Source organism: Hydrogenophaga sp. (genome assembly GCF_051860785.1).
Taxonomy (GTDB): Bacteria; Pseudomonadota; Gammaproteobacteria; order Burkholderiales; family Burkholderiaceae_C; genus Hydrogenophaga.
In genome coordinates, this window is the sequence record NZ_JBIMLB010000009.1 from 1 (window position 1) to 109,500 (window position 109,500).

Genomic DNA, 109,500 nt, shown 5'->3' on the forward strand with positions numbered 1-109,500 from the left:
CGTGCGCCTGGCTGTAGTACGCCACCAGGCAGAAGGCGCGGCTGGCTGCCAGCTTGGTGTGGGCCACCTCCAGGCGGCGGCGCAGCCCGCCGATGAACAGGTACTCGCAGCTCCAGTCAAACTGGAACGCCTCCCCCAGTTCGAAGCTCAATGGGACAAACCCCGCGCCGCGCGCAGCGTTGCCTTGCTCTTGCTGCCAGCGCTGGGCAAATGCGTAGACCGGGCCTCGGCTACCGCCATAGCCCTGCGCCCGCAGCGCTTCAAACATCGCCTTGATCCCGCGACGATCGCGTTTGCTGCGGTGGCTATCGGCCTTGAGCCACTGGCTCAACTGCTCCTTGTACGGATCCAGGATGCTCGGTCCCGACACCCGCTGCGGGTATCGGGGTTCGGCCATCTGACCGTCTTTGAGCCACTTGGTGGCTGTGTTGCGCGAGATGCCCAGCCGCCGGCTGGCCTCGCGCACCGACACGTCCTGCCTCAGCACGAGGCGGCGTAACTTGCTCAATGTGCTCACGTTGATCACTCCTGCTCCCCCGCGCTGAAAAATTCAGCAGGATAGAGCGGCAACGTGGCTCAGATTTCAACGTGAAAGCGTCCCGAAATGGCCCAGCTTTGGAAATGAATCAACAACGTCAGCGAAAGGACCGTCGAATCCATGTTGGCCAACAACGGCGTGATTCCATCGCCTTGGCTGTCCGACTACGTGCAGGTGCGCGCACCCTATCCGATGGGTGTGTGAGCCCCGGGCCACCCGCAGAGTCTCGGCTGAGTGGCCTTTGAGCCTCATGGCAGATCGACAACGCAGGTAGTGACCTCCCGCCACGAGCAACACCGGCCCCCGCCAGGCGCTTCTCATCGCGCACACGACGCCCCAGGACAACGGCTTCGTGCGCTGGCGCGGCGCACAACTCACAGCCATGGGACACGAGGTTTGGGCTGACGTGACGCGCTTGCATGGCGGCATCTCAACTGCGCAAATGGGGACGTTCGTCGACCGAAGCGCTCAAAGGCTTGGTACCGCGTCGTCACCAAGCTGCATGGCCACAGGCCGCTCGGTACGCTCGCGCAGCACCGTCAGGGCGCGCCTTGCCGCCGCCAGACCGGCTCCATCGGTCGGGAGCCCCGCAAAGCGCAACGGACCGGTATCGCCGATCAACTGCCACAGCAGCCGCTGATACGCCCCTGCGACCGCGCACTCCGCGAAGCGTGTCGGGTCGAGCCCGATGGGCACGGATCGACCGCCCACGCTCATCAGCGGGGGAAGCCTCGCCAAGCTGGAGGCCTTGAGCGTGCCATAGACCAGTTCGTCCGCCCGATGGATCGCCGTCTCGCTGGGCGCCAGGAGCGCTGCGGGCATGAGGCGCCGCAGGTGCGTGGAGGCGACGTGGGCGTCGTGGAACAGGCGGCGCAGCGAACCCATCGGTGAGAGGTCCTGGGCATGGGCTGGCATGCGGGGCAGCCGGTGGTGGGTCGATTGCGGCAGGCCGGCCGCGTCCAGCAGGTCTTCGCAGTAGGCGCGCGTCTTGGCTGGCGTGAGATCGCAGAGGACGTCGACCGGTACCACGCCGACGCGGCGTACCGCCCGAATCAGGCGCAGGAAGCGCAGAGGCGGCGAGATGTCCAGCCAGGTCGGTCGACCGCCTTTCGCCTCCGGAGGGAAATTGCCGTCCATGGCCAGGCAGCCGGCGATGCCCAGCGTGAGCAGGGGCCGGGGCGCATTCAGGTCGAGGTGCGGACAGAAGTGCGCGAAGGCGCGGAAGGCATCGCCGTACTGCGTAGGCTCTTTGGATTCCCAGGATGCGACATGGGTGCGGTGCAGACGATCTGCCGACGCAGCGTCCCCGCGCCGGCGGAACGACTCCGCGGCGTGGGCGTAGGCCCAATGCTGGTCGAGCACCGCACAGCACTCGGCGATCGCGACGCTGGAGAGTTCGGGGTAGTCGCATTGGGCCAGTGCACGGCCATAGCTGCCGGTCGGCGCGCGCTCCCGCGCCAATGCCTTCAGCGCCGGGGGCGGCAGCATCGCCACCCGGCTGACGTAGGGGCCTGCCTCGGCGTACAGGACGGCCAGGCCGAACCGAAAGGCCGAAGGCTCCAGGCCGCCCAGCAGCCGGTCCGATTCCTCCAACTCATGGCGCAGCAAGCCCAGGCTCCACCAGTGCCGCTGAAGGAGGGCGCCGATCGGCCCGAACTCTCTTCGCTTCAGGATGCGGTGGCTGGGCGCCAGCTTCAGCACGACCTGGCCCTGCAGACGCCGGCTGGTGAGTAGCTCCACCTGTTCGGACGTGAAGAGGCCGATGAACGACTCTGCGATCTCCGAGCGCGCCTGGTCGATCCGTGCCAGGAATCGTCCGTAGGCGAAGGCATTGGCCTGGATCCAATGGGTCTGCTCATGGCCAACCAGTGCCGCGTACTCCAAGAAGTCGGCAGAGAAGGGCTGGCTGCCTTCTCCCAGGTTGGCGAAATCCTGCTCGCTCCAGCGCGCCTCTGGCACCACGGTGAAGCCTGTGTCGGGAAAATAGGCTGCATCTTCACCCGGCAGGGCGTGCGGCCGGGGAAAGAGCCAGCTAGTCGGCGGACTCATCCTTCTTGACCTTGGAGGCGCCGTACTTGGCGTGCAGCAGTTCGTAGACCTTGATCGTGAGTGCCTTCATGAGGTCGTAGGCGATGCCACTGGCTGCGGCGCCAGCGATCCACACCAGCACCGTCGTGCTCACGGGCTCGCCTCGGCGGGCTCCCGGTGCGAAAGGATTGTTCGCAGCCTTCGGCGCCGCCTCGATGCGCAGGGTGGCCAATTCCTGCGGCGTCAGCGCCTCCCTCAACGTCGCCTCGACCTCGGCAAGGTCGGCGCGCACTTCGTATCGCGGCATGGTTCCGTCCCGTTCTTGTTTGCCAGATTGCCCATCATGGTAGCGGGCTGCACTGCATGGCGGAGCGCATTGCCGAGTCGTCAGGTGCAGGAGTCATGTTGCACCGCACTACAATCTGGGTGCCGACCCTAATCGGTCGGCAGCGTTCTCAGGGCGGGGTGCAATTCCCCACCGGCGGTATCCGCAGTTCATGCGGGAGCCCGCGAGCGCCTGGTCCACGCCATGTGGGCCAGGGTCAGCAGATCTGGTGCGATGCCAGAGCCGACGGTCACAGTCCGGATGAAAGAGAGCGTAGCGAAGGCTGGGGCGCGCGCGAGCGGGCCGCGGCCTTTGCCTGCGTGCGCCCTGATTCTGGCAACCACTCTGCAAGAGTTTTCCATGGATCAGACCTTTACTTCCCCATCCGGCAGCGCCCCCACAGAGCAGGCGCGACGGGACATCCCACGTATCGCCATCGTCAGCTCGCGATGGCACGAGGACATCGTCAACAGCGCCATTGGTGCGGCATTGGCCGAACTGGAGCGCCACGGTATCTCGGCCGACCGCGTCCACCAGTCCAAGGTCCCTGGTGCCTTTGAGATTCCGCTCAGGGCACAGCGGCTCATTCAAAGCGGCAAGTACGACGCAATCATCGCGTGCGGGCTGGTGGTCAACGGAGGCATCTACCGGCACGAGTTCGTAAACTCGGCGGTGATCGACGGACTGATGCGGGTCCAGCTCGACACAGGCGTGCCGGTCTTCACGGCGGTGCTGACACCCCGGGACTTCCACGACCACGAAGAGCATCAGCGCTTCTTTCGTGAGCACTTCGTCAAGAAGGGCCAGGAGGTCGCCACTGCCTGCCTGGAAACGCTGGCGGACATGCCGGCATAGCGCCGAGCAGTTCGGCGGCGCGCGGTGGTCGCGCGTCCCTTCAGGACGTTCGGCACCGGCGCGCCCTTGGAGCGCAAGCCTGGGCCCAGACGCACGGGCGGAGCGCTGAGTCCCGGACTCATGCGCTCCGCGCGAGATTCGCCTGGCCCGACGGGGCTCAACCGGCGGCCCGAACGACAGCGGGCTGGTCGACGTAGTGCTCGACCACGCGGTTGCCGGCGTTGAAGCACTGGTCCAGGAAGATGCCTTCGATCATGCTGGCAGGAACCTCGATCGCGAGCAGGGCCAACTGGTCCGCCACCGTGTTGATGTCGGTCCAGTCATGCCCACGTGCGTCGAGACTGTCGAACAGGAACGTCTCTTCCCGTCCGCCGGCATCGTTGTCGTGCATGACGTGCAGGAACAGCTCGCGCAGCGGTCGGTCGTAGCCGGCAACCACAGTGATCTTGCGGTCGCCTTGGTGGAGGTGGATGAAGTGTCGGCTCATGGATTGCATCCTTGGTTTGCGAAGGTTGGTGGGCCGATGGCATCGGGGCAGCCCGGTGTGCTGCCTGGCCATCAGATGGAAGGGATCAGGTGCATGTCGATCGCGTACTGCACGGCGGCGGGCAGCCAGTCGCCATCACGCGGACGAGGCACGCTCGGGGGCTTCAGGTAGCCCGTTTCGATCGCATCGAGGACCGCGTCGTCCCAAAGCTCGAACACGACACGGCCGCGAGGCGTCGAGAGGGCGATGTGGGCGCGATCACGCTCGAACCAGGTGGTGCAGATGTACTCGTGGGCCTGGGTCTTCTCGAAGCCAGCGGACCGTGCTGGCTGGGGAGGTCGGTTGCATTGCATCGGATGTCCTGTCGAAGTTGCGAATGCGCGCGGCGCCCGCTCGGGCACTCCGCGCGGACTCGGGTTAGGGCACAGATGCATGCGCATCTGCGGGGGCCTGGGCAAGAAGCACCAGGCTTGGCTGCGAACTGGATCGGCCCGCCCCCTACGCCTTGGCAGGCCGGGGTGCGGCATTCACAAGGCGTGCGTCGGGACCGAAGTCCAAGCCGCTGATGAGGTAGTGCCGGCCCGTCGATGGGTCTCGCACCTCGATCGCGTGCGGTGAATGCAACCGGGTGACTTCGCACTCGCCCAGGCGCTGCGTGGCAACCCGGTCTCCGGGGCTCAAGGCGCCTTCCCTCGCGAGCCGCACCAGCCGCAGGGTTCCGGGCGGCACGGGCTCGAGCAGTGCCGGTTCGGTGTACGAGCCCACGAAGCGACGGCGGCAGATGTGCCGAGCCGACTCGCGGGTATGTTCGTCGACCGAGTCGCCATAGGAGCGCGCGTAGCTTGCGATGAGTTCGTCGAGCATGGCTTCGCTGCGCAGTTGTGCATCGGCGTCGAGGCGTTCGATCGCCACCTTGGCCCATAGGGGCAGGTACTGGTAGGGCGTCGGTCCCATGTCAGTGGCCCTGCGCCGGTGAGGATTCGACGAGCCGCTCGGCGGGCTCGGCACCGAAGCGGGCCAGTAGCCGGTCGATCTGCGGGATGCCGAAATCCCAGGGCTCCAAGTCGCGGCCGTTGGGGCGCACGCTTTCGGCCCGAACCACGCTGAGGGCTTCGACCTTGGTCTCGCGCAGCCGATACAGTCCCTCGTAGACGAGTTGGGCATCGTTGTCACCGAGCAGGGCCTCGAGGTCGACGGTGCGTGTGACCGGGACCGGGTGATGACGGTCGGTGGGTGACGGTTTCATGGTGTTCTCCTATGGCTGGAGGGAACACCGCTCCCAGGGAGACGGTGCTCCCAGGGGGAAAGAGTTGGCGGGATGAGCCCGCGCTGGGCAGGTGACGACTGCGACGCCCGGACAGGCCGGGAAGGCTTCCTTCACGGAAACGTGGCGAGCCCCCAGTGTGCGGCCCGCGCCATGAGCCTGGCGGGACTCTGGTGAAGCGCCGCCGGCAAACGGCCAGCATGGCGGGCGATTGCCGGTGGCGAATGCGGCAAGCGCTTGCCTGTCAGCCGGTGCGAACGGCGAATGAGGCGCTGCGTCGAACTGCGCGGCGGCGGACGACGGCTAGGTGTGCGATGCCACTGAGCCGGGTTACGCAGCCGGGACTGGCAACTCCACACAATCGGAACCGCACGCTCCGACTGTGACGGCAGCAGAGCGTTCTGCCGGCCTGTGCAGCACGGCTCGGCCAGGCGTGATCGACACGCTGTCTTCGCCGATCAGCGTGGCGCGCCCGTCAACGATCAACGAGTAGTCCGCGAGGGAGGTGGGTGGCCAGACGATGGCCACCTCGGGATGCGCGGCCAGATTAGTCCGCGTGCGGCGTCCAACGGAGTCGAGCACCAGGCGGCCATGGGCCAAACGGGGCAGGACAGCCACGGCGTGCGGTGCGCCTTCCCCAGGGTTCGTGAGCAAGTACGCGAATGCGTACCGAGCCATGACGTCGGCCAGCGTGGGTAGGTCTACGGGAATGCTCATCTTTGCCTCGCTTCGTGGTGGCAATTGCCATTGGGATCGTACCTCCACACCTCGCGCAGCATTGCGCGATGGGCGAGCCGTCCAACGTAGCGTCGGCCATTGCCATGATCGGTGCGACGAGATGCATCCGAACATGTGGCGCCTGGGCCCGCGAAGGCAAGCCTATCGAGTTCGGTATCCTCATTGCCCTGACCGCCAGTGTCGGCCGGATGGCTTCGGCGTTGGCTTGAATGCCTGTGTGGGCAACCTCGCTGGCGAGATCCTCCGAGTGGCAAGCCCAGACCTGGTGTGTTGCCTGTTCCGATCAACGATGCCTGAGAGGGCGTTCTTTGCGCCAATTGGTGGCGGTTATGACAATGAATGAAGTGAAGTCCCAGACTTGGCCTACGGAGGCCGGCATCTTCGAGGCTGGCGATCTCGCCCTGGAGTCTGGCCAGACTCTCGTGTCGGCCAAACTCAGCTGGAAGACGCATGGCACATTGGCGCCGACGCGCGACAACGTCATTCTCTATCCGACGAGTTTCGGTGCGCAGCACCAGGACCTCGAATGGCTCATCGGCCCTGAAGGCATTCTTGATCCCACGCGTTGGTTCATCGTGATGGTGGACATGTTCGGGAATGGCCAGTCATCGAGCCCCTCGAACAACAGCAGCTATCCCGAGCGTGTCTCGACCGGGGACAATGTCGATGCGCAGAAGGTCCTTTTGAAGAAGGTCTTCGATGTGGACAGGATCGCCTGCGTCTACGGATGGTCCATGGGCGCTCAACAGGCCTATCACTGGGCCTGTCGCCACCCCGATCAGGTTGAGCGGATCGTCGTCAGCTGCGGGAGCGCCCGCACCGCGCCGCACAACCAGGTTTTCCTGGATGGACTGATGGCTCTGCTGCGCGCGGCGCCCGAGCACGTTGGCGGTGGCCGATTCGATGGCGTGCCGACACCGACGTTGCACGCGTTTGGGCGCGTCTATGCCGGGTGGGCCCTCAGCCAACGCTTCTATCGAGAAGGGCTCCACATCACGCGATTCGGAGCGAGCGACCTTGAAGACTATCTGGCCACCCACTGGCAGCCGCGCTTCGCTCGCCGCCACGCATCCAACCTGTATGCGCACCTGACGACCTGGTACCACAGCGACATCAGCGACAACAAGCGGTTCAACGGTGACTTGGCCGCCGCCTTGGCCTCCATCCAGGCCCGCGTGCTGCTGCTGCCCGGTGCCACGGATCTCTACTTCCGGGCGGCGGACAACGAAGCCGAGCTCAAGCACCTGCGCAATGCGCAGTTGGTCCGCATTCCCAGCGCCTGGGGGCATTTGGCGGGGAACCCTCAGCGCAATCCAGAAGACGCTGCTTTCATCCGTGATGTGGTGAGGCGTTGGCTGCAGGAGTGACGAGCCCGTGGTCCTTCCTCGCCCTCGCCAGAGCGCACCGGTGTCCGTTGCCACCCGGGCCGAGCCGATCCAACGGGTTTCTAGGCGTGACGGCAAGGGATGCGGAGCGCCCGACGCAGCGCCGTTGATCCGCCCTTGAGCTCGGCGGGATGCGCGGGAAAGTCGCTGAGCGGCACAACTCGTGTCGCCTCACCGGAACTGAGCATGGGCTACCTCAACCCCCTATTCAAACTTCCTGCCGCTCAGAGCCTGCTCTTGCTGGCCGGACCTGAGAAGGCCGCGCTGGCGCGCCTGATGATGGACCTGCGGCGTCAGGCGAATGACGAAGCCGAGCGCGCCTGGAAACGCCGAAAAGGTCCGATGGCCTGCTACTGGAGGGCTGTGTCGACCTACGCGCGTCACGTTGCCCACGTGCTGGGTCACCTTGGGAGCGTGGCATCCGACGTCGACAAGGCCGAGATGAACCGTCTGCAGCAGGAGCTCGGCATTGCAAAGGGGCAGGTTGCCCTCCTGTTGGAGGCCGCTTCGATGGCGGTTCCGGCTGCCGTTCATCCATCGGACGCTTCGCCGGAAGGGTGGGCACTGCAGCTTCGCGCGCTTGCGAAACCTCGGCGCACTGTTGCCACACAACTGCGGCTCCCGTTGAACGCAGATTCCGATTGCGGGATGCCGGCAACGTGAGCTGCCGTGCGGTTGCCCCGCCGCGTGGCGTCGCGCAAGGAGGACTCGGTCGTGCTCGATCGGGCATCATCTCGGGTACGCGCAGGAATGCTGGAGCTGCGGCTCCATGACCATGGACCATTGGAATCGCGCGGGAGAGGAACGATAGATGCATCAACTCGACGCAGATCTGCTCCAGGCGTTCGTGGAACGCCTGAATGCGAAGCTCATGGAGGAAGCCCGAAGGCGCGCGGATGAATGCGGCCGGGGCCTCGAGAGACCGGAGGTCGGCGGCCTTATCGTCCAGAAGTACGGCTACGGCATGGCGGCCGCGGTTGAAGTTCTGGCGGAACTCCTGGACCAGCGCATTCCGGGCCAAGTTGAGCACGACGCGGCTGCGGCCACCGTCGACCCCGCGTGGCGCGAGAACATGCACCGCAGGTGGAGTGCGCGCGCGGGTTTGGATTTTTCTCGGCCACGTGCCGGCGAAGACTGATGGTCCCGGTTTGCGTTCCGAGGACGAAATGCGGCCCTCTGCGCAGCGGTCGTGGCCTGGTAGTCGACAGCCGATCTAACAATTCTGCGGGTTCTCCAACTGCGCAAGTACAACCACCATGAGTGATCGATTCGAGGCCTTCACAGTACTGCGGGACAGCCGCCCCGAGCCAAGTACATCGGATGTCCACGCGAGGCGCTCGGTTCGGCGCTGGCCGGGGCGAGTACGCCAGCCCCCCGGCTCTCCGACACAGGAGCTCCTGTCGTTCCTGCAGGAGCAGGGTTACCGTGAGCTCCGGCTGATTGGCGATGTGCTGTGCGGGTTGCACCGCTACAACTTCACGACCGGCCTGGCGGTCGGGCTGACGTTCGAATGCTACGAACGGCGTTATTGCTTTGAACACAGCGAGGACGCACTGCGGGCGCTGCGCGATTGGGACGGGCAGGGCCATCCTTCAGGGCCGTGGATCAAGTGCAAAGGGGCAGGGGTCGACCTGCTCAATCCTGCGCTGACGGCGTGAGCGCCCGGTATTCGACCGGCAACGGCGGCAGTAGAAGCATGGCGCGCAGGTCCGTCAGCGCGTCCGTCACGGCGGCCTCCAGGCTGATCACGCCCGAGAAGAAGGAACCGATGATCACGTAGTCCTGGTCGAGGGTATCGTTCAGGATGGTCTTTTCCCTGGCGGGCTCTATACCGCCGTCCACCGCCCACGACAGCGCGTTGTGCGCGAGCATGTAGCACCAGCGCAGGCACATGCCCTGTTGCGACTTGAGCTGTCGCGCGAAGGCGATCGATGCCCCGGCGCTCTCCATGTAGGCTTGGTAAATGCCGTCACCGATGTTCCGGGCGATGATGACCTTGGCCAGTCGCCCAGCTTGCGGATCCCTGCAGGCCTGCATCTCCTGCGGCGTCAGCTTGCTCCTGATTTCCAAGACGCGGGTGACGAGCTCTTCCTTCGCTGCGGCCGCGTTCAGGTCGTGCGCTTCGAAGTCGGCGCGCAGCGAGGGCATCGTCGCGCGAATCTGGGCCAAGGTGTCGTTGCCCTCTGATGCCTGACTGCCCTCGATTGCGCCCCGCAGCAACTGTGCGAACTCTTCCGGCAGCAGCTGATCGTGGCTGCTCTGCCCCTGGAGAAGCTCGATTTCACGGGCTTCCTGTACCGACAGCGACATGAAGCACCGCGAGGCGTGGGCCCGAAGCGGCGCGAGATTGCGGCGGAAGGTGTGCTCCCATTGCTCGCTCTTGCTCATCTCGACCAGGGCGGTATCCGGAAGCACCAGATTGGCTTGCGGGTTCTGGCGAAGAAAGTCGAGCAGCGCCGGCCGTTGCATCACGTTCTGATCGAGCACGAAGAACCCCTGCATCGGTTCGACCCTCTGCTAGGGCGCGTTCCTGCGCAGACGCCGCCTTGCGCTGGGCTGCGTGCGCGATAGGTCTTGCAATGCGGTTGGCGTCATCAGGAAATCATAGCGGTGCGCAGGTCACATTGAGGCAGAAGACCAAGCCAGATTGGCCAGGTATCGCCAGGACCAATCCGTGAGCGCGAAGTCAGGTCGCGTCCGTCGTTCGTGAGTTGACCTGCTGACGGCAGTTGGGGCCGACGATCCCGGCACGGAAGAAGTCTGCCACTTGAGAGTGGAGTCGGCGGACCTCCACGACGACCTCATAAGGAGAGCGCAGCCTTTTTCTCGTGAGGATGGAATTCCAAAGCGTTCGGTCTTGCCTGAACCAATGCCTTGTACTGCTACCGTTGCCGGTGGGATAAAGACACAGATAGACCGGTGCAGTACCCGGGCCGACGTCCCCTGGCCGGATGTGTTCGCCGCGGCAGAAGGTGCCCTTGGGGCTCACTTCGCCAAAGGCCAATTTGAATCGGGGACCGCCACCATGGTCCCATTGAATGCACACGAACTGCAATCTTTCGCCGCGCACGCGACGAAACGTGAGGGCTTCAGGTCCATTGCGTTGATCAACAACAAAACCGTCCGATTCCAACTCCGAAAAATAATGTCTCTTCAACTCACGTCGCAAGTCGGTCGTGTTTCCCATTTTCCTTTTCTCGGGCAAGGTTGCGAGCCGAGGGTACTTCTTCAAGACGCGGCCGAGCCTGCGGGTATGGAGGTCCATTGCACTGCCAGGACGCTGGTCAACACGACGGCCAGGCCGATGAAGGCCATGCCTGTCATGGACTGGCCTAGAACGGCCCAGCCGAGTACCACTGCCGTGAGCGGACTCAGAAGTCCCAACGATGCGACCCCGACCACCGGCAGCCGGGCAATGCCGCGAAACCACAGCCCATAGGCCAGCATGGCGCCCGCGAGGCATAGGTAGGCGAATGCAGCCCATTGCGCGGTCCCGAGTGCCGGCAGAGGTGCATCGACGAGCCACGCAAGTGGCGACAGCATCAGGCCGCCCAGCAGCAACTGCCAACCCGTCAGCGCCAGAACCGGCATGTTCAGTTGCCAGCGGCGCGTGAGCCACACACCGGCCGCCATGGAAGCGGCGCCCGCCAAGGCTGCGCCGATGCCCACAGGCTCGAACACGGTCTGAGGCGACAGCAAGAGCGCCGCCATGCCGGCGACGCCGGCGATCGCTGCGAACAGCGTGGTCCGCATCGGCGACCTGCCGTCAACCACCCATGCCAGCGCCATCACGAGCAAGGGCTGAATGGCACCCAGCACTGCAGCTAATCCGCCGGGCAAGCGATAGGCTGCCACAAACAGCAAGGCCTGGAATGCGCCGATGTTCAGCGCGCTCAAGACCATGAGGCGCAGCCATTGCTGACGCTTCGGAAACTGGCGCTGCAGCAATACGAGCAGCAGCCCTGCCGGCAGCACCCGGATGAGCGCGGCCGTGAAAGGCCGGTCTGGCGGCAACAGTTCCGACGTGACGATGTAGGTGGAACCCCAGATGACGGGTGCAGTGGCCGTCGACACGTAGTCGTGCCAACGCGGTGATGAGGTCGAGGCTGGCACGGTCATTTATCTTCGCATCAAGATAAAATGGATACTAACTCAAATTACCTTGAAGTCGAGACATATGGAGCCGGGAACTGCAGGACGTCCTTGCGATGCCGTGGATGCCATCCTCCGGCAATGGGCGCGCGAGCGGCCAGACCTGGATGCCAGCCCGATGGGACCCATTGGCCGCATCAATCGCTGTGCTGCGTTGCTGGGACAGCGCCTGGATGCAAACTTCGCGAAGTTCGACTTGAACCTCTGGGAATTCGACATGCTTGCCACACTGCGGCGAGCGGGTGCTCCTTACCGCTTGAGTCCGACAGCGCTGTTCTCTACCTTGATGGTGACCTCGGGCACCATGACCCATCGTCTCAAACGACTTGAAGCGAGTGGGCTTGTAGAGCGCATGCCCAACGAGCACGATGCGCGCAGCATGCTGGTGCAGCTAACCTCCAGAGGACTTGAACTCATCAACCGTGCCGTAGGAGTCCACGTCGAGGAGGAGCGCAAGCTCCTCGAGGCATTGCCTGCAGTCGCTCTGGCTCAGCTGGATGCGCACCTGTCGACTTTGCTACTGAGCCTTGAGGGACGCCCCGCTGGCGCTGATGTTCCCGATGCAAACGATTGATGCTGGGGGGCTCGCTCTCGCCATCGGCGTGCCGATGGGGGGCACTGGCTGGGCTGGTGGTTTCGGGACGGCCGGACAATCGCCATCCGGCATCCTGTTCCGGCACCGGAGAGACGATCTTTTCCTTGGCTCGAAAAAAGCTCGTGCCCCAGGTCAGGGCCTACCTGTCAGCAATGGACGGGCTTCAACCCGCCTTGAGCTTCATGCCCGTGACCTTGGCGGAGCGCAGCAGATGCTTCACGATCTCCGTCGAGGCCAGGACAGTGGCCACCCCGACATTGGCCGCCGTGGACAGGATCTGGTAGTCGCCGCTCGCCGCGGCGTTCTCGACTTCCGCAGCAACTTCCTCGGTGAAGGCGCGCTCGCGGGCGCTGCCAGGCCGATTGGTCACCTTGAATTTACCAAAGCCGGAATGCTTGGTGTCCAGCTTGACCAAGACGGTCAGAGGAGCCTCGACGTCGCCCTGGACGATCGCGCGGCGCAGGGCCGGGTCGATCTGCTTGGCGGTCATGCCGGACGAGCGCGCACCGTGCGCGGGCTTGCGCACGCCACTGCCGCGCGAACTGGTCGGCGCGGCGCTCGACAGGGTGGCAGACTTCGGCATGTGAAACACTATACCTCAGAAAGCAATTTTCGTGCGTCCAGGATGCCGGCGCCGCCGCGCAACGCATCCCAACTGGCCGGCCGCCTGGCAGTGCGCTTGAGCAAGGCCTTCCACTCGGCCGGGGTGCGTTCCGGCGCGCGCTGGCGCAGCAGCGCCAGCACGGCCGCGACGTGGGGGGCGGCTGTCGAAGTGCCCGTGGAGAGGGCGAACTCGTCGCCTTTGCCGGCCGACAGGATGTCCAGACCGGGAGCGCACAGATCGGGCCGCGCAGAGCGGCGCACCGTCGCGCTGCCGCTGAACGCGCAAACGCGGCTGCGGCCATCGACGGCACCCACGGCGATCACCCCGGCATAGTTGCCGGGGCTACTGGTCTTGCTCGGACCGTCGTTGCCGACCGCGGCAACCACCGCGATGTTCTGGTCCACCAGTTCCTCGATCACCCCGAGGTAGGAGTCGTTGTACCGGGCATCGCCGAAGCTCAGATTGAGCACCTGGGGCCGCTCGCCGACGATCCAGTTCAACGCATTGACGACGATCTGGTCCTGCTCGCCACGCGACGGCGTCGGCTGCGGAAAGATCTGTACGCTCACCAGCCGAGCCAAGGGGGCGATGCCCACGCGCAATCCGTCGACCTCGCCCCCGACCAGGGTGCCGGCCGTGTGCGAGCCGTGGTGCACCAGGGCGCCGATGTCCGTGTCCCGGGCGCGAGCCCGGGCAATGCGGTTGCCATCGGCGCCGAAGGCCGCATAGCGCAGCCGCTTGGCGGACCGCAGTCCATCGAACGCTGGGTGCGTGGCATTGATGCCCGTGTCGAAGTGCCCGATGGTGGCGCCTTCCCCGAGCAGGTCCTGATCCCACAGCGCCGGCACCCCGATGCGATCGAGCGACTTCGCCGGCCCTTCGCCCAGGTCGGCCGGCGCGGCGGCGCGGTAGCGCAGCGGTGCGACCAGCGGGACGAAATGCGGGATGGCGATGACCTTGCGCACGCCGGGGATCTCGCCCACTTTGGCGAGGTTGGCCGGATCGACGGCCGCCATGACCGCTCCGAGGTTCTCGAGCACCACGGCGCCCGCCTGGGGAATGGCTGGTGCCGCGAGCGGTGCGAGACCAGCGGCGCCCGCTTGGTCGGTGCGGCACAAGGGATCGAGCAGGAGGGCTCGGGCTTCGTGGCAGACCTCCTGCGCGCGCTCACCCATTGTCTGAAGGTTCGCATCGAGCGCGAGGGGCGCCGGGCCGCGATGGGCTTGCTTCTCAACAAGGACGAGCACACCCACGCGGGCACCGCGCTCGGCGGCTCGGGCAACGGCGGGGTCGATGGTGGCGCTCATGCAGTTCACTCCGTGATGAGGTCGGCTGGCTTGCGCAGGCGGCGGTAGACGTCCACCGTGTCGAAGGCCAGCGGCGCCAGGCGGGTCGAGCGCTTGCGTGCGTAGACATCGACCGTCTTGTCCGCCAGCGCGCCGAACGACAGTCCCGTCTTGCTCTCAAGCTCTTCCACGGTGGTCTGGTAGCCCTGGATCGCGGCGGGCACCGCGTCGAGCTCGACCGCCAGCGGCTGGACGGTCTTGGACTTGAGCAGTTTCGCCACGGCTTCGTCTTGCTTGACGAAAAAGCCAAGGGAGCGCAGCTGCGGCCGGGACTTGCCCACCGTCCAGGCCACGACTTTCCAGTAGGCGAGCGGGATGTTCACCCCCCTGTAGGGTGGGTCGGCCGTCGTGAACAGACAGCCGGAGAACACGCTGATCTGCTGGTCGCGGGCGTTGGCGGTATCGAGCACGTGATTCTCGACCTTGGCCCACCATTGCTTGTTGAGCTTGGGCACCTGGGGCGTGCAGTTCGTGAAATGGAAGGAATCCGCTTCGCCGCGCGCGGCTTCGTCGTCGTCGCTGCCCCAGGCAGGATCGAGCCGGCGTACCAGGTGCCCGCGCTCAAAGCCCGATTTCTTGTAGAACGTGTCGTTCACCTGGTGGGCGACGTAGGCCTTGTCGTCGCGCTTGTCGGCCCACCAGACGTCGGCGGCTCGGTTGCCCAGCCGCCGTTCGCTGGCCCCATCGATGTTCACGGCGGTCCAGAAGGCGAACTTGCGCTCGGGGTGGAGCAGGACCGAGAAGTGCTCGTAGGCAAGCACTCCCAGCGTGGCCGTCTTGCGCAGCGCCTTGCCGAGCTTCGGCGCGGGAACACGCAGGGCCAGGAAGTCGGGGTCGTAGCCCTTGCGGTTCTGGTAGTCGGGGTCCAGCTTCACCCACGACAGGGGTTGGATCAGGTTCTGTTTCTTCGCACCCATTCGCATCTCCTCTCCGTACCGATGCACACATCGGCCTGTAACTGAAATTATCACTGCGGACAGGTGCCGCCTGCACATCGGTCAGCGGTCGCCTTGGGACGATGGCAGGTCAGTCGGGCGCGTTCATCCGACCCATCACGCATCCCATGCCGAACGGCTGAATGGCTGCCGCAGCTTGGCAGGGCCAGCTTTCGCATCGATGGTCGGCGCTCCCTGCCAACTTTTTGCGGGTGACACGTTGCGGTGCATGGTCCATGCGCTATCGGTGGTCTGCAGGTGAGCTGCATCGATGCAGCACCACGCACCGGCGGGCGCGCGACGGCCTTGACCGAACCGGGCCGGCCACCGCGCCGTCGTCGCTGGTGCGGGGCAGGTAGCGCGCGCCGCTGGCGGCCGGTCTCTCGCGATGCGGGCGTCATCGTGCAGTGACCTTGAAGAGACGGGGAGGGCTCGTAACGTGTTTGCGAAAGGAGCCCGGCATGAAACCGCACACTCTGCAACCCTCGGCCCGCAATGGGACCAGCGCACCATCGCTCAATGGCTTCGGTGGCCTGTCCACCGGCATCCCCCTCAAGACGCCCGACCATGCCGGCCCCCCGGCCCACGCTAGCGAGCCGCTGCCACGCTGCCGGCTGTGCACCTGCCTGCTCGGCGACGAGGATGATGACGATCCCACCCTCGCGCTGTGCGGCGCATGCAAGCGCCGCCCGGAGGCGCGCCGCCTGGGGCTGCCCGTGCCGGCGGCGCAGCAACGCGCGGTGCCGGCCGCGCACCGACCTGCCCGCGAGTTCACCGACGCCGAGCGCGCGCTGATCCGCAAGATCCACGGGTTCATGCCTGCACAGCAGCTGCTGGCGCTGCTCAACGAGCGCCTGGCCTGCGACCTCGGCCCCGATGCCACGCCGTACAGCATGGAGCAACTGCATGCCGCCATCGGCGGCCTCGCATCCCCGCCGCCAGCCGGCGGCCACGGCTGGGCCGCGCAGCGCAAGCTGATCGCCCAGGCGCGCAAGGCCGGCCTGCTCGACGCGATCTCCGAGCAGCTCATCGACGACTTCGCCGTCGTCTTCTCGCTCAACCCCAAGCAGGTTCTGGTGCTGCGCGACACCCTGCTGCAACCGAAGGAGGACGCCTGATGTCCCACGCCGTCATCCAGCGCGACGAGATGTTGACCGCCCAGCTCGACCTCGGCGGCGCGCCGATCGACCTCGCCGAATACGCCACCACCGGGCTGCTGGCCGTCGCGGTCGGCCCGCGCGGCATGGGCAAGACCAACGCGGGCTTGTTGATGGCCGAGCAGCTCGCGGCGCAGGGCTGGGTCAGCGTGCTGATCGACCCGGAGAGCGAGATGGAGTCGCTCTACGGCGCCGCCGTCCGCGACGCAGAACACCTGGGCAGCCTGCTGGAGACCCGTGAGCAGCCCATGATCGTGGTCACCGCCCGCGACGCCACCGAGTTCCTGCCCTACGGCCGCGCCATCCTCGACGCCGCCGAGCGCATCCGCAAGCCGCTGTTCGTCGTGATCGACGAAGGCCAGTTGTTCAGCGCCACCAAGAAGCGCAAGGAGGACGTGGGCGAGGCCGCCGAGATCATCAACGAGTTCGCCGGGCGGGGCCGCAAGCGGGCGCTCGACCTGTTCATCACCGCGCTGCGCTACACGGGCACGCTGCACCGCTCGATCTTCAGCAACAAGAACCTGACCTTGATCGGCTGCCAGGAGGACCCGACCGCCTGGGCCGCGCTGGTACCGCAGTTCAAGGCGTCGCGCATCGAGTTCAACGACCTCAACGCGCTGGCGCCGGGCGAGTTCTTCTGCTTCTCGCGCCGAGGCGTCGAGAAGGTCAAGATGCCGATGGCCCAGGCGCTGCGCCAGGTCGCACCGAAAGCCCGGGCGGTGCGGCGCTCGCTGCCCGCGACCTATAGCCAGTGGGACCGGGCGATGGGCGAAATCCCGACCGCGCGGCTGCGGGCACTGACCGATCCGCTGGTGAGCCTCCTGGGCGCCATCGCCGGGCTGTCGAGCCAGCAGATGATGGCCGGCGCCTGCGCGCTGCAGGACGAACTGGAGACGCGCTGATGGCCCCGCAGGACCCTCCGCAGGCCGATTGGCGCGCCTTCGTGCTGACCCACGGCTGGCGGGCCGCCGGGCATGAGCTGGCCGCGGTGCTCGGTGTGCCGCAGGAGGCCGTCGAGGCGCTGCGCCGGACCGGCGCCTGCACGCGGCGCGAGCAGGCCCACGACTTTCCGGCGCTGTTCGCGCTCTGGCACGGCCGCCCGCCCGCCGACGAAGACTGGCCTGCGCCGCGCAAGGCGGGGCAGGGCGGCTACGAGTGGCAAGCGCCCGAGGTCGCGCTGCTCGCCAGCCTGGTCGGCCAGCTCGGTGCGGGCGAGATCGCCGGGGCACTGACGGCACGTCTGCGCGAGCGCACCGGGGATCCAGCGGCGGAACGGACGGTGGTCGCCGTGCAGGTGCGCATCAACCTGATCGGACTGCAGTCCGGCGACGTGCTGGGCGGCATCACCGTTGCCGACGCAGGCCGCGAGGCAGGATCGACCGCGGTGGTTCACCAGGCCATCCAGAAGGGCACGCTGGCTGCGCACAAGGTGGGCCGGCTGCTCGTGATCCCGCACGAGGCCTGGGCCGCCTGGAAGGCCCGGCATGCCGCGCCGCCCGAGGGCTGGGTGCGCCTGTCCACCCTGCGCCAGCCCCTGGGCATCCGCTCCGACAAATTGTCCGAGTTCGCCCGCATGGGCTACGTGCCGGGGGCCGTGCGCTGCAATCCCTTCGGCGTACCGGGGCCCTCCACCCAGTTCGGCACCTGGTACATCGACCCGAAGACGGCGGGCCGGTTGCTCGCCGACCGCCGCGCCGGCCGTCCCATGCCCTGGCACGGCAAGCCCTTGCTGGACAACCTGCGCGTGACCTACAAGCTCTGGGCGCAGCGCCGGCATCCCGCCACCTGCGCGACCTGCGCCGCGATCTGGGGCGAGGCTGGCCCACCAGCGGACTTCGAGGACTACGTGGCCCGCTACCCGGCGCTGGCCCATGGCGCCAAGCGCCACCTCACGCTGCCCTGGAGCCCGGGGCTGACGGTGGCCGAAGTGGCGGCCCAGGCCGGGCGCAGCCAGGCGCACGTGCGGCGCGCCATCCACAACGGTGTGCTGGCGGCAGCCCCGGTGGACGGCCAACTGCACGCCACCCGCACCGATGCGACGCGCTGGATCGCGCGCGGGTGCCCGAGCGGCGACGGCGAGAAGTCCTGGGTCGCCGTCGAGACGGCCTGCCGGCAGTACCTGTTCACGCCGCGTGAGTTGCAGCGGCACATCGCCGAGGGCCGGCTGCAGCACAAGGAAGGCACTGCGGGTGCGATGCGCGGCACTGTCTACGTGCTGCGCCAGCAGTGCGCCCAACTGCGCGAGACCCAGGGCTTCAGCGAGGAGGAGGCCGCGCGCCGTGTTGGCGTGACCGTTGAACGGCTGCGCGTGCTGCTCGAAGGCTTGACTTGGCGCCGGGCAGAAGGCATCCCGCTGGTCACCGTGCAGGCCGCCATCAAGCGCCGCGAGTCCCAGGAGGGCCACACGCTGGAAGAGGCGGCCGATCTGCTGGGCGTGCCACTGGCCTGGGTCAAGGCCCGAAAGCGCGACGGCACCGTTCGGGTCGCGCAGGCGCGTTGGGACCGGCGGCGGCAGTACCTCTCGGGACCGATGCTGGAGCGCTTGCGCGCGGCGTTGTGCCAACCCGCAGCGCCAGCGGCCCCGGCAGGCGAGGATTGGCTGCGCCTCAGCGAGGCCGCATCGGAGGCCGGGGTCAGCGCGGCGACGCTGCTGCGCTGGGCGGATGACGGCGAGCTCGCGAGGAAGCAGGCCCCCAGCGGCTACCGCTACCACCGCGAGGCCGTGCGAGCGCGCGCACGGCAGTACTGGGCGACGGTGCGTTTCCATCGTGCCGTGCCGCCGTCTTGGCTGGCGGCCGAGGGCTGGGTGCGCGAGCCGATCGCGGCGTGAGAGACAAGCCACGGCGTTGACCCGGCCCCTTCGGGCGGGAAGCTGTTCTGGACGACCCGCGCGGGCGGGTCCGAAAGGAACAACGATGGCCCTGGACGGCGCCGACCACACGAAGGCACTGCTGCAACTGATCCGCGCAACCGCGCACCGCTGGAGCCAGCACGAGGTGTTCTCTGACTTCGTGGAGTTGGCCAGCCTGTCCCTGAGCAACGCGGTGGACCGGCGCCAGTACGATGCCCGCGAGGCGCGCTACCTGGAGATTGCCAAGAAGTACCCGCGCGACCAGTTCGAGCGCTTCCCGCGCATGCTGGGACACCTGACCCTCGCGATGGAGCAATGCTGCGCCATGGGCGAGTTGGGGGATGTGCTCGGCGCGCTCTACATGCAGCTTGACCTGGGCAACGACAGGGCGGGGCAGTTCTTCACGCCCTACCACGTGTCGCAGTTGATCGCCCGCCTGCTGGTGGGGGACGGCACCGAGGCTCGGGCCAAGGGCTTCCTGGACCTGATGGAGCCGGCTTGTGGCGCGGGCGGGATGGTCATCGCGATGGCCGACGCACTGATGCAGGCGGGCCTGAACTACCAGGGGGCAATGCACGCCACCTGCATCGACATTGATCCGCGCTGCGTCCACATGACCTATCTGCAGCTCTCGCTGCTGCACATCCCCGCCATCGTGCTGCACGGCAACTCGCTGAGCAACCAGGTCTGGGGCCGCTGGTACACGCCAGCCCACGTGCTGGGCGGCTGGCGGCGACGCATCGAGGAGCGGCGGGCGGGCGCGCCCGAGCCGCTGCGTATCGATGCGGTTCCTCCCGCCGTGCCCGCCCCGCACGACGCGGCGCCGGCGAGCCGATCCGAGGCCGCGCCGCGGCGCAGGCCACAGGCCGGGCGGGAAGCCATTGGACAGCTCGATCTGTTCGGGGACTGACCGCGCGCCCGCGACCTTGCGGCGAGGCGATGCACTGGGAAGCTGGAGGCATGGACACCGTCGCCGATGGCCGCCTGGGGCCGCTCTTCCATGGCACGCGCAACGCGAGCGGGCGTCGCATCCTGCAAGAGGGGTTCCGACGTTCGAGCTCGCGCAGCTACACCGGTACGGGGATCTGCCTCAGCGAGTCGCTGACCGTGGCCTACGAGTACGGGATGTACGAGACGGGTGGCTGCGTGCTTGAGGCCTGGGTCGCGCCATCGGCACGGTGGACCGACCGGATCGACGCCGGGGGAGGGCGCCACACACAGGGCGAGGCCTGGGACCAGTTCTTCTCGAGCTCGGGCAACGATGCCGTGCGGGGCTTCGGCGGCAACGTCTGGGTGGTGTGGAACCCGGTGGTGCTGGTCGCCGTGCGCCGGCTGAGCCACCGTGCGGCGCTGCGCCGCCTGTGCGCGGAGTTCGAGGACGACGGGCCGGACTGCGGCTACAACGGCGTGGTGTCGGACTACGCCAGCATCTGGTGGGGGGTGGAGGCCGCCGACCCCAACCTCACGCGATTCCCTGACCACGTGTCCGCGCTGCAGCAGCGGCTGCGGCGCATGGTGGGGCGATGCAGATCGGAGCGCGTAGCGGTGACAGAGCCGCCCGGCTGACCGAGCGGCCGCCGCCGCGACGCATCAGAGCGCGGCGTCCTTGAGCTTCTTGAGCGAGCGGACTTTGATCCGCACCGTGGCGGGCTTGGCCGCAAAGACCTGCTCTTCTTTCGTGAACGGGTTGATGCCCTTGCGCTTGGGCTTGGCGGGCACCTTCTGCACGCCGATCTTGAGCAGGCCGGGCAGCGTGAACTCGCCCGCGCCCTTCTTGTTGACCGCGCCGAGCACGGTGGCTTCCAGGGCGGCCAGCACCGCCTTGACGGCCTTGGGCTCGACGCCGGATTGCTCGGCCAGGTGGTTGGTCAGTGCGCCCTTGGTGAACGTGTCCTTGATCGGACGGATGCCGGCGGGGGCAGCGGCCTTGGTGGTCTTCTTCGCTGGCGCGGCCTGGGTGGTCTTCTTTGCAGTTGCCATGGTTCTCGATGTTGATCTCTGTGTTGAAAGGATCGCGCAGCGCCAGATGGCGCGTCGCGCGAAGGTGAATTTTATCGGCCTGGGGGGGGAGCGTTCGGGGCGGGCTTGCACCGGCCCGATGGCGCGAGATCCTGAATTTGGCGGCGACGGTGCTGCCATTCAACGGGGCTACCACTACTCATGGACATTCCACACTTCGCCAACGAGATGCGTCGCCAGCTCCAGGCCGACGGCTACCAAGTCCACCATGGGCATCGGGATGATGGCCCGGAACTGGCCGGCGCCTTCTGGTTCACCTGGACCAAGCCGGGCATGGCCGACGCCGAGGTCGGCCCCACGCTGGGGAACGAATGGGCGGCCTGGGCCTCGGCCCTGGCGCACCGGCTTGCCCAGAGTGCAATCGCCCTGCACTGCGCACCCGAGCCTTGGCCCGTGATGGGGCCGTTCCACGCGGCGAGCCTGCCGCCGAGCGCGTTCGACCCCGACGTGCTGGCGGCGCGCCACGGTCTCACCCGCGAAGCGGCGATGCAGCAGGTCGAGAAGCTGCGGCGCCAGTCGGTCTACATGAACGAGCGCTACCAAGTGAACGTCGAGACGGTCTCAGTGCCCTTCGGACCCGACACGGGCGACATGTTCTGGCTGTCGATCAAGCGCCGGGACCGAGAGGCCGTCCACGATTGGCGCGAACTGCAGGCGATCAAGAACATGATCGTCGGCGACGAGCATGAAGGCTTCGAGGTCTACCCGGCCGAGTCGCGCCTGGTGGACTCCGCGAACCAGTTCCATCTGTGGGTGTTCGCGGACCCCAAGGTGCGGTTGCCGGTTGGGTTCCGCGAGCGCGATGTGTTGGACGCGCAGACAGCGGCGGCTCAGGGCGCCCGCCAGCGGCCCTTTGCGGCCAGGCCGGCTGCGACCGACTCCACCCCCGGTACCGGCCGCTGAGCGGCGCCGCGGCCTTCATTTCACAGGAGACTTGCAATGCAGATCAGGATCACGGATGCGGCAGGATTCGACCGAATGTCGCCGGGCGCAGACCTTGCCGTTGTCGTCATCTCGCGTGCGGACATCGAGGAGTTCCGCGTGGGCAACACGGTAGGGCACCTGATGCTCTTCAGCGACGACGCTGCCCAGGTCCGCCGCTTCGCGGGCCGCATGGTGGTGCAGGTCGAAGGCTACGACGACGACCCTCTGCCGCTGCTGCTGATTCCGGAATGCGTGCGGTTCTTCAGGGCCGTCGACGCGCAGTGGAACCACTGGCTGCACTTCCTGGTGCCGCTGCCGGACCAGCTCAAGCTGATCCTGCTGATGCTGGTGGACGTGGAACTGCAGGAGGACAGTGGCGCCCAGGCCGGCTACCGGCTGCGCCAACCTGCACAACTCGGTCGCGTGCTGGAGCGCCTGTTCGCATCGATGAACGTCCTGCACGAGACGTTCGACGTCCCGCAGGCGCACAACGAGTCGATGACGGAAGCCGTTGTCGCGGCGCTGGGTCTGTCCACCTGAGGCCGGCTTAAGGTCAGGAATCCAGCGTGGCTGGCACGGCTTCGGCGTCCGGCGGCGACTGCGATGCGGACTGGGCCGGAAGGGGCAGGGTGGCCTCCAGGGTTGGATGCTGGGGGCCGCGCAGGCGCAGCGCGCTCACGTTCGTGCAGGAGCGGATGCGCATGCACAGCGCAATGTTGTTGCCAGGCCCCAACTGGTTGTTCAGCCATCCCACGCAATGTGCGTCCTCGGTCTCATGGCATGCCATGACGTGCAGCGGCGCATCCGGGTCGGGCAGTGCGCCGGGCTCGGCGATGGTCGAGGCCAGCGCTGCATGCTTGTCCACGCAGTAGCCGTTCGGGATGGTGCGCGGGTCGACGTCGACGCGCCACGGGCACTTGATGCATTGCGCGGTGCGCTTCAGCGACCACGCGCTCATTGGCCCTCCGCGAGGGCAGTCAGCGGACTGTCGCCCACACTGAGGGGCGTGCCGTAGTTGAAGCAGCCATCGTGGGCATCGATCGCCGTGTCGTCGTGCTCCATGTCCCAGGCACAGTCTTCGTGGTAGGCGAAGCGGTACAGGCCGGGTGAACCGTCGTCCAGGAGGCCCTCCACGTACAGGGCTTCGCCATGGATCGGTGCGTCGCAGTAGCCGCAGCGCAGATCCGCCGGCGCCGACCGCAGCGCGCGAGAGGTTTCGATCAGGTGGACGTCGCACATGGACGCATTGTCGCGCGGCTCCCGCATGCGCTGCCGTGCCCGTTGATGCGGCGCAGTTGCTGCCTATCCTGGAATCAGGAGGCACCCCGTGCAACAGATCGAACTGCCAGGACTCGCATTGGCCGAGCCCCAGGCCTTGGGAGGTTCTACCTCGGCAACCGGCCAGCGCTTCTGCATCGCCCGCGATCCGCAGATCGACCTGGCGCTGGCAGCACGGGCGCCCGTCTACGTAGGGGTCAGCGGTGGCAAGGACAGCCAGGCCCTGGCCTACCGCGTGCAGATCCATCTGGACCACATGGGCCACGCCGGACCGCGTGCGCTGATCCACAGCGACCTCGGTCGCATCGAATGGCGCGACTCGGCCCCCGTCTGCGAGCGGCTGGCCGAGCGCCTGGGCTGGGAACTGCTGACCGTGCGCCGGCCTGCAGGGGACATGCTCGACCGCTGGCTGTCGCGGTGGGCCGCCAATGTGGAGCGCTACCGCACTTTGTCGTGCGTGAAGCTCATCATGCCGTGGAGTTCTGCGTCTCATCGCTTTTGCACGTCGGAGCTCAAATCTCAAATCATTTCGCGCGCGATCCGTGCCCGCCACCCTGTCGGTCCGGTGGTCTCGGCGATCGGGCTGCGCTGGGACGAAAGCCCAGCGCGCAGGCGCCAGCCGGTGGCCAAGCCCGATGCCGGCCTGACCCGGGTCCGTGGTGTCGGCTTGGCCTGGCATGCGGTCATCCACTGGTCGCGCCAGGATGTGCTGGACTACATCGCGCAGCGGGGTGGGGTGCTGCACGAGGCCTACCGCATCTACGGCAGCAGCCGCGTCTCCTGTGCCTTCTGCGTCTTGGCATCCCGTGGCGACCTGCAGGCGGCGGCGAGCTGCGCGGACAACGCGGCGATCTACCGCGAACTGGTCCGCCTGGAAGTCCGCAGCACCTTTTCGTTCCAGAGCGGTCAATGGCTGGCCGACGTGGCGCCAGGGCTGCTCGATGCGCCGCTGCGTGCGCAGCTCCAAGAAGCCAAGGAGCGCGCAGCGTGGCGGCAGGCGGCCGAGGCGGAGATTCCCGCGCATTTGCTGTACGAAGCGGGGTGGCCAGTCTGCATGCCGACCCACGCCGAGGCGATGCATCTCGCGTCTGTCCGCCGACGTGTCGCAGAGGCCGTGGGCGTGGCGGCGGACTACCTAGATGGTGACAGTGTCAGCGCGCGGTATGCGTCGCTGATGTCGGCGCGCGACCAGCGCCGGCCAGCGTGAACGACCGCTCAGGCGCAGGTGAACGGGCCAGTTGAACTCGGGGTGCAGTGATGCGTTGGGATCGGCCGGCAGTTCGCGGCGCCGCTTGTTGGGCCGGTGCTGCTCACCCGCTGTCCATCGAGGACCAGCCCGATCTCAGCGCGGCTGGAGGTGTGGTGAGTGCTTGCAGAGATGGGCTTGAGACAGATGTCGGTTCGAGATCGAGCTGGGGTCTCAGGCAGCGGACGGATAATCGACGCATGTTTCACTGTTGAGTGACTGTGCATGCGCTTCGACGACAACACGCCGTCGAAGTGTCCGGGCCGCACTCGGCCCCCTTACATGCGCAGACTCAAGCTCCTTACCCACCGTCGCCGCCTCGTCGCCAGCAACCGGGCGCTGGGGCTGCTGCTGGCCTTCAATGCCGGTGCGGTGAATGCTGGCGGCTTCCTCGTCCTGCACATGTACACCTCGCACATGACGGGGTTTACCTCCCAGTTGGCGGACGGGCTGGTGTTGGGCAATGCGACGCTTTGGCTCAATGCCCTGGGGGCCATCCTCGCGTTCGTTCTGGGCGCGGCGGTCTGCGCGATGCTCGTGAACTGGGGCAAGCAGCACCGGCTCCACAGCGTCTATGCCTTGCCGCTGATGCTCGAAGCGGCACTGATGTTCCCCTTCGGCCTGATGGGGGCCATCACGCTGACTTGGCCCACGCCGTTCGCGGTGCCGATCACCGTGCTGCTGCTGGCCTTCATCATGGGGCTTCAGAACGCCGTCGCGTCCAAGACCTCGGGGGGCAGCATTCGCACGACCCACATGACCGGCAACATCACCGACGTGGGCATCGAGCTCGGCAAGATGCTGTACTGGAATCGCCTCGAGGCGCAGGCACAGGGCCATGTTCGGCACAATCCCGCCCGCCTGAGGCAGGCCGGTGGCCTGGTCGGGATGTTCGTGCTGGGCGGCGTAGCGGGAGCGTTGGGCTTCAAGCACGTTGGCTTCGTTTGCGTCGTGCCGCTGGCGGCCCTGCTGCTGGCGCTGTCGCTCCCGCCTCTGCTAAAGGATGCTCCCCAACTGCTGGCGCTGGCGCGAAGCGGTTCCACCTGACCTCGCTCCCACCAGCGTGGTCTCCAAGCCGAATGGTGCTCTGCCATTGCGCTCGCCGATCGACGTGAAGCGCTGCGAGCCACCCTGGGCTAGTCAAGGTTCCAGGATCCGCCGCGATATTGGTAGCTTCTGTTCAGGATGCCGGCGAGCCATGCCGGCACGGTTGCCGCTTTGAGGCCGCCGAACATCACCCGCTGAGAGTTTTCTGTGTCCAGCATCGCCACCGGCAACTCGGACAGCATGCCCGTGCCGATGCCGCCAGGTGGGAAGACGTTTCCGTAGTCGCGCTTGAGCAGCAGCCGAGAGGTTGCCTTGGCCAGGGTGATGAAGGTCTCCTTCCGAACCAGCCAGTAGCACTCGACGCCGGACTCGGCGTAGCGCTCCTGCCGACGGGTGAAGTCGCGCAGGTGCTGGTAGGAACGCTGCAGCTCGATGGCAATGGTGCGGTCAGAAGCCTTGAACAGGACATCAGCCTCCCATTTCTCGCCTGTCGGCGACTGACCAGGGACCTCGTCATTTCCCTCGATTCCCAGACTGGCGAGGCCGGCGAGTACGGCCGCCTTGCCCGCGTGATGCCAAACCGTCTCCGGGGCGGTTGCACATTCGTCGGACAGATGCGCAAAGAAGGGCAATCCGTTGATGCTGGTCTTGAGGACTGCCGGCGCCTTGCAGCATGTCATTACGTAGTCGCCGAGCTGCGCTGTCTTCTTCAGGGCTTCCCATTGGATGAGCGTGAAGGTGCTGGCGTCTACAGGAGCGCCAGAGCGAGTCCAGGCGGATTGCGTCATGTGGGTGAGCTTCGTTGGTGGGGCGCGTGGATCAGGGCTTTTTCATTGTGCACAGCCTGGCTCCTTGCCTTTGAACGAGGCACCGCGTTGCTGAAAGCTCACACATGCGCCGGCGCTCTACCGGGTACCGTGATCCGCGCGACCAGCAGCCTGGGGGAGCCGTCAGTTCAGGTGCTGGTGAACCAGCCGCCGGAACTCAGGGCGCAGTGACGCAATGGGCTCGGCCGAGATTTCGTTTCGCCGTCCGTTGTGCCAGCGCAGCTCTCCCCGTTGTCCTTCGAGCGCCAGCACGGCACCGTCGAACACGCGCAACGTGGGCGTGCCTTCATTGACAGCGTGCAGAAGCGTTACCCAGTTGGGCTCGATCCAGAGCCAACGGCGTTCGCCTGGCGGCATGTCCGGGTGAGCCAGCTCGATCTCGACGAGACTGCCCTGTGCGGAATCGAAGAGTTGAAGCGTGGAGAAGTGGACGGGCATGGCGGCGTAGGACGGCAGGGCGATGGCCAGTATTGTCCCCGCCGTTGGTGCGATGCCGCGATTCGGGCGGCAACATCACCGCGCGATGGCGCATCAGGACGCCGGTACTGGTCCGACTCAGGCCGGCTCGGGCCGAACTCGAACTGAACCGGCGTCGATAGACTGGCGAATGCAATGCCCGCAATCGACCCGGTCTGATCCAGGGTTTGCGGCCATGAACACACCTCAGATCTACACGCCCTATGTACGCTCTCATCATCATCGCGAATCCAGGAACAACCAGCTTCAGCCACGCCATGGCGGAGGTTGTCTCGACCACCCTTATGCGCCAGGGAATTGGCATTGCCCGACACGATCTGTACGAGGAAGCCTTCAATCCGGTACAGCCCACTGGAGAGGCCGGGAACACCACGTCGCCCGACCCACTTGTCGAGTCACACTGCCGAGATGTCCGCCGCGCCGATCTGATCTTCATCTTCCATCCCAATTGGTGGAGCCAACCGCCAGCGATCCTCAAGGGGTGGGTGGATCGTGTGCTTCGGCTCGGCACGGCCTATGGGTATCCGGACGGCGCGGGCTTTGACGGGGTTCCCATCGGGCTGCTCAAGGCCAAGTGTGCGTTCGTCTTTAATACGTCGAACACGCCACTCGAGCGGGAGCGAGAGGTGTTCGGCGACCCGCTCGACACGCTTTGGAGAAGGAGTGTTTTCTCCCTGTGTGGCGTGGACCATGTCGTGCGCCGCATGTACGGGCCGATGAGCAGCAGCTCTGCGGACCAACGGGAACTGTGGCTCAACGAGGTGGCCTCCCTGACAGAGGACGCCGTGCGGGCCAACCGGTCTGCGGATGCCCCACCGAACGCTGGGTCCTCTCTCTGAGCCATTCTCTTTGCCGTTCTCCAGACGGCGTCCAAGGTGCCCGATCGGCGTTCGATGGGACATGCGTCATGATTCGATGGTCCTGAGAACGCCCATCGTCGCTCCCATTGCCCGCTCGCGCATTCGTTCCCCGTCCATGTCAACCCGCCATCCTGCCCTCGCGCTGTCCGCCATCTGCCTTGCCGCACTGCTGTTCGGCCTGGAGATCTCCAGTGTGCCCATCATCCTGCCGGTGCTGGAGGCACAACTGCGCGCCGACTTCCAGGACCTGCAATGGACCATGAACGCCTACACCATCGCCTGCACCACGGTGCTGATGGCCACCGGCACGCTGGCCGACCGCTACGGGCGGCGGCGCGTGTTCTCCGTCAGCGTTCTCGCCTTCGGCATCGCCTCGCTGCTGTGCGGACTGGCGCCGAGCATGCCGGCGCTGATCGGCGCGCGCTTCGCGCAGGGCCTGGCCGCCGGCGCGATGTTCATCTGCTCCATCGCCATCCTGTCGCACCAGTTTCCCGAGGGCAGGGCGCGGGCCAGGGCCTTCGCCGCCTGGGGCGTGGTCTCAGGCATTGGCCTGGGCTTCGGGCCGGTGGTGGGCGGCGCGATCATCGCACTGACCAGTTGGCAATGGGTGTTCCTCGTGCACGTTCCTCTGTCGCTCATCGCGCTGGCGCTGATCCGTGCCGGCGTGGTGGAGTCGCGCGACCCGCAGGCCCAGGACCAGCGGCTGGACTGGGCAGGCATCGCGACGCTCACGGTGGCGGTGCTGGGGTTGAGCTGGCTCATCACGCAGGGCAGCAGCTTCGGTTGGACCAGTCCGGCCGCGCTGGGCCTGCTGGCAGCCACACTGCTGGGCCTGGTGGGCTTCGTGGTGGCCGAGCGCCTGCATCCACGCCCGATGTTCGACTTCTCGGTGTTCCGCATCCGCGACTTCTCGGGCGCGATCATCGGCTGCGTCGGCATGAACTGCAGCTACTGGCCGTTCATGGTTTACCTGCCGCTGTACTTCACGGCCGGCATGGGATGGGACATCAGCCGCACAGGACTGGCACTGCTGGTCTACACCGTGCCCTTCCTGGTCATGCCTCCCATCGCGCAGTGGCTGCTGTTGCGCTACCAGGCGCGCATCGTGATCCCGTCCGGCCTGTTCACGATCGGCCTGGGCTTCATGCTCATGCAGGTGGGCAGCGGCTTCTCCGAATGGGGTGGTTGGACCGTGCTGCCTGGCGCGCTGCTGGCTGGCATCGGGCTGGGCCTGACGACCACGCCCGCCACCAACATGACGACCTCGGCCGTGCCGGCCCAGCGCGCCGGCATGGCCTCGGGCATGGATGCGAGCGCGCGGCTGATCACGCTGGCGCTCAACATCGCCGCGATGGGCGGGGTGCTTGTCGTGGGCATCGCGTCCGCGTTGCCCACGGCACTGGGGCAGGGCGTGCCGTCCGCGCAGCTGCGATCGATGGCCGAGCAGTTGGCGGGGGGCAATCTGGCCGGCGTGCAGCAGCAGTTGAGCGCCCTGGCAGGAGCAGATGCGGCGGGCGTCGCTTTGCAGGCCTCCGTCACGCAGGGCTTCGGCGTGGTCATGCTGTACGGTGGCATTGCGGCCTGGCTCACGGCAGCGGCTAGCTGGGCGGTGCTGCGGCGCGCGAGCGCGCGCGAAGCCGACTCGTGCGCCGCGGGCTCAGCCGGTGCTGCATCGTAGGCTGCCGCCAGCGACGGTTGCAGGGTAGCCGCAGCAGCCAGGTTGAGGTGGGCCTTGGGAGTGTCAACGGAAAGCGCGCGCTGTCAACGGTGCGCAGGCGTGTAGATGCCACCAGATTTCCGGCCGGCCAGGAAGGCGCGACGCCATCGCGGCGTGCGGCATGCAGGTCTACCAAGGCCTCGTAGGCGCGCCTTCGTTGTGCATCCACCGCATCATCGCGCCGTCACCGCCGGCCACCTCGAAGTGCCTGCTGATCTGCTCCAGAAATCCAACGAGCACGGCGAGACCCTCGGTCGCTGCGGGCTTGGGTATGCGCTCCGTCCGTCGAGCGCGAAGGACGTACTCTTGCGCCGCGAACACCGGCATCTGCTTGACCTGTTCGTCGACACCGACGCCCGCCAGCCGCAGCACTTCGAGCAGATGGGCGCAGCGGTCATGCACGTAGGGATGCTCAGGCGGGTGGATCTGCAGTGCCGCCTGGGCGATCCCGAACAGCAGAAACAGCCGAAAGATGGCCGTGCTCTGCCACGTCGGATTGGGCCAATGCAGCGCGCGCGCCGCCCATGCGTCGGCCGCGAGTTCCTGGCGCTTCGGTGGCGTCAGGGGGTCACAGGAGAGTTGCTCGAAGGAGGCGATGCCGTGGTCGTTGGGTCCATGGGTGACGTGGCCCAGAGCGAAGTGTCCGCATTCGTGCAGGACCAGGAACAGCAGCGCCTGCATGAGACAGTCCGACTCGAGGCCGAGCGCCAGCGGTGAGCGCACATGGCGGGCGAGGTCTGGAATCGGATCGCTTGTGCGGAACCAATCGTGGATCCATTCCTGGCCGGCCCAGTACGCCAGCGCTCGGGATTGCTCCAGGCCGTCGGGCAGCGGTGCTGCACTTCGGACCAGGTACTCGGCCATGCGAAAGCCGGCAGTCAGCTGGTGGCGAAAGCGCAGCACTTCGAGAAACTGCTGCCCCATCACGATGTACTCCCGGTCGCCCAAAGGCGCGGCGACGGCCACCGGGCCGCGCAAAGGGAGCACGACGACGTGCCCGAGAAACCGCGTGTGCTCGACCAAGCCCCCGGATTCGACGAAACCCGCAAGCGCCATGGCAAGCCGCGCAGTGTCCTGCTCTGCACGGCGCAGCCAAGCCGCAGGCTCCCCGAGTCGCTCGGCTTCCTCGGGCCAGTGCGCCTCGATCAGGCCCTGGGCAACGCCCCGAAAGTCGGTGTGCATGGTGCCGGGGGGGCTTAGGGGCCGCTTCGCCCCGTGGGCGGCGGGCGGCGCGTTGCACGCGGCTTCACGATGCCGATCCGGTTGCGGGACACGAAGTCGGGCCAGTCGCGATGGTCCGCCAGGTCGACGTCGTCCGCGACCCACACCTTGTGCCGGGCATGCTCAAACAAGGCGATGCACTTGGCGGGGTAGTTGTTGCGCGACGGGTAGAGCAGCCCGTCGAATTGGGCTTGCCCGCCCGCGTCCAGCAGGTCGTGGACGTTCTTGGAGATGCGCTGCGTATGGCTGTAGCGCCGGCTCGCCAACTGGCTCAGGTTCAGGCCGAACTGGGTGGACATCACACCGGGCGCCGTGATGTCGGCGAGTTGAAGCGCCTGCAGCACGCCCACGGCGCGCACCATCCGGCTCTCGACTTCGGGGAGTGCAATGGTGCGCTTGTGCTGCAGGTGCCATCGGTGCTTGTGAAAGACGGACTCCATCAGAGCCGTGGGCAGGTCGAACGCCAGATAGAGGACGCCATAGGCCTTCGCAGGCGAGTCGTACCGGTTGGTGCCGTCCTGACCGAAGAAGAGACCGGAGCCTCGGTACGCCGTCCTACTCACATGCTGCAGCAGTTCGCCGGCTGCGATGGACTGCAGTGGCGGTACAGAAGTCAAGCGCGGGCCCGTTCGTGCAGGCCCAGCGCGCTGCGCACCTTGGCGACGATCTCATCCAGATTGCCCGCTGTCACCGCATCCACTGGCGAGCGGCCATCCAAGGCATCGAGGGGATCGGACAGTGCACGGAAAAGTGTCCACGGATCCAGATCCTCGGCGAGCTTGAGCACCTGCCGGGTCAGGTTCAGGCGCACCGGATCCAGCTGCCATTCGGGCAGGCGCTGCTTGCGGGGCCCCACACTCAGCGCCAGCAGGCGCCGGGGGTGTGCCGACAGATCCTTGTAGATCTGCTGGCGCGACTTGTGCGCCAGCCGCGCGAACTGGGTCAGTGGAAGGTTCTGCGGCGCCTCGAAAACGCGCAGCATCGCACTGCGGCCGCGTTGAAGGTCGGTCGCCGAGGGGGTCCAGCGTGTTTCGGCCCGGAGCGCTCGGGCCTTGTCGGCCAGCTGGTCGCGAACATCCGCAGGGCCGGCCGCAGCTTGTTCGGCGGCGGCCATCTTTTCCTGGATGAGCGCATCCAGCTCGGCTGCGAATTTGACCGGATCCTTGATCCGCGCGGCCGGCTCGAAGCGGTGCAGTTCGGTGGGGCTCACCTTGGGCAGCTCAAACCCCATGAAACTCAGAGTCTTGGGCATATGGCATCTCCCGTCGGACCAAGCGAACCCGCATCATGGGCTTTATTGTCGCTTTTGTCAACTATGACAACTTTGATCTGATGGCATCGCTGCAGGAGCGTTTCCGGTAGATCGCGGCCATCGGAGGGTCCGCGAATGCTTCGCAGCCATGCTTCCGGTGCGACCAACCTCGCGCAGCATGGGCGGTCACGGCCTGGTTCACGGCCATTCGAAGTTGATGGGCATCTCTTTCGAGCTGATCTCCAGATCGGCGAGGGTCAGGTCATAGTGCTGGTACCACTTCCTGGACAGGCTGCGGACCAGGCCATTGTGGTAGTTGGCCAGCCACAGGTACTTCGCGGGCACCGTGTTCAATCCACGGGCGTTGCCCATTCCATTGAGGATCAGTTGCTTGTGGTCGCGCAGGACGTCGGGCTGGGACTCGGGCTCGTCGAGTTCTGTGAGGAACGCATGCAGGTAGTCGACGAAGAAGATTCCGTCGGCATCCTTGCGAACGAGCTTGCGGATCGCGTCGACTTCGTCGGCCACGCCATGGTGCTGGGCGCGAAGCCGCTCGTCCGTCATGAGGTCGTTGAGGACTTCGGGGTCGACGACGATCCGCGGAAAGTTGGCGAAGCCCGATTCGAGCTCGTAGGCCCGGACGAAGCCGGGGCCAAAGACCGTCTGGGCATCGAAGTGCACATCGCCAAGGGCGATGCCGCCGCGCAGGCAGATGCCATGCTTGATCAGTTCCCCTTGCAGCAGCACCAGGTCGTGCAGTTCATGGAAGACCAGCCCATACGGGAAGGACTTGTTCGACGCGCCTTCCAGTGGCCGGATCCGGATGATGGAATCCGAGAACTGGATGACCTTGGGCTCAAACCCTTCACCGTCCTCGTCGTCTTCCGTCGCCGAAAACCGCCTGAGCGTGGCGAGCTTCTCGGTGATCTGCGCGTCGGTGCTGGTCTGGATGAGATGTTTGAAGCCGAGGATGTCAATGAAGGTGATGAGCGAGCGGCGGTACATGGTGATAGGACAGTAGTTCGGAGAGATCGTAGCCAGTTCTCCAGGGGGGCATCGGCGCTCGATGCGGCGCTGGCCGGACGCTTGGGTGCATCGGGGCAGGTTGCCTGGGACGGGCCCGCGCAGGCGGCGGCGCAGCGTCCGCAGGTGAGCCGCTGCCCCCGGCTGGCGCCCTCAAGCGCCACCCTTGATGTCACCGGGCGCAGTGCGAACCTGTTCGCATGCTCAGCGACGAAGAGAAGACCCGCATGCAGACCTGTCTGCGCACCTTGCGCGAGGCCATGCCGGGCTTCGCCAGCCGCCGAGCGCAGTTGGTGATGATGGCCGAGGTGGCCCACGTCCTTGGCACCCTGGGCGACGGCCGGGAGGGACTGGCCGAGGCCAGCCAGCGCATCGGGGTCATCGAAGCGGGAACCGGCACCGGCAAGACCCTGGGCTACCTGTTGCCGGCCATCGTGCTGGCGCGCTCGCGCGGGCTGCGCGTGGTCGTGTCCTCGTCCACCGTGGCGCTGCAGGAGCAGTTGATGGCCAAGGACCTGCCGGCCCTGCAGCGTCACCTCCCGGTGAACTTCACGAGCGCGCTGGCGAAGGGGCGGCGGCGCTACGTCTGCCCGGCCAAACTGTTGCGTCTGGATGCGCAGCGTTCTGTCGCCAGCTTGGGAGGCGAGGTTCCGACCAATGAGGCACGGCCGGCAACGGCGCAGCCTGTACGACTGGAAGGCCGGCTCGCGCAGGCCTTCGCACGCGGCACCTGGTCCGGCGACCGCGACGACTGGCAGGACCCGATCCCGGAAGGACTCTGGCACCGCCTCAGCACCGACCGCGATGGCTGCTTGGGGGCGCGGTGCGAGGAGTTCGGGCGCTGCCCGTTCCAGGCCGCTCGCCAGCGCCTCAAGGACGCCGACGTCGTCGTCGCCAACCACGATCTGCTGCTGGCCGCCCTGGACATGGAGCCCGGCGCCCTGTTGCCGGACCCGTCCCAAACGCTGTTCGTGCTCGACGAGGCCCATGGACTGCCGGCCAGGGCGGCCGCGCGTGGCGCCTCGCGCCATGCGGTGCTTGGCGCCCTGCGGTGGATCGAGGAGGCCTTAGCGATAGCGGATCAGGCAGGTCAGAGCTTGCGGCTCGATGCGGCCCTGGCGCTGGCGGCGGATGGGCACGGCCAGCGCCTGTGCAGCGCACTGGAAGGGCTGCACGTGGCCTTGGCCAGGCACTGCGCGGCGGGCGAGCAAGGGCAGGTGCAGCGCTTTGCCCACGGTGCGCTGCCGCCTGACGTCGCCGAAGCCGGCAGTCGTCTGCACAGCGCTGCGCTCGGTCTGCGCGAGGCGCTGGCTGCCTTGCGTGCGGCTGCGGTTGAACGGGCACGCCAGGACGCGGTGGCCGCCCAGCCGCATGTCGCGGCGTTGGGGGCGTGCCTGGGGAGCGCAGAGCACCTGGCTGCCACCTGGGAGCGCATGCTGCAACCGCTCTCAGACACAGACCCGCCGGTCGCCCGTTGGATCGAGCGCGGCGGCAAGGAGGGCAGGGCGGGTCGAGCGACGGAGTTCCACGTGTGCGCCGCGACGATCGGCGGCGGCGAACGCCTGCGCGCGCTGCTGTGGGACCGTGCTGGCGCTGTCGTGCTGACCTCTGCGACATTGCAGGCCTGCGGATCCTTCGACCTCTTCATGGAAGAGGCGGGCCTGAAGGCTTGGGAGGGATTGCGCGCCATCAGCCTGCCTTCGCCGTTCGACCATGCGGCGCAGGCAGAGCTGCACCTGCCGCGCATGTGCTCGCATCCGCGCGACGCCCAGGCGCACACCGAGGAGGTAACGGCCATGCTGCCGGCACTGCTCGAGGCGCAAGCCGGGGCGCTGGTCCTGTTCACATCGGCCCGGCAGATGCAGCAGGTCGCGCAGGCGCTGCCCGTCAGGCTGCGCGAGCAGGTGCTCGTGCAGGGCAGCACCTCCAAGCGCGAGCTGCTGGCGCGCCACAGGGTCCGCATCGACCAGGGACAACGTTCGGTCCTCTTCGGACTGGCCAGCCTCTCCGAGGGCGTGGACCTGCCTGGCGCCTACTGCACCCACCTGGTGGTTGCCAAGCTGCCGTTCGCAGTGCCCGATGACCCGGTGGAGCAGACACGCCGGGAGTGGATCGAGGCGCAGGGGAGGTCCGCCTTCCATGAACGCAGCGTGCCAGAAGTCGGAATCCGGCTGGCGCAGGCGGTGGGCCGGTTGCTGCGCACCCCGCAGGACCATGGCCGCGTGACTGTGCTGGATCCGCGGCTGGCCGGCACGGCATGGGGCCGGCGCCTGCTGGATGGCCTGCCGCCTTACCGGCGCGTGCGTGGTCGCGCTCTTGGCGTCCCGCTGGGTGCGACGCCCGGCGTGCATGCCGTCGCCTGATCAAGGTTCCCCAGGACTCGAAGCCGGCTCACTCCGGCAGATCCTGGTGTGCAGGATCTGACGCATCGCAGTCTGGAGGATCGCGGCGATCGGCCCAGGAGCAGACCTTCGTTCTGAGGCCCTGCTTCGCGTCTTCCTTTCCTGTCTTCCAATCAATCGCGCAATGGCGCGAACTTGCCTGCGCATACTCGAAAAGGAGAGAGGGCGCTTCCCGCACCCATGCTCAAGCTGCTTCGATGATGCGGATCTCGCGGTCGGCTCCATCGCCCAGCGCAGCCAGGGCTGCCTGGTATGCCGGGCTGTCGTGCGCGGCAACCGCTTGTTCAACACTGTCAAACTCGATCAGCACAGTGCGTTGCATCAGGCCGAGTTCGTAGACCTTGGACGGCTCGCCACGCGCCAGGAAGCGTGCGCCGTTGGCCGTGAGTGCCGGGCCGGCCAGCTTCGCATACGCGGCAAGTTTGTCGGAATCGTTGACCGCGCGATAGGTGCTTATCCAATAGGCTTTTGGCATCTGAGTTTCTCTTCGGTACGTGTACGTTTGGCAGTGGCGAGTGTCGTAATCTACAGCAAGCCTCGATTGGTATCTCCGTTGCGAAGGACGGCTTGGGTGGCTTGCGTGTCAAACTCAAAGCCGTCCATGGAGGTGGGGCACCATCACTACTTGACCACTGCAGGACCGGCCAGCGGCTGTTCAAGGGCTCGCCGGCCCGACGATGGCATCGCGGCCAGCGGGCGTGATGGCCAGGACGTGTGCAGTCGGCATCACCTTGCTGTCGTCGCCCGCGGAGGCGTTGAGGAAAAAGGCGGCCAAGAGTCCTGCCGCGCGAAGCACCCGCACCTTTTCGATATCGGCAGGCACTTCGAGGGTCAGCGGTAGCCGTTGACCGGCGATGTGGCGCAGCATTTCCAGGGACAAGAGTTGTTCCGTTGATCGGTAGCGTGAATCGGGCCACGCAAGAGTTTCAAGAGAACCCGGCCTGCTGCCTGGGACCTGACGCGCTGCAGGGGGTGGATGCCGACCAAGATGGGGGCAAGGACTCCGAATTCAAGCGACGGATGGTTCAAGAATGCGATTGGCTTGGCAGGGGCCCGCGCATTCGCAAGGGGCAGGCTGACGAACAAAGAGCGTGACCTGCGCCGCCGCTGCAAGCGGCCTGCTTTGGCCGGTCTGGGGTGGGAGTCTCCAATGGTGCGTTATCACCTGATGTCGCCGACACATACCGCTGCGGCAGAGAGCGGGTGGGCAGGCTGTCAGTGTGGATTGCCGACGCTGGACATATTGTTCGATGCGCTGTGCAAAGCGGGTCGTACGTACATTTACTCGCGTTTCGGTGCTCGCTCACATCTACAGTTTCTCTTTTTAATATGGAGACAAGTACATGCGTTGGATTCCCTCTTTTGCCTCGGCCGTTTGTGTTGTCGGATTGATTTCGTCTGTCGGTGCAGCGCACGCGGTAGAGACTTCGGACAAGCCGTTGCGCATCGTTGTGCCCTTTGCCGCGGGTGGCCTCGCTGATGTGTTGGCCCGCACTTTGGCAGAAGAAATGCGGCCAGGGTTTCCCAAGGGAGTCATTGTCGAAAACAAGACCGGTGCCGGGGGAAACATTGGCGCTGCCGAGGTGTTTAGCCGGTCAAAGCCGGGCGAAAGCACGATCATGATTTCGTCTCCGGGCCCCATCGCGATCAACCAAGGCCTGTACCCCAAACTACCATACGATCCTTCGCAGTGGGTCGCTATCGGAACCATTGCCGCAGTGCCGAACGCACTTATCGTGAGTCCGAATCTTCCGATCAAAACGGCACAAGAATTTACGCCCTACGCCAAGCAAAGCGCCGGACGCGTGTCGTACGCGTCCCAGGGCAATGGCACGACATCACATTTGACTGCGAACCTTTTTTCATCCTTGACGGGAGCGACGATGGTTCATGTCCCATACAAGGGTGATGCTCCTGCGCTCGCCGATTTGTCGGGTAGCCAGGTCGACGCCTTCTTCGGCAGTGTGGGGGCCTCAATCACATTGCACAACTCAGGCAAGGTCCGCATTCTCGCGGTGGCAGATGCCAAGCGGTCTTCCGCTCTTCCAGATGTACCCACCTTTGCGGAGATTGGGTTGCCGGCGATGCAGTCGGTGACTTGGTACGCGGCAGTGACCGCGCCAAACACGCCTGCACCAGAAGTTCGCCACCTCAATGCCGTGCTCAACGAAGCGCTGGCGAAACCAGCCATGCGAGAGCGCCTTGCCAAGCTTGGTCTGGACCCCTTGCAGAAGTCGGCTGCGGAGAGTGCGGATTTCATCAAGCAGCAAACGCAGGTTTGGCAGAAAGTGATTCGGGATGCGAAGGTCACCATTGACTGATCTGGTTGCTGTCGTGGAATTCGGATATCACACACGGAAGGGATCGTGCGTGAAGGCCAGGACACCCTTTGGTTTTCATAGCCGCGTTGCGCGGCGCCAATCCTGTCGCTACGGGCGCAAGCGCCATGGCCGGCTGCTCGGCATGCCGTTGCTGCGCTCGGCCAGCGACACCGAGGGCGTGGTGCACGCGCCCTCCCTGATGGCCTTGCCGCTGTGACCAAGGGCATGCAGGAGACCCCTCCCGCGCGGCGCGTGGCACTGGCCACGGGTGACCCCAACGGCATTGGGCCGGAGATCGCCCTCAAGGCCCTGGCCGCGCTGGCGCCCGAGCAGCGCGCGCACATCACCGTCTTTGGTCCTGGCACGGTGTTGCAACGCGCCGCGTCCCTTTGCGGACTGCAGGAGCTGTGGCCACAGTTGCACCACGTGGAAGCCGGCAGTCTGCCCGAACACGCGGCCGTGCCTGGCCGCATCGACCCACTGGCGGGCGCGTCGGCGGTGGCCTCTGCCACCGCCGCGCTGCAAGCCGTGCGCGCTGATGCGCACGACCTGGTGATCGCCTGCCCGCACCACGAGACCGCCATCCACCAGGCCGGCATTGCCTTCAGTGGCTATCCCTCGCTGGTGGCACGGGTCTGTGAACAACCCGAGGACGATGTGTTCCTGCTGCTGGTCGGCGGGGGGCTGCGCATCGTGCACGTGACCTTGCATGAGAGCGTGCGCACCGCACTGGAGCGCATGACGCCCGAACTGGTCCAGAAAGCGGTCCGTGCCGGCGCGCGGGCCTGCGGCCTGATGGGCTTGCACAACCCAAGCATCGGCGTGTTCGGCATCAACCCGCACGCGTCCGAAGGTACGCTGTTCGGCCTCGAAGATCAGAACGTCGTGCTGCCGGCGATGGCCCGCCTGCGCGACGAGGGGTACCGCGTCGACGGCCCCCACGGTGCCGATATGGTGCTGTCGCAGCGGCGGCACGAGCTCTACGTCGCCATGCTGCACGACCAGGGCCACATCCCCATCAAGCTGCTGGCCCCCAATGCGGCGAGCGCACTCAGCATCGGCGGCGATGCGCTGCTCTCCAGCGTGGGCCATGGCAGCGCCATGGACATCGCCGGGCAGGGCGTGGCCGACCCCACCGCGCTCCTGCGTACCATCGACTTGTTGTCGGGCGCGTCAGCGATCCCGACTGGTCGGCTGCCGGCTTCGACAACGCCTTGTCGTAAGGGCGCTACCTAACCGAACAGGCCGGGAACCTCGGAAAAGCTCTCCAGCGGGGTCGGTCGCGCTGCGTTGCGATGGGCATGTTCGTCGTCCGCAGCCGCAGCAGGAATTCGACCCAGGCCATGTCCGAAGCCGCATAGCGGCGTTGTCCCCCGGACGCGCGGTGGATCGGAGCGATCAAACCGATGCGCTCGTAGTAGCGCAAGGTGTGGGCAGTGAGCCCCGAGCGCTGTGCGACTTCGTCAATGGACAGGTGCGATTCCATGAAGTGATCCTAGAAGTTCGAGTGCACTCTAAGTCAAGCGCTTTTGTGCATGCCACGGAAAGCTCTCGGGGGCAGCACGCCAGGACTGTCCAAGTAGACAGCCACCACACACCACTACGGAACCGTGGTGTGTGGTCGTGCAGGAGTACGGCTTACCGTCGCCGGCCCCCGCTGTCGTGGCAACTAGCCGCGAAGGAGGTCCTGGGCCTTCGCTTTCGCCTCGCGGTGCTGATCCCGCGTCAGTTCGGGCAGCGCAAGTCCTTCGTCGCCATCGACGTACAGTGGCCCGCCGAAGTCGCTGTCGTAGAACTCGCCATCATTCGAGCCACCGTCGTGCCGGGCCGCCAGCGTGGATTCGGTGAGGTCCTTTCCGCGCGCCAGCGCCACGTACTGCCAGGTCCAGGCACGCAACGGATCATCTTCGGCCAGCGCACGCTCGGCCGCATCTCGCAGCCAGTGCACGTTGGCGCGTGGCGCCATGCGCTCCTGCGCCCAGGGGTCGCCGAGATCGGCGAGGTCTTCCAACGCCCGCAGGGAACCCGCTTCGGCCGCCCGGCGCAGCCATTGGGTGCGGGCTTCGGGGCTCGTGGCCACACGGGCCATCTGCTCGGCGTCGACATCACCGTCCAGGCGCTCGGCCAGGGCAATGAACTCCGGACGCTCGAAGACCGTCCCGTATTCCAGGGCGGCGGCGCGCACGCCTGCCTCGGCGGCGGCCTTCAGGTGCGCCTCGTAGCGCACATACCGGGGCGCCAGCAGCAGGTACTGCTCGACCCAGCCTTGTTCGCTGGCGGTGAGCTGGCGTCCCTTCAGCGACTCCTCGTAGAGGTAGGGGTTGGGCTTGCCGCAACGGAACAAGGCCGCCAGCACCTGGTGTGCCTGCGGGTTCTTCGCCGTGGCCGCCTCCAGGCTGTCCAGCAGAAGACCCGAGGCCAGAAAGTGCTCGCGGGGCAGGGCGGTCGCGTTCTGGACCCGGCGGGGTGCATCGTCCCAGCCTTCCAGATCCTCGTCCGGCTCGCCGTCCTCTTCGTCCTCGCCAAGTCTGGTGGGCGTTGTGGACATGGGCATCAGCGGCGCCAGGGCCGTCCAGCGCACCAGCCCCAGGCGCTGGTCGGCAATGAACTGGACCAGGGCGCCAGCCATGGCCCGTGACACGGCCTGGCCGTACTGCAGCTGCAGCGCGCGACCGGCGACCTGCGCTTCGGCGGAGGGTTCCGACGCCTGTCCGACCCCTTGGTCGGCCAGCAGCGCGTCGGAGGTCAGTGCGGCCCAGGTCCTGTAGCCGAATGCCGCTGCCAGCAATTCGTGGACGTGGCTGTGGCGGATGTCGCAGCCCGAGCGGGCCTGCAGGGTGTGGTGCGCGGTGCGCGCCAGTGCTTTGAACGTCATGCGTCTTCCTTTCGGTTGTCCTCGCCGCATCGGGGCAGACGCACGCGTTTAAGTCCCCGACGACAAGGTCCGGAAGGGAGATCAATGACGATGGAAGGAAGGACCTGTTTCTACTCGCGTGCAAGTACGGCGGGCGCCTCGGACACGATTGTAGTCAGGCGCACCTGCAGGCGCTTTGCGCATGAAACTCGCCCGCCCTTTGCCGGGCGGCGGCGATCTTGGGGGTCTTTAAGATATCGACAGGAGGTTGCCATGCCGGCTCGTTCGTCGACAAACCAGATCGCTTTTCGCTGCCGCACCGTCGACGGCGCCACGGGCGTCAGGCGCGAGACCGCCGAGCACCTGGCCGAGTACCTGGGCGTCGATGAGACCCAGGCGATCCATCGTGCGCTGCCGCGGTACGTGCCCGACGATGGCCAGCTGAGGGCGGCCCAGATTCGCCAGATCAAGAAGCAGGTCCCGCAGCGCGCGAGGCGGTCGGTGCGTTCGAGCCTGTTCAATACGGAGCCGGCATGAGCCGGCGTCTGTCAGCCCTGGTCATTGGCAATGCCGCCTACGAGACGGTGGCCGAACTGAAGAACCCGGCCAACGATGCGGAGGACGTTGCCGAGCAGCTTGAGGCCAGCGGCTTCAGCGTGATCCAGGAGGCCGACTGCAACCACGCGGAGATGGACCGCGCGCTCAGGCGGTTCAAGCGCGAGCTCGACAAGAGCGATGTCGGCCTGTTCTTCTTCGCTGGACACGGCATGCAGATCGAAGGCGAGAACTACCTTGCCGCCGTCGACACCGACGCCTCGGACGAGGTCGAAGCCAAGCATTCCTCACTCTCGCTGAACCGTGTGATCGAGGTGATGGAGAAGGCCAAGTGCGCCACCAGCATCATCATCCTCGATGCCTGCCGGGACAATCCCTTCGAGCGCGCGTGGCGCCGCGCCATCGAGGCGCGCGGGCTCGCTCCGGTGTATGCGCCCAAGGGCACCTTGATCGCCTTCGCCACGTCGCCTGGGCAGACCGCGGACGATGGACGTGGCCGCAATGGCGCCTACACCGAGGCGTTGCTGCAGCACCTGGCGACGCCCGACTGCTCCATCGAGACCATGTTCAAGCGCGTGCGCAACTCGCTGAGCGCGGCGACGAAGGGGCGGCAGATTTCCTGGGAGCACACCTCGTTGGCCGGTGAGTTCTACTTCAACCTCAGCCTGGGCACGCGCATCGACCTGTACTCGGAAACGGCACTGAGCGACCGCCTGTTCGTGGTGGACGAGGCGAAGGCGACGCATCGGGTGATCCAGGGCCTCAGAAGCCTGACCTGGCCCCGGCAGAACCCGGCGGTGGCGGACTTCACCTCAACGTTGGCAAACCGAGGCAGCCTCGACGCGCTGTTCGTGGTTGGACGCAATCTGTACCAGGCGGCCTGTGGCAATTCGCATGCGGCCCAGGCCTACTTGAGCGATTTCGCTTCGAGCGGGAGCGGCCTCAAACCGGAAAAGCGCAAGGCGGTGCTCGATGGCATGCTCTTCGAGGTCTTCTTCGACGCCAATGGGCAGTTGCGCAAGTCGTTCAAGCTCGGCCAGTTCAAGGAGCTCTTCGCGTTGCAGCGGCACAAGGACTTGCAGCCGAGCTTCGACTTCCTGGCGGAGTGCCTGCTGCCGCAAGCGCGCCAGTTCTACAGCGTGCCGGGCAAGCGGCAGGAGGTCTCGGTGGATGTGCTCACGAAGCAGGGCGCCAAGGCCGACCACCAGATCGTGTTGTCATTGCATTGCGGCGGCGAGAGTGTCCTGTGGCTGGAGGACGACGACTACCTGCCTGAGGCCGGCGAGGCACCGATGCGGCAGCGCCTGACGATGGAGGAGTTTGAGGCCTTGGTGGCCGAGCAGATGGTGGTCGCGCCGCAGCTTCTGAAGCTCAACTACCAGTCCTTCAAGAAGAGCGGCAGGGAGCAGATCCATTTTCCCCGGGGGTGGACGGCCCGCAAGCGCTGACCCGTAACAAGCGCGGTCGCCCGACCTGGGCTCGACGGTTGTCCGGGCGAGCGGTGGCTCACAGGGTGAATACCTGGTCCTGACGGGAGACCACAGCGCTCCAACCGAGATCGCGCTCCACGCGCTTGCGCAGCGCGTCCGAGGCATCGGGCTCGCCGTGGACAATGAAGACCCGCCGAGGTGCGCGCCGAAACCCGCCCAGCCAACGCAGCAATTCCTCGCTGTCGGCATGCGCGGACAGCATGGGCAACTCTGCGACCTCCGCGCGCACGGGCACCCATTGGCCGTGGATCTTGATCTCCTGCGCACCCTGGAGCAGGGCTCGGCCCCGCGTGCCTGCTGCCTGAAATCCCGAGAACAGGATGGTGTTGCGGTGGTCCGTGCCGAAGGCGGCGATGTGGTGGAGCACTCGCCCGCCGGTGGCCATGCCGCTGGCCGACACGATCACCTTGGGGAAGCGGTTGGCCGACAGCGCCTTGGATTCCTCCACGTCGCGCACATAGGTCACGGCCCCGCACGCTGCCTCGTAGTCCCGAGCCGCGAGCTTGTGGTCCTTCGGGTAGTCGTGCAGCAACTGGCTGGCGCTCCCCGCCATCGGGCTGTCCAGGTAGACGGGGAGGTTGCGCAGACGGCCCGATTCCTTGAGCTGCCAGAGGTGGTAGATCAGCGACTGGGCACGGCCAACGGCGAAGGCCGGTATCACCACCGTCCCGCCACGCTTGACGGTGCGTTCGACCACAGCGCCGAGTGCCTCGACGGGATCAGCCGCTTCGTGGCGCCTGTCGCCGTAGGTGGACTCGATCACCACGTAGTCCGCTTCAGGCACGGGCTCGGGATCGTTCATCACGGGATCGTCGTAGCGGCCCAGGTCGCCAGAGAACACGATGCGCCGCCCCGCGATGTCGATCTGCGCTGTCGACGCCCCCAGGATGTGCCCCGCACCACGGAACAGCAGGGCGGCCTCGCCCGGCAGCGCGACGGACTTGTGCGGTGGTACGGGAACGAAGGCCTGCAGGGCACGCTCGGCCTCGCGCACACCGTACAGCGGCAGGGCGGGGTGGTGCCTGGAGAATTCCTTGCGGTTGGCGAAGTCGGCATCCTTTTCCTGGAGGTGGGCGCTGTCCTTCAGGATCAACTCGGCCACGGCCCGCGTGGCGGGCGTCGAGAAGATGCTTCCCGAGAACCCATCCTTCACGAGTTTGGGCAGATAGCCCGAATGGTCCAGGTGCGCGTGCGTGAGGACGACCGCATCGATGGACCGGGGATCGACAGGCAACGCTTCCCAGTTGAGCTCGCGCAGATTCTTCAGGCCTTGGAAGAGACCGCAGTCGACGAGCAGGCGAGTCTGGCCATGGGTGAGCAGGTGCTTGGAGCCGGTGACGGTACCGGCGCCACCCAGAGACGAGAGGGTGAGCATGCGTTGTTCTTGTGTTGGATTGATCGGCTGCGGGACTTGGACCGTGCATGGCGCTCGGGCCGAAAGCTTCGGCCATGCCCGATCCCCCATGAGACTTCGCGCATGCCGAGTCCGAAGGTCTCCACTCCGAACTCGGGCGCCGTGAGGGTCCGAGCCCCACAGGCAGTGTTCCTGCGAAGTGACAGTAGCACGAATGTCGTGCATTGGAGCCGCGCGCCGGCACGGATGGGCCATGTCGGCAAGAAGCCGGGCACGGTCGTTGACATGGGTCAATGGAACAGAGCCCCTTGCTCGGGATACTGGTCGCAATTCATGGCATGCGCTCAAGCTGCGTCGTGCCCAGTAGTGCAGGCGCACAGCCCCTTCGACGTTCATTGAAAAGGAAGGCGATCCGATGTTCCCTGAGTACCGAACGCTCATCACAACGCTCAAGCAGAGCGATCAGCACTTCACGCGCCTGTTCGACCAGCACAACGACCTCGATCAGAAGATCAAGAACATGGAGGTGCAGATCGAGCCGGGCACCGGAGTGGAGATCGAGAACCTGAAGAAGGAGAAGCTGCGACTCAAGGACGAGTTGTACACTGTGCTCAAGAAGGCCAGCGGCCACTGAGCCCCCCATCCAGCTGTTGAACCGTACCGGGAGTGCACATGGCCGCCAAGATGAAAGCCGCAGTGTTCGTCGAGAAGGACCGCATCGAGGTGGTCGACAAGCCCATCCCCGACGTGGGTCCCAACGATGCGCTGATCCGCATCACCACCACGACCATCTGCGGCACCGATGTGCACATCCTCAGAGGGGAGTACCCGGTCGCCAAGGGGCTCACCGTCGGCCATGAACCGGTCGGCGTGATCGAGAAGCTGGGTAGCGCAGTGCAGGGCTACACAGAAGGCCAGCGCGTGATTGCCGGCGCGATCTGCCCCAACTTCAACTCCTACGCCGCCCAGGATGGCGCGCCGTCGCAGGACGGCAGCTACCTGATCCCGCAAGGCCTGTGCGGTTGTCACGGCTTCAAGGCCACCGCTGGCTGGCGCTTCGGCAACCTGATCGACGGCACCCAGGCCGAGTACGTGCTGGTGCCCGATGCGCAGGCCAACCTGGCCCCCATCCCGGATGGCCTGACCGACGAGCAGGTGCTGATGTGTCCCGACATCATGTCCACCGGCTTCAAGGGCGCGGAGAACGCCAGCATCCGCATCGGCGATACCGTGGTCGTGTTCGCCCAGGGACCTATCGGCCTGTGCGCGACGGCGGGGGCGCGCTTGCTGGGGGCTTCCACCATCATCGCGGTGGACGGCAACGACCACCGCCTGGACATCGCCAAGAAGATGGGGGCTGACCTCACGCTCAACTTCAAGAACTGCGATGTGGTCGACGAGATCATGAAAGCCACGGGCGGGCGCGGCGTGGATGCATCGATCGAGGCGCTGGGGACGCAGGCCACGTTCGAATCGGCCCTGCGCGTGCTCAAGCCGGGCGGCACGCTCTCCAGCCTGGGCGTGTATTCCAGCGATCTGACCATCCCGCTGTCTGCCTTCGCGGCGGGCCTGGGCGACCACCGGATCGTCACGGCGCTGTGCCCTGGCGGGAAGGAGCGCATGCGCCGGTTGATGAACCTCCTGGCTTCGGGGCGGATCGACCTCGGCTTGATGGTCACCCATCACTACAAGCTGGAGGACATCGTGGCCGCCTACGACCTGTTTGCCCACCAGCGCGATGGTGTGTTGAAAGTCGCCATCAAGCCTTGAAGGCTGTGTTCGCTCGCTGTACCGCGCGTCAAGGCGGGTGCTGACTCACGCGCTGAACGCGGTGGGTCTTGCGTCTGTTCGACGGCAAGGAAGCGACGATCTGTCGGAGCCGGCTCCAGTCGTCGGGGCCTGGCCGTCGCCGATGGCGTCTGGCGTCTACGCCCAGAACGCGTCCTCTGCCGCTTGGTCCTCTGAGAACAGCCACACCTCGCGGATCTGGCCATCCGCAATGCGCAGCAAGTCCACGCCCGACATGGACATCGAGGCACCGGTTCGCTCCGCGCGAAAGTGCAGCGTCGTCGTCACCAGATCACCCTGCGCCATGAGGGTGCCGACATGATCGATGCGGAAGGTACCTGCGCTGCGCTGCATGAATGACCCCAGCAGGGCGAACACGGCTTCTTTGCCCTTGTGCAAGCCCGAGAGACTGCTGTTGCCGGGCTGGTGCCACTCGATGTCGTCGGCCAAGGTGCTGCCGACCGTGGCGAGGTCGCCGCGCGCTACCGCGTCGAAGTAGCGGCGCACGATGGCGATGTTCGTGTTGGTGTCTGTTTTCATGGTGTCCTTTCGTTCCGTTGCAGGGCGCAGGATTGCGCGGTCAAACGTTCAGAATAGAGGACCGTTCTCTACGCCACAAGAAGGCACTTCAAGGTAAGACAGGCACTTTATGGAAACGATTGGACCGTCGAATCTCCCCCCTTGGGACCCCTATGTCGCGACGTGTCCCACCCGGCAGGTCCTGGACTGCGTGGCCAACAAGTGGGCCGTTCTGGTCCTGGGGCTTCTCTCTGAGCGCCGGCACCGCTTTGGCGAGCTGCAGCGGGGAATTGATGGGGTGTCGCAGAAGGTGCTCACGCAGACACTGCGCTCGTTGGAGCGCGACGGCATCGTCGAGCGCACAGTCCACCCCACCGTACCACCCAAGGTCGAGTACTCGCTCACGCCAATCGGCGAGTCACTCGCCGCGACCTTGGGCGGGTTGCGGGCCTGGGCGGAGCGCAACATCGAGGCGGTCATGAGCAATCGGGAGTCTTTCGATCAGGCTGCTGGGGCCAATCCTGTGGGCGCCAGGCAGGATCCACTTCGGCCGCGCGAAAGTGGGGCCACGGATTGACCCGGTGATCTTGAGGGCGCAAGGGGACGAGGACGGGTTGAGCACTGCGCTCAAGAATGCCAGCCCACAATGATCCCGACAGCTACAGGTGCAGTACGCCTGCGACCGCAGCTGCCGCTGCGACCACCACCACCGGCGACACCCGTCCAAACACCAGCAGACCGAACGCCGCCAGCGCAAGTCCGAAGTCTGCCTTGCTGTGGATGGCGCTGGTCCAAACGGGGTCATATAGGGCGGCCACAAGGACGCCAACGACAGCGGCATTGACGCCGGCCATGGCGCGCTGCACACCGCCGCGCTGGCGCAGCGCCTCCCAGAACGGGAGCGCCCCGGCCACCAGCAAGAACGCGGGCAGGAACATCGCCACGAGCAACGTCACGCCGCCGGCCCATCCGCCAAGTGGCGCATGCATCGCTGTGCCCAGGTAGGCCGCGAAGGTGAACAGCGGCCCTGGCACGGCCTGAGCGGCCCCGTAGCCGGCCAGGAACGTGTCGTTGTCGACCCAGCCTGGGGGAACCACGCCGGACTGGAGAAGGGGCAAAACGACGTGTCCACCCCCGAACACCAGTGCGCCGGCCTTGTAGAAGACCGCGATCGACGACGCCACCGTGGAGCCCGTGGCGGCGGCAAAGACCGGCAGCAACACGAGCAGCCCGCCGAACACCACCAGGAGGGTTGCGCCAGTGGACTTCGACACCCCGTAGTCGCGGTGGCTTGCTGGCTGGAGTTGGTCGACGCGCACAGCGAACCGCCCCAGAAGCCCGCCCAGCGCGATGACGGCGACTTGCCCAAGCGCATTGGGAACCGCCAGCACACCGAGTGCGGCGACCACAGCGAGGCCCGCCCGCAGACGGTCAGGACACAGCGACTTGGCCATGCCCAAGACGGCTTGAGCCACAACGGCCACTGCCACGACCTTCAGCCCATGGACCACGCTGGATGAAGCGAGGCCAGACCATTCGGCCACTCCGAAGGCGAAGAGAATCAACGCGACTGCAGAAGGTAGCGTGAAGCCGACCCATGCAGCCAGTGCCCCTAGCCAGCCGGCACGGCCCAGGCCCAACGCGATGCCGACTTGGCTGCTCGCGGGGCCTGGCAAGAACTGGCACAACGCGACCAGGTCGGAATAGCTTCGGTCATCCAGCCAACGGCGCCGTTCGACGAACTCGGTGCGGAAGTAGCCCAGGTGAGCGACCGGCCCGCCGAAGGAGGTAAGCCCGAGTTTCAGGAATGCGCCCAGTACCTCCAGCGGAGAGCCACTATGGCTGTCGTTTCGGTCGTGCGCGAGGGGTTCGTGGTTCATCGTTGCGAAACTCTTGAAGTGTTTCTCCGGTGAGCTCCGCAAGCTTCGGGTGCAAGGTCTGCAGTGCCTTGCGGCCTTTCTGCGTTGCCGTGTAGTACTTGCGGGTCTTTCCATCAACGACCTCGGCCGTACTTTTCAGAAGACCGTCGGCTTCCAGCCTGTGCAGCAGCGGGTACAGCGTGCCAGGGCTAAGCCGGTAGCCATGTCGAGCCAGCTCTTGCGCCATCCCGGCGCCGAAGATGCGCTCGGACACCGCATGGTGCAGAACATGGACGCGGACGAAGGCCAGCAGGATGTCTCGTACGGTATCGGTCATCGTTATCGGAGTTCGATTCCATCTTAGTCTGACACCAGGGCCGCTTTGTGACAGCTCGAGCGGATTCTTCGCGTGCGGATGCCGACGCCGAGAGATGCCGGGCGAGCCGTAGCCGCACTCACGGTGGTCCGCCCTTGAAGCCCCAAAGCGGCCCGCAACGATGGTCGCAATGGCTTCAAGGAGAACCGACCATGACGACCCACCTCACGGCGATGGCCACGGCGTTGGCCGTGCGAAATGCCTGCGCGCGCCAGATCGATAGAGACCGCCCCCTCGACAACCTCGACCTCGACGCCATCGTGCGCCGGGTGATCCAGTCGGTCGCGCAATGCCTGCCTTGCGCGGATGACGTGTTCGATGGCATCGCGCAGGCGATCCAGGCACAGAGCCATTGCACGCCCCTCCAGGCCTTCTCGCAGGTGCTGGACATGGTGGACCCGGCCCGTCCCTTGGACTACTCGCCCTGGCGGCACGGTGGCTGGTACGTGAGCGAGGTTCGCTACCCGAGCGGCGCCTGTGGTTGCGTCAGCCGCAACTACCCCGACAAGAAGTGGCGCATCGTCTGCGACAACCGCAGGGGCGACTTGAACGCGCCCGGCGATGTGACCTTTCGCTCGCGGGACGAGGCGGCACGCGCCGAACAGGTGCTGGCGCTGCACGCCTGGGTGGAGCTGATCCGTTCCTCGACCGAGGGGAGCGGCCATGGGGCTTGAACACGCTGACCTCGGCGGGAGCATGGGTGCATCCCACCCGTTACAGCCAGGAGGCCCCGTGACCCCAACCACCCAACCGACCCTGCCGATCCGCCGGATCGTGCAGGGAAAAAACCCCCGCGAATACTTCGACCCCGACGAGATGGCCGAACTGGAGGAGGGCATCCGCGCGGTCGGGGTGCTCGAACCCATCGTCGTGCGGCCCGTGCCGGGCACCGACCTCTACGAGATCATCGCCGGTGAGCGCCGCTGGCGCGCCGCCAAGAACGTCTTCGGCGACGACTATGACATGCCGGTGGTCATCAAGGATGCCAGCGACGAGACGGCCGAGGCGATGTCGGTGATCGAGAACTACCACCGCGCCGCCATGTCACCGGCCGAGGAAGCCCGCGCCGCGCAACGCCAGTTGCTGCGCCAGCGCGGCGACAAGGAAGAAACCGCCCGCCTGATGGGCTGGTCGCCCGAGGTGCTGGAGCGCCGGCTGGCGCTGATGGCCTGCACGCCCACGGTCCTCAAGGCATTGACCACGCGCAGCATCCAGCTTGGCCACGCCGAACTGCTCTCGGGCATCCCCCCGGAGAAGCAGGACAGCGTGCTGGCCGGTGTGCTGGCGCAGAAGGTGCCGGTGGCGGTGCTCAAGGCCCAACTCGGGCGCTTCGCACGGCGGCTGGCCGACGCGATCTTCGACACGGCGCAGTGCAGCGGCTGCACGCACAACTCGGCGCGGCAGGCGGGGCTCTTTGCGGAGTCCCTGGGCGAGGGCTACTGCCAGCATCCGAGCCACTTCGAGGAACTGACGCTGCAAGCCGTCCAGGCCCGCGCCGATGCGCTGCGCGACGAGTACCCGGTGATCCGCATCGTGAAGGTGTCGGACGGCTTCACGCCGCTGCCGCTCACCGCCGAGGGCGAACTGGGGGTCGGCGCGCCGCAGTACACGTCGTGCCAGGGGTGCCAGTCCTTCGGCTGCACCATCTCGGCGATGCCCGGCAGCTACGGCGAGGTCAGCCACTCCCTGTGCTTCGACGCCGCGTGCAACAGCCAGAAGGTGGCCCTGTGGCGCAAGGCCCAGCGCGATGCGCAGGCGGCGGTGGACGAGGCGGCAGGCAAGGGCGCGAAGCAGTCCACCGCGAAGGTGTCCGGCAAAGCGGGCCAGAAGGGCAAGGCCGGTAGCAATGCCGCAAACAAGGCCGTTGCAGCATCGGCCCCCACGAACCAGACCCCGCAGCGCATGGTCGCGCATCGCCTGACCGAGTGGCGCAAGTGGCTGGCCAAGGCCCTGATGACGCAGCCGCAGCGCAGCCAGCGCGTGCTGATCGCACTGGTGCTGGCTGGGCGCGGCGCCGACCTGCGCGAGGCGCAGTTCCGCAATGCCTTTGACCGGATGGCGGGCCAGACGGCACCCGCCGGGTTTGGTGTGCGGGGTGGGCTCCAGCGCGCCGACGCAGCGCCCGAGGCCCAGCTGGATCGCCTGCTGCAAGCCGCCACGGCATCCGCTGCCTTCGGGGTCAACACCAGCGACTTGGAACTGCTGCTGAACTACGCCGAGGTCGATGAAGGTCGGTATTTCCAGTGGGACAAGGAGTTCCTGGACCTGTTCACGATGAGTGAACTGGAGAGCCTTGCGGTCGAAGTCGGCCTGAAGAAGGCCATGGGCACCGGCTTCAAGGCAGCGCGCGCCAGCAAGAAGCAGGAGTTCATCGCCGCGTTGCTCAAGGTCCAAGGCTTCAGCTACCAGGGCACGGTGCCCGCCGTGATGCGCTACCGGCGCCAGCCGGTCCTGGCCGAGGGCGGGCAGGGCGGCGCGGGTGTCGAAGTGGATGAGGTGGAAGGCTCCGAAGCTGCCGCCAGCCATTCAGACGTTCAGCCGGAGACGGCCCTGGCCTGACGGCCATCCACGCCCTGGACAGCAGGGGGACCGGTCCTAGCATGGTCTGGACGGCCCCGCCTGGGGCCATGTCCCACATTCCCCAAGGAGCATGACATGACGATGTTTGAAGAATTGTTCGCGCTGGCTTGCAGCACCACGCTCACGATGACGGTGAGCGCCGACGAGAAGTCGGGACGGCTGACAGTCAATGTGATTCCGAAGGCCAAGCCGGATGCCGCTGAACCCGCGCTGGCACAGCCCCTGAGCCTGACGGCCACCCCGCAGGAGTTCGACACAGGGTTCATCGACGCGCTGCGCGGCTTCCGCGAAGTCCGCCAAAGCCTCGCGCAGCAGGCCGAAGCCACCAAGGAAGTGATCGAGGCGGCGAAAGCGGCTTCGGTGAAGAAGGCCAGTGATGCGACCACCAAGGCCGCTGCGCCCAAGCCGAGCACCAGCAAGCCCGCAGCCACCCCTGCAGTCGCGGCCCCGCCCAGCACCGCGCCGCAGGACGACGACGAAGGACCGGACGGTGCCGATGGCCAACCTCAGGCGGCAACGGCCGGTGCTGCCACGGGGGACGGCGAATCCTTCGACCTGTTCGGATGAGCCGCCCCAGCGCCCTTGCGCCGGGGGCGTCCGGCGAGAGACTGAGTGCAAGGCCATCGCCCTGGTGGCCGCCCCGACCCTCAAGGAGCCATCCCCATGTCGATCCAAGTCACCCCTATCGTCCGCACTTTCACCTACAACGGCATCCTGCTGCCGGACGTGCCCGGCCTCGCGCCACGCGAAGTGCGCGACCTCTACAGCGCGCAATACCCCGAACTGGTCAGCGCCGAGGTCGAGGCCGGCGAAGTCGCCAACGGGCGGCAGGACTTCACCTTCCGCAAGGCCGTGGGCACGAAAGGCGCGGGCACCCCTGACCCTGCACGGCAGGTGCCGCCCGGCCCGCGTCTCGCCGCGCTGCTGGCGCAGGTTCAAGCCACGGAGCGCGGCACGCAGAGCGCCACCGGCAAGCTGTCCCGCGCCCTGTCTCGGCCCACCGTGCAAGCCCGTTCGGCGGCGTGGAGCCGCTTCGCCCATCGGACACAGGAGAAGCCGCGTCAGGATGCCGCCGTCCAACGCGCCAGCGCCACCAGCGACATGCTGTCGCCGCTGCCATGAGCCGCGTTGCCACACCCACCACCGCGCCGGTGCTGGCGTTGCCGGTCCTGTCTGCGGCGGTGCCGCTCACCGTCGCATCGACCACCCAGGCGCAGGCCAATGCCTCGCTGTGCCGCTTCCTGATCGATGCCGGTGCGGTGCGCGAAGACGACTTGCCGCAGGCGGAACCCGATCCCCTCAAGGCGTGCGAACGTGCCATCGACGCATGGATCAAGCGGCAGGTCGGCGGGCTCCAGTGCCTGGAGCCCCGCTTTGCGGTAAGCGTGCTGGACGAGCACGGCAACTACCCGGCCATGCGCGCCGGGCGCCAGACGGCCTATGCCCAGCTCGACGTGTACTGGTGCGAGTTCCGCGAAGCCGAGTGGGCGGTGGGCGAGCGCCTGGAGGCGCTCAACGCGGCCATGCCGAACCTGGGAATCACCGTCCTGCAGGTGCTGCGCGAGCAGAGCCGCTATGTCTATCCGCTGTTCACCCCGGACATTGCCGACGATGTGGCGTCCTATGTGTACTGGCAGGGCGAGATGGATGAGGAAGCTGCACTGGACATGATGTGCGAGGACGGCGACGCTGCCGACCGCGAAGCCATGCGCGAGGAAATGGTGACGCGCCGCATGCTGGATGCGGCCTACCCGGAGTGGGCGCGGCGCTGGCAGCACCGGCCGGCCAAAGGCGAGCGCCGGCGCAAGGGCACTGCGGCATCGCGGCCATGCAGCCTTCGTCATGCGGCCAAGACGCTGGCCGATCCGCATCTGCGCCAGATTGCCACCGATGCGCTGGCGCTGTCCCGCCTCACGCTCACGGACGACTTCAAGCCCGACATCGAGGGCGAATACATCGGCTTCGGCGCGGTGCTGTCCTGGGACGAGGGTGACGTCACCACGCGCATCTACGACGACTTGCTCAACCTCGCGCATCAGGCCGAGTACTGCGACCGCATGGGCGAAGTGATGATCCCGCTGGGCGATCCCGGCGCGCTGGGTGCATGGTTTCAGCGCATGGGCCAGCGCTTCGAGGCCATCGGCCTGATCGACCGCTTGATCTATGCGCTGTCCATCGGAGACTGAGCGCAGGAGGTTCTACCCATGACTGAAGCGGAGTTTTCCATCCAGACGCCGACCGACAACGTACTGACGTTGGACCAGGCCGTGCTGCTGTACCACGGACGCTCGGGCGGCGCGCTCGCCACCGTCCACGAGGTCCTGACCGTGGACGGCGCGCCGGTGATCGGCGCGGGCCACGCCATGACGGCCCAGGCCGCGCGCGAACTGGCGTCGGCGTTGCTCCAGCGCGCCGCGCATGGCGGTTTCCTGCCCGAGACGGTGCTGTACCTGCATGGCGACGTGCTCGTGTGGTGGGTGCCCCCGACACGGCGGCACATCGCGTTCCGCGTGGGCGACGACCATGCGGAGTCCTTCGGCGGCACGGAGCGTGGCGACACCGTTCCCCTGCCCGGACTGGTCTTCGCCGCCGCCAGCCGTGGATGGCGGGTGTGGGCGGTCAAGGGCAGCCGCCGCCCGACGCCGAAGACGGCGTTGTTCCAGGCCCCGTTCTTCAACGTCGATGGCCACGGCCACATCTGCCAGGGCAACGCGCCGGTGCCGGAAGGCACCACGGTGGAGAAGATCGGGGCCTGGAACGATGCTTTCCTGCGCTCCTACTTCACGCACCCCAACGTGACGGGCAAGCTGTTGCGCTACCGGGGCGGCTCCTACGCCTTCTGGCGCGACATGCTCGACCAGCGGTTCACGCGCTTTCCCGAGCGCGTGCTGGTCGACGCCAAGTCCACGCTGGGCCAACTGCTCGGCGAGCCGGAGGACGCATGATGGCCATGCTCGACCCCAGGGACCAGGCACTGCTGGCCGCATGTCCGGTGGTGGCTGCGCCGCGCTTCGGCAAGCTGCCCGAGATGGCCAATGGCCAGCGCATCATCGTGGCCCGCAACGGCTGGTTCGTGCAGACCCGCCTCGACTGGCTCGACAGCATCACGGCGCTCGGTCTGGACGCGCCAGCCATGCGCCTGCCCTACGGCGAGGTGCAGGAACATCTACGGTTCAGCTTCGGCCCGCTGCCGATCAAGCTGATCGAGGAGTTCGTGGCCTATGGCCGCGAGCACCTTCCCAATGAAGTCGCCGGGGTGCTGATCTATTCGCGCAGCACCGGGCGCCTGCGCCTGGAGTTCTGCGATGCCGAATGGTCATCGCCAGTTCGGATCGATTACCGCAGGCCGCCGATGGCGCGAGACGAGACGGTGGCCGTGGACCTGCACACCCACGGTCGTGGCCCGGCGTTCTGGTCGGCCGACGACGACCGGGACGATCAGGGGATCGCGGTGGCGGGCGTGTTCGGCCTGCTGGACCAGCCTGCGCCGATGGCCTGCTTCCGGCTCGTGATCAACGGCCTGTACAAGACGCTGCCGCGCCATCCTTGGCAGGGGCCGAAGGCGCTGCCATTCGACACGGGTGACGGCGAACCCGCCGAATGGCGCGACGGTTGGGTGCGGCGCGTGATGCGCCGCTGGCACCGGGCTTGAAGACAACACCCGTCGCGAGAGACTGGCGGCAGGACATTGAACTGGAGCGACTGGTGGAACACCTGATTCATCCCAAACTGTTGGAGCGCCGCGTGGCGGTGCATTTGGTCGGCGTGGGCGGCAACGGCGCGCAGATGGCCGCCTGCCTCGCCCGCCTGGACATTGCGATGCGTGCCTTGGGCCATCCTTGCGGCCTGCACGTCACCGCCTTCGACGCGGACCGCGTGAGCGGGGCCAACGTGGGACGGCAACTCTACAGCGCAGCCGACATCGGCAGGCACAAGGCGCTGGTGACCATCCACCGTCTGAACCAGTTCTACGGGCTGGATTGGGAGGCCCATCCGATGCGCTACGAGGACCATGTGAACGGCCAGCGCTACTCGTCGGGCGCGGACCTGCTGATCAGTTGCGTGGACAGCCGCTCGGCGCGGGGGATGCTGCACCGCATCGCGTGGCGCGACAGCAGCCGCTACCGCTACTGGCTCGACCTGGGCAACACCGAGGCCACGGCGCAGGTGGTGCTGGGCGAGCCCGAGGGGGGCTTGGCCTCGGAGGCGGGTGCGACCGGGCCGCGCCTGCCGTGTGTGACCGAACTGTTCCCCGAACTGCTCGACAACACGGCACCCGAGGACAACCTGCCGTCCTGCTCGGTGCGCATGTCGCTGGCCTCGCAGGGGCTGTTTGTCAATGACGTGGCGGTGCGCTTCGCCGCTCAACTGCTCTACGAGTTGTTCTCCAGAGGCCGCCTGTCCGCCCACGGTGTCGTCGTCAACCTGGAGTCCAAGCGCAGCGGCCCCATCGAAGTCGATCCTCGCACCTGGGCGCGGTTCGGATTCCGGCATGAGGAAGAGGCGAGCGAAGCACCTGAAGCGGACGCCTCCATCGAGGCATGAACCGGGGAATCAAGGAGCACCGATGAGCGTGATGCAATGGAACGTGCGCGTGATGCGCGAAGGGCAGGCCCAGCACATTGGGCAGGTCGCGGAGGATAGCGAAGCCCTGGCGCGCTGTGCGGCGCTGTCCCTGTATGGTGTGACGGAGGACGAGGTGGATGCGGGCGAGGTGCGGGAGCGAGGGGCGTTCATCTATCCCGACGAGGATTTCGAGGTGTCGCCCGCCGGGTGAGTCCAACCGGATGCGGTGCCGCTGGTCCGGAAAGCGCGGCCGCGAGATGCGGCCATGGTGGGCGATGAATGGGCTGCTATAGACTCCGCGTGCGGTCAGGGCGTACAAGTCCCTGCCGATGTCCTGCTCTCATTCAATCCACACGCACCTTTACGCCCATGGCCAGCACCAATCTGACGCTCAAGGAAATCGACGCAGAGATCGCCAAGCTGCAACAACAGGCCAATGAGATTCGCGACACGGAGAAGGCCGGGGTCATCGCTCGCATGAAAGAAGCCATCGCCTATTACGGAATCACGGCTTCTGATCTGGACCTTGGCAAGGACGGTCGCAAGGGGCGCAAGCCCGCTGGCGTGGCCGCTGCGGCCAATGCGGAAGCCCCGTTGAAGCGCCCACGCGGGCGCATCAAGTTCCAGGACGGCGCGGGCAACACTTGGTCGGGGTATGGCCCCAAGCCCAAGTGGTTCACCGAGGCGCTGGCCAGCGGCAGAAGCGAGGCCGAGTTGCGGGTGGCCTAAGCTGTGCGATCTGAGCGCGCGGCTTCCTGTTGCGCGCCGCAAAGCACCCGGGGCGCATCCCTGAGAAACACCGGCAGGTCCATCACGGGCGGCCTGCCGCCGAGTTGGTAGAGCACAACCGCCACATAGCCACGGTGGTAGGTCTTGTGGTTGGCCACATGCAGCAGGATCTCTCCGCGCCGCAGACGGCCCGTGGCACCATCGACAAACTGGAAGTCCACCTGCTCGCCTTGATCCTCCACGGACAGCGAGTCTGCGTAGTCGATGCACCACTGGTCCAGGCGCGACTGCGATATGCTCCCCTCCGCTGACCTCACTGTGTGCATGCGCCGACAAGCGCAGTGGGAAAACGCCGGCATGATTTGGCGATACTTGCAGCGTCCATTCTCTGCAACGGCCGCGTCGCCATGAATACCTCGCACTTCACCCTCGAGTCCAACAGTCCTGACGGCCTATGGGGCACGACTTGGTCGTTCCTCATCCTGGACGGCAGGCTTGTCGTCGACAAGTATGAGCGGTGGCGTAAGTCTGGCGGCAACAAACCCAAGAGCGAAGCCTGCTGGTATCGAATATCTCCCCACGAATCGACTATCACCAAGGCGGAGGTTCCCTTCACCCCCGCCATCGGAACTTGGGCAAAAGCTCAGTGGTTGAAGCATCTAGAGTACACAGTCACGGTTGGCTTCCTTGACTGAGGGAGCGCGTAGCTACTGGCCTCGCCTCTGGCTTCAGGATGACTTCGCCGGACGCTTACCGGGCAACGCCGCCAGTGCCGAGAACAACCGGTCGTTGGCCCAGGCGTTGTAGCGCAGCAGCATCCGCAGATCGTGCATCGGTGGCATCTGGGTCTCCAGGAGGTGTTCTGCACATTCTGAGGCATCCGTGCTTCGCGCCCCCGGGTGGTAGTCCTGATCGCCTCGGAGGCAACTTGCGCATGCCTGTTGTGGGGGGCTCATCCCCTGATGGACGACGCACTACGCACCGGTCATTCGTATCGTCAGCCCGATTCGCGCGTGCGAACGGCATCCGCTCCATGACAAAGATCAATCTGCCGGGCCGCACCGGACCTTAGAGTGAGGGGGCCGACGACGGCGGAAAGGGCTTGCCATGGAGCGACGCAGTGTGCTGATTGGAGCGGGCAGCGCCGCCGTGGCAGTCGGTGGCACGGCGGTCGCATGGCGACTGGCGGCAGGAAGCCCCAGCGCGTATGCGCAGTATGCCGACCGACTTCGGGAGCCTTTGCCCGAGCGTGCCGAGATCGAGGATCTCATCCGCTATGCGACGCTGGCGGCCAACAGCCACAACACCCAGCCATGGCGCTTCATCGCCAGTGCGGATGCCATCGACATCCTGCCGGACCTGACGCGCGCGACACCCGCCGTCGATCCTGACAACCACCATCTGTTCATCAGCCTCGGGTGCGCGATGGAGAACCTGGTTGTCGCTGCGACCGCCAGTGGCCGGCCGGGCACCGTCTCTGTCAGGGAGGACGGCTCCCAACGGTACGCGTTTTCGCGTGCCACCCCTCGACCCGATGCGCTGTTGCAGGCCATCGCGCAGCGCCAGTCCACGCGTGCGGCCTACGGTGGCACGCCAGTCGCTGTACAGGACATCGAGGCCTTGCAGCGCGCAGCCGCCGCCCCTGGCGTGCATGCAGCCATCCTGACCGAGCGCGCGCAGATCAACCGGGTGCGCGACCTTGTCGTGGCCGGCAATGATGCCCAGTTGGCCGATGCGGCTTTCATGGCGGAGCTCAAGGCGTGGCTTCGGTTCAGCCCACGGAGCGCGATGGCGACCGGCGATGGCCTGTACGCGCCGGCCAGTGGCAACCCAGCCATGCCGGAGGCGCTGGGCGGCCATGCCTTCGATCTGTTTTTCACCCCTTCGGCCGAGCGAGAGAAGTACGCCCGCCACATCGAATCCTCGGCGGGTGTGGCCGTGTGGATCGCCGAGCGGCAGGAGCCCGCCCATTGGGTGGCCGTGGGGCGGGCGTTTCAGCGCTTCGCGCTGACCGCCACGTCGCTGGGGCTCAAGCATGCTCACATCAACCAGCCCGTGGAGGTCGCAAGCCTGAGGCCTCAACTGGCCTCGCTGCTGGGGCTGCCCAACCTCTCGCCGGACCTCGTGGTGCGCTTCGGCCACGGTCCGACGCTTCCGTTCTCACCCCGACGCCCCATGTCATCGGTCATGCAGATGGGAGCACGCGGCCCCGTCACTTGAGCGCATCGAGGGACCTCACTTGCTCCCGTCACTGTCGGCGCTGGGTCGATGCTGCATGGCCCCGATGCAGGCCACTGAGGCGGGTCAAAGTGAGCATGCCGAGTTCTCCATCGAAATGAAGTGCGCCTCAACGCAAGGGCCATCGCACGTGAGGCGGTTCCTCGCAATGAGAAGCCTGACAGGTGCTCGACACAGGATTCTGCAGTGATGCGGCGGGGCACTGTTGCACCGCCTCACGAGGATGAGACGAGCAAAGCCGTTCCAGCCACCGCCACCATCGCCAGCATGAAGCCGAGTGTGACCTGCCGCCCCAGAGGCCGGTCGCCGGCAAGCCAGGACAGGCCGGCCTTCATCGCCATGTTGGCGAGCACCGCCAGTCCTGCCGCGACCATGGCCTGATCGGCGTGCAGCGCGCCCTCTCTGTTCATGTGCATGACGGTCAAGAGGATGGCGTCGACATCGAGCAGGCCGGACAGAAGCGACAGGGCGTACAAGCCCACGTCGCCCATCCAATGCTGGGCAGCGCGTGTCAGCAGAGCGAGCGCGCCGAGCATCAGCCCGAATCCCAACGCGGTGCTCAAGTCGAAGGGGTTTCCCGCTTCGACAGGCGAAGGGGCTGCATCCACCTGCGAGCGGGATGGCCGCCGTATGAAGGAGAGCGCCAGGAGCACCAATGCGCCAACGATCATGGGAACCCCCATGCTGCGCAGCAGGGACGGCTGCAGCGCGAGCACGACGGCGGTCATCCGAAGGAACATCATGGCGGAGGCCGCCAGGATCCCCGCCGTGGCGGCCTGCCTGATCGCGGAGTCCTTTCGGACACGGCGCGCCAGCGTCAACGTGGCGGCCGTGGAAGAGGCGAGGCCGCCCAGCAGGCCGGTCCAGAAGATGCCGCGACTGGGCCCGGTCAGCCGGATTGCCAGGTGCCCGCACAGCGACAGGCCCGCGATCAAGATCACGGCCCACCACAGTCGATATGGATTCAGCGCCTCATAGGGACCGTACCCGCTGTCCGGCAGCATCGGAAGGATCACGGCCGTGAGCACGAGCATCTGCAATGCGGCGCTCAGCTCGCGCTGTTCGATGAGGCGCAGCCAGCGGTGCAAGGTGGGCTTGAGATCGAGCAGGACCGCTGCGACCACCCCCGCGCCGATGGCCAGGATGGGCTGGCCAACGCCAGCGATCACACCCAGTGCGCAGGTGAGCAGCATCGCGACCGCCGTGGTGGCACTCAGGCTGCCGTGGACCCGCACGTTCTCTCGGTAGGCTGCTGCCGCAAGCAGCGACAGCCCGGCCAAGCCCATCGCGGCGAGCAGGGCGCCGAACTCCTGTGTCAGCACGCCCAGGATGCCGCCGAACAAGCCGATGAGCGAGAACGTCCGCAAGCCCGCCACCCGGCTTCCCTCGGGGCGCTCGCGGTCCCGCCAGCCCCGTTCCAGTCCAATCACTGAACCCAGCAGGAGGGCGGCTGCTAGTTCAAGGACGGTGGGATGCGCAGTCAGGTCAAGCATGTTCCTATTGTCCTGTGCTGCCGCAATGCGTCGATGGCGCGGCAAGGGTTGCATGGAAGGCGGTGCCCTGGAGAGGACTCACGCGTTCTTGCGGTTCGCCGCCGGCTTCGGCAAGACGGCACCGATGTAAGCCGTGCTCGCTCTCATCCTGGAATGGCCAGCCCGCTCGGCCACGGCCAGCCGCGCCGCCCGGTCCAGCTCGGGTGCCACCGGACCGCCGCCGCGCACGGGCGAGGGCACACCGGCTACATCCTCGTACAGATCGTTCACGTTGCCGTGGCGCAGCCCGTGGCCCGTGGTGCCCGCCAGCCGTTTGGTGATACCGAACTTCTCCAGGGCGTAGTCGAGCCGGCGCAAGTTGCGTTTCAGGCTCAGTGCCGGATCGCCCATGTGTGCATCGCGGCTGGTGGCCAGTGAGCGTGCCAGCGCCACCGCTGCGCGCTGCTTTTCCGTCACCACCGCGACCCAGCGCACGCGGCCACCCTTGCCCTTGGTCCACACATATTCATCCGCTTTGCGCTGCTCGGCGGGCAGGCCCGTCTGCTCAAAGGGCACGACATGCTCGAACGGACGGAACATCACGGATTCCTTGCGCCGCAGCGCGAGCGCATCGCCCAGCCGCATCGAGGCGGCGATGCGCGCGTCGTACTGCGCCACCTGGGCGAGAACGGTGTCCACGTCGATGCCATGCGCGCTCCAGCTCTTGTCGTGCTGGGCGCACTCGTGCCGCTGGTACTCCTCCAGGCTCAGGCCATAGCGCGCGGGCGGGAGCACCAGACCCGGCTTGTTCATCCAGGAAGCGAGTCCACGCAGGAAGCTCATGTAGGTCTGGATGGTGGCGGCGGCCAGCACCTCGCGCTTCCACACCTGCACCATCGCGTGCAGGTGCTTCTGGCCCAGGTTGCGGGGGTCCGGCACGGTGTGAAAGCCAGCCTTGAGCTTGAGGTCCAGGAAGAAGCGCCGCAGAAAACGGGCGCGTTCGGCCCGGGTCTTGTGCGAGACGCTCTTTTCGCGTGCCGTGTGCCGCGTGTTGAACAGGCCGATCAGGGTATCCAGCACGCGCATCGGATCGGCGTGGCCCGGTCGCAGGCGAGCGAGGATGTCTTCGGGTGACTTTCCAGCCCACGCCTGAGGACGAGGTTGATCCATGCCTCGGATGCGTCCGGGGCTCACGGGATCGGCCGGCCGGCGCGAAGGTTTCGTTGTCATCGTCTTCTCCAAGTGAGGTGAACGACGCGCCGCCCGAACGGCGCGCCGGCAGGAATCCGGGAAGACCAACCCCAGCGACGGATTCCGTCATCCGCTGGAGCGGGTGGTCAGGCATTCACGGCAGCGCACGCGACCACAGCGCGCGCCGCCGACCCAGGGGTTGCGCCGGCCGCCTGCGGGGGCAGGGGCCAGCTCGGTCGGTCTTAAAAATGAAAACGTGTGATCCGGCTCCGTACGTGCATTTCTGCAACCACGGAGGTTGTTGACGCGCCACCGCCTCTGGGGCGGGCAGTCGCGTCGGCGCCGAGATCGGGTCTCGCGCCTACTGGTGGATCAATCCTTGAATTCGCAGCGCCATCTGCGCGCATGGGTCCGCCCCTGACCGAAAGTCCAGGGCGGTGTCGAGCAATTGAGCGGGAACCAGCGTGGAGCCCATGAGGGCAAGCACAACCGCTGGCGGCGTGGAACACGCGTGCTCAGGTGATGGCGGGATCGGGAACCGGCATCGGGTACCGAGTCAGTCAATCGACGGCCTTGACGCGCTTCAAAGAGCGCCCAGCTCGGGGCTGGCGAAGGTCGAAGGCACATGCACTACGAAACAGAAACCTCGGGGCGGTCGCCTCGGGGGCGACGGCCACCCCGGTTCAGGACCGGGGCTTGAAGGGCAGGTAACGACTGCGACGCCTTTTGCTCCGCGATGGAGCGGGCCAAGGATGGCCCTCGGGAGCCTGTAGTGGATGACGAGAAGGGCTTGCAGGTCAAGCAAGGTATGGCAATGCGACGGCATGAAACATCGATTGCCGGTGGCGGTTGCAGGCACGGGATGCCGTGATAGGGGCGATTTAGTGTCCCGTCGGGCCGCAAAGCGAGGCCGCATGCGGGCTTGACAGGGAAAAGCTCTGCCTCTGGTCCAACGACGGTGCGCTCGACGCCGGAACAGGCCACTGCGGGTCGCGGCACGCTGGCGCTCAACCGGGGTTGACGAATGCGGTTCGGGTGAGACCGTGGTGACACACATGCAGGCCATCGAGGCTTGGGCGCGCAGAAGGTGTCAATTCGCTGTCACTGGCCTCACGGCCGGCTGATGGTCGGGAGAGCCCGATGCCGAAATCCATGCGTTTTCGGGCGGATTGCGTGTGGCGCGGCGGCGTCGGAGTTCCGATCCTCGCTGGCACGTTCATCAACTTTTGGAGCTTCTCATGGAATTGATCGTCAGGGCGGTGGATGTCGGCTCCGGCAACACCAAGTTCGTCACCGGCGTCACGGGCGCCGACATTCGCTGCGCAAGCTTTCCGTCAATCGCATACCCCTCCAGCGGCGAGACGCCGCACTGGCCGGCAAGCGAACGGCGAAAGACCGTGTGCATTCCGGTCGGTCCGCTGTTCTACGAGGTGGGACCGGACGTGGGTCTGGCCGCCGACACTTTCAGGGCAAAGCAGCTGCACGACGAGTACACCGAGTCGCCGGAATACACGGCGCTCTTGCGCGGCGCGCTGAGCATGATGAAGGTGCCTCACATCGACCTTCTGATCGTCGGCCTGCCTGTGGCGCTCTTCTCGTTGAAGAAGTCGGCGCTGGAGAAGGCCATGGTCGGTGAGCACCAGGTGGGCGGCGGGAAATCGGTCACGGTCGCCAAAGCGATGGCGATTGCCCAGCCTCAGGGTGCACTGGTGCACTACGCGGCCGAGCACAAGAAGATGGCCACCATCGGCAACGAACAGAGCTTGGTGATTGACCCGGGCTCACGCACCTTCGACTGGCTGGTCACCCGCGGTATGCGCCTGGTGCAGAAGCAGTCGCATTCCATCAACCGCGGCATGTCCGACGTGCTTCGGTTGCTGGCGGCCGAAATTTCCAAGGACATCGGCTCGCAGTACCGCGACTACGACGCCATCGACCTGGCCTTGCGCACAGGCAAGGCGCCGGTCATCTTCCAGAAGCCGTACGACATCAGCCGGCATCTACCGCTGGCCGAGAGCGTCGCGCAGCAGGCGGTGTCGACGATGCGCCAATGGATCGAGACGCCGGAGAGCTTGCAGAACATCATTCTGGTCGGCGGCGGGGCGTTCCTGTTCAAGAGGTCCGTCAAGGCGGCGTTTCCGAAGCATCGGATTCACGAGGTGAAGGAGCCGATGTTTGCCAACGTGCGGGGGTTCCAGGTGGCGGGGCAGAACTACGCTTCGACCACATTGGTCCCCGGTCGCGACCGGCAGGCAGGGGAGGTGGCATGACCCACTCGACGCAAGAGGCTCCGAAGGCCATTCGGCTGGTGTTCGAGCTGGCTCGCGCGGACAACCCCAGGCTGTATGACGAACTGGTCGGCTTTCCTCAGGGGGTGAAGCGGGTCAATCGACTGCGGGTGCTGGCCTACGATGGCCTGCTTTCGCAATATGGGGTCTTTGCCCAGGGAGCCCTCGGGGTGACATCACCGGAGGTTCGCGGCGAAGTTCCCGCGGAGACGGCTGGAGTGACCAACGACGTCTTCGGGCCCAGCCTGGCCGAGTGAGGGAACGATGCCGAGAAAAGGACATGGTAGGCGGGGTGAAGTAACCGCCAAGGAAATGGCCGAGATGGGCTTCTGCGAGAAGCGCATCCAGCTGGCTCACCTGTACGGCGAGCAGGTCACGCACGAACAGCAGAAAGATCGGGCGAGAGGACAGCTCGCCCACCAGCGGTATCTGGAGGACGGCTTGTCCTCGCGCGGGGATCGCCGTTGCTTCGTGGCGACTTGCGTGTTTGGCCAGGACGCGCTGGAGACGCAGGTGCTGCGGCAGTATCGGGACGCCGTTCTCCTGCGATGCAGGCTGGGTCGGTGGATCGTTGGGCTTTACTACAGGACATCGCCTTCACTGTGCGCGCACCTGGTGCGTTCGGCGGCAGCGATGGATGCGACGCGAAGGTTGTTGCGCGTGGTGGTGGCTGGATGTCTTCTGCACATCGCCAGGAGGGACGAGCAGTGACCCCATCTGTCGTTTTTTGGGTCGCGGGGCTTGTTCTCGCGCTTTTGCTCGGTGCTGTCTGGCTTTTCCGGCGAAAGGGTAGCGCCGAGCGCCGATCACGGCCCCCAGAGCTCGCCCGTGCGGACCTTGTCTATATGGAAGAGACGTTTCGCACCGGTGGGCCACTATGGATGGTCGCTAAGGTGGATCGTGTCTATCGGTTGCCGGACGGTGCTCTGGTCCTGGTGGAGCTCAAGACCCGACGTCGGGATCGTCCGTACCTGACCGACATCATCCAACTGTCCGTCCAGCGGCTCGCAGTAGCTGCGCAAACTGGCGCCAGCGTAGAACCCTACGCCTTCGTTTCGGTGCTGGATACTGCCGGCCGCCTTCGTTCGCACCGTGTGCATCTGCTTGATTTGAACGAGATAGCCGACCTCCGCCGGCGCCGCAAGGGCATTCTCGACGGGCAGCTTCGGCCGGCCTACGCCACGTCCGAGGCGGCATGCCGCCAATGCGCCCTGCGGCACAAATGTGATCGCCCCAGATTGTCCTGAGCCATCCTCCGCAAATCAGGTCGCCCATCGGCCTGAATCCTTCGCCTGCCGGTTGCAACGATCGCCCGGGGCCGACGTTGGTCCCAGGCGGAAAATCGCGTCTTGATGACAGATCTCGCTGCAGGCCGTGCGCTTCTCTCGACGTGTCAAACCTGTCCCAGGGGGAGTCCATCCGCCTGCCCGATCCCCCGTTCAGTCATTGTCGTTACATCTCAATACTCTTAGACTGACTTCACGGCGACTACGAAGAACGTACTGATCATTGGCGAGCCAACGCTTTTGGAGGAGGGCGCGACATGGGAAATGCACCGGCGCACGAACGTGTGCCTGACACAGAGATTTGCCTGACGGATCAATCTCCTCCAACGGGCGCAGCGCTCGTCGCAGGCGAGGCCGCACCGTCATCGCGTGGCTGGAGACCAGCCAGGCAACTTGGTTCGCCGCGTACCGTCGCCGCCCTGGCAGCCGGGAGCATGATTCTGGTCGGCTGTTCGACACCGTTTTCGCAGTCAGCACGTTATGACCCCGCGGTCGTGTCAGCGGCCGGGACGATCACAGTGTCGGACCCAAAGGTCTACAGCCGTGAGGCGCTGATCAACGAAAGAGCCCGGGAGTTGGCCTTTTTGGACAAGCTGATCGAAGGGGCAGACACAGTAACGTTCAAACCGGACGCGATGCGGGAGACAGAGACCCTATCCGCCGTCACCGCGGCATTCGGACAGACACGTGATCCGGCTGCGGGCCAAAACTTTCGGCAAGCACAGGACCGGAATGCCATTGAGCAGGAGATCGCTCTACTGCGCCGTCAAATTCAGTATGTCCAGCTTCTCAAGGACGCCGAACTGATTCGCGCCGCATTGCCCACGCAGACTGAGCCAGTCAATTCCGACTTGGGCAAGCTGACAACGGATGTGCCCGGTTCGCTTGCTGGCGGGGTTGCGGCTCCGTCGGTTGAAACAGCGTTGACGCGGCTGGATGCGAGGCTGACGGCCCTGACTGCACAGTTGGCTGCGGAAGCTCGCCCTGTGGCACCTACCTCGGTCACCGCCAACCCGTTTGATGAGTTCCGCGACCGGCAGGCCTACCGGAACCTGCTGTACGCCGAACGAAATGCCAGGGCGCTGGACGAACTCCATGATCGCGGCAGCGCGGCCCTGATGCGCGTGAACCTGCAGGCCACCGTCGTTCCAGATCCGGCACATCCGAAGTTGCTGGGTGTGGTGCAGGTCAAGGTCGATCCCTCCACCTTCGACGACGAAGCCAAGTCGCGCTTTTTGTCCGAATGGCTTGACTACGTCAACCTCGGTCCATCCGCGCGGGGGGCAGATGGCAAGTTCACACAGAGATCGACGGCACGGGCCCTCCAGCGTGCACGCGTCTTGGCGATCATCACCGCAGGGGGGTACGAGGTCGCTGTTCCGACGGCAGCCCCTACCGGATCCATCGGCGGGCTGGTCCAAGACTTTGCGGATGCCGAGGAGAGCCGAGGCAAGGACCTCGGGCAGTCCCAGGGCTTGATTGACTCATGGCGTCTGGATCCTGCCGGTCCCTCGAGGCAGGTGCTGGAATCTTTGTGTAGCGGCTCACTACCGGAGAACCTGCACTCCACTGCGGGACAAGAGCGGAAGTTGCTCCTGGAACAGAGGCACTACGCACGCACGCGCGTGTTGACACATCAGTACATCCGGAAGATGGAGCCTTGGCTCGCAGCATTGGGTGATGGTGGCACTTACGCAGCTCAGGTGGAACAGGAACACGAGGCAGCCAGAGAGTATCTGCTGTCGCTCCAGGCAGCGCTCGGGTCGATTCCTGGCTGCGAAAGGACGGCGAGCGCCTTGCAGGTTGATGCGCCGAACATGGCATGGGGACCCCTGATGCAGAGGCTGCAGACGGCCGCGCAGACCGATCGAGCTCGGGTCTATGAGGTCGGGCCCCGCGAGCAGGTTCAGCAGATGTCCACTGTGGCGCGGTCGGCTAACAGCCTCGCCCTTGCCGCATCGATCGCCACCGCCTCGCCGGCCTCCGACCGGGCCGCCGAGGCGGCCTTGGGCTATTCAAGGCAGGCGATGGGCCGTGCAACGACGCTTGAGCGCGTTCCGTCCGTGGTCGGCTACGCAGTTGCGAGCAAGCAGACCTTCGGATGGGTGCTCGGCCCTCGAACGGTTATTGAGCCTGAAGGCCGTATTGGGGTGGAGCAGATGATCAAACCCTACGATCTTTCGGTGGACATGTCGATTCCCTCGTGGTGGCCGACATTGAAGCTCAAGGTCACCACGCTGTGGGGACCTTCGCCGCACGAACTGGCCGATGGCAGCCTAGATGCTGGTGGGCGCAAGCAGTCCACGATCGAGGTTCCGATGCAGCGCCGCTCGCCCGATCTTGACTGGTTCACGAATCAGCTGACGGGCAGCAGCGATCGGGTTGTACGGATCGAGGCGGTCAAGGGCGGGCCAGTGAACGCATGTGGAGCATCGACCCTGCTTGTGTCGGGACGTAATGTCTGGCGTACCGACAAAGTCATGGTTCTTGGTCAACTGTTGGAAGGTAGCGCCATCAGAATCGCGCCCGACATGGCGGGCATCCTGCTCAGCGTCCCAGCGATTTCTCCACTCTCGGGCAAACTCGACCGTGAGATGGTTCTGAGGGTCATCACCTCGTATGGCAGCCACGAACACCCCATCGTCGACAGCGCGAGAGGCGCAGGCGCGGGAGAGTTGGTCTACGTTGCGACACCCTCGGGTGACGATTGCAAGCCCAAGAAGGCTGAAGCCGTTGCGGATCCGAACAAAGTGGTCATCGAGAAGGTGAGTCCAAGTCTGCACTTTTCCGTTCCAGCGGCGTTCGACATTCACATTCAGGGCAAGAACCTCAACAAGGTCAGCAAGGTGACTTTGCACGGTCAGGCTGCAGTCTTGAAGCCGACAGGAGCAACGGCCCTGCAGGTGTCCTTCACAGAGGCCGGCACCAAAAGCATCCCTTCGACAGAGGGCGCCAAGCTTGAGTTCTTCACAAGTGACGGCAAGTCGGAGTCCGTGGTTGAAACCCTGCTTGTGCGCATCGCGCGGGCTCCTGGAGGCTGAACATGCACGTCATCGGGTCTGGCACTGCGCGTCGACACAACTCCGGGGTTTGGCGGATCTTTGGGCCGGGAAGCGTGGAACTGGGGCGCTTCATTCAAACCGACTTCTGGCACATCGAGAACGGGACGCCTGTGTTCTACGTGGACCTCAATCTCGATGGCCTTTGCGAGAACGTGCAGGTGCAGCTTGATGTGGAACGACTGGTCGGAACAGCGATGTCTTCCGCCGGCTTTGCAGCCGGCGCTGAGATTCGCCTGAGAAACTACATCATGGAAGCTCTCTTGGCGTCTCTGAAGCGATCGGGGGCTGATCACGCGGCCTACCGGTCCCGGCTCGTTCAACGGATGGCAGAAGTGAAGGCGGCAGCCGAAGCTCTTCCTTCGAAGAAGGTGACGATTGCGCTCCTCCAGCGCCTGGGGATTTCGGCTTGAGCGAGGGTCGACCGACCTGCGGTTGCTCCTGCTCCTACGACTGCGTTGGAAGGGGCTTGGCACCTGCGTCCAGAGTTGCCAAGGCCTGCCCAGGGCGTTCGAGTTGCAGGGGAGGGGGACACGCCCGCACTGCGCGCGAGCGGCGATGTCTGGGGTGCAAGCGCTGGCGTTGCGCGGCTGCGCATCCGGTGCAACTGGGGTGACACGCATGCGAAGCTCGGCGCGGTGAAAGCGCTGTAGGTGTCAGTCCACTGTTACTGTCCCGGCACCGAAGCGATGGCGGGTAGTGACTCATAAAGCAAGCCCCCGGCTCTGCCGAGGGACTCGCAGAGGTTTGACCGAGTGGTGCGGTCGGGGCTGCCTCTTGCCGACCAAGGAAAGAAGCCGCCGGGTGAAGAGTACTACCCGCCGAGATGGGTTGTGTCTTCGCGGCTCCGGACGGTGCAAGCGCTGCGGGGTGCTGCGCCTTTAGGCGCCGATCTCCCGCGCCCTTTGAGGGATTCCAACATCAAGCCACCGGCTTGGCCGGTGGTGCCTGACTCACGCCGATATCCACGGTCCGCCGCCGGAATCGTGGACGGCGTGAAGTCGCCGGTCTCCTACTCGTTGGCTGCTGCCCTCATGACGAACGCATGCGGCAACTGCCTTGGTGCATAGACAAGTGCGCTTTGCTCCGGTTCCTTCTTCATCAACTCGACGGCGTCCGTGGGGAAGTGAACCGGCTGTCCCCTGCTGATCGCGCCCAGCATCTCACCCCATCGATGCAGCGCCTTCTTCCTTTCGACAAAGTAGTCGTGCTTGTCGTAGACCGCTTGCCTTCCAGGCAACTTGTGATTCAAGGCCCGCTCGGCGACAAAGGGGTCGACACCCAGTGCGCTCAACTGGGTGCGGGCGGTTCGTCGCATGTCGTGCACCGTGAAATGCTCGACGTCGTCCATGGGCAGCCTTTTCAGCGCGACGTTGAGTGTGTCTGGGCTGATGTGTTCAAAGCGGTTTTTGCAGGCGACTCCGTTTCTCTTTCGAACGAGACGGCGCGCTGGGAACAGGTGCTGACTGCCGCACGCGAAGACGATCACTTCCTTGAGCCATTCGACGACCTGCAGCGACAGCGGGATTTCGATGTACGACTTGGTCTTGGTCCGATTGGGGAGCAGCCTCCACACACCTCGTTCAAGGTCAAAATCCGTCACCCTGGCAGACAGCAGTTCCATTTTGCGAACGCAAAGTGCCAGCAGAAGCCAGACGGCGAGCTCATTGATGCGCCCAAAGTTCGGCGTTTCGCGCATGTCCCGAGCGAGCGACATCAGTTCCTCGTAGCTCAAGAAGCGGTCTCGGGGTGTTTCGGTTCCTCCCGCGTCTGACAGGTCGAAGCCGGCGACCGGGTTCGCATCCGTCCATTTGCGCTTGGCGCCGTAGTGGAACATGCGAAACAAGTACCGCATCGCGTCGTTGGCCACGGTCGGGGCACCCGCCTCGACGATTTTCGCGAGAACCGCGTCGATGTGATGAGGCCGAACTTCGTCAATGGCGAGCTTGCCGATCACGGGATAGATGTGGCGGCGCAGCACGCGCTCGACGACCTGCGGGTTCTTGATCTTCCCGAGGATGTGCCTTTCGTACCAGATCTGGCCCAGCCCCTTGACGTCCTCCATCTGAAGGGCCTTGAGCTTCTCCTGGCGCTTCTTGGCGTTGACGTCGACCCCTTGCTGGATCAGCGCCCGGTCGCGGCGAGCAAGTTCTCGCGCGTCTTTCAGTGAGATGTCGGGGTATCGCCCCAACACCTTCTCGTGTCGCCGTGTGGCGATTCGGTATCGAAGGATCCAGGTGGCTTGCCCCTGGCGTGCGGATGACTCTCTCGCAAAGAAGATCAGTCCGCCACCGATCCCCTTGTCCACGGGCCCGGCGGTCAGCCAAGCGCGCAGCGTTCTATCTGAAACATTTTGTGTCAACCCAGACATGATGCGGCCTCCAGAAGTGGATGGCGGGTTGGCGATCTGGAGGGTTGCGAAAGATGGATTCGGAATTCCGAACCCGCCAACGAACCCCCCACGAACCCGCCAAAAAACCCGCCAGAAAGCATGCGCCTGTCTGGGACGGTGTGTTACCTCTTGGAAGAACTTTCCATTGGAAATCAACGGCTTAGGGCATCGATTTAGGGTGGCATGTGCCTCCCTAGGACCTTACTCTAAGTTCTGAACTTGCTCGCGCATCTGCTCGATCAGCACTTTCATGTCCACCGAAATGCGGGTCAGTTCCAGATTGGACGATTTCGACCCCATCGTATTGGCCTCTCGGTGCAGTTCCTGGATCAGGAAATCCAGCCGCTTTCCCACTTCCGAGCCCTTTTTGAGCAAGCGCTCGATTTCGATCAGGTGCGAGTCGAGTCGGGTCAGCTCTTCGGCCACGTCGATGCGGATGGCGAACGCGGTGGCTTCGGTCAGCGCACGATCCTGCGCCATGTCGGAGGTGATGGTGTTGCCCAGGGCCGCCGCGTTGCCAGCGCCAAGGGCTTCATTCCACCGATCGATGAAGCGCTGCCGCTGCTGCGCCACGAGTTGGGGAATCAGGGGTTGAGCATCCTTGGCGAGTTGTCGCAACTGGCCCAGACGGTCCAGCAACATGGCCGCCAGGCGCTTGCCTTCGCGCTCGCGTGCGCTCATGAGGCCATCAAGCGCGGTCTGCGCCAGGCCCACGAGGCCATCATTGAGTTCACCCGGGTTGCCTTGCTGGCGCGCGGTGAGTTGCAAGACCTCGGCCACCGACAAGGGAGCCGCGGTGGGCAGCCAGGTGCGCACGCTGTCCTGCAAGCCCACGAGCTTCTGCAGATCCTGTGCACTGGGCGGGCGGGGCAAGGCGTCGGCTCGGCCTTCGATCCAGGCGCGCACTTCGACCTTGCCGCGCTTGAGGCGCGCCGAGAGCATGTCGCGCAACGCCGGTTCGGTGGCGCGCAGATCGTCAGGCAGCTTGAAGACGAGGTCGAGAAAGCGGCTGTTGACCGAGCGGATTTCCATGCCCAGACCGGGCCTGGACTCGCGTGCCGACTCGCCGGGCCCGGAGGCTGGAGGCCCTCCGAGATGGGCCGTGGCGTAGCCGGTCATGCTGTAAACTGCCATGGAACTGTGCCCCATCGGGTTGAGTGGTCCAAAACGAGGCGTTCCGGAAACCATCCGAATTATGTCAAAGGTCAAACCCGCACCGCTGCCGCCCGATACCGTGATCGGTGGTTACCGCATCGTCCGCAAGCTCGCAGCGGGTGGTTTTGGCGTGGTGTACCTGGCCGTGGACACCGAAGGTCAGCAGGTGGCCGTCAAGGAATACCTCCCTTCGTCTCTGGCCTCACGCGGGCCCGGCGAACTGCTGCCGCAGGTGCAGCCCGAAAAACTCTCGCTTTACCGCCTCGGCCTCAAGAGCTTCTTTGAAGAAGGCCGTGCGCTGGCCCAGATCTCCCACCAGTCGGTGGTGAGCGTGCTCAACTTCTTCCGCGAGAACGAGACCGTCTACATGGTCATGAACTTCCTGGAGGGTGCGTCCCTGCAGGAATTCATCATCACGGCGCGCGAACTCAAGAAGCAGAAGGTGTTCCGTGAGTCGACGATCCGCTCGCTGTACGACGAAGTGCTGCGTGGCTTGCGCATCGTGCACCAGCACAAGATGCTGCACCTGGACATCAAGCCAGCCAACATCTTCGTGACCGACGACAACCGCTCGGTGCTGATCGACTTCGGCGCCGCGCGCGAAGTGCTCAGCAAGGAAGGCAATTTCATCCGCCCGATGTACACGCCGGGCTTTGCCGCTCCCGAGATGTACCGCCGCGATTCCTCCATGGGGCCGTGGACCGACATTTACGCCATCGGCGCCTGCATCTACGCCAGCATGCAGGGCTATCCGCCCAACGATGCGCCCCAGCGGTTGGAGAAAGACCGCCTCTCGCTGGCACTTTCCCGCCTGCGCGGCGTGTACTCCGACAACCTCATCGAGGTCGTGGAATGGTGCATGTCGCTCGATCCCTTGTCCCGTCCGCAATCGGTCTTCGCGTTGCAGAAGGAGCTCAGCCGGGAGACCGAGCGCAGCTACACCAAGCTGACCGTGGCGGAAAAGATGCGCTTGCAGTTTGACAACATCGTCTCCGACAACAAGAAGGCGATGCGCAAGTCCACCGCTGCGGGCACGAAGTTTCGATGAAGTTCTCGGTCTACCAGATCAGTCGCCAGGGGGGCCGGGAGCGAAACGAAGATCGCATGGGCTATGCCTACACCCGCGAGTCCGGTTTGTTCGTGCTGGCCGACGGCATGGGTGGACACCCCGAGGGTGCGATGGCGGCGCAGCTTGCCCTGCAGACTTTCTCGGCCTACTTCCAGAAGGCGGCCAATCCCACGGTCAAGGAAGTGCCGGAGTTTCTCTCCAGCGCGCTCATGGCCGCGCACCACCAGATCATTCGTTACGCTGCCGAAAAAGGCATGCTCGACACGCCGCGCACCACGCTGGTGGCAGGTGTCATGGAGCGTGGCCATGTGCACTGGGTGCATTGCGGCGATTCGCGCCTGTACGTCGTGCGCCATGGCCAGATGCTGACGCGCACGCGCGATCATTCCTACATGGAGCAGCAGGCACACCTGGGCCGCTCCACCGACCACATCAACCGCAACATCCTGTTCACCTGCCTGGGTTCGCCTGCCAAACCCGTGTTCGACCTCTCAGGTCCCGTGCTGCTGCAGCAGGGCGACCGTGTACTGCTGTGTTCCGATGGCCTATGGGGCACGGTGAGCGACGAGGAGATCACCTCCGAGTTGTCGAAGCGGCCACTGGAGCAGGCGGTGCCGGAACTGGTGGAAATGGCCCTCAAGCGCGGTGGCCCGCGCTGTGACAACGTCACCGTGCTGGCCATGGAATGGGAGACGGCCGACGAATTCCAGGCCACCCGTGTGTCCACCGAAGACATCGAGGACGGCGTGTTTGCGTCCACCATCCAGTCGGGCGTACCCGACCCCTCCATCGAGGACATGGACGACGCGGCGATCGAACAATCGATTGCCGAGATCAATGCCGCGATCCGCCGCACGGCAGAGCGCAACACCTGAGGTTTTTCCCATGAGCGCTGCGCCGGGCCGCCCCAAGCGAGCTCGCACCGCAGTGCATAGCACGTAGGTTCCATATGAGCGAATTTTCTCGACCCGGCCAGCGGGCCGCCGATGCCCTGCGCCCGGTGCGCATCTCCCGCCACTACACCATGCACGCCGAAGGCTCAGTGCTCATCGAGTTCGGGCATACGAAGGTGCTGTGTACCGCCTCTGTGGAAGAGCGGGTACCGCCGCACAAGCGCGGCAGTGGCGAAGGCTGGGTAACGGCCGAATACGGCATGCTTCCTCGCGCCACTCACACGCGAAGCGACCGCGAAGCCGCCAAGGGCAAACAAAGCGGGCGCACGCAGGAAATCCAGCGCCTCATCGGGCGCTCCATGCGCGCGGTGTTCGATCTGAAAGCGCTGGGCGAGCGCACCATTTCGCTCGATTGCGACGTGATCCAGGCCGACGGTGGCACGCGCACGGCCAGCATCACCGGGGCTTTCGTGGCCGCGCACGATGCGGTGTCGAAACTGCTGGCCAGCGGCACGATCGCGGCTTCCCCGATCAAGGACCACGTGGCTGCGATCTCCGTGGGCATCCTTCAGGGCATGCCACTGCTCGATCTGGAGTACGTGGAAGACTCGGCTTGCGACACGGACATGAATGTGGTGATGACCGGCGCTGGCCATTTCGTTGAAGTGCAGGGCACCGCCGAGGGCGTGGCTTTCACGCGCAAGGAGATGGACGCCCTGCTGGCGCTGGCGGAAAAAGGCATTGGTGAACTGGTGCAGTTGCAGCGCGCCGCCCTGGAGCTGAAGCCGGCATGAAGCTGGTGCTGGCCTCCAACAACCGGGGCAAGTTGGCCGAACTGCAAGCGCTGTTCGCCCCGCTGGGCGTCGAACTCGTGCGGCAGGCCGACCTGGACATTCCCGAGGCACCCGAGCCGCACCGCACCTTCGTGGAAAACGCCCTGGCCAAGGCGCGCCATGCCGCGCGCCTGAGCGGCCTGCCCGCGCTGGCCGACGACGCGGGCTTGTGCGTGGATGCCTTTGGTGGCCTGCCCGGCGTGGACACCGCCTACTACGCCACGCAGTTCGGCTACCCCAAGGGCGACGACCACAACGTGCGCGCGCTGCTGGAGCAGATGGCCGGTGTGTCCGATCGCCGCGCCGCGCTCGTGAGCACGCTGGTGGCGCTGCGCAGCGCCGACGATCCCGAGCCTCTGGTGGCCACCGGCCGCGCGCCCGGGATCATCACGCATGAACCCGTGGGCGAGGGCGGTTTCGGTTTCGATCCGGTGATGTACATCCCCGCCTTCGGCAAGACCTTCGCGCAGTTGCCCACCGAGGTAAAGAACGCCAACAGCCACCGCGGCCGTGCGGCGCAGCGCATGCTGGATTTGATGCGCGAACAGTGGTTTGCGCCCGCTCACACGCCATGACCCACGCGAACGACGTCCGCCACTGGATGCGCCCGGGTACGTTGCAGCTGCAAAGCCTGCCGCCTCTCTCGCTCTACATCCACCTGCCCTGGTGCCTGAAGAAGTGCCCCTATTGCGATTTCAACTCGCACGAGTGGAGCGCCACCGCCGCCGAGGGCGAGGGAATGCCGGAGCAGCGCTACCTCGACGCCCTGCGCGCCGATCTGGAGGCATCGCTGCCGCTGATCTGGGGTCGCACGGTGCACAGCGTGTTCATCGGCGGTGGCACGCCCAGCCTTTTTTCGCCCGAAGCGATCGACCGCCTGCTCGGTGACGTGCGTGCGCGCCTTCGTCTGGACGCCGACGCCGAGATCACGCTCGAAGCCAATCCGGGCACTTTCGAGAAAGACCGCTTCCGCGCGTTCCGCCAGGCGGGCGTCACGCGCCTTTCGATTGGCGTGCAGAGCTTCAACGACGCTCACCTCAAGGCACTGGGCCGTGTGCATGATCGCGCGCAGGCGCTGGCCGCCGTGGAAGAGGCAGCGCAGGCGTTTGACACCTTCAACCTCGACCTCATGTACGCGCTGCCCGGGCAGACGCTGGCCGACCTGGAGACGGACGTGCGCACCGCGCTCGCGTTCTCGCCGCCCCACCTGTCTGTCTACCACCTCACGCTGGAACCCAATACCTACTTTGCCAAGTACCCGCCCAAGCTGCCGCCGGAGGACGAGGCCTGGGCCATGCTGGATCGCATCACCGAACTCACCGCAGAGGCCGGTTTGCAGCGCTACGAGGTATCGGCCTACGCGCGTGAGGGCCACCGCTGTGCACACAACCTGAACTACTGGCAGTTCGGCGACTACCTGGGCATTGGTGCAGGGGCGCACGGCAAGTTGAGCTTCGCGCACCGCGTGGCCCGGCCTGTGCGTGTGCGCGAGCCGCGCCTGTACATGGAGCGTGCGCTGGCGGGTGATGCGGTGGCGAGTGCAGAAGAGGTCAAACGCGCCGAGTTGCCCTTCGAGTTCATGCTCAACGCCCTGCGTTTGCGAGAGGGTTTTGAGTTGCAGCGCTTCATGGATCGCACCGGGCTTCCCCTCTCCAGTATCGAGCCCGCACTCCAGCAAGGCTTGCAGAAAGACCTGATCGAACGCGATGCAAGCCGCGTGTGGCCGACGGAGCGCGGCTTCGACTTCCTCAGCGACCTGCAGGCGCTTTTCCTGCCTTAGCCAGTCTGCAGGCTGAAGCCCACCCGGGTGGTGCCGCCACTCGACTCGGCGGCCGGAAAACCATCGTGCATGCGCGCGATGGCCGCCACGATGGACAGGCCCAGCCCGTGGTGAGGTTTTTCCAGTTCACAGCGCGACGTGTCGGCGCGGAAGAAGCGATCGAACAGGCGCGGCAGGTGTTCAGGCTCGATGGCCGGGCCCACGTTCTCCACCCACAGTCGAACGGAATCACCCGATTCACGTGCGATAAGCACGCCCAGCTTCGTGCCCCTGTCCGCGTAACGAATGGCGTTGCCCAGCAAGTTGGACAACGCGCGCTTGACCAGAGGCTCATCCAGCGAGACCTCGGCATCACCCTGAACGGCCACGCTCAGGTGTTTTTCCTCCAGCGGGGCCTCGTGGAATTCCACCACCTGCTCAACCAGCTGCGCCACGCTCACCGGCGCACCGCGCCGCGCTTTGATGCCACGATCAGCCTGCGCCAGAAACAGCATGTCGTTCACGATGGCGGCCATGCGGTGCAGTTCTTCCAGGTTGGAGTGGAGCGTTTCCTCCAGGTCCGCCGCACTGCGTTCGCGGCTGAGCGCCACCTCCGTCTGGCCGATCAGGTTGGCCAGCGGCGTACGCAATTCATGAGCCACGTCCGCGTTGAAGCCTTCGAGCTGTACGTAGGTGCGCTCCACCCGGGTCATGAGTCCGTTGAACTGGTCGATCAGGGGCTGCAACTCTTCCACCGGCTCGGCCAGCGTGAGGCGCTGGCCCAGACGCCGTGCGTCGATGGCCTTGGTCTGCCCGGCCAGATCGATCAAGGGCCGCAGGCTGCAGCGAACGCGCCAGAAGGTGCCCCACCCGACCAGGGCCGCCCCGGCCAGCACCGAGCCGACCAGCAGCAAGGCCATGCGCCGCGCCGTCTTGGCGTCCTGCGAGCAATCCAGCACCACCTTGCCCACCAGCGCGGTCCCGCCCGTCACCGGCACGGTGAAGTCCATGGGCCTTGAGGCTGGCGCGGTCACATCGAACGTGGGCGCGGCGTCGCGGTAGAGCTCGCTGCCATCGGCGCGGTGCATCTGCACGAATGTGCCCGGCCGCCGCTCGGCCAGCCAGGCGAGTTTGGCCTTGACCTCCGCTTCACCGCCCTGCGCCTCTGCATCGCGCACCACGTCGACCAGCACCGCCGTGTAGCTGCGCAGCTCTTCCTCGTGCTTGGCCACGAACAGCATCGTGGTGGCGCCGTAGATGATCGCCAGCAGAACACCCAGTCCGATCACGGTCTGGATCGCCAGCAGCAGCGAAAGGCGCCGCCCGATGGAGTAGGCGCAAGGCGCGACGGCAGGCTTGTCACCCTGCACGGTTGAGGTGTCCAGCGTGGTGGTGTTCATGCACGCTCCTCCAGCACATAGCCCATGCCGCGCACGTTGTGCAGCAGCTTGGGTTTGAACGGATCGTCCATCTTCGATCGCAGGCGGCGCACGGCCACCTCCACCACATTGGTGTCGGAGTCGAAGTTCATGTCCCAAACCTGCTCTGCAATGGTGGTGCGCGAGAGAATCTGGCCCTTGCGCCGCGCCAGCAACGCCAGCAGCGCGAACTCCTTGGCGGTGAGGTCCAGCCGCTGGCCAGATCTCCAGGCCTTGCGACTGAGCAGATCCATCTCCAGATCGCTCACTGCCATGCGGGTGTTGGCCGCTTCGGTGGCGGAGGGGCCGCGCCGCAACAGGGCTGCCACGCGCGCCAGCAGTTCGGAGAATGCGAAGGGCTTGACGAGGTAGTCGTCGGCACCGGCCTGCAGTCCCTGCACGCGGTCCTCCACGCGGTCCCGCGCGGTCAGCATCAGCACCGGTGTGCCGCGCTTCTCGCGCAGCGCGGCGAGCACGCCAAAGCCGTCGATGCCGGGCAGCATGATGTCAAGCACCACCAACTGGTAGTCGCCCTCCAGCGCGAGGTAGCGCCCTTCAATGCCATCGCGCGCCACGTCCACGGTATAGCCGGCCTCGGACAGACCGCGCTTGACGTAGTCCGCCAGCTTGGATTCGTCTTCGATGACCAGCACACGCATGTTCAGGGGGCCCAGGAGGGTGGAGGAAGCGGCGTTCACATGAACGCTACGCGAAGCTGAATTGTCGCGGATGGTCCGTTTTTGCTGGATTACGAATTGGTAATTCTCGCGTGCGGAAAACGAAAGACCCGGTTTCTACAGTCTCTCCTGTGCCGAACACAACGCGGCGCAGAAACCCGATCCAACCACCCTCTCACAAGGAACCATCATGAAACTCTCCACCCGCATTCTTCTGCCCATCGCCCTGACCGTTGCCGCCGGCGCTTCTTTCGCCGAAGGTCCCATCCAGGGCAACGAAGTGTTTTCCTTCACCTCGCAAGCCAGCCACGCCGACGTCCGCAGTCAGGCCATTGCTGCCCGCAACGCCGGCCTGATCGCCAACGGCGAGATCACCCCGGTGCAGAAGACCGAAGCGATCGGCAAAACCCGCGCGCAGGTGGTCGCAGAAACCGACGAAGCCCGCCGCCTGGGCCTGCTGTCGATTGGCGAAGAAATGAAGTTTGCCACTCCGGCCCAAGCCGAGCAGATCCGCCTGGCGGGCGTGCAGGCCAATCAACTCGCTTCAAAGTAACCGGCGCTAAGGAGTTCCACTACCCGCATGATTGCGGGTGATTTGGGGCGGTCATGGATCTCGGGAGCTCTCAGTTTGCAGCTCTGGTGGGCTGCAATTGCTGGGAAATCTTTGATGTTCCATGACGCTGTGGCCTTCCCGCAGCAACTAGGTTGGCGCCCGCCAGTGGCTGTGAATTTTGCATACCAAATCAGGTCGACGCGAGAGTCCGCCGCTTGCCGGTATAGACCTTCCTCAAGTAACGGCTTAGAGGGTTTTCCAAATAAGCATAAACCAGGATGCCAACCCACAAACAAGTCGCCATTGCCACAACAGCAAAGGCAATGGCGTTCAGGCTACTGCCACTGGTTTCAAACAGGCGCGGCCAAAGTATCCGGAGTATTCCAAGGGTAAATATGTGGCTCAGATAAATGGCATACGTGGCATCCCCCAAAACTTTCAAGCTGCGAACTCTCCAGCGCAAGAATCCCGAATTGAGTGAGCCGGCGACAATGAGGGTTGCTCCAAGAATGTCAAGGTACTTGCTTGCAGAGGACATGCTGTTGAATATCAAGAATGCCCAGCCCGATATGAAGATTGCAATTCCCCAGGCGATTGAAAAAATACCGTTCTGACGATCGAGCCAGAGCTTGCCCAGAAGTACGCCAGTCGCAAATTCAAGCAAGATCGGGCTGGTGTAAGTGACCAATAGGGCGGAATCAAACGGACTGCTGACGATTCCCCAGATTACCAGTCCCACCAGCACCAGCACCAACGACTCAAGTCGTAAATTCTTGGGAAGCAATAGTGTCAAAGCAAAGATGGCATAGAAGAACATCTCGAAATTCAGCGTCCAACCGGGGACCAATAGCGGAAAGATGTTGTCTGGAAAAGAAAGAGAGTAATGGGGAATGAATAGAAGGCTTTGAACGAATGTTTGAGGCGTGAGGATCAGTGTCTTGAAGAGGCTGGGGGCAGCAATCCAGATCAGGCACATCAGACTGGTGAGAAGCCAGTACAAGGGGGCGACCCGTATGATTCGACGCATCATGAATTCACCAGCGCCAATGGTGGTGCCAGCCGTTGTGACATACATGATGAAGCCGCTGATCACAAAAAAAATATCCACTCCAGCTGTGCCAAAAGAGCCGGGTAGATAACCTTCAAATGCGGGAATCTGTCCTCTTGTATGGTGATAGACCACCATCATCGCTGCTATTCCCCGGAGATATTGTATGGGGAGAACCGTATCAGGTTGGGATGTTGGAGCCATGGATTTGGTCATGATATGCGATCAAGTCGGCATTGACTAATTAATTGGACTTGAAGGCCGTAATGGTTGGATAAAGTGGTCTGGATTCCCTAATCAGTCGGCATCTTCACGATTTACCCCCGTCATGAAGAAAATGGATTTTCGCCTTGAACGTCTGATTTCGATGGGTATCTCCACCCCTCACTGTGAGAAATCTCACTCTTGATTGATGCGTGTGCTGCCTTGTCGCAAGGTCAGATCACGATGAGGGAGTTGACGGCCCAACCATCGGAGATTGGTCTATCACTTGTGGATGGCATACAGGCCGCGCGTGGCGTCAGCCCGTCCGGCCGGATGTCACGACACGAGGTCTTGCAACAGAGACGCGCAATCCATTGCGGTGAGCGTGGCCCGCGGAGGGAGACGTTGGGTGGGCAGTTGCGAAATGCTGGGCCAGCGTGAGCCCGACGTGGCGGAGACGGTGAGATTCGAACTCACGGACGGTTGCCCGTCGGCAGTTTTCAAGACTGCTGGTTTAAACCACTCACCCACGTCTCCAGGTGCGAAAGCAATGCCCGCGATTCTAGCTTGCGCGCCTCAGACGAGTGCGGGAGCAGCCTCTCGCAGCATGCCGCGCGTTTCAATGAACTTCACCACTTCCTCCACACCAGAGAGCGTCTTGAGGTTGGTCATGACCCAAGGACGGCGTGTGCTGTCCGGGCGCATGCGCGAGGTATCGGTCTTCATCACCTCCAGGTCGGCGCCCACGTGTGGCGCGAGGTCGATCTTGTTGATGACGAAGAGGTCGCTCTTGGTGATGCCGGGGCCGCCCTTGCGCGGAATCTTCTCGCCGGCTGCTACGTCGATCACGTAGATGGTGAGGTCGGAGAGCTCGGGGCTGAAGGTGGCGGCCAGGTTGTCGCCGCCGGATTCGATGAACACCACGTCGGCGTTGGGAAACTGCTCGAGCATGCGGTCGATGGCCTCGAGGTTGATCGAGGCGTCTTCGCGAATGGCGGTGTGCGGACAGCCGCCGGTCTCCACGCCCATGATGCGCTCGGCCGGCAGCGCGCCGCTCACGGTCAGCAGGCGCTGGTCTTCCTTGGTGTAGATGTCGTTGGTGATGGCGACCAGGTCGTAGCGTTCCCGCATCGCCTTGCACAGCATTTCCAGCAGTGTGGTCTTGCCCGAACCCACCGGGCCACCGATGCCCACGCGCAGCGGTGGCAGGGATTTGGTGCGGTGGGCAATGTGGTGCAGAGCATTCATCGATGTCTCCTTGTTGTTGTCACGAGCGGAAAAGGCGAGAGTACTGCGTTTCGTGGCGCGCGGAAAGAATGGCCAGCTGGGGCGTGAAGGCCTGGCGGCGTTCGTCTGGCAAGGCGAGTGCGTGGTCCACGGCATCGGGGATCTGCTGCGCCATGCGGGCCAGCATGCGCTGGCCGGCACTCTGTCCCAGCGGCACCGACTTGATGGCGGCCTGCACCATGTTTTCCGTCCAGCCGAAGGCGTAGCCCAGCAGGCTGTCGCGCACGCTCACATCGGCGCGCGCGGCGGCGCACGCGCAGGCCACGGGGTAGGTGGGTGGGTCGAGTCGCGCGGCCTGCAACAGCTCGAACACGCCTGCGCCCAGTTCACCGAGCTGTCGTGCCCATTCCAGCAGCGAGCGTCCCATCTGCTCGCTTTGCAGACGGAACTCGAGCGTCTCGCGGGTGTGCAGCATCCATTGGTTGAGTTCGTGGATGCGGGCGAGGTCGTTGCGACGCCAGGCTGGGATGGCCTGGGCCACCACCGCCAGGTCGGCGCGCGCCAGGCCCAGATGCAATTGGTCGCAGAGCCATTCCGCTGCAGTTCCTTCGTCCTTCACCAGGCCGGCGTCCACGGCGGCTTCCAGGCCTTCCGAGTAAGAGAATCCACCCACCGGCAAAGCCGGCGAGGCCAGCCAGAGAATCTGAAGCAATCCCGCCGCGGAGCGCGCCGACTCGCTCGGCTCAGCCGTGGTCATGTCCGTGCGAGTGTGGGGCGTGGCTGTGGCCGTGGTGGTGGCCATGGCCTTGATTCGTGCCCTGGGCTCCGTAGGCGCCGCCTTCGGGTTCGAAGGGTTCGCGCGCCTCCGCCACGGTGAGGTGCATGGCGCGCAGCATGTCGGCCAGCACGTGATCGGGTTCGATCTTGAGGTGATCCGGCTGCAATTCGATCGGCACATGCCGGTTGCCCAGGTGGTAGGCCGCCCGCATGAGGTCGAAGGCTTGCTCATGCGCGGGGTGGTCGGGGCAGGCGGTGATGCGCAGCACCGGCTGCGGCGCGGCCACCACGCGCAGCAACGAGCCATCCTGTGTGAGCAGCACGTCGCCACCGCGCACCACGGTGCCGCGAGGCAGGAACACGCCCACGTGGCGCTCGTCGGACGCGGTGGCGTCAAAGCGGCTCTTCTGCCGCACATCCCAGTCCAGCACGAGTTGGGCGGCGCGCTGCACCAGACTGGGCGCCAGGCCTTTGCCTTTGGGGATCAACTTGGAGACTTGCAACATCTAGGGCCTGATCTAGGGCATCAGAAGAGGAAATAGCGCTGCGCCATGGGCAGCACACTGGCGGGCTCGCAGGTGAGCAACTGGCCGTCGGCACGCACCGCGTAGGTCTGCGGATCAATCTCCATCTTCGGCAGCAGGCTGTTGTGCACCATGTGCGCCTTGGTGACACCGCGGCAGTTCTGCACGGCCATCAGAGGCTTGTGCAGCCCGAAGCGCTCGCCCACGCCGGCCGAGAGCCCGGCCTGCGAAACGAAGGTGAGGCTGCTCTTGGCCAGCGCACCGCCGTAGCTGCCGAACATGGGCCGGTAGTGCACCGGCTGGGGGGTGGGAATGGACGCGTTGGGGTCGCCCATGGCGGCCAGCGCGATGCTGCCGCCCTTGATCACGATGGTGGGTTTCACGCCGAAGAAGGCCGGCTTCCAGACCACCAGGTCGGCCCATTTGCCCACTTCCAGCGAGCCGACCACATGCGAAATGCCGTGTGCGATGGCGGGATTGATCGTGTACTTGGCGATGTAGCGCCTGACGCGGAAGTTGTCGTTGCGCGCGTTGTCCTCGGGCAGCGTGCCGCGCTGGCTCTTCATCTTGTCGGCCGCCTGCCAGGTTCGGATGATCACCTCGCCCACGCGCCCCATGGCCTGGCTGTCGCTGCTCATCATGCTGATGGCGCCCATGTCGTGCAGGATGTCCTCGGCCGCGATCGTCTCGCGGCGGATGCGACTTTCGGCGAAGGCCAGGTCTTCGGCAATGCCCGCATCGAGGTGGTGGCACACCATCAGCATGTCCACATGCTCGTCGAGCGTGTTGACCGTGTAGGGCATGGTGGGATTGGTGGAGGAGGGCAGGAAGTTGGCCTCCCCCACCACGCGCAGGATGTCGGGTGCGTGGCCACCGCCCGCGCCTTCGGTGTGGAAGGCGCACAGCGTGCGGCCTTTGGTGGCCGCGATGGTGTTCTCCACGAAGCCCGATTCGTTGAGCGTGTCGCTGTGGATGGCGACCTGCACATCGGCCTCCTCGGCCACGGCCAGGCAGTTGTCGATGGCCGCAGGCGTGGTTCCCCAGTCTTCGTGCAGCTTGAGACCGATCACACCGGCGCCGATCTGTTCGTGCAGCGCGGCCGGCAGGCTGGCGTTGCCTTTGCCCAGGAAACCCAGGTTCATCGGCAGACCGTCGGCCGCCTGCAGCATCCGTTCGATGTGCCAGGGGCCGGGCGTGCAGGTGGTGGCAAAGGTGCCGGTGGCCGGGCCGGTGCCGCCACCCAGCATGGTGGTGATGCCCGACGTGAGAGCTTCGTCCACCTGCTGGGGGCAGATGAAATGGATGTGGCTGTCGATGCCACCGGCTGTGACGATGTGGCCCTCGCAACTGATGACTTCGGTGCCGGGACCAATGACGATGTCCACGCCGGGCATGGTGTCTGGGTTGCCGGCCTTGCCGATGGCGACGATGCGTCCGCCCTTGAGGCCGATGTCGGCCTTGACGATGCCCCAGTGGTCGACGATGACCGCGTTGGTCATGACCGTGTCCACCGTGCCTTCCGCGCGCGTGCGCTGGCTCTGCGCCATGCCGTCGCGGATGGTCTTGCCGCCACCGAACTTCACTTCCTCGCCGTAGCCTCCCGCGTTGAGCGTGAAATCTTTCTCGATTTCGATCATGAGGCCGGTGTCGGCCAGGCGAAGGCGGTCGCCCACGGTGGGACCGAACATGTCGGCATAGGCGCTGCGGGAAATGGTGCTCATGGATTTTTTTGCCTTGCGATGGTGTCGGCATGTGTTGCTGCTTCGTCGCACGATGTGTAAACCCCATACACACAACGTTGCACGTTGCATCAATGCCTAACGGATGTCGGCGCTGACTTCGCCTACGATCTGATCGCTCGACTTCAGCACAGATCGTGCCAGCCATTGTCCACCGCAGCCTGGGTGAGACGCCGGAATTCCCTCTCTTCCAATACCGCCAGAACCATGCATGATCCCGCATTCCGTTTGCCTTTCTCCTTGCGCACCAGCGCCGTTCTTCTTGCGGTGATGGGCCTCGCGGCCTGCGGTGGCGGCGGGGGAGACGCTGATGGCTCGACCGGTGCGCCCGGCACGGTGGTGACACCCGGTGCACCGGGCACGCCCGGGACCTCGGGTGGTCAGGTATCCGTGCCGGCGGCAGGTCAGCCCGTGGACACCAGCCAGCCCGATCAGGTGGTTGGCACGGGCACTCCCGCCAGTTGCACCGGGCAGGCTGTGGTGAACGCGGTGGCACTCGGTGGCAAGATCCGTTTCAACTGTGGACCCGATCCGGTGACCATCACCCTGGGAGCCACGGCCAAGGTGTTCAACAACCGGCCCGATGTGACCCTGGACGGCCAGGGTCTTGTCACGCTGAGTGGCGGTGGTGTCCGGCGCATCCTCTATCAGAACACCTGCGATCCCGCTCAGGTCTGGACCACACCGAACTGCAACGACCAGGAGACGCCCCGGCTCACGGTGCAGAACATGCGCTTTGCCAATGGCAACTCCACTGGGGAAACAGCTGAAGGCGGGGGTGGCGGTGCCATCTTCGTGCGAGGCGGTCAGTTCAAGATCGTCAACAGCGTCTTCACCAACAACCGTTGCGATCCGACCGGACCGGACGTGAGCGGCGGCGCCGTCCGAGTGCTCGACATGTACCAGGACCGGCCGGTATATGTGGTGAAAAGTACGTTCGGTGGCGGTGCCGGCCTGGGCAACAGCTGCTCCAACGGAGGTGCGCTGGGCAGCATCGGCGTTTCGTACAGCATCTACAACAGCCTGTTCACCCACAACACAGCCGTGGGCAACGGTGCCAATCCTGCGCAGCCGGGAACGCCGGGCGGCGGCAGCGGAGGAGCCATCTACAACGATGGTGGTGCGTACACCCTCTCCATCAATGGCAGCGTCGTGAGCGACAACTCGGCGATCGAAGGGGGCAGCGCGGTCTTCTTCGTAGGCCTCTCGGGCTTCATGAACCTGACCGACTCGGTGTTCGTGCGCAACCCCGCGTCGCGTTTCGGCACCAGTGGCCTGCCAGGCTTCTACGTGCTGGCCTCGCCCGGGCAGCCGGTGGTGACCCGGACCACCATTTCCTACTGAGTCAGTACCGCCGGGCGGTTGCTCAGTCCAGCGCGCCCTGGACCAGGCCGCGAAAGCCGTACACAGTGCGGTCGCCCACGTAGGCCACGAGTTCAATGGTGCGTTGCTGGCCAGGCTCGAAGCGCACGGCGGTGCCGGAGGCGATGTTCAGGCGCATGCCGCGTGCGGCTGTGCGGTCGAAGTCCAGCGCGCCGTTGGTCTCGGCAAAGTGGTAGTGAGAACCGACCTGGATGGGGCGGTCTGCCGTGTTCTTCACCACCAGGGTGAGGGTGCGGCGGCCGGGGTTGAGCGCGTGTTCGCCCGCGTCGGTGAAGAGTTCGCCGGGGATCATGCGGTGTCCTTGCTTCAGCTGGCCAGCAGGCCCCAGGCCATGTTCAGGCCCATCAGGGCCACGATGCCGCCGGCCACGCGCGGCAGCCAGTGGTTGGCGCGCTTCAGACCCAGTCCGAGGCCGATGCCCACGGTGTGCAGCAACGCGGTGCCCAGCACCATGCCGGCCAGCGCGACACCAACGCCAAGTTCCTGACCGTGGGCCGCCCCGTGAAACAGCGCAAAAGTGCCGACCAGCACCGCGCCCGTGGCCTCACGCAGCTTCACCTGCGCCGCGAGCAGCAGGCCCACAACCAGCATGGAGGCCGCGATCATCGGCTCGATGGCCGGAAAGGCCACGCCCGCCTGTGCCAGCAGGGCACCCACGAGCAGCAGGGCGGCAAAGGAAACAGGGGCGATCCACAGGCGTTTGGTGGTCATGGCGCTCCACACGCCCACGGCCAGCATGGCGGCCAGGTGGTCCAGTCCCGTGACGGGGTGCAGGAACCCGGTCAGAAGGCCTCCGTGGTCGTGGGCCTCGCCCACGTGCGCGGCAGCGGAAAACGACACGGTGGCGAGGGCAATGGCGATGAGGTGTCTGTATTTCATGGCGGAGTGCTTCATGGGATCGGTTGGTGCACGGTCACGAGCTTCGTGCCGTCTGGAAAGGTTGCCTCCACCTGGATGTCCGGGATCATGTCGGCGATGCCTTCCATCACGTCGGCGCGGGTCAGCACGTTGCGGCCTTCGCTCATGAGCTGGGCCACGTTCTTGCCGTCGCGCGCGCCTTCCATCACCGCTGCGGTGATGAGGGCGATGGCTTCGGGGTGGTTGAGCTTGAGTCCGCGTGCCTTGCGCCTTTCGGCGAGCAGGGCGGCGGTGAAGATCAGCAGCTTGTCTTTTTCCCGGGGCGTGAGTTCCATGGTGGTGCGCTTGCTCTGCGGTCCTGTTTGAAAGGCTGATCAGCAATTCCCATGCCCTGCATCGCCGCGTGGCATGAAAGCTGCACAAACCCGGTGTGAACAACGCCTTGCCCGAATCCCCTGCGTTCGATCCGTCCGAGCCTTCGGCGCCGCAACGCATCATAAAGGTGCGCCGCGACTACAACAGCTGGGTCGGCAGCGAAACCATGGAAGACTATGCGTTGCGCTACACGCCGCAACGCTTTCGCAAGTGGTCGGAATGGCGGGTGGCCAACACGGCATTCGGCGCCGCTTCATTCCTGATCCTCGAGGCCGTCGGCGCCACGCTGCTGGTGCAATACGGCTTTTTGAACGCCGCGCTGGCCATTCTGTGCACCGGTCTCATCATCTTTCTGGCCGGCCTGCCCATCAGCATCTACGCCGCGCGCCATGGCATCGACATGGACCTGCTCACCCGTGGCGCGGGCTTCGGCTACATCGGCTCGACCATCACCTCGCTCATCTACGCTTCATTCACTTTCATCTTCTTCGCGCTCGAGGCGGCCGTCATGGCCTACGCTCTCGAACTCGCGCTGGACATTCCACCCGCCTGGGGCTACCTCATCTGCGCATTGGTCGTCATTCCACTGGTGACGCACGGGGTGTCGGTCATCAGCCGCTTCCAGGTCTGGACGCAGCCACTGTGGCTCGTGATGATGGTGGTGCCCTTCATTGCCGTGGCCGCCATGGCACCCGAGGCTTTCACCAACGTGGTGCGTTACGGGGGCGAATCTGGTGCGGGTGCGGTGTTTGATTGGCACCTGTTTGGTGCGGCACTCACGGTGGGCATTGCACTCATCACGCAGATGGGCGAGCAGGCGGACTACCTTCGCTTCATGCCTGCGAAGGAGCCCGGCAAGGCCTGGCGCTGGTGGGCCGGCGTGCTGGCGGGCGGGCCGGGCTGGGTGGTGATCGGTGTGGTGAAGATGCTGGGTGGCGCCGTGCTGGCCTACCTGGCCATCAGCCACATGGTGCCGCCCGAGCGCGCGGTGGATCCCAACCAGATGTACCTCGCCGCCTACGAGTTCGTGTTCTCCGACTACGGCTGGGCGGTGGCGGCCACAGCGCTGTTCGTGGTGGTATCGCAGATGAAGATCAACGTCACCAATGCCTACGCCGGCTCGCTGGCCTGGAGCAATTTCTTCTCGCGCATCACCCACAGCCACCCGGGGCGCGTGGTGTGGGTGGTGTTCAACACGCTGATCGCCTTCATGCTGATGGAGATGAACGTGTTCCAGGCCTTGGGCGAGGTACTGGGCGTGTACTCCAACATCGCCATCGCCTGGATCATGGCCGTGGTCGCCGACCTCGTGATCAACAAGCCATTGGGCTGGTCGCCCAAGGGCATTGAGTTCAAGCGCGCCTACCTCTACGACATCAACCCCGTGGGTGTGGGTGCCATGGGGCTCGCTTCGGCCTTGTCCATCATCGCGCACATGGGGCTGCTGGGGCCGGGGGCGCAAGCGTTCTCGGCGGTGATCGCGATGGTGACGGCGCTGGCGGCGGCACCGGCGATTGCCTGGCTGACGAAGGGGCGGTACTACATTGCCAGGGCCACCACGAAAGCCTGCGGAAATTGTGCAGTGGCATCGCCGGCACGGTACGTCGTGCAACGGTGTGTGATCTGCGAGCGCGAGTACGAAGCGCCCGACATGGCGCATTGCCCCGCCTACCAGGGCAACATCTGCTCGCTCTGCTGCACGCTGGACGCGCGCTGTGGCGACCTCTGCAAACCTCACGCGCGCCTCTCCGAGCAGTGGATCGGCGCGCTTCGCCACGTGATGCCGCGCAGCGTGTGGCCGTACCTGGAAGCCGGCCTGGCGCACTACCTGCTGCTCATGATGGTGATCGCGCCGGTGCTGGCTGCCGTGCTGGGGCTCTTGTACCGGCAGGAAGTGGAAGGCCTGAGTCAGGGGCTGGGCGTGGCAGCCAATGTGTCGCTGCTCGACGCCGCCCTGCGCTCGGGCTTCGTGCGTGTTTATGCGGTGTTGCTGCTGATCGCAGCCACCGTGGCGTGGTGGCTGGTGCTCGCGCACAAGAGCCGCGAGGTGGCGCAGGAAGAGTCGAACCGGCAGACGCGTTTGCTGATGCAGGAAATCGAGTCGCACCAGCGCACCGACGAGGCCTTGCAGCAGGCGCGCCATGCCGCAGAGCAGGCCAACCAGGCCAAGACGCGCTACATCTCCACCATCAGCCACGAGTTGCGCACGCCGCTCAACAGCATCCTGGGCTATGCGCAGCTGCTGCAGGAAGACACGGGCATGGCGCCGCACCGCGCGCAGGCCATCCGCGTGATCCACCGGGGTGGCGAGCACCTGCTCTCGCTCATCGAAGGCACGCTGGACATCGCCCGCATCGAGTCCGGCAAGCTCGCGCTGGAGGTGCGTCCCATGGCCTTTGCTGGCGCCATGCAGGAAGTGGCCAGCATGTTCGAACTGCAGGCCGCTGCCAAGGGTCTGCGCTTCGTGTTCGAGACCGGAGGGCGGTTGCCCGATGCGGTGCGTGCGGACGAGAAGCGCCTGCGCCAGATCCTCATCAACCTGCTGGGCAACGCGGTGAAATTCACGCGCTCAGGCCAGGTGCGGCTGCGCGTGACGCACGCGCGCGAGATGGCGCAGTTCGAGGTGCACGACACCGGCCCGGGCATGAGCGCGCAGGACCTGGAGCGCGTGTTCGAACCCTTCGCGCGCGGTCAGGGCGACGCTGTGGGTTCGGTCACCGGGAGCCCGGGCACCGGCCTGGGCTTGACCATCGCCAAGATGCTGACCGACCTGATGGGTGGCGAAATGACGGTGCGCAGCACGCCCGGACAAGGCACCGTGTTCACGGTGCGCCTGTTCCTGCCCGAGCTGCACGGCGTGGTGTTGCCTGTCCCGCAGGCCGTAGCGCAGTTCGCCGGCTACAGCGGCGAGCGGCGGCGCGTGCTGGTGGTGGACAACGAAGAGGCAGACCGGGAACTGCTATCGCGCTGGCTGGCACCGCTGGGATTTGAGGTGATGCTCGCCACCAGCGGCCTGGACGCGCTGGCCCTGCTGGATGGCATGCAACCGGGCGCGCCCGGCGCACCGCATGCGGTCTTCATGGACCTGGCCATGCCGGGTATCGATGGCTGGGAAACGCTGCGCCGTCTGCGCGCGCGCGGGTGGGGAAGCGTGCCGCTGGCCATCGTCTCGGCCAACGCTTTCGACAAAGGCCTGGACAACGACCTCGGCCATCGACCCCAGGACTTTTTCGTCAAGCCCGTGCGGCGCGACGACCTGCTCACCTGGCTCGGCCAGTGCCTGTCGCTCGCCTGGATTGCGGAAGCGGCATCTGAACAACCGGAAGCGGGACACCCTGCGGTCGCACCCGCCAGCCGTGCCGAGCTCGAACCGTTGCTTGAGCTGGTGCGCCTGGGCTATTACAAGGGCATCGTGCAATGGCTCGACGACTGGGTGCTGCGCCGCCCAGAGCAGGCTGCGTTCGCGCAGAGCCTGCGCACGCTGGCGCGCGAGTTCCGTTTCGAGACCATTGAACAGCAGTTGCTGCTACACCATGCCGCACCCGGTTGAACCCCATGTGCTGTCCGTGGGCATCACGCCCGCGCCGCTGCAGCTCAGCGACTCGCTGGTGGTGCTGATCGTCGACGACGTGCCCGACAACGTGGCGCCGCTGCACGACGCGCTCGACGAAGCCGGCTACACCGTGCTGGTGGCGCTGGACGGCGATAGCGCCATCCGTCGTGCCACCCAGGCCTTGCCCGATGTGGTGCTGCTCGACGCTGTGATGCCTGGCCTGGACGGCTTCGAGGTGGCCCGCCAGCTCAAGGCGCAGCCTGCCACAGCACACATTCCCATCATCTTCATGACCGGGCTCACCGACACCGAGCACCTGGTGGCTGCGCTCGATGCCGGTGGTGCCGACTACGTGACCAAGCCGATCAAGCCTCGCGAGGTCATGGCGCGCATGGGCGTGCACCTGCGCACCGCCCGCCACGTGCGCCAGGGCGCGGTGGAACGCAGCCAGGCGCGCAACGCGCTCGATGCGTTCGGCTACGCCACCATCACCGTGCGCGAGCGCGACGGCCGCCTGATGTGGCAGACCCCGCTGGCGCGCGACCTGCTTCGAAACCATTGCGGCACCGAAGCGCCCACCACACCCCCCGTTGTGCTGCAGTGGCTGCGCCGCCATCTCGGTGAAGCGCTCGAGCAGCGCGAGCCACCACGCCTGACGCTGGAGAACGGCCCGCGGCGCCTCACGTTCCGGCTGCACCAGTGCGTGGGCGATGAAGTCAACGGCGAGGGCGGCGACTGGCTCATCGTGATGCAGGAGACTTCCGACGCCAGCGTGCTCTCCAGCCTGGCCGGTGCCTTCGGCCTCACCGCGCGCGAGGCCGAGGTGCTGTACTGGGTGGTCAAGGGCAAGATCAACCGCGACATCGGCGACATCCTCGGGTCAAGCCCCGCCACCGTGAAGAAGCACCTGGAGCGCGTCTACGCCAAGCTCGGCGTGGAGACGCGAACCGCCGCCGCCGCCATGGCGATCAACCGGGTCCCTCTGCTGCAACCTCACCACGGTGCTTGAGAGCGGTTGTGCGGATCGGAGGACAATGGCGCCCCAGCGCCCTTTTCCTTCCCGATGCGACTGCGAACCAAGATCCTCCTGCTGGCCCTGCTGCCGTTGCTGGCTTCGCTCGTGCTCATTGCGCTGGCCGTGCAGCACCAGGAACGCGACCTGGCGAAGCGCGAGTACGCGCTGGTGGAAAGCGCCTACATGGAGGCGCGGCGCACCGAGCTGCACAACTACGTGGCCCTGGCCGCCAGCACCGTGCAGCCGATCTACGACCGCGGTGGCAACGACCCGGCCGAACGCGCACAGGCGCTGCGCCTGCTGGCCTCGCTGGACTACGGTCCCGATGGCTATTTCTTCGTCTACGACCTGCAGGGCCGTGTGCTCATGCACTCGCGCCAGCCCGAGCTGGAGGGCCAGAACCTCTGGGAACTGCGCGACCCGCAGGGTCGGCCCACGATCCAGCGGCTGATTGCGCAGGCGCGTGCCGGTGGTGGTTTCGTCGACTACCTCTGGCGCCAGCCGTCCAGTGGCCGGGACACGCCCAAGCTGGGCTACGTGATTGCCTACGAGCGCTGGGGCTGGATGATGGGCACGGGGCTGTACCTCGACGGCATCCAGGCCACGCTCACGCGCATCGAAACAGAAGCCAACCGCAACATCGCCACCACGCTGCTGTGGATCGCGGGCATCGCGGTGTTCGGCATCGCGCTCATCAGCGCGAGTGGCCTGGCGCTGAACCTGAGCGAGCACCGGGTGGCGGAAAACAAGCTGCGGCTGCTGGCGCGGCAGGTGCAGCAGTCGCAGGAAGACGAGCGCGCCCATCTTGCGCGCGAGCTGCACGACGGCATCAGCCAGAGCCTGGTGTCCACCAAGCTGCTGGTGGAGGCTGGCGCCGAGACGGGCGCGCCCGAACCACTGACCAAGGCGCTGCAGGGTCTCAACCAGAGCCTGGTGGAAATCCGGCGCATCTCGCACCGGTTGCGCCCGGCGCTGCTCGACAACCTGGGCCTGCCGGCCGCGCTGCAGCACCTGGGCCGCGAGTTCGAGGAGGCCAGCGGCCTGCCGGTGGTGGTGCGCATCGAAGGGGCCGAACGCGAACTGCCGGACGAGGTGAAGACCGCGCTGTTCCGCGTGGCGCAGGAGAGTCTGACCAATGTGGCCAAACATGCGAAGGCGCGGCAGGTCGAGCTGGCGCTGGCCTTCGAGCCACCATCGGGTGTCCGCATGAGCGTCATCGACGACGGCCAGGGCTTCGACAGCGCTGCGGTGCACCTGCACCCCGAGCGCGGCATCGGCCTGCGCAACATGCGCGAGCGCCTGGCCGCCATCGGTGGCCGCCTGTCCATCCATGCCGAACCCGGCCACGGCACCCAGATAGAAGCCTGGACATGAACGAGACCATCCGCATCCTCCTGGTCGACGACCACCCCATGGTGCGCGAAGGCCTGCGCGCGCGTCTCTCCAGCCTGGCGCAGCTGCAGGTGGTGGGCGAGGCGGGCGACGCCGACGAGGCGATGCGCCTGCTCGACCAGACCTCCGTCGACGTGGTGCTGCAGGACGTGGGCCTGAAGGCCGGCAACGGGATCGACCTGGCGCAGGCCATGCTCGCGCGCTGGCCCGAGCTGTGCGTGCTGATGTTCAGCATGTACGACAACCCGGAGTACGTGCAGCGGGCGCTGCAGGCTGGCGCGCGAGGCTATGTACTGAAGGACGCGCCGGCCAGCGAGATCGTGGCCGCCATCGAGGCCGTGGTGGCGGGCGGCACCTTCCTCAGCCCAGGCGTGTCGCGCCGGCTGTTCCGCCACCAGGAGCCGCGCCCGCTGCTCTCGCCGCGCGAGAGCCAGATCCTCAGCGCACTGGGGCGGGGCGAATCCAGCAAGCAGATCGCCAAGGCGCTGGACCTGAGCGTGCGCACCGTCGAGACGCACCGCCAGAGCATCAAGCGCAAGCTGGGGCTCGATGGGCAGGCCGAACTCATCAAGTACGCCGTCGAGCACGCCCGCGAAGCGCCCTGAGCGCGCCGCGTACGGGTTTCTCCTTACGTGTTGCCACGCGCTGCGCCGCGCGTTGCAACGGATGCGCCCGCGCGGCCCGTTGCCGATACTGCCCGTCGCACAGCGGTCCGATCGGCGAGGCCGCGGCACAAGAGGAGACAAACATGTCTGCAATGGGTCGCCACCTGGGGTGGTTTTTCGTGGCCGTGCTGGGCGCTTTCGCGCTTGCGGCCGTGGCGCTGGGACGGGGTGAAGCCGTCAGCGCCCTCTGGGTGGTGGTCGCTGCCGTCTGCGTCTACCTGATCGCCTACCGCTACTACAGCCTGTTCCTCGCCACCAAGGTGCTGGGCCTGGACGGCTCGCGCATGACGCCGGCCTGGCGCCACAACGACGGGCTCGACTACGTGCCCACGCACAAGTACGTGCTGTACGGCCACCACTTCGCCGCCATCGCCGGCGCCGGCCCGCTGGTTGGCCCCGTGCTCGCGGCGCAGATGGGCTACCTGCCCGGGCTGCTGTGGATCCTGGCGGGCGTGGTGTTCGCCGGTGCGGTGCAGGATTTCATCGTGCTGTTCATCTCCACCCGCCGCGACGGGCGTTCGCTGGGCGACCTGATCAAGCAGGAAATGGGCATGGTGCCCGGCGTGATCGCGCTGTTCGGCGCCTTCATGATCATGATCATCATCCTGGCGGTGCTGGCACTGATCGTGGTCAAGGCCCTGGCGGAATCGCCCTGGGGCACCTTCACCGTGGCGGCCACGATTCCGGTGGCGCTGTTCATGGGTGTGTACCTGCGCTACCTGCGCCCCGGGCGCATCGGCGAGGTGTCCATCATCGGCTTCGTGCTGCTGATGCTCGCCATCATCGTCGGCCAGTGGGTGCACGAAAGCCCCACCTGGGCACCGCTGTTCACCTACGACGGCAAGGCACTCACCTGGATGCTGATCGCCTACGGCTTCGTGGCGGCATCCATCCCCGTGTGGCTGCTGCTCGCGCCGCGCGACTACCTCTCCACCTTCCTCAAGATCGGCACGATCATCGCGCTGGCCGTCGGCATCGTCGTGGTGGCGCCGCCGCTGCAGATGCCGGCCATCACGCAGTTCGCGGCTGGCAACGGCCCGGTGTGGTCGGGCAACCTGTTCCCTTTCCTGTTTATCACCATCGCCTGTGGTGCGGTGTCGGGCTTTCACGCGCTGATCTCCTCGGGCACCACGCCCAAGATGCTGGACAACGAAGTCAACGCGCGCTTCATTGGCTACGGTGGCATGCTGGCCGAATCCTTCGTGGCGGTGATGGCACTGGTGGCGGCTTCGTGCATCGAGCCCGGCATCTACTTCGCGATGAACAGCCCGGCCGCACTGGTGGGCAGCACGCCCGAGACCGTGGCCGCCACGCTGTCTACCTGGGGCTTCGTGATCACGCCTGAGATGCTGGTGCAGACCGCCAAGGACGTGGGTGAGAACACCATCCTGGCGCGCGCCGGTGGCGCGCCCACGCTGGCCGTCGGCATGGCCCACATCCTGCACCAGGTGGTGGGCGGCCAGGCCATGATGGCCTTCTGGTACCACTTCGCGATCCTGTTCGAGGCGCTGTTCATCCTGACGGCGGTGGACGCCGGCACGCGCGCCGGCCGCTTCATGCTGCAGGACCTGATGGGCACTTTCGTGCCGGCCCTCAAGAAGACCGATTCGCTGCCTGCGAACCTGATCGCCACCGCGCTGTGTGTCGCGGCCTGGGGCTACTTCCTCTACCAGGGCGTGGTCGATCCGCTGGGCGGCATCAACACCCTGTGGCCGCTGTTCGGCATCGCCAACCAGATGCTCGCCGCCGTGGCGTTGATGCTGGGCACCGTGGTGCTGTTCAAGATGAAGAAGGACCGCTACGCCTGGGTCACCATCGTGCCGGCGACCGTGCTGCTGGTCTGCACGCTTACGGCGGGCTGGTTGAAGATGTTCTCCAGCGACGTCAAGGTGGGCTTCCTGTCGAACGCCAGCCGTTACGCCGATGCGTTGCAGCAGGGCGTGCTGCTTGCACCCGCCAAGAGCACGGCGGAGATGTCGCGCATCGTCTTCAACAACCGGCTCGACGCCGCGCTCTGCGCGCTGTTCATGTTCGTGGTGATCAGCGTGTTGTTCTACAGCGTCAAGAGCGTGCTGAAGGCGCGCGCCGAGCGCCAGCCGACGGTGAACGAAGTCCCCTACCAGGCGCTGCCCGTCGGCGCCAGCGTCGGTGGTTGACGCATCCGCCGGTGGCGGCCTGCTCGAAGACCTCGGGCGGGCCGGCCGCTACATGGCGCAGAGTTTCCGGCTGATGGTCGGCGTGCCCGACTACGGTGGTTACGTGGCCCACATGCGCGCCACGCATCCCGATCAGGAACCCATGAACTACGAGGCGTTCTTCCGGGAGCGCCAGGCTGCGCGCTACGGCTCGCGCATGGGGCGCTGCTGCTGAGGGGCGCGTTAATGGGGTAATGCAAGGTTAAACAGGGTAATTAGTGTCAATAATGCCCTCATAATTGGGGCTATTACCCCATTTCAGACCTGAACCATGCAATCGCTCCAGCCCGACTATTTGCAGAACCTGCGCTTTGATGCGCAGCAGTTGGGCACCCTGCGCGCGCTGGGCGAGTACCGGGGCAAGCAACAACTGTATGTGGCGCAGTCGCCCGAAGTCTTGAGCGGCCTGCGGCAGGTCGCCGTGGTCGAGTCCACCGAATCGTCCAATCGGCTCGAAGGCATCGAGGTGGCACCCAGCCGCTTGAAGGCGCTGGTCCTCAAAGACGCCGCGCCTAAAAACCGCAGTGAACAAGAGGTGGCGGGCTACCGCGACGCGCTCGCCCTCATCCACGAAAGCGGCGAAGAAATGCCGTTCACTGAAGGCACGGTGCTGCAGCTCCACGGCATGCTCTATCGCTACATGCCCCAGCCTGGTGGCGCATGGAAAGCCACCAACAACGACATCGTCGAACGTCACTCTGACGGCAGCACCCGCATCCGCTTCCGCCCCGTTCAGGCACACCTCACGCCGATGGCCATGAACGATTTGGTGAGTGGCTACCGCCATGCGCTGGGCCAGCATCTGGCTGACCCGCTGGTGCTGGTGCCTCTGGTGGTACTGGACTTCCTGTGCATCCACCCCTTTGCCGACGGCAATGGTCGCACTGCCCGCCTGCTCACTCTGCAACTGCTCTATCACTTTGATTGCGCCGTGGGCCGCTACATCAGCCTCGAACGCATCTTTGAAGAGAGCAAGGAAAGCTACTACGAAACGCTCGAAGCAAGCTCTCAGGGCTGGCACGAAGGCCGGCACGACATCGCGCCATGGCTGAGCTACTTCTGGGGCGCGCTGCTGCGCGCGTACAAAGAGTTTGAAGAGCGGGTAGGCCATATCGAACACGGCCGCGGCGCCAAAGGCGACCGTGTACGCGCCGAAGTGCTCAAACGCACGCTGCCGTTCTCCATCTCTGAGTTGGAAGACGCGTGCCCCGGCGTGAGTCGTGACATGGTGCGGCTGGTACTGCGCGCGATGAAAGCAGAGGGGTTGATTGCGCCTTCAGGCAAGGGGCGGGGTGCGAAGTGGAACAGGATTTCTTCTCCTTGACCTGATGCCGGGTGGACGTACGCCACCCGGCGTACATACGCCATCGAGGGTCTTCCCTAGCATCCAGTTCGTCCGCTGTGCCACGTCCGAAGAGGGCAGCCGGCGGCGCCAAACACCCCCCTCACGGGACCACTGGAACACTGGAGAAGCGCATGTCGAAGACCACCCAAAACGCCCGCCGTTTTACCCTCAAGACCCTCTCGGCCGCCGCCATGGTGGCCACGCTGGGCGGCCTGTCCGCCTTGCCTGCTCACGCGCAGAACACCATCAAGGTCGGCGTGCTGCACAGCCTCTCGGGCACCATGGCCATTTCGGAAACCGTGCTCAAGGACACGGTGCTGATGGCCATCGACGAGATCAACGCCAAGGGTGGCGTGCTCGGCAAGAAGCTCGAGCCCGTGGTGGTCGACCCGGCCTCCAACTGGCCCCTGTTCGCCGAGAAGACCAAGCAACTGCTGACGCAGGACAAGGTCGCGGTCATCTTCGGCTGCTGGACCTCGGTGTCGCGCAAATCGGTGCTGCCGGTGGTGGAGGAGGCCAACGGCCTGCTGTTCTATCCCGTGCAGTACGAAGGTGAAGAGCTGAGCAAGAACGTGTTCTATACCGGCGCCGCGCCCAACCAGCAAGCCATTCCCGCTGTGGAATACCTGATGAGCAAGGACGGCGGCAGCGCCAAGCGCTGGGTGCTGCTGGGCACCGACTACGTGTACCCGCGCACCACCAACAAGATCCTGCGCGCCTTCCTGAAGAGCAAGGGTGTGGCCGACGCCGACATCATGGAGGAGTACACCCCCTTCGGTCACTCCGACTACCAGACCATCATTGCCAACATCAAGAAGTTCTCGTCGGCCGGCAAGAAGACGGCCGTGGTCTCCACCATCAATGGCGACTCCAACGTGCCGTTCTACAAGGAACTGGGCAACGCCGGCCTCTCCGCCAAGGACGTGCCCGTGGTGGCCTTCTCCGTGGGTGAAGAAGAACTTCGCGGCGTGGACACCAAGCCGCTGGTGGGCCACCTGGCCGCCTGGAACTACTTCATGAGCATCAAGAGCCCGGCCAACACCGAGTTCGTGAAGAAGTGGAGCGACTACGCCAAGGCCAAGAACATCCCCGGCCACAAGGACAAGCCACTGACCAACGACCCGATGGAAGCCACCTACATCGGCATCAACATGTGGGCCCAGGCCGTGACCAAGGCCAAGTCGACCGACACCGACAAGGTGATCGCCGCCATGGCCGGCCAGACCTTCAAGGCACCGGGTGGTTTCACCAGCACCATGGACAAGGAAAACCACCACCTGCACAAGCCGGTGTTCATTGGTGAAGTGAAGGCCGATGGCCAGTTCAACGTGGTGTGGAAGACACCGGGTCCGGTGGTTGCCGACCCGTGGAGCGACTACATCCCCGAGAACAAAGGGAAAAAGAACGTTCCTGAAATGAAGAAGTGATGAGCTGATTGCCGGCATCCATGGGGGTGCCGGCAATTCACCGTTCTCCCACCACGATGCGCGTGTGCGCACGGGGTGTCTTGAATCCCCGATCTGAAAGACGGACCCCATGCGTCCCCTCCCGATTGAATGGTTGATGCGGCTGCTGCTGGCCCTGTGCCTCGTGGCCACTGCACCGGCCCATGCGCTCACCTCGGCCGATGCGCTTGCACTGGTGGACGGCGACACCGACACCCGAATCGACACTCTGAACCGCCTGGCTGCGGAGCCCGACGACAAGGCGGCCGCACTCATCAAGGCCATGTCCGATGAAGCCGTGCGTGTGCAGGGCGAGCGCGTGCTGCTGGTGGACGGCGACGGGGCCATCGACGCGGTGACCGGCGAGAAGCTCGCGACGCTGCCGGACGATGCCAGCGACGTCATGATCAACAACCGCCTGCGCAGCGCGATGGAAACCGCGCTGGCCGGCATGGAACTGGTGGGTGCACCGCCCGAGCGCCAGCGCGAAGCCGCGCGCACGCTGCAGCGCACCGCCTTTGAAGAACCCGACACCAGCCAGCTTGCGCTGATCGACAAGGCGCTGGCCGGTGAACTCGACGCGCGCGCGCGTCAGACCCTGGAACTGGCGCGCGCAGCCGTGTTGCTGGCCAGCGAGGACCCGGCCAAGCGTCTCTCCGCTGCCGAGAAACTCGGCGAGGCCAAGCAGCCCATCGTGCGGCCTCTGCTGCTGGCACAGATGGAAAAGGAAGAAGACGCCAAGGTGAAAGCCGCACTGAAGGCCTCGCTCTCCAGCCTGGACACCACGCTCGCCATCGGCAGCGCACTGGCACAGGCCTTCACCGGCATCAGCCTGGGCAGCATCCTGCTGCTGGCCGCGCTGGGCCTGGCCATCACCTATGGCCTCATGGGCGTGATCAACATGGCCCATGGCGAGCTCATCATGATCGGCGCCTACGCCACCTGGCTGGTGCAGAGCTTCTTCCGCCAGTCGCTGCCCGAGTACTTCGACTGGTACCTGCTGGTGGCCATGCCCGTGGCCTTTCTTGCCTCCGGCCTGGTGGGTGCGGCCATGGAGCGCTCGGTGATCCGCTTCCTCTATGGTCGTCCGCTGGAGACCCTGCTGGCCACCTGGGGCATCAGCCTTGTGCTGATGCAGGCGGTGCGCAGCCTGTTCGGCGCGCAGAACGTCGGTGTTGAAAACCCGTCGTGGATGAGCGGAGGCATCACGCTGCTGGGCAACCTCAACCTGCCCTGGAACCGCATCATCATCATCGGCTTCGCGCTGGCCGTGCTGCTGGGTGTGGCGCTGCTGATCGGCAAGACGCGGCTGGGTCTCTTCGTGCGCGGCGTCACGCAGAACCGGCCCATTGCCTCTTGCATGGGGGTGAACACCGCTCGCATCGACACCTACGCCTTTGCGCTGGGTTCGGGCATTGCGGGGCTGGCGGGCTGCGCGCTCAGCCAGATCGGCAACGTGGGGCCCGACCTGGGCCAGAACTACATCGTCGACTCGTTCATGGTGGTGGTGCTCGGTGGCGTGGGCCAGCTCGCCGGTACGGTGTATGCCGCGCTCGGCCTGGGCGTGCTCAACAAATTCATCGAAGGCTGGGCCGGCGCCGTGCTGGCCAAGATCGCGGTGCTGGTCTTCATCATCGTTTTCATTCAAAAGAGACCCCAGGGCATCTTCGCCATGAAAGGACGCGAAGCATGAGTGCCACGCCCCTTGTCCCCGTCGTTCTGCCGTCGCACGGCCCGCTGCTTACCCGCGCTGGCTGGAGTGCCTTCATCGTCGCGCTGCTGGTGGTCTGTGCCGTGGCGCCGCTGCTCAACCTGTTCGTACCGGTCGACAGCGCCTTCCACCTCAGCGACTACATGGTCGGCCTGCTGGGCAAGATCATGTGCTACGCCATCTGTGCATTGGCCATGGACCTGATCTGGGGCTACACCGGCATCCTCAGCCTGGGCCACGGGCTGTTCTTCGCGCTGGGTGGTTACGTGATGGGCATGTACCTCATGCGCCAGATCGGCACCGATGGCAACTACAAGAGCGATCTGCCCGACTTCATGGTGTTTCTGGACTGGAAGGAACTGCCCTGGCACTGGGCACTGTCCGACAGCTTCATCGCCACGCTGCTGCTGATCGTGCTGGTACCGGGTCTGGTGGCCTTCGTGTTCGGCTACTTCGCCTTCCGCTCGCGCATCAAGGGCGTGTACTTCTCCATCATCACGCAGGCGCTCACCTTTGCCGCACTGCTGCTGTTCTTCCGCAACGAGACCGGCTTTGGCGGCAACAACGGCTTCACCGATTTCAAGCGCATCCTGGGCATGCCGCTGGCCACGCAGAACATGCGCATGACGCTGTTCGTGCTGACCGGCCTCACGCTGCTGGGCTTCTTCCTGTTTGCGCGCTGGCTGGTGGGCAGCAAGTTCGGCCGAGTACTGCAGGCGGTGCGCGATGCCGAAAGCCGTGTCATGTTCTGTGGCTACAACCCGCTGCCCTACAAGCTCACCATCTGGACCATCTCGGCGGTGATGTGTGGCGTGGCCGGCGCGTTGTACGTGCCGCAGGTCGGCATCATCAACCCCGGCGAGATGAGCACGGCCAACAGCATCGAGATCGCGATCTGGGCGGCGGTCGGCGGGCGCGCCACACTGGTCGGCCCCATCCTCGGCGCCTTCATCGTCAACGGCGCCAAGAGCTGGCTCACCGTGAGCTTTCCCGAGTACTGGCTGTATTTCCTGGGTGCGCTGTTCATCGTGGTCACGCTGTTCATGCCGCAGGGCGTGGTGGGGCTGGTGAAGAAGCTTCGCGGCTCGAAGGGAGAACGCGCATGACGCCCGACCTGATGGAAGAGGGCGCGCGGCGCCTGGAGAAACACGGTGTGCTGGCTCCGGCTGGCAACACCGAATCGGGTGGCCGTGCGGCCGGGTTCTCGCGCCTCGTCACACCGGGCGAGGTGGACACCACACACGGCCGCATCCTGTATCTGGAGGGTGTCAACGTGAGCTTTGATGGCTTCAAGGCCATCAACAACCTCTCGCTCGACATCGCCCCGGGTGAGCTGCGCTGCATCATCGGCCCCAACGGCGCAGGCAAGACCACGATGATGGACATCATCACGGGCAAGACCCGACCCGACTCGGGCCAGGTGTTCTTCGGCAGCACCATCGACCTGCTGCGCTACCGCGAGGCCGAGATTGCGTCCATGGGCATCGGCCGCAAGTTCCAGAAGCCCACGGTGTTCGAGCACCTGAGCGTGTTCGAGAACCTCGAACTCGCCCTGGCCACCGACAAGCGTGTGCGCCATTCCATGGTGTTTCAACTCACGGGCGAGGAAAAGGACCGGCTGGGCGACGTGCTGCACACCATTCACCTCGCCGACAGCGCGGCGCGCCTGGCCGGCAACCTCAGCCACGGGCAGAAGCAATGGCTGGAGATCGGCATGCTGCTGACGCAGGACCCCAAGCTGCTGCTGCTCGACGAACCGGTGGCCGGCATGACCGACGAGGAAACCGAGCGCACGGCGCAACTCTTCCTTACGCTCAAGGGCAAACACTCGTTGATGGTGGTGGAGCACGACATGAGCTTCATCCGGACGATCTCGGAGAAGGTGACGGTGTTGTGTGATGGTTCTGTGCTGGCTGAAGGGACGCTGGATCAGGTGCAGGCGGATGAGCGGGTGATCGAGGTTTATCTTGGGCGCTGAAGGTCTGTTTTTGCCTGCTTGGTTGGGCCGGGTCTCGGCCCGGCGGCCGACTTACTTTCTTTTGCTTCGCCAAAAGAAAGTAAGCAAAGAAAAGGCGAGCCGAAGTCCGGGGCCCTGCGGGCTTCCTTGCGCTGCTCGGTGCACGGGGGAAGTTCGCAAACTTGTCCGCTTCGCGGCCTTCGGACATGCGAACTTCTTGTCCCCGCGCGACGCGAGCACCGCAGGTTGCCCGCAGCGAAGCGGAGGGACACAGCCAGCAGGGTCGCCTTTCTTTTGGCTACTTTTCTTTGGCGAAGCAAAGAAAAGTAGCTCGGCCGCCGGGCCGAGACCCGGCTTGCAACGATAACAAGCCCAACGGAGGACAGCGCCAATGAGCCTGCTCGAAGTCAAAGACATCAACCAGTACTACGGCGGCAGCCACATCCTGCGCAACGTGAGCCTCACCGCCGAGCTCGGCCAGGTCACGGTGGTGCTGGGCCGCAATGGCGTGGGCAAGACCACGCTGCTCAAGTCGCTCATGGGCCTGGTGCCCATCAAGAGCGGCAGCATCACGCTGGACGGAGAGTCGATTGCCGGCGCCACGCCTTACGAGCGTGCGCGCAAGGGTGTGGGGTTCGTGCCGCAGGGGCGGGAGATCTTCGGGCGCCTCACGGTGCACGAGAACCTGCAGATGGGCCTGGCCACGAAGAAGGGCGGCACGCCGATCCCCGCCGAGCTGTACGAGCTGTTCCCGGTGCTCAAGCAGATGCTCGGGCGGCGGGGAGGCGACCTCTCCGGCGGGCAGCAGCAACAGCTTGCGATTGCCCGTGCGCTGGCCGCCGGGCCGAAGCTGTTGATCCTGGACGAGCCCACAGAAGGCATCCAGCCCAACATCATCAAGGACATCGGCAAGGTCATCCGCATGCTGGCAGACCGGGGCAACATGGCCATCGTGCTGGTGGAGCAGTACTACGACTTCGCCGAGGCGCTGGCGGATCGTTACCTGGTGATGGAGCGCGGTGAGGTGATTGCCAGCGGGCCCGGCAGCGAGATGGCCGAGAAGGGTGTGCGCCAGCTGGTCGCAATCTGAACGGGACTCGATCAGGTCGACTGCGTCGCGTCCAGGAGTCCCTCGCGGGTGACCGGTTTGTAGCCCGCTGGCAGCGACACCGCGCCCGGCTCGGTCGCACCTGCGGTCTGCTCGCCCAGCCGGGCCATGCGGGCATCGGTGTGAAAAAGCTGTCGCAAGGCTTCGGCCCGTTCGTGCAGTGCGGGGTAACCGTTCATGCGCTCGCTGTAGCGCTGGAGCACCTGGTGGGCTGATTCGATGAGCTTGGCGTTGCCGGTGCGTTCACCGGCATCCAGCAACTGTTCCACCGTCCCTTGCGGGTCGCCCTTGAGGCTGAGTTTCATCGCCTCCTGCGTGATGCGCAGCACCTCCGCATGTCCGGCGCGGATGCGCTCGGCGTGGTCGGCCGCCCCGGTGGCCGCGCAGGCCAGCAGCTCGGTCATGGCCCGGTTGGTGCAGAAGCGCAGCGCCATCGCGTCCACGGCGGCTTCGGCTTCGTAGAGTGGCAGGGAGCGCGCCACCAGCCGGTTCATCAGGGTCAGCAGGTTGCAGGCGGATTCGAAGTCAAAGGCCGGCGTGAGCACATCGTTGGCCAGCCGGCGCACGTCGTCCTGCGCGCGTGCCGTCTGCTGTTGCTGCAGCGCCAGCAGACTCTCTGCCATGCTGAGCAGGCGGTGCGGGCGCGCCGGGTCATGGCTGCGGTCGCGCAGCCGGGTGAGTTGCTCCACGATGCGTTGCAGGCCGCGCTGGTCGTTGTTGTCCAGCCGCGCGAACGCCAGCAGCAGCAAGGCTTGCGGGTCGAACATCTTGGAATCCAGGCCCAGGCGCGTGGCGCGGTCGAGCAGTTCCACGCCCTCGCTCTTTTCGCCGGAGTAGTAGGCCAGCATGCCGTGTTTGAGCAGGCGGCTGATGGAGCCCGGCGTGAGGCGCGTGGCCATCTGGTAGGTGGACAAAGCGTTCTGGAAGTTGCCCAGTTCGAACTGGGCACGGCCCATCACGTCATAAGCGTCGGCGTAGGCGTCGTCGTCGCGGATCAGGCTTTCGAGTGTGGTGGCGGCCTTGGCCGGCTGCCCGCTTTCCAGTTGAGCGCGCGCCACGCCCAGCCGCGCCCAGGGCAGGGTTTTGGCCGCGATCACGGTTTCGAACAAGGTTTGCGCCTCGGCCACGCGTCCCAGGCGGAGCAACAGTTCGGCACCGATGCGGGCCGCGTAGAGCCAGTAGGTCTCGCGCGTTTCAAACCGTTGCTGGCACAGCGCAGCCGCTTGTTCGAAATCCTGTGTGTCGATGGCCGAGAAGATGGACCTTAGCGCCCGCTTGCGTTCCCGCGCCTGGAGAATGCGATCGGCCAGGCGTGCGGCGGTGTGGGGTTTGAGCAGGTAGGCGTCCAGCGCAGATTCAGCCGCTTCGGCGACCCTGCTGTAGGTGGCCTCGGCTGTGATCATGACGAACACGGTGTGGAAGGGCAGCAACTGGTTGCGGCGCAGGTCGTCCAGCAGATCCTGCCCTGAGCCGGACTCGCGTTCGAAATGCTGTTCGCAGATCACGACGTCGAAACTCGCCACTTCCAGCTTGCGCCGGGCATCCAGCAGGCGGGAGCACTGGGCCACGTTGCCAACGCCCAACTCTCGCAACTGAGCGATCAGGATGGAGCGCGACTGCAGGTTGCCTTCGATGACGAGTGCACTGGCGTCGTGAAGGCTGCTGGGGGCGGCGGGCATGGCGGAACAACGAGAAGATACGGACGCAGAGAGGCCTTCTGCACCGATTGTGTGCGGCTCACCGTTCTGGCCATGCCCGGATGAGCGGGGTGAAAACCGCCTTGTTCCGGCTTGCGTCAGACCTTCCAGATGCGGGGCGGCACGCTGGTCAGGCCCCAGGCTTCAGCGCGCAGCACAGCCCAGACGCGCTGGAACTGCGCCATCAACGGTTCCACCAATGGCGCCACGGCGCGCACCACCAGCATCTGCGGGTTGGGGCAGGTGGCGCCGGCCTGAACACCATGCGGTTGTGCCTCCAGCACGGCGCGCACGGTTTCCAGCAGGTGTTCTCGCCGCTCGCGCGTGAGCGCCGTGCCGCAGGCCAGCCAGAGCGTGCCCAGGCAGCGTTGCCCGCCCAGGCCCAGGGGCGAGGCCAGCAGGCGGGTGTCGGCGGCGTCGATGCGCGCCTGCTCCAGCCACAGGCCCGGGATCTCCAGCCGCTGGGTGAGGCTTCCGCGCTCGAAGGGTTGATCGGCGGTGGGCAGACCCAGTGCACACACATCCCAGCCCAGCCACTCCGCGCCGGGCGCCAGCGTGGCGGTGAGGGTGTTGTGCGCATCGCAGCCGGAGTAGGCAATGGTTTCCAGGGGCAGCCACTCGAGCCGCGCGCCTTCGTCCAGCGCCAGAGTGACCTGCTGTGTGGCCCGGGGACCGTCGGATCGGTAGAAGCGGGTGGCGCCGGGCGTGGAGACGAGGGCGTGGGTGTCGGTGGCGGCGTGCACGCGCACGTCCAGCAGGTCGCCGCCGACCAGTCCGCCTGGTGGGTGGATGACGACGTTGTGGCAGATGCGCTCGCCTTCGGGGTACAGGCTCTTGAGGATGCGCAGCGGACCGGTGTGGGCATGCTGCAGCACGGTGCGCTCGCTTTCGCGGCGGTAGTTCAGATCGAGTTGGGCGTGCCAGGGCATGTGGCTGAGTTTACGTAGGGGTTCTGGCTGCTGTCTTTTGCGAGCTTGCGGGCGCGGTGCGCTCTGCTCCGCGGCTGTCCTCCGGCGGCGGGAGGCCGCCTCCTCCTTTATGCCGCTGCGCAGAGCGCACCGCGCCTGCAAGCCGGGGCAATGTTGATGCACTCACGCACTGATGACGGTGCCCATCGGAGAAAACCACTCAACGCGAAGACCAGAAACCAAGGTGAGGCTCCAGCATCTCAGCCTCCAGGGAAGCCACAGGCCCGATCACCTCGATCTGCTTCTGCCCGCGCGCCAGCACCTCACGGCAAGGCAACGACAGCGTGGGGTTCTCCTCGTGACTGCCGGTGAGTTTCAGCAGCGCTTCCTCGCTCGCCCCGTACAGCACCCGTCCGATGTTGGCCCAGTAGAGCGTGCCCGTGCACATGGCGCAGGGCTCGAACGTCGTCACCAGTGTGCAGCGCGCCAGGTACTCACCTGGCCAGTTGGCCGCCGCCGTGCGCGCCAGGGTGGACTCCGCGTGGTTCACCGTGTCGATGTTGCCCTGCTCGGCCAGCACCGTCTCATCGTCGGGCGCCACCAGCAAGGCACCAAAGGGATGGCGGCCCATGCTCGCGGCACGGCGTGCCACCTCGTTCGCCCGGCGCAGATGCCGGGCGATCTGTTCCGGGCTCATGTGTTCTGGCTACCGCGGTGCGCCCAGCCCGTGGTGTGCTTCTCGATGAAGCTGAAGAGCTCGTACATCACCATCGCCATGATGCCCACCACCAGCAGGCCGCTGAACGCCAGGCCCATCTGCATCGACGAACCCGCCGAGATCAGCAGGTAGCCGATGCCCTCGTTCGAGGCGGTCATCTCCGACACCGTGGTGCCCACAAAGGCCAGTGTGATCGCCACCTTCAGCGAACCGAAGAAGTAGGGCATGGAGCGCGGCAGGCCCACCTTGGTCAGCACGTCCCAGCGCTTGGCGCCCAGCACGCGCAGCACGTCTTCCAGCTCCGGCTCCAGCGTGGCCAGGCCGGTGGCGATGTTCACCATGATGGGAAAGAACGAGATCAGGAACGCCGTGAGGATGGCCGGGCCCACGCCGATGCCGAACCACACCACGAGGATCGGCACGAAGGCCGCCTTGGGCAGGGCGTTGAAGGCCGTCATGAGCGGGTAGACGGCCGCGTACGCCAGGCGCGAACTGCCGATGAGAAAGCCCAGCAGAACGCCCACCACGATGGCGATGCCGAAACCCGCCATGGTCACCCAGAAAGTGCGCCAGGCGTGGCCCAGGATGGTGACCTTGTGCTCCAGCGTCTGTTCCCAGATGCGCGACGGGCTGGGGAAGATGAACTCCGAGACGCCGAAGCCGCTCGTGATCACTTCCCAGAGGACGATGATCGCCAGCAACAGGATGAACGGGGACCAGCGTTCGATGTGCTTCTTGTTCATGTCGTGCTTCCCTTACTGGTTCACCGGCGTGCGCATGGCCCCGATGTGGCCCCGCAGTTCAAGGACGATGTCCGAGAATTCCTTGGTGTAGGTCACCTCCAGATCGCGCGTGCGAGGGATCGGTATCTCCCGCTGCACGACGAAGCGGCCCGGGCTCTTGCTCATGCAGTAGACCGTGTCGGCCAGGAAGACGGATTCGCGCAGATCGTGCGTGACGAGGATGACGTTGAAGCGCTGCGCCTCCCACAGATCGCGCAGCGTGCACCACAGTTCCTCGCGTGTGAACGCATCGAGCGCGCCGAAGGGTTCATCCAGCAGCAGCATCTTGGGTTCGTGGATGAGTGCGCGGCAGATGCTGGCGCGCTGCTGCATGCCACCCGAGAGCTCCCAGGGGAATTTTTTCTCCATGCCGCCCAGCCCCACGCTGGTCAGCAGCTTGCTTGCCCGTTCCACGAACTCCTTCTTGCGGTCCTTGAAATGGCTGCGGAACGGTTCCACGATTTCCAGTGGAAGCAACACGTTGTCCAGTGTGGTGCGCCAGGGCAGAAGAGACGGCGCTTGAAACGCCATGCCCGAGATTTTCAGCGGCCCGGTGACCGGCTCTCCGTCGATGCGGATCTTGCCCATGCTGGGCATGCGCAGGCCCGTGGTGAGCTTCATGAAAGTGGACTTGCCGCAACCCGAAGGGCCGACGATGGCGATGAACTCGCCGCGCCTGACCTTCAGGTTGATGTCCTCCACCGCGAAGACATTCTTCGCCAGCAGGTCTTCGTTGTAGGCCAGCCAGACCTGGTCGAAATCGACAAAGGGTTTGTCGCTGGAGGCTTCTTGCATGGGGTCTTCCTGAAAAAAAGGCCAGCCGCCGCAGGGTGGCTGGCCTGGGCCAGAGGGGGCGTCTGGCCCTGCTTACTTCTTGGCGGGCGGCAGCACGTTGAGTTCGGCGGCCGTCGGCAGCATGGAGCCGTTCCACACCGCAGCGGGGTCGATGCGGGTTTTGGTGGCGTAGGCGTCGGAAACTTGCGAGGCCATCAGGGCGAGGCGGCCGGGGTTGACCTGGCCGAAGCCTTCCTTGCGCGCATCGGGGCTGGCCACCACCGAGTCGATGGCCATCGCCAGACGACGGGTTTCCAGCGGGACATTGATGATGCCGTCGCGCGCCTTCACGGTCTCGATGCTGGCGGCCGGGTTGGCCATGACTTCCTTGGCGCCTTTGGCGAACGCGGTCAGGAAGGCTTTGACGGCGGCCGGGTTCTCCTTGATCATCTTCGGGCTGGCGATGATGACGTTGCCGTACAGCTTCACCCCGTAGTCGCCGTACGGCATGATCACCACGTCCTCAGGCTTCACGCCGCGCGCTTCCAGGTTGAGCAGCGAGGTGAACGAGAAGCCCGTGATGGCGTCGATGTCGCCGCGAACCAGCATGGTTTCACGCAGCGGCGGGTCCATGGAAGTCCAGTTCACGCTGCTGATGTTGTTGGCCTTCTGGAAGATCGGGTAGGCCTTGCGACCGGCGTCGAACACCGGTGCACCGAGCTTCTTGCCATTGAGGTCGGCGGGCTTGGCGATGCCGCTCTTCTTGAGCGCCAGCACCGCAGCGGGCGTGTTGTTGTAGACCATCATCACGGCCACCGGCTTGTTGGGCGCGTCCGGGTTGTTGGCATGGAACTCCATGAGCGCGGCCAGATCGGCAAAGCCCATGTCGTACGAACCAGACGCCACGCGCGTCACGGTGCCGCCCGAGCCGTTGCCCGAGTCGATCGTCACGTCCAGGCCGGCGGCCTTGAAGTAGCCCTTCGCGGCTGGTTGCAGGAAAAGGGCGGCAGGGCCTTCGAAGCGCCAGTCGAGCTGGAACTTGATGGGCGTCTGCGCGTGTGCGCCACTGAAGGCGGCCGCCAGGGCCAGGGCAGCGGTGGTCTTGACGAAGTGGCGTTTGTTCATGTTTTCTCCAGGTAGGTCGGGGTTGCGGTTGTCGGCACTGCCATCGCCGCGCATGCCGTTTCATCAGCAATAAAGGTGCCAGCGGTGCACCTGTGCAGGAATGGACGGCCAGGGGCCGTTTGAGCACAGAATGTGTATACAGATTCTT

General features: G+C 65.5%; 112 protein-coding genes, 1 tRNA gene, 2 pseudogenes and 1 riboswitch. Of the genes and pseudogenes, 62 read left to right on the forward strand and 53 right to left on the reverse strand.

Annotated elements, in window-relative coordinates:
• The 3 genes and pseudogenes from ACTIF6_RS13180 to ACTIF6_RS13190 form a co-directional block, all read right to left on the reverse strand.
• Nucleotides 1–517: pseudogene (locus ACTIF6_RS13180) on the reverse strand (IS21 family transposase); the annotation flags it as partial.
• A 489-nt stretch (nt 518–1,006) separates the two neighbouring features.
• A complete protein-coding gene (locus ACTIF6_RS13185; RefSeq protein ID WP_244386858.1) occupies nt 1,007–2,587 on the reverse strand; it encodes a hypothetical protein in 1,581 nt (526 codons plus the stop codon).
• Entirely contained in the window at nt 2,571–2,873 is a 303-nt protein-coding gene (locus ACTIF6_RS13190) for a hypothetical protein (protein ID WP_244386856.1), read from the reverse strand. The genes ACTIF6_RS13185 and ACTIF6_RS13190 overlap by 17 nt, the downstream gene beginning before the upstream one ends.
• Before the next feature lie 140 nt (nt 2,874–3,013).
• Nucleotides 3,014–3,168: riboswitch (FMN riboswitch) on the forward strand.
• An 83-nt stretch (nt 3,169–3,251) separates the two neighbouring features.
• Here ACTIF6_RS13190 and ACTIF6_RS13195 point away from each other — a divergent pair.
• Nucleotides 3,252–3,746, forward strand: coding sequence for a 6,7-dimethyl-8-ribityllumazine synthase (locus ACTIF6_RS13195; protein ID WP_244386855.1), 495 nt, complete (start codon nt 3,252–3,254; stop codon nt 3,744–3,746).
• Between the two features lie 157 nt (nt 3,747–3,903).
• On the opposite strand, the gene ACTIF6_RS13200 is transcribed toward ACTIF6_RS13195, so the two are convergent.
• The 5 genes from ACTIF6_RS13200 to ACTIF6_RS13220 form a co-directional block, all read right to left on the reverse strand.
• Complete coding sequence (locus ACTIF6_RS13200; RefSeq protein ID WP_244386853.1) at nt 3,904–4,233, reverse strand: hypothetical protein; 330 nt, start codon at nt 4,231–4,233, stop codon at nt 3,904–3,906.
• Nucleotides 4,234–4,304: 71 nt separating this feature from the next.
• Nucleotides 4,305–4,586 (reverse strand): hypothetical protein, encoded by a 282-nt coding sequence (locus ACTIF6_RS13205; protein ID WP_244386852.1) that lies wholly within the window; start codon nt 4,584–4,586, stop codon nt 4,305–4,307.
• Nucleotides 4,587–4,731: 145 nt separating this feature from the next.
• Nucleotides 4,732–5,187, reverse strand: coding sequence for a hypothetical protein (locus ACTIF6_RS13210; protein ID WP_244386851.1), 456 nt, complete (start codon nt 5,185–5,187; stop codon nt 4,732–4,734).
• A gap of 1 nt (nt 5,188) precedes the next feature.
• Complete coding sequence (locus ACTIF6_RS13215; protein WP_244386850.1) at nt 5,189–5,479, reverse strand: hypothetical protein; 291 nt, start codon at nt 5,477–5,479, stop codon at nt 5,189–5,191.
• 348 nt (nt 5,480–5,827) lie between these two features.
• Complete coding sequence (locus ACTIF6_RS13220; RefSeq protein WP_439588443.1) at nt 5,828–6,214, reverse strand: hypothetical protein; 387 nt, start codon at nt 6,212–6,214, stop codon at nt 5,828–5,830.
• 356 nt (nt 6,215–6,570) lie between these two features.
• Between ACTIF6_RS13220 and ACTIF6_RS13225 the strand changes: the two genes are divergently transcribed.
• The 4 genes from ACTIF6_RS13225 to ACTIF6_RS13240 all read left to right on the forward strand — a co-directional run bounded on the left by ACTIF6_RS13225 (nt 6,571) and on the right by ACTIF6_RS13240 (nt 9,278).
• Nucleotides 6,571–7,602, forward strand: a complete 1,032-nt coding sequence (locus tag ACTIF6_RS13225; protein ID WP_244386846.1) for an alpha/beta fold hydrolase — start codon at nt 6,571–6,573, stop codon at nt 7,600–7,602.
• Nucleotides 7,603–7,806: 204 nt separating this feature from the next.
• Complete coding sequence (locus ACTIF6_RS13230) at nt 7,807–8,283, forward strand: hypothetical protein (RefSeq protein WP_244386845.1); 477 nt, start codon at nt 7,807–7,809, stop codon at nt 8,281–8,283.
• Between the two features lie 148 nt (nt 8,284–8,431).
• Nucleotides 8,432–8,758 carry a hypothetical protein gene (locus tag ACTIF6_RS13235; protein ID WP_244386844.1) on the forward strand — a complete coding sequence of 109 codons (327 nt, stop codon included), beginning with the start codon at nt 8,432–8,434 and terminating at the stop codon, nt 8,756–8,758.
• A 118-nt stretch (nt 8,759–8,876) separates the two neighbouring features.
• Nucleotides 8,877–9,278, forward strand: coding sequence for a hypothetical protein (locus tag ACTIF6_RS13240; RefSeq protein ID WP_244386843.1), 402 nt, complete (start codon nt 8,877–8,879; stop codon nt 9,276–9,278).
• Here the strand turns inward: ACTIF6_RS13240 and ACTIF6_RS13245 are convergent.
• The 3 genes from ACTIF6_RS13245 to ACTIF6_RS13255 form a co-directional block, all read right to left on the reverse strand.
• Complete coding sequence (locus tag ACTIF6_RS13245) at nt 9,256–10,122, reverse strand: hypothetical protein (RefSeq protein WP_439588444.1); 867 nt, start codon at nt 10,120–10,122, stop codon at nt 9,256–9,258. The genes ACTIF6_RS13240 and ACTIF6_RS13245 overlap by 23 nt on opposite strands.
• Nucleotides 10,123–10,306: 184 nt before the next feature.
• A complete protein-coding gene (locus ACTIF6_RS13250) occupies nt 10,307–10,807 on the reverse strand; it encodes a hypothetical protein (RefSeq protein ID WP_244386837.1) in 501 nt (166 codons plus the stop codon).
• A 41-nt stretch (nt 10,808–10,848) separates the two neighbouring features.
• Complete coding sequence (locus ACTIF6_RS13255; RefSeq protein ID WP_244386835.1) at nt 10,849–11,739, reverse strand: EamA family transporter; 891 nt, start codon at nt 11,737–11,739, stop codon at nt 10,849–10,851.
• A 58-nt stretch (nt 11,740–11,797) separates the two neighbouring features.
• On the opposite strand from ACTIF6_RS13255, the gene ACTIF6_RS13260 reads away from it, so the two are divergent.
• Complete coding sequence (locus ACTIF6_RS13260) at nt 11,798–12,346, forward strand: MarR family winged helix-turn-helix transcriptional regulator (RefSeq protein WP_244386833.1); 549 nt, start codon at nt 11,798–11,800, stop codon at nt 12,344–12,346.
• 184 nt (nt 12,347–12,530) lie between these two features.
• On the opposite strand, the gene ACTIF6_RS13265 is transcribed toward ACTIF6_RS13260, so the two are convergent.
• Genes ACTIF6_RS13265 through ACTIF6_RS13275 form a run of 3 tightly spaced genes read right to left on the reverse strand, consistent with a single transcriptional unit; the run spans nt 12,531 to nt 15,234 of the window.
• Nucleotides 12,531–12,950, reverse strand: a complete 420-nt coding sequence (locus ACTIF6_RS13265) for a hypothetical protein (RefSeq protein ID WP_244386831.1) — start codon at nt 12,948–12,950, stop codon at nt 12,531–12,533.
• Between the two features lie 8 nt (nt 12,951–12,958).
• Nucleotides 12,959–14,278 carry a S8 family peptidase gene (locus ACTIF6_RS13270; RefSeq protein ID WP_439588445.1) on the reverse strand — a complete coding sequence of 440 codons (1,320 nt, stop codon included), beginning with the start codon at nt 14,276–14,278 and terminating at the stop codon, nt 12,959–12,961.
• 5 nt (nt 14,279–14,283) lie between these two features.
• Nucleotides 14,284–15,234 carry a DNA/RNA non-specific endonuclease gene (locus ACTIF6_RS13275; RefSeq protein ID WP_244386828.1) on the reverse strand — a complete coding sequence of 317 codons (951 nt, stop codon included), beginning with the start codon at nt 15,232–15,234 and terminating at the stop codon, nt 14,284–14,286.
• A 479-nt stretch (nt 15,235–15,713) separates the two neighbouring features.
• Between ACTIF6_RS13275 and ACTIF6_RS13280 the strand changes: the two genes are divergently transcribed.
• From ACTIF6_RS13280 to ACTIF6_RS13300, 5 genes are all read left to right on the forward strand, one after another.
• The gene (locus ACTIF6_RS13280; RefSeq protein ID WP_244386826.1) at nt 15,714–16,370 is read left to right on the forward strand and encodes a hypothetical protein; all 657 of its coding nucleotides are present in this window, start codon (nt 15,714–15,716) and stop codon (nt 16,368–16,370) included.
• Nucleotides 16,370–17,311 carry a hypothetical protein gene (locus ACTIF6_RS13285; protein WP_244386817.1) on the forward strand — a complete coding sequence of 314 codons (942 nt, stop codon included), beginning with the start codon at nt 16,370–16,372 and terminating at the stop codon, nt 17,309–17,311. The genes ACTIF6_RS13280 and ACTIF6_RS13285 overlap by 1 nt, the downstream gene beginning before the upstream one ends.
• Nucleotides 17,311–19,239, forward strand: coding sequence for a hypothetical protein (locus tag ACTIF6_RS13290; protein ID WP_244386809.1), 1,929 nt, complete (start codon nt 17,311–17,313; stop codon nt 19,237–19,239). Before ACTIF6_RS13285 ends, ACTIF6_RS13290 begins: the two co-directional genes overlap by 1 nt.
• 85 nt (nt 19,240–19,324) lie before the next feature.
• On the forward strand, nt 19,325–20,170 hold the full coding sequence (locus tag ACTIF6_RS13295) for an N-6 DNA methylase (protein ID WP_244386807.1): 846 nt from the start codon (nt 19,325–19,327) through the stop codon (nt 20,168–20,170).
• Between the two features lie 50 nt (nt 20,171–20,220).
• Entirely contained in the window at nt 20,221–20,826 is a 606-nt protein-coding gene (locus ACTIF6_RS13300; protein WP_244386806.1) for a hypothetical protein, read from the forward strand.
• A gap of 24 nt (nt 20,827–20,850) precedes the next feature.
• Here ACTIF6_RS13300 and ACTIF6_RS13305 read toward each other — a convergent pair whose 3' ends face one another.
• Nucleotides 20,851–21,240 (reverse strand): HU family DNA-binding protein, encoded by a 390-nt coding sequence (locus tag ACTIF6_RS13305; RefSeq protein WP_244386804.1) that lies wholly within the window; start codon nt 21,238–21,240, stop codon nt 20,851–20,853.
• 180 nt (nt 21,241–21,420) lie between these two features.
• Between ACTIF6_RS13305 and ACTIF6_RS13310 the strand changes: the two genes are divergently transcribed.
• Nucleotides 21,421–22,182, forward strand: coding sequence for a DUF7694 domain-containing protein (locus tag ACTIF6_RS13310; RefSeq protein ID WP_244386802.1), 762 nt, complete (start codon nt 21,421–21,423; stop codon nt 22,180–22,182).
• A gap of 36 nt (nt 22,183–22,218) precedes the next feature.
• Entirely contained in the window at nt 22,219–22,743 is a 525-nt protein-coding gene (locus ACTIF6_RS13315; protein ID WP_244386800.1) for a hypothetical protein, read from the forward strand.
• Between the two features lie 13 nt (nt 22,744–22,756).
• On the opposite strand, the gene ACTIF6_RS13320 is transcribed toward ACTIF6_RS13315, so the two are convergent.
• Together ACTIF6_RS13320 and ACTIF6_RS13325 are read right to left on the reverse strand one after the other, a co-directional pair.
• Nucleotides 22,757–23,161, reverse strand: a complete 405-nt coding sequence (locus ACTIF6_RS13320; RefSeq protein ID WP_244386799.1) for a DUF6283 family protein — start codon at nt 23,159–23,161, stop codon at nt 22,757–22,759.
• A complete protein-coding gene (locus tag ACTIF6_RS13325; RefSeq protein WP_244386798.1) occupies nt 23,158–23,442 on the reverse strand; it encodes a hypothetical protein in 285 nt (94 codons plus the stop codon). The genes ACTIF6_RS13320 and ACTIF6_RS13325 overlap by 4 nt, the downstream gene beginning before the upstream one ends.
• Nucleotides 23,443–23,530: 88 nt before the next feature.
• On the opposite strand from ACTIF6_RS13325, the gene ACTIF6_RS13330 reads away from it, so the two are divergent.
• Together ACTIF6_RS13330 and ACTIF6_RS13335 are read left to right on the forward strand one after the other, a co-directional pair.
• A complete protein-coding gene (locus ACTIF6_RS13330; RefSeq protein WP_244386797.1) occupies nt 23,531–24,688 on the forward strand; it encodes a phosphoadenosine phosphosulfate reductase family protein in 1,158 nt (385 codons plus the stop codon).
• 321 nt (nt 24,689–25,009) lie between these two features.
• Complete coding sequence (locus tag ACTIF6_RS13335; protein ID WP_244451715.1) at nt 25,010–25,774, forward strand: YoaK family protein; 765 nt, start codon at nt 25,010–25,012, stop codon at nt 25,772–25,774.
• An 89-nt stretch (nt 25,775–25,863) separates the two neighbouring features.
• On the opposite strand, the gene ACTIF6_RS13340 is transcribed toward ACTIF6_RS13335, so the two are convergent.
• Together ACTIF6_RS13340 and ACTIF6_RS13345 are read right to left on the reverse strand one after the other, a co-directional pair.
• Nucleotides 25,864–26,562 (reverse strand): competence protein CoiA family protein, encoded by a 699-nt coding sequence (locus tag ACTIF6_RS13340; RefSeq protein WP_244386795.1) that lies wholly within the window; start codon nt 26,560–26,562, stop codon nt 25,864–25,866.
• A gap of 162 nt (nt 26,563–26,724) precedes the next feature.
• Entirely contained in the window at nt 26,725–27,039 is a 315-nt protein-coding gene (locus ACTIF6_RS13345; RefSeq protein ID WP_244386794.1) for a hypothetical protein, read from the reverse strand.
• A 242-nt stretch (nt 27,040–27,281) separates the two neighbouring features.
• Between ACTIF6_RS13345 and ACTIF6_RS13350 the strand changes: the two genes are divergently transcribed.
• Nucleotides 27,282–27,917: an NAD(P)H-dependent oxidoreductase gene (locus ACTIF6_RS13350; protein ID WP_244386792.1), complete on the forward strand. Its 636-nt coding sequence runs from the start codon at nt 27,282–27,284 to the stop codon at nt 27,915–27,917.
• Between the two features lie 136 nt (nt 27,918–28,053).
• Nucleotides 28,054–29,616 carry an MFS transporter gene (locus ACTIF6_RS13355; protein ID WP_244386790.1) on the forward strand — a complete coding sequence of 521 codons (1,563 nt, stop codon included), beginning with the start codon at nt 28,054–28,056 and terminating at the stop codon, nt 29,614–29,616.
• A 168-nt stretch (nt 29,617–29,784) separates the two neighbouring features.
• Here ACTIF6_RS13355 and ACTIF6_RS13360 read toward each other — a convergent pair whose 3' ends face one another.
• From ACTIF6_RS13360 to ACTIF6_RS13375, 4 genes are all read right to left on the reverse strand, one after another.
• On the reverse strand, nt 29,785–30,837 hold the full coding sequence (locus tag ACTIF6_RS13360) for a hypothetical protein (RefSeq protein WP_244386788.1): 1,053 nt from the start codon (nt 30,835–30,837) through the stop codon (nt 29,785–29,787).
• A 14-nt stretch (nt 30,838–30,851) separates the two neighbouring features.
• On the reverse strand, nt 30,852–31,493 hold the full coding sequence (locus tag ACTIF6_RS13365; RefSeq protein WP_244386786.1) for an RES family NAD+ phosphorylase: 642 nt from the start codon (nt 31,491–31,493) through the stop codon (nt 30,852–30,854).
• Nucleotides 31,490–32,128: an integrase gene (locus tag ACTIF6_RS13370; protein WP_244386784.1), complete on the reverse strand. Its 639-nt coding sequence runs from the start codon at nt 32,126–32,128 to the stop codon at nt 31,490–31,492. The genes ACTIF6_RS13365 and ACTIF6_RS13370 overlap by 4 nt, the downstream gene beginning before the upstream one ends.
• Nucleotides 32,129–32,326: 198 nt before the next feature.
• Nucleotides 32,327–33,133, reverse strand: a complete 807-nt coding sequence (locus tag ACTIF6_RS13375) for a hypothetical protein (protein ID WP_244386781.1) — start codon at nt 33,131–33,133, stop codon at nt 32,327–32,329.
• 218 nt (nt 33,134–33,351) lie between these two features.
• Between ACTIF6_RS13375 and dinG the strand changes: the two genes are divergently transcribed.
• Nucleotides 33,352–35,514, forward strand: coding sequence for an ATP-dependent DNA helicase DinG (dinG, locus tag ACTIF6_RS13380; RefSeq protein WP_244386779.1), 2,163 nt, complete (start codon nt 33,352–33,354; stop codon nt 35,512–35,514).
• A 223-nt stretch (nt 35,515–35,737) separates the two neighbouring features.
• Here the strand turns inward: dinG and ACTIF6_RS13385 are convergent, their stop codons facing one another.
• Nucleotides 35,738–36,028 carry a DUF1330 domain-containing protein gene (locus tag ACTIF6_RS13385; protein WP_244386778.1) on the reverse strand — a complete coding sequence of 97 codons (291 nt, stop codon included), beginning with the start codon at nt 36,026–36,028 and terminating at the stop codon, nt 35,738–35,740.
• 180 nt (nt 36,029–36,208) lie between these two features.
• On the reverse strand, nt 36,209–36,433 hold the full coding sequence (locus ACTIF6_RS13390) for a hypothetical protein (protein WP_244386777.1): 225 nt from the start codon (nt 36,431–36,433) through the stop codon (nt 36,209–36,211).
• A 463-nt stretch (nt 36,434–36,896) separates the two neighbouring features.
• Here ACTIF6_RS13390 and ACTIF6_RS13395 point away from each other — a divergent pair, with 463 nt between their 5' ends.
• From ACTIF6_RS13395 to ACTIF6_RS13405, 3 genes are read left to right on the forward strand one after another with little or no spacing between them, the layout of a single operon-like run.
• Nucleotides 36,897–37,874 (forward strand): Bug family tripartite tricarboxylate transporter substrate binding protein, encoded by a 978-nt coding sequence (locus tag ACTIF6_RS13395; protein WP_244386775.1) that lies wholly within the window; start codon nt 36,897–36,899, stop codon nt 37,872–37,874.
• 49 nt (nt 37,875–37,923) lie between these two features.
• On the forward strand, nt 37,924–38,091 hold the full coding sequence (locus ACTIF6_RS13400) for a hypothetical protein (RefSeq protein WP_244386774.1): 168 nt from the start codon (nt 37,924–37,926) through the stop codon (nt 38,089–38,091).
• Nucleotides 38,092–38,099: 8 nt separating this feature from the next.
• Complete coding sequence (locus ACTIF6_RS13405; RefSeq protein ID WP_244386773.1) at nt 38,100–39,110, forward strand: PdxA family dehydrogenase; 1,011 nt, start codon at nt 38,100–38,102, stop codon at nt 39,108–39,110.
• Here ACTIF6_RS13405 and ACTIF6_RS13410 read toward each other — a convergent pair.
• Nucleotides 39,103–39,360 (reverse strand): MerR family DNA-binding transcriptional regulator, encoded by a 258-nt coding sequence (locus ACTIF6_RS13410; RefSeq protein WP_425164683.1) that lies wholly within the window; start codon nt 39,358–39,360, stop codon nt 39,103–39,105. The two genes, ACTIF6_RS13405 and ACTIF6_RS13410, sit on opposite strands and share 8 nt — an antisense overlap.
• Nucleotides 39,361–39,543: 183 nt before the next feature.
• A complete protein-coding gene (locus tag ACTIF6_RS13415; RefSeq protein WP_244386772.1) occupies nt 39,544–40,749 on the reverse strand; it encodes a hypothetical protein in 1,206 nt (401 codons plus the stop codon).
• Nucleotides 40,750–41,001: 252 nt separating this feature from the next.
• Here ACTIF6_RS13415 and ACTIF6_RS13420 point away from each other — a divergent pair, with 252 nt between their 5' ends.
• Together ACTIF6_RS13420 and ACTIF6_RS13425 are read left to right on the forward strand one after the other, a co-directional pair.
• Nucleotides 41,002–41,265, forward strand: coding sequence for a hypothetical protein (locus tag ACTIF6_RS13420; RefSeq protein ID WP_244386771.1), 264 nt, complete (start codon nt 41,002–41,004; stop codon nt 41,263–41,265).
• A complete protein-coding gene (locus ACTIF6_RS13425; protein ID WP_244386770.1) occupies nt 41,262–42,731 on the forward strand; it encodes a caspase family protein in 1,470 nt (489 codons plus the stop codon). Before ACTIF6_RS13420 ends, ACTIF6_RS13425 begins: the two co-directional genes overlap by 4 nt.
• Nucleotides 42,732–42,789: 58 nt before the next feature.
• On the opposite strand, the gene ACTIF6_RS13430 is transcribed toward ACTIF6_RS13425, so the two are convergent.
• Nucleotides 42,790–44,148 (reverse strand): MBL fold metallo-hydrolase RNA specificity domain-containing protein, encoded by a 1,359-nt coding sequence (locus tag ACTIF6_RS13430; RefSeq protein WP_244386768.1) that lies wholly within the window; start codon nt 44,146–44,148, stop codon nt 42,790–42,792.
• A 394-nt stretch (nt 44,149–44,542) separates the two neighbouring features.
• Between ACTIF6_RS13430 and ACTIF6_RS13435 the strand changes: the two genes are divergently transcribed.
• Both ACTIF6_RS13435 and ACTIF6_RS13440 read left to right on the forward strand, forming a co-directional pair.
• Complete coding sequence (locus ACTIF6_RS13435) at nt 44,543–44,761, forward strand: YdcH family protein (protein ID WP_244386766.1); 219 nt, start codon at nt 44,543–44,545, stop codon at nt 44,759–44,761.
• Between the two features lie 38 nt (nt 44,762–44,799).
• Nucleotides 44,800–45,897 carry an NAD(P)-dependent alcohol dehydrogenase gene (locus ACTIF6_RS13440; protein WP_244386764.1) on the forward strand — a complete coding sequence of 366 codons (1,098 nt, stop codon included), beginning with the start codon at nt 44,800–44,802 and terminating at the stop codon, nt 45,895–45,897.
• A 156-nt stretch (nt 45,898–46,053) separates the two neighbouring features.
• Here ACTIF6_RS13440 and ACTIF6_RS13445 read toward each other — a convergent pair whose 3' ends face one another.
• Complete coding sequence (locus ACTIF6_RS13445) at nt 46,054–46,455, reverse strand: nuclear transport factor 2 family protein (RefSeq protein ID WP_244386762.1); 402 nt, start codon at nt 46,453–46,455, stop codon at nt 46,054–46,056.
• 190 nt (nt 46,456–46,645) lie between these two features.
• Here ACTIF6_RS13445 and ACTIF6_RS13450 point away from each other — a divergent pair, with 190 nt between their 5' ends.
• Nucleotides 46,646–47,011, forward strand: a complete 366-nt coding sequence (locus ACTIF6_RS13450) for a winged helix-turn-helix transcriptional regulator (protein ID WP_244386760.1) — start codon at nt 46,646–46,648, stop codon at nt 47,009–47,011.
• Between the two features lie 82 nt (nt 47,012–47,093).
• On the opposite strand, the gene chrA is transcribed toward ACTIF6_RS13450, so the two are convergent.
• On the reverse strand, nt 47,094–48,314 hold the full coding sequence (gene chrA / locus ACTIF6_RS13455; RefSeq protein WP_244386759.1) for a chromate efflux transporter: 1,221 nt from the start codon (nt 48,312–48,314) through the stop codon (nt 47,094–47,096).
• The gene (locus tag ACTIF6_RS13460; RefSeq protein ID WP_244386756.1) at nt 48,271–48,630 is read right to left on the reverse strand and encodes a PadR family transcriptional regulator; all 360 of its coding nucleotides are present in this window, start codon (nt 48,628–48,630) and stop codon (nt 48,271–48,273) included. Before ACTIF6_RS13460 ends, chrA begins: the two co-directional genes overlap by 44 nt.
• Nucleotides 48,631–48,821: 191 nt before the next feature.
• Here ACTIF6_RS13460 and ACTIF6_RS13465 point away from each other — a divergent pair, with 191 nt between their 5' ends.
• The 10 genes from ACTIF6_RS13465 (at nt 48,822) to ACTIF6_RS13510 (ending at nt 56,544) form a co-directional block, all read left to right on the forward strand.
• On the forward strand, nt 48,822–49,343 hold the full coding sequence (locus tag ACTIF6_RS13465) for a hypothetical protein (protein ID WP_244386749.1): 522 nt from the start codon (nt 48,822–48,824) through the stop codon (nt 49,341–49,343).
• A 22-nt stretch (nt 49,344–49,365) separates the two neighbouring features.
• Entirely contained in the window at nt 49,366–51,228 is a 1,863-nt protein-coding gene (locus ACTIF6_RS13470) for a PRTRC system ParB family protein (RefSeq protein ID WP_439588446.1), read from the forward strand.
• A 96-nt stretch (nt 51,229–51,324) separates the two neighbouring features.
• Nucleotides 51,325–51,816, forward strand: coding sequence for a PRTRC system protein E (locus tag ACTIF6_RS13475; protein ID WP_244386745.1), 492 nt, complete (start codon nt 51,325–51,327; stop codon nt 51,814–51,816).
• 96 nt (nt 51,817–51,912) lie between these two features.
• Nucleotides 51,913–52,371, forward strand: a complete 459-nt coding sequence (locus tag ACTIF6_RS13480; RefSeq protein ID WP_244386744.1) for a PRTRC system protein C — start codon at nt 51,913–51,915, stop codon at nt 52,369–52,371.
• Nucleotides 52,368–53,435: a PRTRC system protein F gene (locus ACTIF6_RS13485; RefSeq protein ID WP_244386742.1), complete on the forward strand. Its 1,068-nt coding sequence runs from the start codon at nt 52,368–52,370 to the stop codon at nt 53,433–53,435. The genes ACTIF6_RS13480 and ACTIF6_RS13485 overlap by 4 nt, the downstream gene beginning before the upstream one ends.
• Nucleotides 53,436–53,453: 18 nt before the next feature.
• Nucleotides 53,454–54,194, forward strand: a complete 741-nt coding sequence (locus ACTIF6_RS13490) for a PRTRC system protein B (protein WP_244386741.1) — start codon at nt 53,454–53,456, stop codon at nt 54,192–54,194.
• The gene (locus tag ACTIF6_RS13495; RefSeq protein ID WP_244451714.1) at nt 54,194–54,901 is read left to right on the forward strand and encodes a PRTRC system protein A; all 708 of its coding nucleotides are present in this window, start codon (nt 54,194–54,196) and stop codon (nt 54,899–54,901) included. The genes ACTIF6_RS13490 and ACTIF6_RS13495 overlap by 1 nt, the downstream gene beginning before the upstream one ends.
• On the forward strand, nt 54,898–55,794 hold the full coding sequence (locus tag ACTIF6_RS13500) for a PRTRC system ThiF family protein (protein WP_428300318.1): 897 nt from the start codon (nt 54,898–54,900) through the stop codon (nt 55,792–55,794). Before ACTIF6_RS13495 ends, ACTIF6_RS13500 begins: the two co-directional genes overlap by 4 nt.
• 22 nt (nt 55,795–55,816) lie before the next feature.
• Nucleotides 55,817–56,026, forward strand: coding sequence for a hypothetical protein (locus ACTIF6_RS13505; RefSeq protein ID WP_244386737.1), 210 nt, complete (start codon nt 55,817–55,819; stop codon nt 56,024–56,026).
• Between the two features lie 158 nt (nt 56,027–56,184).
• On the forward strand, nt 56,185–56,544 hold the full coding sequence (locus tag ACTIF6_RS13510; protein WP_244386735.1) for an H-NS histone family protein: 360 nt from the start codon (nt 56,185–56,187) through the stop codon (nt 56,542–56,544).
• On the opposite strand, the gene ACTIF6_RS13515 is transcribed toward ACTIF6_RS13510, so the two are convergent.
• On the reverse strand, nt 56,541–56,786 hold the full coding sequence (locus ACTIF6_RS13515) for a DinB family protein (RefSeq protein ID WP_428300317.1): 246 nt from the start codon (nt 56,784–56,786) through the stop codon (nt 56,541–56,543). The genes ACTIF6_RS13510 and ACTIF6_RS13515 overlap by 4 nt on opposite strands.
• A gap of 865 nt (nt 56,787–57,651) precedes the next feature.
• Between ACTIF6_RS13515 and ACTIF6_RS13520 the strand changes: the two genes are divergently transcribed.
• A complete protein-coding gene (locus ACTIF6_RS13520) occupies nt 57,652–58,764 on the forward strand; it encodes an Acg family FMN-binding oxidoreductase (protein ID WP_244386731.1) in 1,113 nt (370 codons plus the stop codon).
• A 233-nt stretch (nt 58,765–58,997) separates the two neighbouring features.
• Here ACTIF6_RS13520 and ACTIF6_RS13525 read toward each other — a convergent pair whose 3' ends face one another.
• Both ACTIF6_RS13525 and ACTIF6_RS13530 read right to left on the reverse strand, forming a co-directional pair.
• Entirely contained in the window at nt 58,998–60,275 is a 1,278-nt protein-coding gene (locus tag ACTIF6_RS13525; RefSeq protein WP_439588447.1) for an MgtC/SapB family protein, read from the reverse strand.
• A gap of 78 nt (nt 60,276–60,353) precedes the next feature.
• Entirely contained in the window at nt 60,354–61,484 is a 1,131-nt protein-coding gene (locus ACTIF6_RS13530) for a phage integrase N-terminal domain-containing protein (RefSeq protein WP_244386727.1), read from the reverse strand.
• Nucleotides 61,485–62,683: 1,199 nt separating this feature from the next.
• On the opposite strand from ACTIF6_RS13530, the gene ACTIF6_RS13535 reads away from it, so the two are divergent.
• The 6 genes from ACTIF6_RS13535 (at nt 62,684) to ACTIF6_RS13560 (ending at nt 68,491) form a co-directional block, all read left to right on the forward strand.
• Nucleotides 62,684–63,715: a PRTRC system protein D gene (locus ACTIF6_RS13535; protein WP_244386725.1), complete on the forward strand. Its 1,032-nt coding sequence runs from the start codon at nt 62,684–62,686 to the stop codon at nt 63,713–63,715.
• The gene (locus ACTIF6_RS13540; RefSeq protein ID WP_244386723.1) at nt 63,712–63,990 is read left to right on the forward strand and encodes a hypothetical protein; all 279 of its coding nucleotides are present in this window, start codon (nt 63,712–63,714) and stop codon (nt 63,988–63,990) included. The genes ACTIF6_RS13535 and ACTIF6_RS13540 overlap by 4 nt, the downstream gene beginning before the upstream one ends.
• A gap of 64 nt (nt 63,991–64,054) precedes the next feature.
• Entirely contained in the window at nt 64,055–64,444 is a 390-nt protein-coding gene (locus tag ACTIF6_RS13545; protein ID WP_439588448.1) for a CFI-box-CTERM domain-containing protein, read from the forward strand.
• On the forward strand, nt 64,441–64,980 hold the full coding sequence (locus ACTIF6_RS13550; RefSeq protein ID WP_439588449.1) for a PD-(D/E)XK nuclease family protein: 540 nt from the start codon (nt 64,441–64,443) through the stop codon (nt 64,978–64,980). Before ACTIF6_RS13545 ends, ACTIF6_RS13550 begins: the two co-directional genes overlap by 4 nt.
• Before the next feature lie 473 nt (nt 64,981–65,453).
• On the forward strand, nt 65,454–68,060 hold the full coding sequence (locus ACTIF6_RS13555; protein WP_244386716.1) for a hypothetical protein: 2,607 nt from the start codon (nt 65,454–65,456) through the stop codon (nt 68,058–68,060).
• A 2-nt stretch (nt 68,061–68,062) separates the two neighbouring features.
• Nucleotides 68,063–68,491: a hypothetical protein gene (locus ACTIF6_RS13560; protein ID WP_244386715.1), complete on the forward strand. Its 429-nt coding sequence runs from the start codon at nt 68,063–68,065 to the stop codon at nt 68,489–68,491.
• A gap of 599 nt (nt 68,492–69,090) precedes the next feature.
• Here the strand turns inward: ACTIF6_RS13560 and ACTIF6_RS13565 are convergent.
• Together ACTIF6_RS13565 and ACTIF6_RS13570 are read right to left on the reverse strand one after the other, a co-directional pair.
• Nucleotides 69,091–70,449 carry a tyrosine-type recombinase/integrase gene (locus ACTIF6_RS13565; RefSeq protein WP_244386710.1) on the reverse strand — a complete coding sequence of 453 codons (1,359 nt, stop codon included), beginning with the start codon at nt 70,447–70,449 and terminating at the stop codon, nt 69,091–69,093.
• Between the two features lie 222 nt (nt 70,450–70,671).
• Nucleotides 70,672–71,604 carry a YicC/YloC family endoribonuclease gene (locus ACTIF6_RS13570; RefSeq protein ID WP_439588450.1) on the reverse strand — a complete coding sequence of 311 codons (933 nt, stop codon included), beginning with the start codon at nt 71,602–71,604 and terminating at the stop codon, nt 70,672–70,674.
• Between the two features lie 61 nt (nt 71,605–71,665).
• On the opposite strand from ACTIF6_RS13570, the gene ACTIF6_RS13575 reads away from it, so the two are divergent.
• From ACTIF6_RS13575 to hemW, 5 genes are all read left to right on the forward strand, one after another.
• Nucleotides 71,666–72,673 carry a serine/threonine protein kinase gene (locus ACTIF6_RS13575; RefSeq protein ID WP_086124691.1) on the forward strand — a complete coding sequence of 336 codons (1,008 nt, stop codon included), beginning with the start codon at nt 71,666–71,668 and terminating at the stop codon, nt 72,671–72,673.
• Entirely contained in the window at nt 72,670–73,569 is a 900-nt protein-coding gene (locus ACTIF6_RS13580; RefSeq protein ID WP_439588451.1) for a PP2C family protein-serine/threonine phosphatase, read from the forward strand. Before ACTIF6_RS13575 ends, ACTIF6_RS13580 begins: the two co-directional genes overlap by 4 nt.
• 74 nt (nt 73,570–73,643) lie before the next feature.
• Nucleotides 73,644–74,381 carry a ribonuclease PH gene (rph, locus tag ACTIF6_RS13585; RefSeq protein WP_439588452.1) on the forward strand — a complete coding sequence of 246 codons (738 nt, stop codon included), beginning with the start codon at nt 73,644–73,646 and terminating at the stop codon, nt 74,379–74,381.
• Nucleotides 74,378–74,995 carry an RdgB/HAM1 family non-canonical purine NTP pyrophosphatase gene (rdgB, locus tag ACTIF6_RS13590; RefSeq protein WP_439588453.1) on the forward strand — a complete coding sequence of 206 codons (618 nt, stop codon included), beginning with the start codon at nt 74,378–74,380 and terminating at the stop codon, nt 74,993–74,995. Before rph ends, rdgB begins: the two co-directional genes overlap by 4 nt.
• Nucleotides 74,992–76,200 carry a radical SAM family heme chaperone HemW gene (gene hemW / locus ACTIF6_RS13595; protein ID WP_439588454.1) on the forward strand — a complete coding sequence of 403 codons (1,209 nt, stop codon included), beginning with the start codon at nt 74,992–74,994 and terminating at the stop codon, nt 76,198–76,200. The genes rdgB and hemW overlap by 4 nt, the downstream gene beginning before the upstream one ends.
• Here hemW and ACTIF6_RS13600 read toward each other — a convergent pair.
• Nucleotides 76,197–77,579 (reverse strand): heavy metal sensor histidine kinase, encoded by a 1,383-nt coding sequence (locus ACTIF6_RS13600; protein ID WP_439588455.1) that lies wholly within the window; start codon nt 77,577–77,579, stop codon nt 76,197–76,199. The genes hemW and ACTIF6_RS13600 overlap by 4 nt on opposite strands.
• Entirely contained in the window at nt 77,576–78,256 is a 681-nt protein-coding gene (locus ACTIF6_RS13605; protein WP_439588556.1) for a heavy metal response regulator transcription factor, read from the reverse strand. Before ACTIF6_RS13605 ends, ACTIF6_RS13600 begins: the two co-directional genes overlap by 4 nt.
• 208 nt (nt 78,257–78,464) lie before the next feature.
• Between ACTIF6_RS13605 and ACTIF6_RS13610 the strand changes: the two genes are divergently transcribed.
• Nucleotides 78,465–78,827, forward strand: coding sequence for a DUF4148 domain-containing protein (locus ACTIF6_RS13610; RefSeq protein ID WP_439588456.1), 363 nt, complete (start codon nt 78,465–78,467; stop codon nt 78,825–78,827).
• A gap of 190 nt (nt 78,828–79,017) precedes the next feature.
• Here the strand turns inward: ACTIF6_RS13610 and ACTIF6_RS13615 are convergent, their stop codons facing one another.
• The 6 genes and pseudogenes from ACTIF6_RS13615 to ureC form a co-directional block, all read right to left on the reverse strand.
• Nucleotides 79,018–80,091, reverse strand: coding sequence for an acyltransferase family protein (locus tag ACTIF6_RS13615; RefSeq protein ID WP_439588457.1), 1,074 nt, complete (start codon nt 80,089–80,091; stop codon nt 79,018–79,020).
• A 437-nt stretch (nt 80,092–80,528) separates the two neighbouring features.
• A tRNA-Ser gene (locus ACTIF6_RS13620) sits at nt 80,529–80,616 on the reverse strand.
• A 39-nt stretch (nt 80,617–80,655) separates the two neighbouring features.
• Complete coding sequence (gene ureG, locus ACTIF6_RS13625; protein WP_439588458.1) at nt 80,656–81,327, reverse strand: urease accessory protein UreG; 672 nt, start codon at nt 81,325–81,327, stop codon at nt 80,656–80,658.
• 19 nt (nt 81,328–81,346) lie between these two features.
• Nucleotides 81,347–82,063 (reverse strand): urease accessory protein UreF, encoded by a 717-nt coding sequence (locus tag ACTIF6_RS13630; protein ID WP_439588557.1) that lies wholly within the window; start codon nt 82,061–82,063, stop codon nt 81,347–81,349.
• Nucleotides 82,056–82,589: pseudogene (ureE, locus tag ACTIF6_RS13635) on the reverse strand (urease accessory protein UreE); the annotation flags it as partial. The pseudogene ureE and the gene ACTIF6_RS13630, both read right to left, overlap by 8 nt.
• A 20-nt stretch (nt 82,590–82,609) precedes the next feature.
• Nucleotides 82,610–84,328 carry an urease subunit alpha gene (ureC, locus tag ACTIF6_RS13640; RefSeq protein ID WP_439588459.1) on the reverse strand — a complete coding sequence of 573 codons (1,719 nt, stop codon included), beginning with the start codon at nt 84,326–84,328 and terminating at the stop codon, nt 82,610–82,612.
• 225 nt (nt 84,329–84,553) lie between these two features.
• Between ureC and ACTIF6_RS13645 the strand changes: the two genes are divergently transcribed.
• The gene (locus ACTIF6_RS13645; protein ID WP_439588460.1) at nt 84,554–85,690 is read left to right on the forward strand and encodes a hypothetical protein; all 1,137 of its coding nucleotides are present in this window, start codon (nt 84,554–84,556) and stop codon (nt 85,688–85,690) included.
• A gap of 22 nt (nt 85,691–85,712) precedes the next feature.
• Here the strand turns inward: ACTIF6_RS13645 and ACTIF6_RS13650 are convergent, their stop codons facing one another.
• Genes ACTIF6_RS13650 through ACTIF6_RS13660 form a run of 3 tightly spaced genes read right to left on the reverse strand, consistent with a single transcriptional unit; the run spans nt 85,713 to nt 86,922 of the window.
• The gene (locus tag ACTIF6_RS13650) at nt 85,713–86,021 is read right to left on the reverse strand and encodes an urease subunit beta (protein WP_439588461.1); all 309 of its coding nucleotides are present in this window, start codon (nt 86,019–86,021) and stop codon (nt 85,713–85,715) included.
• Nucleotides 86,022–86,035: 14 nt separating this feature from the next.
• Entirely contained in the window at nt 86,036–86,608 is a 573-nt protein-coding gene (locus tag ACTIF6_RS13655; protein WP_439588462.1) for a HupE/UreJ family protein, read from the reverse strand.
• 11 nt (nt 86,609–86,619) lie between these two features.
• Nucleotides 86,620–86,922: an urease subunit gamma gene (locus ACTIF6_RS13660; protein WP_439588463.1), complete on the reverse strand. Its 303-nt coding sequence runs from the start codon at nt 86,920–86,922 to the stop codon at nt 86,620–86,622.
• A 206-nt stretch (nt 86,923–87,128) separates the two neighbouring features.
• On the opposite strand from ACTIF6_RS13660, the gene ACTIF6_RS13665 reads away from it, so the two are divergent.
• The 12 genes from ACTIF6_RS13665 (at nt 87,129) to urtE (ending at nt 103,330) form a co-directional block, all read left to right on the forward strand.
• Nucleotides 87,129–90,512, forward strand: coding sequence for a hybrid sensor histidine kinase/response regulator (locus ACTIF6_RS13665; RefSeq protein ID WP_439588558.1), 3,384 nt, complete (start codon nt 87,129–87,131; stop codon nt 90,510–90,512).
• Nucleotides 90,496–91,524, forward strand: coding sequence for a response regulator (locus ACTIF6_RS13670; protein WP_439588464.1), 1,029 nt, complete (start codon nt 90,496–90,498; stop codon nt 91,522–91,524). The genes ACTIF6_RS13665 and ACTIF6_RS13670 overlap by 17 nt, the downstream gene beginning before the upstream one ends.
• Before the next feature lie 54 nt (nt 91,525–91,578).
• Complete coding sequence (locus ACTIF6_RS13675; RefSeq protein WP_439588465.1) at nt 91,579–92,904, forward strand: cache domain-containing protein; 1,326 nt, start codon at nt 91,579–91,581, stop codon at nt 92,902–92,904.
• Nucleotides 92,901–93,527, forward strand: coding sequence for a response regulator (locus ACTIF6_RS13680; RefSeq protein ID WP_439588466.1), 627 nt, complete (start codon nt 92,901–92,903; stop codon nt 93,525–93,527). The genes ACTIF6_RS13675 and ACTIF6_RS13680 overlap by 4 nt, the downstream gene beginning before the upstream one ends.
• Before the next feature lie 143 nt (nt 93,528–93,670).
• Entirely contained in the window at nt 93,671–95,743 is a 2,073-nt protein-coding gene (locus tag ACTIF6_RS13685) for a carbon starvation CstA family protein (protein ID WP_439588467.1), read from the forward strand.
• A gap of 19 nt (nt 95,744–95,762) precedes the next feature.
• Complete coding sequence (locus tag ACTIF6_RS13690) at nt 95,763–95,957, forward strand: YbdD/YjiX family protein (RefSeq protein ID WP_439588559.1); 195 nt, start codon at nt 95,763–95,765, stop codon at nt 95,955–95,957.
• Nucleotides 95,958–96,053: 96 nt separating this feature from the next.
• A complete protein-coding gene (locus tag ACTIF6_RS13695) occupies nt 96,054–97,106 on the forward strand; it encodes a Fic family protein (RefSeq protein ID WP_439588468.1) in 1,053 nt (350 codons plus the stop codon).
• 152 nt (nt 97,107–97,258) lie between these two features.
• Nucleotides 97,259–98,554 (forward strand): urea ABC transporter substrate-binding protein, encoded by a 1,296-nt coding sequence (urtA, locus tag ACTIF6_RS13700; protein ID WP_439588469.1) that lies wholly within the window; start codon nt 97,259–97,261, stop codon nt 98,552–98,554.
• A 109-nt stretch (nt 98,555–98,663) separates the two neighbouring features.
• A complete protein-coding gene (gene urtB, locus ACTIF6_RS13705; protein ID WP_439588470.1) occupies nt 98,664–100,265 on the forward strand; it encodes an urea ABC transporter permease subunit UrtB in 1,602 nt (533 codons plus the stop codon).
• Nucleotides 100,262–101,389 carry an urea ABC transporter permease subunit UrtC gene (urtC, locus tag ACTIF6_RS13710; protein WP_439588471.1) on the forward strand — a complete coding sequence of 376 codons (1,128 nt, stop codon included), beginning with the start codon at nt 100,262–100,264 and terminating at the stop codon, nt 101,387–101,389. Before urtB ends, urtC begins: the two co-directional genes overlap by 4 nt.
• Nucleotides 101,386–102,261 carry an urea ABC transporter ATP-binding protein UrtD gene (urtD, locus tag ACTIF6_RS13715; RefSeq protein ID WP_439588472.1) on the forward strand — a complete coding sequence of 292 codons (876 nt, stop codon included), beginning with the start codon at nt 101,386–101,388 and terminating at the stop codon, nt 102,259–102,261. The genes urtC and urtD overlap by 4 nt, the downstream gene beginning before the upstream one ends.
• 376 nt (nt 102,262–102,637) lie before the next feature.
• Entirely contained in the window at nt 102,638–103,330 is a 693-nt protein-coding gene (urtE, locus tag ACTIF6_RS13720) for an urea ABC transporter ATP-binding subunit UrtE (RefSeq protein ID WP_439588560.1), read from the forward strand.
• An 11-nt stretch (nt 103,331–103,341) separates the two neighbouring features.
• On the opposite strand, the gene ACTIF6_RS13725 is transcribed toward urtE, so the two are convergent.
• The 6 genes from ACTIF6_RS13725 to ACTIF6_RS13750 all read right to left on the reverse strand — a co-directional run bounded on the left by ACTIF6_RS13725 (nt 103,342) and on the right by ACTIF6_RS13750 (nt 109,352).
• On the reverse strand, nt 103,342–105,027 hold the full coding sequence (locus ACTIF6_RS13725) for a response regulator (RefSeq protein WP_439588473.1): 1,686 nt from the start codon (nt 105,025–105,027) through the stop codon (nt 103,342–103,344).
• A 116-nt stretch (nt 105,028–105,143) separates the two neighbouring features.
• Nucleotides 105,144–105,974, reverse strand: coding sequence for an urease accessory protein UreD (locus ACTIF6_RS13730; RefSeq protein ID WP_439588474.1), 831 nt, complete (start codon nt 105,972–105,974; stop codon nt 105,144–105,146).
• A gap of 199 nt (nt 105,975–106,173) precedes the next feature.
• Entirely contained in the window at nt 106,174–106,650 is a 477-nt protein-coding gene (locus tag ACTIF6_RS13735) for a nucleoside deaminase (RefSeq protein ID WP_439588475.1), read from the reverse strand.
• Nucleotides 106,647–107,414: an ABC transporter permease gene (locus ACTIF6_RS13740; RefSeq protein WP_439588476.1), complete on the reverse strand. Its 768-nt coding sequence runs from the start codon at nt 107,412–107,414 to the stop codon at nt 106,647–106,649. Before ACTIF6_RS13740 ends, ACTIF6_RS13735 begins: the two co-directional genes overlap by 4 nt.
• 12 nt (nt 107,415–107,426) lie before the next feature.
• A complete protein-coding gene (locus ACTIF6_RS13745) occupies nt 107,427–108,248 on the reverse strand; it encodes an ABC transporter ATP-binding protein (protein WP_439588477.1) in 822 nt (273 codons plus the stop codon).
• Nucleotides 108,249–108,320: 72 nt separating this feature from the next.
• Entirely contained in the window at nt 108,321–109,352 is a 1,032-nt protein-coding gene (locus ACTIF6_RS13750) for an ABC transporter substrate-binding protein (RefSeq protein ID WP_439588478.1), read from the reverse strand.
• Between the last annotated feature and the right edge of the window lie 148 nt (nt 109,353–109,500).

Coding starts and splice junctions, on each gene's coding strand:
- ACTIF6_RS13415 (WP_244386772.1), bottom strand. CDS start 40,749: ATGACGTTCAAAGCACTGGCGCGCACCGCGCACCACACCCTGCAGGCC.
- ACTIF6_RS13375 (WP_244386781.1), bottom strand. CDS start 33,133: ATGTACCGCCGCTCGCTCATCACCTTCATTGACATCCTCGGCTTCAAA.
- ACTIF6_RS13670 (WP_439588464.1), top strand. CDS start 90,496: ATGCCGCACCCGGTTGAACCCCATGTGCTGTCCGTGGGCATCACGCCC.
- ACTIF6_RS13565 (WP_244386710.1), bottom strand. CDS start 70,449: ATGTCTGGGTTGACACAAAATGTTTCAGATAGAACGCTGCGCGCTTGG.
- ACTIF6_RS13630 (WP_439588557.1), bottom strand. CDS start 82,063: ATGACCACGGCTGAGCCGAGCGAGTCGGCGCGCTCCGCGGCGGGATTG.
- ACTIF6_RS13435 (WP_244386766.1), top strand. CDS start 44,543: ATGTTCCCTGAGTACCGAACGCTCATCACAACGCTCAAGCAGAGCGAT.
- ACTIF6_RS13645 (WP_439588460.1), top strand. CDS start 84,554: ATGCATGATCCCGCATTCCGTTTGCCTTTCTCCTTGCGCACCAGCGCC.
- ACTIF6_RS13325 (WP_244386798.1), bottom strand. CDS start 23,442: ATGTGCGACGTCCACCTGATCGAAACCTCTCGCGCGCTGCGGTCGGCG.
- ACTIF6_RS13440 (WP_244386764.1), top strand. CDS start 44,800: ATGGCCGCCAAGATGAAAGCCGCAGTGTTCGTCGAGAAGGACCGCATC.
- ACTIF6_RS13355 (WP_244386790.1), top strand. CDS start 28,054: ATGTCAACCCGCCATCCTGCCCTCGCGCTGTCCGCCATCTGCCTTGCC.
- ACTIF6_RS13185 (WP_244386858.1), bottom strand. CDS start 2,587: ATGAGTCCGCCGACTAGCTGGCTCTTTCCCCGGCCGCACGCCCTGCCG.
- ACTIF6_RS13250 (WP_244386837.1), bottom strand. CDS start 10,807: ATGGGAAACACGACCGACTTGCGACGTGAGTTGAAGAGACATTATTTT.
- ACTIF6_RS13570 (WP_439588450.1), bottom strand. CDS start 71,604: ATGGCAGTTTACAGCATGACCGGCTACGCCACGGCCCATCTCGGAGGG.
- hemW (WP_439588454.1), top strand. CDS start 74,992: ATGACCCACGCGAACGACGTCCGCCACTGGATGCGCCCGGGTACGTTG.
- ACTIF6_RS13210 (WP_244386851.1), bottom strand. CDS start 5,187: ATGGGACCGACGCCCTACCAGTACCTGCCCCTATGGGCCAAGGTGGCG.
- ACTIF6_RS13650 (WP_439588461.1), bottom strand. CDS start 86,021: ATGATCCCCGGCGAACTCTTCACCGACGCGGGCGAACACGCGCTCAAC.
- ACTIF6_RS13285 (WP_244386817.1), top strand. CDS start 16,370: ATGTCCCACGCCGTCATCCAGCGCGACGAGATGTTGACCGCCCAGCTC.
- ACTIF6_RS13410 (WP_425164683.1), bottom strand. CDS start 39,360: ATGGAATCGCACCTGTCCATTGACGAAGTCGCACAGCGCTCGGGGCTC.
- ACTIF6_RS13300 (WP_244386806.1), top strand. CDS start 20,221: ATGGACACCGTCGCCGATGGCCGCCTGGGGCCGCTCTTCCATGGCACG.
- ACTIF6_RS13735 (WP_439588475.1), bottom strand. CDS start 106,650: ATGAGCCCGGAACAGATCGCCCGGCATCTGCGCCGGGCGAACGAGGTG.
- ACTIF6_RS13575 (WP_086124691.1), top strand. CDS start 71,666: ATGTCAAAGGTCAAACCCGCACCGCTGCCGCCCGATACCGTGATCGGT.
- ACTIF6_RS13685 (WP_439588467.1), top strand. CDS start 93,671: ATGTCTGCAATGGGTCGCCACCTGGGGTGGTTTTTCGTGGCCGTGCTG.
- ACTIF6_RS13485 (WP_244386742.1), top strand. CDS start 52,368: ATGAGCCGCGTTGCCACACCCACCACCGCGCCGGTGCTGGCGTTGCCG.
- ACTIF6_RS13340 (WP_244386795.1), bottom strand. CDS start 26,562: ATGACGCAATCCGCCTGGACTCGCTCTGGCGCTCCTGTAGACGCCAGC.
- urtC (WP_439588471.1), top strand. CDS start 100,262: ATGAGTGCCACGCCCCTTGTCCCCGTCGTTCTGCCGTCGCACGGCCCG.
- ACTIF6_RS13195 (WP_244386855.1), top strand. CDS start 3,252: ATGGATCAGACCTTTACTTCCCCATCCGGCAGCGCCCCCACAGAGCAG.
- rph (WP_439588452.1), top strand. CDS start 73,644: ATGAGCGAATTTTCTCGACCCGGCCAGCGGGCCGCCGATGCCCTGCGC.
- ACTIF6_RS13555 (WP_244386716.1), top strand. CDS start 65,454: ATGATTCTGGTCGGCTGTTCGACACCGTTTTCGCAGTCAGCACGTTAT.
- ACTIF6_RS13660 (WP_439588463.1), bottom strand. CDS start 86,922: ATGGAACTCACGCCCCGGGAAAAAGACAAGCTGCTGATCTTCACCGCC.
- ACTIF6_RS13265 (WP_244386831.1), bottom strand. CDS start 12,950: ATGCCGAAGTCTGCCACCCTGTCGAGCGCCGCGCCGACCAGTTCGCGC.
- ACTIF6_RS13695 (WP_439588468.1), top strand. CDS start 96,054: ATGCAATCGCTCCAGCCCGACTATTTGCAGAACCTGCGCTTTGATGCG.
- ACTIF6_RS13560 (WP_244386715.1), top strand. CDS start 68,063: ATGCACGTCATCGGGTCTGGCACTGCGCGTCGACACAACTCCGGGGTT.
- ACTIF6_RS13360 (WP_244386788.1), bottom strand. CDS start 30,837: ATGCACACCGACTTTCGGGGCGTTGCCCAGGGCCTGATCGAGGCGCAC.
- ACTIF6_RS13740 (WP_439588476.1), bottom strand. CDS start 107,414: ATGAACAAGAAGCACATCGAACGCTGGTCCCCGTTCATCCTGTTGCTG.
- ACTIF6_RS13520 (WP_244386731.1), top strand. CDS start 57,652: ATGGAGCGACGCAGTGTGCTGATTGGAGCGGGCAGCGCCGCCGTGGCA.
- ACTIF6_RS13225 (WP_244386846.1), top strand. CDS start 6,571: ATGAATGAAGTGAAGTCCCAGACTTGGCCTACGGAGGCCGGCATCTTC.
- ACTIF6_RS13495 (WP_244451714.1), top strand. CDS start 54,194: ATGGCCATGCTCGACCCCAGGGACCAGGCACTGCTGGCCGCATGTCCG.
- ACTIF6_RS13190 (WP_244386856.1), bottom strand. CDS start 2,873: ATGCCGCGATACGAAGTGCGCGCCGACCTTGCCGAGGTCGAGGCGACG.
- ACTIF6_RS13750 (WP_439588478.1), bottom strand. CDS start 109,352: ATGAACAAACGCCACTTCGTCAAGACCACCGCTGCCCTGGCCCTGGCG.
- ACTIF6_RS13270 (WP_439588445.1), bottom strand. CDS start 14,278: ATGAGCGCCACCATCGACCCCGCCGTTGCCCGAGCCGCCGAGCGCGGT.
- dinG (WP_244386779.1), top strand. CDS start 33,352: ATGCTCAGCGACGAAGAGAAGACCCGCATGCAGACCTGTCTGCGCACC.
- ACTIF6_RS13310 (WP_244386802.1), top strand. CDS start 21,421: ATGGACATTCCACACTTCGCCAACGAGATGCGTCGCCAGCTCCAGGCC.
- ACTIF6_RS13675 (WP_439588465.1), top strand. CDS start 91,579: ATGCGACTGCGAACCAAGATCCTCCTGCTGGCCCTGCTGCCGTTGCTG.
- ACTIF6_RS13370 (WP_244386784.1), bottom strand. CDS start 32,128: ATGCCCAAGACTCTGAGTTTCATGGGGTTTGAGCTGCCCAAGGTGAGC.
- ACTIF6_RS13580 (WP_439588451.1), top strand. CDS start 72,670: ATGAAGTTCTCGGTCTACCAGATCAGTCGCCAGGGGGGCCGGGAGCGA.
- ACTIF6_RS13260 (WP_244386833.1), top strand. CDS start 11,798: ATGGAGCCGGGAACTGCAGGACGTCCTTGCGATGCCGTGGATGCCATC.
- ACTIF6_RS13445 (WP_244386762.1), bottom strand. CDS start 46,455: ATGAAAACAGACACCAACACGAACATCGCCATCGTGCGCCGCTACTTC.
- ureC (WP_439588459.1), bottom strand. CDS start 84,328: ATGAGCACCATTTCCCGCAGCGCCTATGCCGACATGTTCGGTCCCACC.
- ACTIF6_RS13730 (WP_439588474.1), bottom strand. CDS start 105,974: ATGCCCTGGCACGCCCAACTCGATCTGAACTACCGCCGCGAAAGCGAG.
- ACTIF6_RS13290 (WP_244386809.1), top strand. CDS start 17,311: ATGGCCCCGCAGGACCCTCCGCAGGCCGATTGGCGCGCCTTCGTGCTG.
- ACTIF6_RS13320 (WP_244386799.1), bottom strand. CDS start 23,161: ATGAGCGCGTGGTCGCTGAAGCGCACCGCGCAATGCATCAAGTGCCCG.
- ACTIF6_RS13430 (WP_244386768.1), bottom strand. CDS start 44,148: ATGCTCACCCTCTCGTCTCTGGGTGGCGCCGGTACCGTCACCGGCTCC.
- ACTIF6_RS13460 (WP_244386756.1), bottom strand. CDS start 48,630: ATGACCGATACCGTACGAGACATCCTGCTGGCCTTCGTCCGCGTCCAT.
- ACTIF6_RS13255 (WP_244386835.1), bottom strand. CDS start 11,739: ATGACCGTGCCAGCCTCGACCTCATCACCGCGTTGGCACGACTACGTG.
- ACTIF6_RS13480 (WP_244386744.1), top strand. CDS start 51,913: ATGTCGATCCAAGTCACCCCTATCGTCCGCACTTTCACCTACAACGGC.
- ACTIF6_RS13240 (WP_244386843.1), top strand. CDS start 8,877: ATGAGTGATCGATTCGAGGCCTTCACAGTACTGCGGGACAGCCGCCCC.
- ACTIF6_RS13605 (WP_439588556.1), bottom strand. CDS start 78,256: ATGCGTGTGCTGGTCATCGAAGACGAATCCAAGCTGGCGGACTACGTC.
- ACTIF6_RS13420 (WP_244386771.1), top strand. CDS start 41,002: ATGCCGGCTCGTTCGTCGACAAACCAGATCGCTTTTCGCTGCCGCACC.
- ACTIF6_RS13540 (WP_244386723.1), top strand. CDS start 63,712: ATGACCCACTCGACGCAAGAGGCTCCGAAGGCCATTCGGCTGGTGTTC.
- rdgB (WP_439588453.1), top strand. CDS start 74,378: ATGAAGCTGGTGCTGGCCTCCAACAACCGGGGCAAGTTGGCCGAACTG.
- ACTIF6_RS13665 (WP_439588558.1), top strand. CDS start 87,129: ATGGAAGACTATGCGTTGCGCTACACGCCGCAACGCTTTCGCAAGTGG.
- ACTIF6_RS13680 (WP_439588466.1), top strand. CDS start 92,901: ATGAACGAGACCATCCGCATCCTCCTGGTCGACGACCACCCCATGGTG.
- ACTIF6_RS13525 (WP_439588447.1), bottom strand. CDS start 60,275: ATGCTTGACCTGACTGCGCATCCCACCGTCCTTGAACTAGCAGCCGCC.
- ACTIF6_RS13725 (WP_439588473.1), bottom strand. CDS start 105,027: ATGCCCGCCGCCCCCAGCAGCCTTCACGACGCCAGTGCACTCGTCATC.
- ACTIF6_RS13205 (WP_244386852.1), bottom strand. CDS start 4,586: ATGCAATGCAACCGACCTCCCCAGCCAGCACGGTCCGCTGGCTTCGAG.
- ACTIF6_RS13295 (WP_244386807.1), top strand. CDS start 19,325: ATGGCCCTGGACGGCGCCGACCACACGAAGGCACTGCTGCAACTGATC.
- ACTIF6_RS13395 (WP_244386775.1), top strand. CDS start 36,897: ATGCGTTGGATTCCCTCTTTTGCCTCGGCCGTTTGTGTTGTCGGATTG.
- ACTIF6_RS13345 (WP_244386794.1), bottom strand. CDS start 27,039: ATGCCCGTCCACTTCTCCACGCTTCAACTCTTCGATTCCGCACAGGGC.
- urtA (WP_439588469.1), top strand. CDS start 97,259: ATGTCGAAGACCACCCAAAACGCCCGCCGTTTTACCCTCAAGACCCTC.
- ACTIF6_RS13280 (WP_244386826.1), top strand. CDS start 15,714: ATGAAACCGCACACTCTGCAACCCTCGGCCCGCAATGGGACCAGCGCA.
- urtD (WP_439588472.1), top strand. CDS start 101,386: ATGACGCCCGACCTGATGGAAGAGGGCGCGCGGCGCCTGGAGAAACAC.
- ACTIF6_RS13535 (WP_244386725.1), top strand. CDS start 62,684: ATGGAATTGATCGTCAGGGCGGTGGATGTCGGCTCCGGCAACACCAAG.
- chrA (WP_244386759.1), bottom strand. CDS start 48,314: ATGAACCACGAACCCCTCGCGCACGACCGAAACGACAGCCATAGTGGC.
- ACTIF6_RS13315 (WP_244386800.1), top strand. CDS start 22,219: ATGCAGATCAGGATCACGGATGCGGCAGGATTCGACCGAATGTCGCCG.
- ACTIF6_RS13425 (WP_244386770.1), top strand. CDS start 41,262: ATGAGCCGGCGTCTGTCAGCCCTGGTCATTGGCAATGCCGCCTACGAG.
- ACTIF6_RS13235 (WP_244386844.1), top strand. CDS start 8,432: ATGCATCAACTCGACGCAGATCTGCTCCAGGCGTTCGTGGAACGCCTG.
- ureG (WP_439588458.1), bottom strand. CDS start 81,327: ATGAATGCTCTGCACCACATTGCCCACCGCACCAAATCCCTGCCACCG.
- ACTIF6_RS13545 (WP_439588448.1), top strand. CDS start 64,055: ATGGGCTTCTGCGAGAAGCGCATCCAGCTGGCTCACCTGTACGGCGAG.
- ACTIF6_RS13245 (WP_439588444.1), bottom strand. CDS start 10,122: ATGCAGGGGTTCTTCGTGCTCGATCAGAACGTGATGCAACGGCCGGCG.
- ACTIF6_RS13470 (WP_439588446.1), top strand. CDS start 49,366: ATGGGTGCATCCCACCCGTTACAGCCAGGAGGCCCCGTGACCCCAACC.
- ACTIF6_RS13305 (WP_244386804.1), bottom strand. CDS start 21,240: ATGGCAACTGCAAAGAAGACCACCCAGGCCGCGCCAGCGAAGAAGACC.
- ACTIF6_RS13335 (WP_244451715.1), top strand. CDS start 25,010: ATGCGCAGACTCAAGCTCCTTACCCACCGTCGCCGCCTCGTCGCCAGC.
- ACTIF6_RS13530 (WP_244386727.1), bottom strand. CDS start 61,484: ATGACAACGAAACCTTCGCGCCGGCCGGCCGATCCCGTGAGCCCCGGA.
- ACTIF6_RS13655 (WP_439588462.1), bottom strand. CDS start 86,608: ATGAAATACAGACACCTCATCGCCATTGCCCTCGCCACCGTGTCGTTT.
- ACTIF6_RS13405 (WP_244386773.1), top strand. CDS start 38,100: ATGCAGGAGACCCCTCCCGCGCGGCGCGTGGCACTGGCCACGGGTGAC.
- ACTIF6_RS13610 (WP_439588456.1), top strand. CDS start 78,465: ATGAAACTCTCCACCCGCATTCTTCTGCCCATCGCCCTGACCGTTGCC.
- ACTIF6_RS13350 (WP_244386792.1), top strand. CDS start 27,282: ATGTACGCTCTCATCATCATCGCGAATCCAGGAACAACCAGCTTCAGC.
- ACTIF6_RS13505 (WP_244386737.1), top strand. CDS start 55,817: ATGAGCGTGATGCAATGGAACGTGCGCGTGATGCGCGAAGGGCAGGCC.
- ACTIF6_RS13600 (WP_439588455.1), bottom strand. CDS start 77,579: ATGAACACCACCACGCTGGACACCTCAACCGTGCAGGGTGACAAGCCT.
- ACTIF6_RS13490 (WP_244386741.1), top strand. CDS start 53,454: ATGACTGAAGCGGAGTTTTCCATCCAGACGCCGACCGACAACGTACTG.
- ACTIF6_RS13275 (WP_244386828.1), bottom strand. CDS start 15,234: ATGGGTGCGAAGAAACAGAACCTGATCCAACCCCTGTCGTGGGTGAAG.
- ACTIF6_RS13385 (WP_244386778.1), bottom strand. CDS start 36,028: ATGCCAAAAGCCTATTGGATAAGCACCTATCGCGCGGTCAACGATTCC.
- ACTIF6_RS13465 (WP_244386749.1), top strand. CDS start 48,822: ATGACGACCCACCTCACGGCGATGGCCACGGCGTTGGCCGTGCGAAAT.
- ACTIF6_RS13200 (WP_244386853.1), bottom strand. CDS start 4,233: ATGAGCCGACACTTCATCCACCTCCACCAAGGCGACCGCAAGATCACT.
- ACTIF6_RS13215 (WP_244386850.1), bottom strand. CDS start 5,479: ATGAAACCGTCACCCACCGACCGTCATCACCCGGTCCCGGTCACACGC.
- ACTIF6_RS13220 (WP_439588443.1), bottom strand. CDS start 6,214: ATGAGCATTCCCGTAGACCTACCCACGCTGGCCGACGTCATGGCTCGG.
- ACTIF6_RS13510 (WP_244386735.1), top strand. CDS start 56,185: ATGGCCAGCACCAATCTGACGCTCAAGGAAATCGACGCAGAGATCGCC.
- ACTIF6_RS13475 (WP_244386745.1), top strand. CDS start 51,325: ATGACGATGTTTGAAGAATTGTTCGCGCTGGCTTGCAGCACCACGCTC.
- ACTIF6_RS13745 (WP_439588477.1), bottom strand. CDS start 108,248: ATGCAAGAAGCCTCCAGCGACAAACCCTTTGTCGATTTCGACCAGGTC.
- urtB (WP_439588470.1), top strand. CDS start 98,664: ATGCGTCCCCTCCCGATTGAATGGTTGATGCGGCTGCTGCTGGCCCTG.
- ACTIF6_RS13615 (WP_439588457.1), bottom strand. CDS start 80,091: ATGACCAAATCCATGGCTCCAACATCCCAACCTGATACGGTTCTCCCC.
- ACTIF6_RS13230 (WP_244386845.1), top strand. CDS start 7,807: ATGGGCTACCTCAACCCCCTATTCAAACTTCCTGCCGCTCAGAGCCTG.